Genomic DNA, 98,548 nt, shown 5'->3' on the forward strand with positions numbered 1-98,548 from the left:
CGCAGCCCGCAGCTTACGATGGAAATGCTGAGTGCGGGGGAAAGCTCGCGCTCCAATATTGTGCTCTGCTATATGCAGGGGCGTGCGGACGAGGCGCTGGTGCAGAAGCTGCGCGAGAGAATAGAATCGCTGCAGGTGGACGCTCTGCCGATGAGCCAGGAGAGTCTTGCAGAGGCAATCTATAAAAGAAAATGGTTCAATCCGTTCCCGAAATTTAAGTACACGCAGCGCCCGGATACGACTTCTGCCAGCCTGCTGGAGGGCAAGATAGCGATTCTCGTGGACAATGCGCCGACGGCGATTCTGCTTCCGGTCACGATTTTTGACATTATGGAGGACGCGGATGATTTCTATTTTCCGCCGCTTACGGGGAGCTACCTGCGGTTTTCCCGCTTTGTGATTGCGTTTTTATCGCTGCTGCTGACGCCGGTGTGGCTTTTATTTATGCAGAATCCGCAGTGGATACCGCCCTGGCTGGATTTTATTAAAGTGGCGGATACGGTGTATGTGCCGATTCTTCTGCAGCTTTTGATTCTTGAATTTGCCATCGACGGTCTGAAGCTGGCGGCGGTGAACACGCCGCAGACGCTCTCGACGCCGCTCTCCGTGATCGCCGGTATCGTGGTGGGTGAATTTGCGGTAAAATCCGGCTGGTTCAACAGCGAAACGATGCTGTATATGGCGTTTGTTGCGATTGCCAATTATACGCAGTCCAATTTTGAGCTTGGCTATGCGCTGAAATTCATGCGCATCCTGCTGCTCGTGCTGGTGGGAATATTCGGGGGCTGGGGACTTGCCGCCGGAATACTCATCTGCGTGCTGTGCATCGCCTGCAACCGCACCGTTTCCGGGACCAGCTATCTGTATCCGCTGATTCCGTTTGACGGCAGGCAGCTTGCGCGCAGACTTTTCAAAAAAAGAACTGCATAATATGAAAAAAATAAGGGATATTAATATTGTGAAATAAGCCGGAGAACCAGAAAGAGGAACACCGGCAGAAAAATGGACATAAAACATCAGAAAAGGAGACCTGACCTATGAAGTATGCAAAACAAAAAGTGACAGGAATTCTGCTGGCGCTGGGACTGTCCGTAGTTCTTGCGGGATGCGGAAATGACAGCAACGGAAAGAATAACACGACTGCGACGTCGGAAAACCGCGCCACGGAGAACAGAAAGACAGAGAAGACGACGGAGAATACCGGCGCGACGGATAAAAACGATGGGACGGCTGACAACGGCAATGTCAACAGCGCGACAGATGATGCGGCAAGAAATAACGCGACAGACGGCGATGGGCTGAGTGAGATTGGCGAGGGCATCGGCGAGGTCGGAGACGGCATTATTGACGGCGCGGAGGACATTGTGGATGACGTGACGGGCAACCGCAGGGACACCGACAATACGGACAATAATAATACCAGAAATACGGATGCGGCAAATCCGTAAATGCACGCGGGCTGACGCCTGCGCCAGCCTCAGACAGATTCTGTGATGCGAGGCTGACCCGGCGGGGCTGAGGCGTGTGAACCTGATTTTGGCGGTCTGGCAGCGCACATACCCCTCTTCGGAGGGGGATGTTTACATAATATCTGATTATCTTGCAAATTTCCGGAAAAAAATTTAAAAAATTTGCACAAAAAACTACCACAATGGGAAATTTTGTGATACAATTTTGACATAGTATGAAAAAGAGAGGTGTAATTGTTATGGCAAAAGAAATGATTGCAATGCTTCTTGCTGGCGGACAGGGTTCCCGTTTGTATGCATTAACACAGAAGCTTGCAAAACCAGCAGTTCCATTCGGCGGAAAATACCGTATTATCGATTTCCCGCTGTCAAACTGCGTGAATTCGGGGATTGATACCGTCGGTATTCTGACACAGTATCAGCCCCTGGTATTAAATGAGTACATAGGAAACGGTCAGCCGTGGGATCTGGACCGTCTCTACGGCGGGGTTCATGTGCTTCCGCCTTATCAGCAGGCTTCCGGCTCTGACTGGTACAAGGGCACGGCAAACGCGATTTATCAGAATCTTTCCTTCATAGAGCGTTACGACCCGGAATATGTCATCATTCTTTCCGGCGACCAGATCTGCAAGCAGGACTACAGCGATTTCCTGAGATTCCATAAGGAAAAGGGCGCAGAGTTCAGCGTGGCGGTCATGGAGGTTCCGTGGGAAGAGGCTCCGCGTTTTGGTCTGATGGTTGCAGATGAGGACGACAGGATCACAGAATTCCAGGAAAAACCGAAGAACCCGAAATCCAACCTGGCTTCTATGGGTATCTATATCTTTAACTGGGATATTCTGAAAAAGTATCTGACGGAGGACGAGGCGGACCCGAATTCCGAAAACGATTTTGGAAACAACATTATTCCGAACCTTCTGCGCGACAACCGCAAGATGTACGCTTATCATTTCAGCGGTTACTGGAAGGATGTCGGAACGATTTCCTCCCTCTGGGAAGCAAACATGGAAGTGCTCGACCCGGAGCACAGCGGTATTAACCTGTTCGATGACAACTGGAAGATTTACAGCCGCAACAGCGGTATGACCGGTCACAAGATCAGCAGCGACGCAGTAGTGGAGAACTCCATGATTACAGACGGCTGCCGTGTGAAAGGAAATGTAAAGCATTCGATTCTGTTTGCCGGCGTGCATGTAGAGGAAGGCGCAGTGGTGGAGGACGCCGTTGTTATGGGCGGCACCGTGATTAAATCCGGCGCGGTCGTAAAACACTGTATCATTGCAGAAAATGTAACGATTGAAGAAAATGCGGTTGTCGGGGCAATGCCGGAGGGCGATGTGGCCGGAGTTGCGACCGTCGGCGCGGGCATCCGTATCGGCTGCAACGCAAAAATCGGTCCGAACGCGATGGTAAATAAAAACGTAGAGGATGGTGAAGAACAATGTTAAATTCAAATAAGAGAGCATTGGGGATTATTTTCCCCAACAGTTATGACGCGCTGGTTCCCGAACTTGTGAATGTGCGTCTGATGGCTTCCATCCCCTTCGCAAGCCGTTACCGCATGATTGACTTTGTGCTCTCAAGCATGTCAAATTGCGATATTGATAATATTTCCATTATGGTAAACAACAATTATCACTCTCTGATGGATCATCTCGGCTCAGGCCGCGAGTGGGATCTGGTGCGCAAAAACGGCGGTCTGCATATCTTCCCGCCCTTTGCGGAGAAACAGTCCAAGCCGTTTGTAGGACGCGTCGGCGCGCTTGCAAGCATTCTGGATTTCCTGCGCGAGCAGAAGGAAAAATATGTGGTAATGTCCGACGCGCATATCGCGGTAAACTTTGATTTTAACGCCATGATCGACGCGCATATCGCAAGCGGTGCGGATGTCACGGTTGCGTACAACGAGCAGGAGCTGCCGGAATATATCCAGAAGTCGAATGACAAAGGCTATTATTACACCTTCTCTATTGATAACGGCAGAGTAACCAAGATGTACATCAATCCGAGAGAGACGGGAATCCAGAATTTCGGCATGAATATTTATGTAATCGACCGTCAGCTTCTGATTGACCTGGTAAATACGGCGTTTGTGCGCGGACAGGAGTTTTTCGAGCGCGATATTCTGGCTCCGCAGCTTGCAAGACTGAATGTGCAGGCGTATAAATACGAGGGCTATCTGGCGCGCATCAGCGGCATGAAGAGCTACTTCGATGAGAACATGAAGCTTCTCGACGACTACAACCTGGATGGTCTGTTCAGCAGAGCGCCGATCTACACCAAGATTCGCGACGATAACCCGTCCAGATACATCAACGGCGCAAAGGCTACGAATGTAATGGTAGCTGACGGCTGCATCATCGAGGGCGAGATTGAAAACAGTATTCTGTTCCGTGGCGTAAAGGTTGCAAAGGGCGCCAAGGTGAAAAACTGCATTCTGATGCAGGATACCGTAATCGAAGCGGGCGCGGATATCGAGTATCTGATTACCGATAAGAACGTTACCATCACTGCAGGCAAGGAAATGAAGGGAACCGATACCTTCCCGTTCTATATTGCAAAATATCACACAGTGTAGGAGCCTGCGGCAGTGTTTGCAGTTCCGGAGAATGCCGGGAACTGCACATAGAGGATAAATTGTATTTAGAGGATATAAAAATACCGCCGGGGCGTAAGGCTCCGGCGGTTATTGCGTTGCCATGCATACGACAAAAACGTCCAGTGGACGTTTTTTAGTATTGTTCTGAGGTATGTCAGGCTCTGCAGCGGAAAGTTTCCCGGCGTCAGAATGCTCTTTGCTGCCTGCTCCTACAGGCAGGCTTTGATTTTCTCAATCATTTCTTCGTATTCTGCGTCGCTTAAATATTTTTTATCCGGATTCATCTGGAACACGCCGCCCCATTCATCCCCACCGTTGTATTTCGGAACGAGGTGGAAATGCAGATGGCAGCCGGTATCCCCGTAAGCGCCGTAATTCAGCTTGTCCGGATGGAAAGCGGCGTGAATGGCTTTTGCAGCCCGCGTTACGTCCGCAAAGAAACGGTTGCGCTCCTCCTCGCTGATATCCACGATTTCGCTTACATGGTCCTTATAGGCGACAATGCAGCGCCCCGGTTTGCTCTGCTCCTTAAAAAGAATCAGCTGGCTCACGTCCAGGTCGCAGATTTTGATGCCGAATTTTGCCAGCGGCTCCCCGCCGACACAGTAACCGCAATTTGTGTCCTTCATAAAAATCTCCATTCCGCCGCCTTTCAGTTGGCGGCACAAATAGTAATGAAAGTCTTCCAATTCCCCACGTTGCTGATAAAATAATTGTTAAAGAAGCTATACTACAAAGCACGGGGAGGTAAGTTGTAAAGGCTTTCTTCCGTTTTAGACAGCATAAAAATCAGTGTAAGTTTCATCTTTCAAGCACAAATAAGTGGCTCTGTCAGACCGTACAGTAAGAATTGTTTTAACTTCTCTGTTAAATGTGTGGTGGAACAGTCAATGGCTTCTTTATCTCATTCTGAAAGGAGTTCTGACCATGAAAGTTGTTTACCAAACCTGCTGTGGCGTCGATGTTCACAAATCTTTTCTCGTTGCCACAATCATCAAAACCTCTTCCGGTATAGAACCTTCTTATCAAAAGAAGCGTTTCTCTACCTTCAACAATTCTATCCTGCAATTCAAAGACTGGCTTATGAAAAACCAGTGCCGGGATGTCTGCATGGAATCTACCGGTAAATACTGGGTTCCTGTATTCAACCTTTTGGAGGATGAAATTAATGTCACCATTGCCAATCCCAAATGGGTAAAAGCGGTCAAAGGCAATAAGGATGATACAAAAGATTCCAGGTGGATTGGGGATTTGTTCCGATTAGGTCTGGTTCCAGGAAGCTATATCCCCTGTAAACCAATCCGTATCCTGCGTGAATTTACAAGATACCGTTACAAACTGACCTCCTGCCGTACCAGTGAAAAGAACAGATACCAGAATGCGCTTACTGTCTGTAATGTCGCATTAGATTCGGTTGTTTCCGATATCTTTGGGAAATCAGCTGCATCTGTTATTGATTACCTGATCGGGCAATCCGACAATTCCATCAACCACGAAGAAATAGCCTCCAGACTCCTCCGTTCCCTAAAGAAGAAGTCTGACAGTGTCATTGAATCCATCGAAGGGTACCAGATGACTGACTCCCAAAAATACCGTATGCGCCTCGTCCGCGCACATCTGGATTATATCACATCCACGATAAATGATATAGACACTATGCTTGATTCTTTGGTTGCTCCTTATGAAAATGCTGTCCAGTTACTGTGTACCATTCCGGGTGTTGACCGTAACAGTGCAGTCACTGTTATCTCCGAGACTGGTACCGATATGGCTCCGTTTTCCAGTTCCAAACGCTTATGCTGCTGGGCGGGATTAACTCCCGGAAGCAATGAATCTGCTGGTAAGAAGAAGTCTGTCAGAATAACACGTGCCGGTGTCTACCTCAAACCTGCATTGGTGCAAGTCGCCCATGCAGCCGTAAAATCTGATAAATCTCCTTACTACAAACAGAAGTATGAACGCATTAGGAAGCGCCGTGGTAAAAAACGTGCCATCATTGCTATCGCCCGGATGATTCTTACCGCTGTCTACCAGATTTTGTCTACAGGCGAAGCGTGGAACCCGACCGACCTATACAAGATTGATATGCCTGAACCTCTAAAAGAAAAACAGAAGGAAAAGGCGATCAGGCAGGCTAAGAAACTACTTATCAGCGAAGGGATAATTTCCGAATCGCAATTAGCTTCTTAACACTTTATCTCAATACATTTTTTCAATGGCTGCCATAAGACAGCTTATTAAAGTGCGCCATTTATCGGCTGTCCTCTACTTTCTTTCACAGTACATCCTCCCATATTGTTGATTTTACGTTCCGTAATGCCGCTGCGCCGCCAGTGCGAAGCAGCAGAAGCCGGATTCTGCTTTTAGTATACCACATTCTCTGTAAAAGTCCATTTTAAAAGCACATTTCAAAAGCGATATCGCCCCGCTCGAAGGGAAATTTGTTTTTATCGACCGGAATTTTCCTGAAGCCAAATTTCCGGTAAAGATGGACTGCCTGTGCGCATTTGTGGTTGGATACGATGATTATTTTTGGGATTTTTTTCTCTTTTGCATAGTCGATACATGCCCGGAGACATGCGCTGCCCGCGCCAGTCCCGGTGTACATTCCCCTGGCGGCAAATTTCATGATCTCCCAGTCGCCGTCTTCTCTTGGGGCAATCATGCAGCACGCCATTACCGCACCGTCGTCATCGAGAGCAAAAAATATCTGACCGCCCTTTTCGATACTTGGTTCAATATTGCTTAACTCCCGTATATCCTCCTCTTCAATGGCAAACATTTCGGAAATCCATTTTTTATTCATTTCGATGAAATCTTCTTTATATCTGGAATCATATGGAACGATTTTCATTGTAGCAGCCTCCTTTTTGCAATAATTCTATGATGGTATCAAATGCCTGCTCCATGCGGAGCCGGTCCTCTGCGGAAAGCTCCCGCAGGATAGCTTCTATCTCTTCGTTTGATTTGCGTATCAGCTCCTCCGCCCGCTGTTTTCCCTTTTCGGTAAGAAATAAATCCCAGGCCCTCCGGTCCCTGGCGGAAGAGACCTTCCAGAGATAGCCGCTTTTTTCATAGCCGGCGAGAATTTTGCTCAGATAGCTCTTGTCGATATTCATGACCCTGGCAATGTGGGCGGCGTTGCAGCCCTCACTCTGATAAATTTCAAAAAAGACCCTTGCCTCCGTTACCGAATACTCCGAGCCGAGATAGTGATTGCCGAGTAAATTCATCGCCGGCATGTAAAATCGGTTAAACGCCCGCACTTTCTCTACAATGTTGCTGTAACTCATAAGATTGCTCCTTTTTGATTAGTTGACAAATTCCACTATCATCATAGAGGAAATAGTGGAGTTTGTCAACTATTGTTTATAGATATTTATTATGGTTGAGGGGTCCGTGGAAAAAGTTTCAGCATATTAAAAAAACTATGTCATTGGCATTTTTGCTTGACATATACTCTTGGAAGCTTTACAATAAAAATAACTTTACAATATAAAGAAAAAGGAGAAACGTTATGGAATTGTCACAGAAAAAGATTTATAATGATATTGAGGAAATTAAGACAACGATTGAATGTTCTAAAAGAAAGCTTTCCGGACCATACCGGCTGTTTTTGGGGTATGGCATTGTGCAGGGGATAATTTTCATTCTTAATCTGACAGGAAGCATTATCTGGAATCCGGACAATGGGATTCCATATTTTAACTTTGCAGTAGAAATGGCGGGAGCAGGGGCGGTTGTGATTTTATATTTGCTCGTATATGGAAGAGAAAAGCACACATCTAACAAATATTATCTGACGGCAATCAGTATATGGGGGCTTATAGCTGCCATATTGCCTTTTTTGATGCTAGCAGCAAGACTGGTAATTATTGTGTGGGGAAAGAATTTTGCAGTGCATTCGATGTATCTTCTGGAAGAATATAAAATGCTCATAAATATGCTGCTTGTATGTACTGCCATGATTATGACAGGATATGTCGTTGATAAAAAATGGCTGACGGTTTTATCCATGCTGCTTTTGTTTTGCTTTGTTATTATAAATATTTTTCCAGATGTATATTATTCACTTTCTATAAAGGGGATAGAACGGCAGGTTACACTGGCAGGACTGTTCTATTTGCTGGTGAATATTTGGGGATATATTGGTCTTGGATTATTATTATATCGGGAGAAGAAGAATGCAGATATCTAATATACCAGAAGCATTTAGCCTGTCTATCAGAATAAAATTAATCAGTTGCTTACTGGATGGGGAAAAATCATTTAAAGATATAAAACAGATTACAAAAGCAACAGACGGAAATATCAGCGTGCAGTTATCAAAACTTGAAGAATGGGGATACGTCAGGTCTGAAAAGACAATATGTGGAAAACGACCAAAGACAAGTTATAAAATAACAGATTTTGGAATCCGGCAGTTTGAGGAATATGTTAGTTTATTAGAATCGATGCTAAAGACGGTTTCTATATCTGAGTCAGAGAGAGAAAAAAAGTGTATATGAGAGTTTTTTACATCTGGCTGTAAAGAGTTGTCAATCTGCCTCTGGAAGCGGAATGGCTGGACAGCAGGAACGAAATTTAGTACAATGAAGAAGATATACAGGTGATAAAAATAATAATTGTGGGAGAGCGCTATGTCGGAAATAATAATGGTCAATCAGACCGAATATACTATCATAAAGCTGCTGGGGCACGGAAAGGGCGGCTACTCTTATCTGGCAAAGAGCGGGCAGAAGAGGTGTGTGCTGAAACAGATTCACCATGAACCGTGCGATTACTATTCTTTCGGCAATAAAATCGAAGCGGAAAGAAATGATTACCAGAGGCTGCTGGCGGCAGGCATCCGGATTCCGGAAATGCTGGATATCGATATCGCCAGAGAAAGAATCGTAAAGGAATATATTGACGGACCGACCATCTATGAGCTGGTCAGGGACGATGCCATGAAGGAGAGCTATGTCAGCCAGGTAAGAAGAATGGCGCAGCAGGCGGAGGCGGCGGGGCTGAATATTGATTATTTTCCGACAAATTTTGTTGTGCAGGAGGAGCTGCTCTATTACATTGATTACGAGTGCAATCAGTATATGGAAGAGTGGAGCTTTGAAAACTGGGGGAAAAACTACTGGTCCCGGACACCGGAATTTATGGAGTATCTCAAAAACCATCCATAGAGGATTTTCCGGAACTGATGAGGGAACCAAAGCAAATTTTCGCAGAAAGTATAACAGTGAAAAACAGTAGAAAACAGTGGAAAGGGAGCAGTATGCTGGAGATAAGGACAGAAAAGATTTCTGAGCAGCGGGAAACAGAAAATGTAGTGCGGGAGGCTTTCTGGAATGTTTACACGCCGGGCTGCGTGGAGCCTTACCTGGCGCATCAGATGCGCGGCTGCGCGGGTTTTCTGCCGGAGCTGGATCTGGTCGCGGCAGAGGACGGGAAAATTATCGGACAGGTTATGAATGTAAAATCCTGCATTTCAGGGGATGATGGAGAATGCTTTGAGGTGGTCACGCTCGGCCCCATCGCAGTGCTGCCGCAGTATCAGAAAAGAGGCATCGGTGCAGGGCTGATAGCTGAGGTAAAAAAGCTTGCCGGGCGGATGGGCTGCCGGGCGATCATTCTCTGCGGCAATCCGGAATATTATGCAAAACAGGGCTTTGAGCCTGCGGAGCGCTACGGCATCCGCAACGCGGAAAATATGTTCGCGGATGCCCTGCAGGTATACGGCTTGTATGAGGGCGCGCTGGAGGGGATCGCCGGGAAATACTTTGAAAATGAAATATACAATGTCGACGCGGATGCGGCAAAGAAATTTGACGGAAGCTTTCTGCCGAAGGAGCTGCTGGATAACACCCCTTCGCAGAAAGCCTTTCTGGAAATCGCCGGACGCTGCCGCCCATGCGAGGGAAAATGACGCCGCCTGCGCAGGCAGACATGCTTCTGCGAAGGGAAATAACGCCGCCTGCGCAGGCAGACATGCTTCTGCGAAGGGAAATAACGCCGCCTGCGCAGGCAGACATGCTTCTGTGAAGGAAAATAACACTGTCTGCACCGGCCGGGCAGGCATCCGCAGCGGGAAAATGGCGGAAGAGCCCTGCTGTGCCAGCGATTTGGTATGTCTGTAGAAAAAGAAAGAGAGGAAGAATCATGCGTTTTCGCCCATGTATCGATATTCATAACGGAAAGGTAAAACAGATTGTTGGCGGGTCGCTCTGCGACGAGGGGGACCGGGCAGAAGAGAATTTTGTATCGCAGGCGGACGCCGCGTTTTATGCGGAGTTCTATAAGAAAGACAACCTTCGCGGCGGTCATATTATATTACTGAATCCGGAGACGTCGCCGTATTATGACGCGACCAGGGAGCAGGCGCTGCGGGCGCTCGCTGCATGGCGTGGCGGGCTGCAGATAGGCGGCGGCATCCGGGACGATAACGCCGCCTTCTGGCTGGAGCACGGGGCGTCGCATGTGATTGTGACCAGCTTTGTGTTCAGAGACGGCAGGCTGCACTATGAAAATCTTGAAAAAATGATGCGTGCGGTGGGAAAAGAGCACCTTGTACTGGATTTAAGCTGCCGGAAGCGGGACGGGCAGTATTATATCGTGACAGATCGCTGGCAGAAGTTTACAGATGTGATTCTGACGGAACAGGTACTTGACGACCTATCCGGATACTGCGATGAATTTCTCATCCATGCCGTCGACGCGGAGGGCAAAGCGCGGGGCATTGAGACGGAGCTTGCCGGACTGCTGGGAAGCTGGGCGAAGATCCCGGTGACTTATGCGGGCGGCGTTGGAAGCTTTGCAGATATCGAGGCGCTTGGCCGTCTCGGACGCGGAAAAATCGACGTCACTATCGGAAGTGCGCTGGATTTGTTCGGGGGAACAATGGCGTACCGCGAGGTGCTGGCGTTTCTGGAGGCGACTCATGGCTAAACGCCATATGACAAATCCCAGAAGCATCTGCTTACATGCTGCCGGCATGACGCATCTGTTTCTGGTATTTGCCGCATAGCTGAGTAGTTGGTTAAAATTTTGTGAAATATGACAAATACGATTGAAAAATCAGACAAATCATGGTATTCTTATACTATGACGGAGGCGGAAGGAGGGAACATTTCAGCCGCTTCCGGAAGGAAAATTGACGGAAAAGGAGTGATTGTATGAGATTTACTATCAGCGGAAAAAACATCGAGATTACGGAGGGGCTCCGGACCACTGTTATGGACAAGCTTGGCAAGCTGGAGAGATATTTTACTCCTGACACTGAAATCATCGTTACCATGAGTGTCGAAAAAGAGAGACAGAAAATTGAAGTCACGATTCCGGTAAAAGGCAATATTATCCGGTCGGAGCAGGTGAGCAACGATATGTACGTGTCGATTGACCTGGTGGAGGAGGTAATCGAGCGGCAGCTGCGCAAATATAAAAACAAATTAATCGCAAAGCACCAGGAGGGCAGCAACTTCCGGCGCGAGTTTATTGAAAAGGAAGAAACAGTTGAACCGGAAGAGGTGAACATCATCCGCACCAAGCACTTTGGCATCAAGCCGATGTATCCGGAAGATGCCTGCATCCAGATGGAACTGCTCGGACATAATTTCTTCGTATTCTGCAATGCGGAGACAGAGGAGGTAAATGTCGTATATAAGCGCAAGGGCAACACCTACGGGCTGATAGAACCGGAGTTTTAGATTTGCCGGATAAAAGATATATATAAATTATAAATAACGCCCGCATATTATTGGAATATGCGGGCGTTTAAAACTGCCGCAAAGGGAAAAATGCAAATTAAGCGGGAGCATCTTTTAAAATAATTCCGGCTCAGTCTTTAATCCGCGACCTTTATCAGACACGTTTTTCCACGGAATGCCGCGCCATAACATAGCACGGTCTTATATCCTTCAAGTTCAAGGTTCTTCTTGTACTGCTCCTTTTCAATCTGCTCCAGCGCATCCGCACACGCCTTTTCCAGGTTGTTCCCGTTTTCTTTTTTTCCAGACCATTTCACTTCAATCACAAGCGCGCGCCTGCGCCGCTGTTCTTTTATAATGACATCCGCCCGTCCGGTTCCGGCTTCTGAATTTGACTTCACTGCATATCCCGCGCCCAGGAACATACCTGTGACCATCGCATGATAGTAATCTTCTTTATAGTCAAAGTAACTGATTGTGTCAAACAGGATGTCTGTGATTTCCTGCGTCAGCTTTTTTGCGTCGCCGCCCCACCAGGCTTCAAACAGGGCAGTGCGGTCCTGTGCTGCAATTTTTTCCTCGAACCACTTTTTTATTGTACCGCTGAACACAGATTTCACTTCTTCATTTGGGATGCGCAGCGCCACTTTTCCATCCTCCGGCTGCATTCCCTCCGGAAGTTTCTCTGGCGGAACCTGTGTCAGATATCCTGTCAGATACAGGATGCTCCAAAGGTTATCCTCTGTGGAATGGGCAATATCGTAGGTCAGGTCCTCGCGGACCGGCTCCTGGATTACGCCTCCGGCGAGCAGGGTCTCAAATTTGTCGTTGACATTGATCTGCGGATGGTCGATAAAACGCCGGATAATATTGTTGTGGCTCGTATCGATCCAGTAGTTTTCCGGCTTTGCAGTCCGGTCAGTCAGCAGCGCATCTACATGATTGATTACATCCCAGGGGCAATATATTTCTTTGCCACCGAAATTGTATCCGTCATACCATTTTTTCATCTCAGGCAGTGCATCCCGTAATTCAGCAGCATCCAGCAATGCGGTCACTTCTGCTTCACTAAACCCAAAACAATCCCGGTATTTTTTATTGGAAACCGAATTGGAGATGAAATTGTTTGCTCCTGTGAAGATACTCTCCTTTGCGATCCAGAGGCATCCGGTTATCACAGCAAACTTTAGGTTCGGATCAGACTTCCATGTCATACCAAGCAGACTGCGTATTACCTCCAGCATATCACCATAGTAATCATTATCGCTGGCTTTTGCTAACGGAACGTCATATTCATCAATGAGCAAAATCACTTCTTTGCCATAATGTGCTCTCAGCATACGAAGCAGTGTGTCTAATGCACACTGGACGTCTGTCATATCTGCTTCCCGGTTCTTTAAACGCAGAAAGACTTTTTTGTCAGTCTTGTCTGCACGTGGACTCGTCTCCAGATACGAGTGCTCAATGCAAAGTTTTGAGATGGTTTGTTCCAACAGCCCATACGCATTCCTAAATGTTCTTCCATCCACATCTTTCAGCGTCAAAAACAGAACTGGCCACTGGTTCATCCATTTTTCGCAAAATATGGTGTCTTTTGTGATCTCAAGGCCCTCAAAGATTTTTTTAGTATCTTTCCGGATATCAAAAAATTCAGCCAGCATACTCATCATAAGAGTCTTTCCAAAGCGGCGTGGTCTGGTAATTAAATTTACATCGAATGTCCGATCCAGAAGTTCCTTAATGAATCCGGTCTTATCGATATAGTAGCAATTATTTTCCCGCACCTTTGCAAAATTATCAATGCCATATGGCAGATTCACTTTTGCCATTTTATCCACACTCCTTTCCTGGCTGTCCGGATTTCTTTAATGTTTATCATACCATAAAACTTCCCATGTAGTAAGAGGGATTACAGATAAATTCTCTGAAAGCAGAATTGCTGAAAAAAATTATTGTGTAAATGCCGCAAAGGTGATAGAATAATCGGTAGTGTATTTAAAAATAAACAGATGCATCCTATCTGTAGAATACAGGAGTATTAAGAATGAGTGTTTTTACAAAGCTATTTGGAACCCACAGTGAGCACGAGCTGAAGCGGATCAAGCCGCTGGTGGACAAGGTGGAGGCGTTGCGCCCGACCATGCAGGCGCTGTCCGATGAGCAGCTCCGTGCGAAAACCGATGAGTATAAAAAGCGTCTGGCGGAGGGCGAGACGCTGGACGACCTGCTGCCGGAAGCATTTGCGACAGTGCGCGAGGCAGCGAAGCGCGCCATTGGTCTGGAGCCGTACCGCGTACAGATCATCGGCGGTATCATTCTGCACCAGGGGCGTATCGCCGAGATGCGTACCGGTGAAGGTAAGACGCTGGTATCCACGCTCCCGGCGTACCTGAACGCGCTGGAGGGCAAGGGCGTCCACATCGTTACGGTTAACGATTATCTGGCGCACCGCGATGCCGAGTGGATGGGCAAGGTACATGAATTTCTCGGTCTGACGGTCGGCTGTGTCTTAAACGACATGGACAACGACGAGCGCCGCAAAATGTATAACTGCGACATCACCTACATCACGAACAACGAGCTTGGCTTCGACTACCTGCGCGATAACATGGTCATCTACAAGGAGCAGCTTGTGCAGAGAGGTCTGCATTACGCCATCATCGACGAGGTCGATTCCGTACTGATCGATGAAGCGCGTACCCCGCTGATTATTTCCGGGCAGAGCGGAAAATCCACAAAGCTCTACGAGGTGGCGGACATTCTGGCGCGTCAGCTCCAGCGCGGCGAGGCGAGCGGCGAGGTCACAAAGATGTCGGCAATCATGGGCGAGGAAATCACCGAGACCGGCGACTTCATTGTCAATGAAAAAGATAAAATCGTTACCCTCACACAGCAGGGTGTGGAAAAGGTAGAGAAATTCTTCCAGATTGAAAACTTTTCCGATGCGGAGAACCTGGAGATCCAGCACAACGTCGATCTGGCGCTGCGCGCGAATTATCTGATGTTCCGCGACCAGGATTATGTGGTAAAGGACGACCAGGTTATGATCGTCGATGAATTTACCGGACGTATCATGCCGGGACGCCGCTACTCCGACGGTCTGCATCAGGCAATCGAGGCGAAGGAGCATGTGAAGGTAAAGCGTGAGAGCAAGACGCTTGCCACCATCACCTTCCAGAACTTCTTTAATAAATATGACAAGAAGGCGGGCATGACCGGTACGGCGCTCACCGAGGAAAAAGAGTTCCGTGACATCTACGGCATGGACGTTATCGAGATCCCGACCAACAAGCCAGTGGCGCGTGTGGATCTGGAAGACGCCGTTTACATGACGAAGAAGGAAAAATACAACGCGGTGGTCAATGCCATCGAGGAAGCCCACAAGAAGGGACAGCCGGTGTTGGTGGGCACCATCACGATCGATATATCCGAGCTGCTCTCCGGTATGCTGAAAAAGCGCGGCATTCCGCATAAGGTGCTGAACGCCAAGTTTCATGAGCTGGAGGCGGAAATCGTTGCCGATGCCGGCGTACACGGCGCAGTTACCATTGCCACCAACATGGCGGGGCGTGGTACCGATATCAAGCTGGATGACATATCCAGAGAGCTGGGCGGTCTGAAAATCATCGGTACGGAGCGTCACGAATCGCGGCGTATCGACAATCAGCTCCGCGGACGTTCCGGACGTCAGGGCGACCCCGGAGAATCCAGATTCTATATTTCGCTGGAGGATGACCTGATGCGTCTGTTCGGCTCCGAGCGTCTGATGGGCGTGTTCCGCTCCCTCGGCGTGGAGGAAAACGAGCAGATTGAGCATAAGATGCTGTCCTCCTCCATCGAGAAGGCGCAGGAGAAGATCGAGGGCAACAACTACGGTATCCGTAAAAACCTGCTGGAATATGACCAGGTAAACAACGAGCAGCGTGAGATTATCTATGCGGAGAGACGCCGCGTGCTGGACGGCGAGAACATGCGCGACGCCATCACGAAGATGATTAAAGACGTGATCGGACGCACGGTGGACCAGGTAATCGGCGACCACCAGGACAGCTCCGAATGGGATGTGAATGAGCTGAATTCTATCCTTCTGCCGACCATCCCGTTAAAGCCGCTGAAGCCGGAGGATGTCGCGAAGCTGAGCAAGAAGGAGCTGAAGGAGCAGCTTGTGGAGCAGGCGCAGGAGCTTTATGCGGAGAAAGAAAAGCTGTTCCCGTTTCCGGAGGAAATGCGTGAGCTGGAGCGCGTCATCATCCTGAAGGTAATCGACCGCAAGTGGATGGATCACATCGATGATATGGACCAGCTCCGTCAGGGTATCGGTCTGCAGGCTTACGGGCAGAAGGATCCGCTTGTGGAATATAAGATGAGCGGCTTTGAAATGTTTGATGAAATGACGGCGAACATCCAGCTCGATACGCTGCGTCTCCTGTTCCATGTCCGCGTGGAAGAGAAGGTGGAGCGCGAGGAAGTCGCAAAAGTGACCGGAACGAATAAGGACGATACGCTTGCGAGAGCGCCGCAGAAGCGCGCCGCGGAGAAGGTGTATCCGAACGACCCGTGTCCTTGCGGAAGCGGTAAGAAGTATAAACAGTGCTGCGGACGTAAAAAATAAAATGATGTTATAGAGGAAAAAGATAACGCCAGGTATCTTCGCAGGTATTCCCCCGGAAAGCTATGGGAAGTACAGAGGAGCCTGGCGCTTGCAGCTTTTTTGCTCATACGTGATAGCGTCTCACATGTCAGAGCGCCTGCGTAAGCGGGCTTACACAGCGCTCTGCCACGGAGACCGGGCTTTTAATGAAAATTTGTAGAAAGAAGGTGACAGAATGGTCGAATTAGATCAGTTCCGCTATACGCTTGGAACATACAAAAAACCATTACTGGAAGTGAGGGATTCACTTTGACCTCGCTAACAAAGAGAAGCGGATTGAAGAATTAGAGCGGAAAATGGAGGAGCCCGATTTCTGGGACGACCCGGAGAGCTCGCAGGAATCCATGAAGACCCTGAAGGCATTAAAGGACGATGTGGAGACGTATGCCGTTTTAAAGGAGCAGTACGAGGAAATTGAGACGCTGATCGAGATGGCATACGAGGAGAACGATGCGTCGCTGATTCTGGAGATCCAGGAGACGCTGGATTCCTTTATCGCGACGTTTGAGAATATCCGCATCCGCACGCTGCTGTCCGGGGAATATGATAAAAATGACGCTATCGTGACGCTTCACGCGGGCGCGGGCGGCACGGAATCCTGCGACTGGGCGGGTATGCTGTACCGCATGTATACGCGCTGGGCGGATAAAAAGGGCTACACCGTGGAGGTGCTGGATTATCTGGACGGCGAGGAAGCGGGCATCAAATCCGTCACCTTTGAGGTGCGCGGGGAAAATGCCTACGGTTACCTGAAATCCGAGAAGGGCGTGCACCGTCTGGTGCGGATTTCGCCGTTCAACGCGGCGGGCAAGCGGCAGACCTCGTTTGTATCCTGCGATGTGATGCCGGATATAGAGGAGGATTTGGATATCGAAATCCGCGAGGAGGATCTGCGCATCGATACCTACCGCTCCAGCGGCGCCGGCGGACAGCACATTAACAAGACCTCTTCGGCAGTCCGCATCACCCATCTGCCTACGAATATCGTGGTGCAGTGCCAGAATGAGCGCTCGCAGTTCCAGAATAAGGACAAGGCGATGCAGATGCTGAAAGCAAAGCTCTATCTTCTGAAGCAGCAGGAGAATGCGGAGAAGGTTTCCGGTATCCGCGGAGAGGTGAAGGAGATTGGCTGGGGCAACCAGATCCGCTCCTATGTCATGCAGCCGTACACGATGGTCAAGGACCACCGCACTAATGCGGAGACCGGCAATGTGGACAGCGTCATGGACGGAAATATTGACCTGTTCATCAATGCGTATCTGAAGTGGATCGCGCTTGGAACAAAACAGGAGGAAGCATAAATGGGAATTATCAGAACGGCATTTAGTACCATAAGGGGAACTGTAAATTCTGCGGTGAACGACCAGTTTCTGGAGGTCGTCGAGCCGGGAGAAATGGGCGAAGGAACCGTACTCACGAAAGGCGTGACGGTGCGGCGCGGAAGCAACCGCCGGGGAACGCCGGATACGATTTCCGACGGCTCCGTCATCCATGTTTATGACAATCAGTTCATGATTCTGACGGACGGCGGCAGAATCATTGATTACACAGCGGAGCCGGGGTACTATACAGTAAAAAATTCCTCGCTGCCGTCGATGTTCAACGGACAGTTTGACGATGCGCTGCAGGAATCCTTTGCGCGTCTGAGATACGGCGGCACGACGCCGGTCGCGCAGAAGGTGTTCTATATCAATCTGCAGGAAATCAAGGGCATCAAATTCGGCACCCGCAATGCGGTAAACTATTTTGACAGTTTTTACAACGCGGAGCTGTTTCTGCGCGCGCACGGCACCTATTCCATAAAAATCACCGACCCGCTGAAATTCTATGCGGAGGCGGTTCCGAGAAATGCCGTCCAGGTGCAGATTGAGGATATCAACGCCCAGTATCTGTCGGAATTTCTGGAGGCGCTGCAGACGGCGATCAACCGCATGTCGGCGGAGGGCGTCCGTATTTCCTATGTGTCCTCGAAAGCGTCCGAGCTTGGCAGATATATGGCGGACGTGCTCGACGATACCTGGACGAAAACGCGCGGGATGCAGATTCAGTCGGTCGGCATCGCCAGCATTTCCTATGATGAGGAATCGCAGCGGCTGATCAACATGCGCAACCAGGGCGCGATGATGGGTGACCCGAATATCCGTCAGGGCTATGTGCAGTCCGCGGTGGCGGGCGGAATGCAGGCGGCAGGCTCCAACCCGAACGGCGCAGCGGCAGGCTTTATGGGCATGAATATGGGGATGAACGCGGCGGGCGGCTTTGTCGGGCAGGCTTCCCAGGCGAATCTGCAGCAGATGCAGCAGAACGCGCAGGCGGCAGGGGCCGGTATGCAGCAGGCGCCGCAGCGGAGCGCGTGGACCTGCTCCTGCGGGGCGGTCAATAACGGCAATTTCTGCAGCCAGTGCGGCAGACCGGCTCCGTCAGCCGGCACGTGGACCTGTTCCTGCGGGGCAGTCAATAACGGCAACTTCTGCAGCCAGTGCGGAAAGCCGCGTGCGTAGCTTATGGCGGTAATCAGCTATAAATGCCCGAACTGCGGCGGTGATCTGCGTTTTGACCCGTCGACGCAGAAGTATAAATGCGAGTACTGTATCTCCCTGTTTACCCAGGAGGAGCTGGAGGCGGCAAATCCGCAGGCTTCCGGCGAAGAAACTGCGCCGCATGTGCACGCGCGTGGCGGACAAAAGGCAGGGCAGGGCGGACAGGAGAGTGCGCAGAACGATGATGGCGGGAAAGAGGAACAGGGCGCGGTGGTATATTCCTGTCCGGGCTGCGGGGCGGAAATCGTGACGGACGCGACGACGGCGGCGACCTTCTGCTACTATTGCCACAATCCGGTCGTGCTGAAGGGAAGGCTCTCCGGGGAATACGAGCCGGACCTTGTGATTCCCTTCGCGGTGGACAAAAAAGAGGCGGTGGAAGACTTCTTAAAGTATGTCCGCGGCAAAAAATTTGTCCCGAAGGACTTTTTCTGCAAGGAGCAGATTGAAAAAATCAGCGGCGTATATTTCCCGTTCTGGACATATTCCTGCCTGGCGGACGGACAGTGGCAGGGAAGCGCACAGAAGGTGCGCGTCTGGCAGATGGGAGAGCTGGAATACACAGAGACAAAGGTCTATGATGTGGAGCGGCGCGCAGAGCTTACTTTCCGGAATCTGACGCGCGAAGCGCTGAATAAAGAAAACCGGCAGCTTGTGGAGGCGGTACAGCCGTTCCGTCTGGAAGAGGCGAAGGATTTTTCTATGGGTTATCTGTCCGGTTTTTTTGCGGAAAAACGCGATATCGAAAAAGCGGAGATATCGGCGGGGGTGGAGCAGGAGGTCCGGGATTACGCCGGAAAAATGCTGCACTCCAGCGTATCCGGCTATATGACGACGCAGACGCGCGATACGCGCGTGCATATGCAGGAGGAAACGTGGAAATATCTGCTGCTGCCGGTGTGGGTGCTCACGTACAGAGGTGCGGACGGAAAGCTTTATTATTATGCCATGAACGGGCAGACCAGAAAGATATGCGGGGTGCTCCCAATCGATAAGGCGCGTATGGCGCTGCTGTTTCTGGGCGTTTTCCTGCCGCTGCTTCTGCTTCTGCTGATGGGAGGGTACTTCCTATGGTAGAGAGACAGGCAGTTACATATGATATCAGGGAAAAGCGGCTGCCCGGCAGTGCATTTTTGCTGCTTCGTGCTGTTTTCGCAGTCTGCGCGGCGGCGCTGTTTATCTGCGGTTCTGCCCTGTGCGCAAAAGCCTCCGGCTGTGTTTTTGACAAAGCCGGGCTGTTTACGCAGGAGGAGACGGCGCAGCTTAATCAGCTTGCGCAGGAGCTGGAAGAAACATATAATATGAATTTTCTGATGCTCACGACGGCGGATGCGCAGGGACAGTCCTCCCGCGATGTGGCGGAGCGGTTTTATGAAGACGGCGGCTACGATACGGACGGAAAGCGCGGCGGAATCGTGCTGCTGATCGATATGGACAACCGGGAGCTGAACCTGGTGACAAACAAAGAAATGATTCTCTATATCACGGATGCGCGCGAGGAGGATATTTACGACGCGGGCTATGAATATGCGGCGGACGGTGATTACGGGGAAGCGATGCTTGCCATGCTGGAGCGGACAGCCGCTTTCATGAAAAAGGGGATTCCGGATAATCAGTACACCTACGATACAGAGACAGGGCAGATTATCCGCCACCGCAGCCTTTCGGCGGGCGACTGGCTGCTGGCGCTGGGCGTATCGCTGTGCTGTGCTGCGCTTGCCTGTGCGTTTTTATACCGGAAGTACCGCAGAGTGGAAAAATATGAGTATTCTGTGGGGTCAGACGCCGACATCCGCATAACCGGAAAAGAGGACCGTCTGGTGAACCAGTTTGTCACCCACAGACGGATTCCGAAAAATCCGCCTCCGGGCAGCGGCGCAGGCGGCTCTTCCGGCGGACGAAGTTCTACGCACACCTCAAGCGGCGGAGGGACTTTTGGCGGCGGACACGGAAGAAGCTTTTAGGACGCGGCGGGATTCAGGACGGGCAAAGGAGAGATTATGACGGCACATCATCAGTATTATGTGGTAAAGGAAAAGGCGGTTCCGGAGGTGCTTCTGAAGGTAGTGGAGGCAAAGCGCCTGCTGGAGTCGGAACGCGCAGCTACCGTGCAGGATGCGGTGGAGGCTGTGGGAATCAGCCGGAGCTCGTTTTACAAATATAAGGATGATATATTCCCTTTTCATGAGAACAGTAAAGGAAAAAATATTACCTTTATTCTTCAGATGGACGATGAGCCGGGGCTGTTGTCAGAGGTTTTAAACATCATTGCCGGTTACCGGGCAAATGTTCTGACGATCCACCAGACCATTCCCATCAACGGTATCGCGTCGCTTACGCTGGGCATCGACATCCTGCCTGCCACGGGCGACACGATGACAATGTTTGCAGAGCTGGAAAACCTGCCGGGGATTCACTATCTGAAGATTCTCGGACGGGAATAAAGAGGAGGAAGATTATGATACATATTGCAGTATTAGGATACGGCACGGTAGGCTCCGGTGTCGTGGAGGTAATCAATACAAATCACAGCAGCATCAACAAAAAAGCCGGTGAGGAAATCAACATCAAATACGTGCTGGACTTGCGCGATTTTGAGGGCGATCCCATCCAGGAAAAAATCGTTCACGATTTCAATATTATTCTGAACGACCCGGAGGTTAAGATCGTGGTGGAGGTGATGGGCGGTCTGGAGCCGGCGTACACCTATACGAAGCAGTGCCTGCTTGCGGGAAAAAGCGTCTGCACCTCCAATAAGGAGCTGGTGGCGAAGCATGGCGCGGAGCTGCTGGAGCTGGCGAAGGAGCGGAACATCAATTATCTGTTTGAGGCGAGCTGCGGAGGCGGCATTCCGATTATCCGCCCCTTAAACTCTTCTCTGACAGCGGACGAAATCGACGAAATCGCCGGTATTTTAAACGGCACCACCAATTATATGCTCACGAAGATGGCAACGGAGGGGCGCGAGTACGACGACGTTCTGAAGGAAGCACAGGAAAAGGGATATGCGGAGCGCAACCCGGCGGCGGATGTGGAAGGATACGATGCCTGCCGCAAGATTGCGATCCTTTCCTCCCTTGCATTTGGCAGACAGGTGGACTTTGAAGACATCTATACGGAGGGCATCACCAATATCACGGCGGCGGACTTTAAGTACGCCAGGGAAATGGGCAAAGCCATCAAGCTGCTCGGCTTCAGCAAAAAGGCGGGGGAGAGCTTTTACGCGATGGTTGCCCCGGTGCTGGTGGACCCGACAGACCCGCTGTACAGTGTAAACGGCGTGTTTAACGCGATTTTTGTACACGGAAACGTTCTCGGCGACGCCATGTTTTACGGGCGTGGGGCAGGCAAGCTGCCGACGGCGAGCGCGGTCGTTTCGGATGTGATCGACGAGGCGAAGCATCTGCACCGCAGCATCATGGCTTTCTGGAGCAGCCATAAGCTGGAGCTGACAGATATCAGCAACTCCCAGAGAAGCTTCTTCGTGCGCGCAGCAGGCAGCCTGGAGGAGGAGCGTGCGCGCGTGGAAGAGATTTTCGGAAGCGTGCACTTTATCCGGATTCCGGAGCTGGAGGGAGAATTTGGCTTTACCACGGGCATTATGACGGAAGCGGAGTACGCGGTGCGGGCGGAGCGCCTTGGAAGCGTAATCAGCCGGATACGTATCCGCAGTATATAAAAACAGGCGATAAACAGAGCGAGGATGAAAATTATGAAATATATCGTGGTTTTAGGAGACGGCATGGCGGATGAACCGATTGCCTCCCTGGAGGGAAAAACACCGCTGGAATATGCAAAAACACCGATGATGGACGCGCTTGCCGCACAGTCGGAGATTGGACTGCTGCACACGATTCCGGAGGGGATGAAGCCGGGAAGCGACACGGCAAACCTTTCTGTGATGGGATACGACCCGGAAATTTATTATTCCGGGCGCTCACCGCTGGAGGCTCTGAGCATCGGGGTGCCCATGAAGGATACGGATGTGGCGCTGCGCTGCAACCTTGTCACGCTGTCGGAGGAGGGCTCCTACAGCGAAAAAATCATGATTGACCACAGCTCCGGGGAGATTTCCACGGAGGACGCGGCGGTGCTGCTGCAGGCGGTGCAGCGGGAGCTGGAGCGGGACGGCTATCATTTTTACGTCGGAACCAGCTACCGTCACTGCCTGATATGGGAAAACGGCAGGGTCGTGCCGCTTGCGCAGCCGCACGATATTCTGACGCAGTGCATCGGAGAATACCTTCCGCAGGATGCTGTGCTGCGCGAAATGCAGGAGAGAAGCTATGAGATTCTGGCGGAGCATCCGATTAACCGGGAGCGCCGGAGACAGGGAAAGAATCCGGCGAACAGCTGCTGGTTCTGGGGCGCCGGGACAAAGCCGGCTCTCACCTCCTTTGAGGAAACGTTTCATAAAAAAGGCGTAATGATTTCCGCGGTCGATCTGCTGAAGGGAATCGCAGTCGGCGCCGGAATGAAAAATATTGCGGTGGAGGGCGCGAACGGCGGTCTGCACACGAATTACCGGGGAAAGGCGCAGGCGGCGGTGGACGCGGTCCTGAAGGACGGCTATGACTTTGCCTACATCCATGTGGAAGCGCCGGACGAAATGGGACACCAGGGCAGCGCAGAGCGCAAAATCCAGGCGGTAGAATATCTGGATGAGCAGGTGATAAAGCCGGTCTATGAGCAGATGACGGCGTCCGGGGAGGAATTCCGTCTGCTGGTGCTTCCGGACCATCCGACCCCCATCCGCGTGCGCACGCATACTGCCGACCCGGTTCCGTATCTGCTCTATGACAGCACGAAGCTGCAGGAGCATTCCTGGAAATACAATGAGCGGGAAGCGAAGGCGAGCGGAAACTACATTGCACAGGGGCACAAAATGATGCCGTATCTGCTCGGCATGGAATAAGAAGGCGGCGGGCCGCAATGTATTTGAAACAGGAGAGGAATATGGATATTAATAAAAAACTTGCGGAAGAGCTGGGCGTTGCCCTCTGGCAGACGGAAGCGGCGGTGAAGCTGATTGACGAGGGAAATACCATTCCATTTATTGCCCGTTACCGGAAAGAGGCGACCGGTATGCTGGATGACGAGCAGCTCCGGAAATTATATGAACGCCTTACCTATCTGCGCAATCTGGAGGAGAAAAAGGAACAGGTTCTCTCTGGCATTGAGGAGCAGGGAAAGCTTACGGAGGAATTAAAGAAGCAGATTCTGGCGGCGGAAACGCTGGTGGTGGTGGATGATCTATACCGTCCGTACCGCCCGAAACGGCGCACGCGCGCGACGATCGCAAAGGAAAAGGGTCTGGAGGGTCTGGCGGATGTTTTGCTGCTGCAGCGTACGAACAGGACGCTTCAGCAGGAGGCGCAGCCCTATATCAATCCGGAAAAGGACGTCAATACCGCAGAGGAAGCGGTGCAGGGCGCGATGGATATCATTGCGGAGAATATCTCCGATGAGGCCGCCTACCGCATCCGCATCCGCGAAATGACGGAAAAAGAGGGGATGCTGACGGCGTCGGCAAAGGATGAGAGCGTGGAATCGGTCTATGAGATGTACTATCAGTTTGCGGAGCCGGTACAAAAGCTTGCCGGGCACCGCATTCTTGCCATCAACCGCGGCGAAAAGGAAAAGATTCTCAGCGTGAAGCTGGAGGCGCCGGAGGAAAATATTCTGCGTTTTCTGGAGAAGAAGGTGATTATCCGGGACAACCCGGTAACGTCGCCGGTGCTGCGGGAGACGATCGCAGACAGCTACCGGCGTCTGATTGCGCCGGCGATTGAGCGGGAGGTGCGCAGTGCGCTTACGGAAAAAGCGGAGGACGGGGCGATTTCTGTGTTCGGAAAGAACCTTGCGCAGCTTCTGATGCAGCCGCCGATCGCCGGACAGGTAGTGCTGGGCTGGGATCCGGCGTTCCGCACCGGCTGCAAGCTCGCCGTGGTGGACGCGACCGGAAAGGTGCTCGACACAACGGTAATCTATCCGACCGCGCCGACAAATGAGCAGAAAATCCGCGCAGCGAAGGATACGCTGAAGCGTTTGATCAGCAAATACCATATTACGCTGATTTCCCTTGGGAACGGTACGGCTTCGCGGGAATCCGAGCAGATTATCGTGGAGCTGCTGAAGGAGCTGCCGGTGCCGGTACAATATGTGATAACAAACGAGGCGGGAGCTTCTGTTTACTCTGCAAGTAAGCTGGCGACGGAGGAGTTCCCGAATTTTGATGTCGGACAGCGCAGCGCGGCGTCTATCGCCCGGCGCGTGCAGGATCCGCTGGCGGAGCTGGTGAAGATTGACCCGAAATCCATCGGCGTCGGACAGTACCAGCATGATATGAACCAGAAAAAGCTCGGTGAGACGCTGGAAGGCGTCGTTGAGGACTGTGTAAATAAGGTGGGCGTGGACCTGAATACCGCCTCCGCCTCTCTGCTGGAGTATGTTTCCGGAATCACAAAGACTATCGCGAAAAACATCGTGGCGTACCGCGAGGAAAACGGCAGATTTACGGACCGGAAACAGCTTTTAAAGGTGGCGAAGCTCGGACCGAAGGCGTACGAGCAGTGCGCGGGCTTTTTGCGCATCACAGGCGGGACGAATCCGCTGGACGGCACCAGCGTCCACCCGGAGACGTATCCGGCGGCGCAGCAGCTTCTGGAAAGCCTCGGCTATTCTCTGGAGGATGTCGCCGCCAGGAGACTTGGCGGGCTCTCCAAAAAAGTGAAGGATTACAAAAAGCTTTCGGAAAAGCTGGGCATTGGTGAGATTACCCTTCGCGATATCGTCCGCGAGCTGGAAAAGCCGGCGCGCGACCCGCGTGACGAAATGCCAAAGCCGATCCTGCGCACAGATGTACTGGATATGAAGGATTTAAAGCCCGGCATGATTCTCAGAGGCACTGTGCGCAATGTCATTGATTTCGGTGTTTTTGTGGATATCGGCGTTCATCAGGACGGGCTTGTCCACATTTCACAGATTACCGACAAAAAATTCATTAAGCATCCGCTGGAGGCGGTCAGCGTCGGCGACATCGTGGAGGTAAAAGTCCTCAGCGTGGACATCGGTCGTAAGCGCATCCAGCTTACAATGAAGATATAGCACAGCAGGCGTATCCGGCAAGGGAGATATAAGGCTGCAGAACGGGCAGACTGTATTACTGCGTCAGTGCCTTGATTTCTTCTAAGAGCTCCTGCTGTTTCCGGTGAAACAGCAGGTTTTTGCTGTATTTCAGATATTCCGGACAGCGGTGGGCGGTAAGAAAACGTATGGCGGACGGATTCTGCGAAAGGTCGTTTACCAGAAGCGTCATTTCCGGACCGTCGCCGAAAGCCTCCGCGGCGAAAGAGAAGCCGTTTGACAATGCCTGCAGGGTCCGGTCGATGAGAGCCCTGCGCGCATCCGTTTCGCGGGAAAACAGTGTTTTTATCATTTCGTATATTTCTTCATTATCCTTCAGACGGCGTTTTGCTGCTTCCAGGATATATTCCTCCAGTGTTTTTATAATCCGGATCTCGCGCGTTTCCTCCTCCCCGGAGAGCATACCGCTTTCCTGCTTTACTTTCAGCGCCTTTTTCTGCCGCGTAAGAAAATCTTCCGGGGAGCCGCCGGATGCAAAGAAATTTTTCAGATGAAGCAGCGTCTGGTAAAGTCCGTCTGTATAATCCGTCGTGCTGCAATATTCTGCAAAATAATTGTTCCAGCCGCAGAGCAGAAGCTGAAGAATCAGAATGCGTTCATCCATTTGGGCGGATTTTGCAACCGCTGTTTTTTCCTGGCGGACGGTGGCGGGCAGTTCTCCGGCGAGCAGCTCCGGGATGCTGTAATCCTGCCGGTATTTCTCATAAAGCTGGTAATACATGGAAAAATCGCGGGCAATTTCCGGCTCCTGCAGATACTGCAGAAACAAAGATTCCAGCACCGGGATTTTCATGGCTTCGTAGCTGCAGAGGATTTCTGACAGATCTTCCCAGCCGCGGGCAGTCACAAAATGATTTTCTGCGGCAGAACTGTGGACGGAATAAAAATGCTCCGGCTTCAGGCTGAGGTAGGAGAGAATGCACGGATGGAGCCGGCGCTCATAGGCGTATTCCTTCCAGACGGTAAAATCGGCAGTGACATCAATGCGCTTTACGCGGTCGAGCGTTACAATGTCAAATTCCCGCACGGATTTGTTGTACTCCGGCGGATTTCCGGCAGCGACGATAATCCAGCCCTCCGGAATTGCGTGCGTTCCGAAGGTTTTGCACTGCAGAAACTGCAGCATTGTGGGGGCAAGCGTTTCGGAAACGCAGTTAATCTCGTCGATAAACAGAATCCCTTCCGTGCAGCCTGTTTTTTCCATACAGTCGTACACGGAAGCGATGATTTCGCTCATTGTGTATTCCGTGACGGAATATTCCTGTCCCTGGTACATTTTCTGGACCACGACCGGCAGCCCGATTGCGCTCTGCCGCGTGTGATGCGTGATGGTATAGGCGACCAGCCCGATCCGGCATTCGCGGGCAATCTGCCGCATGATGGCGGTTTTTCCGATGCCGGGCGGTCCTATCAGCAGCACGGGACGCTGGTGAAGCGTGGAAATGCAGTATCTTCCCTGCGCATCCTTCCGGGTATAGGCGCGGATGGTGTTGGTAATTTCAGTCTTTGCTTCTTTTATGTTCATAATTATCGCTCATTCCTTTTTTATGTTCGCAATTATCGCTTATTTCTTTTTTGTGTTCACAATTATCGCTAATTCCTTTCCCTTTGAAACCATTATCAGGTAAGACGGAAGGTGGCTGCCCATCCGGGAACCTGCTGGTGGTTTTCCTTTTCGTCCAGAAAAATAAAGGCGGTCTCGTAATCAGTTTGTTTTGTGGGATAGATGCCGTCCCCGTCCGTAAAATAAAGCAGACCCTTCAGGTCTTTTAAAAGCTTCTGGCTGCGCAGTTTTTCCACATAGGAAAAGACCGGACGGAAATCGGTGCCTCCGCGTCCGTGAATGGAAAGTGTCTGCAGGTAATCCCGCCATTCCTTTTCGCAGCCGATGTGTACCGCGCTCTGCACCTCGCAGTCGCACTGAAGAAGGTAGACATTCATTTTACCGGAAAAGTTTTCTTCGTCGCTCAGAATATCATAGGTCTCCTCCAGAAATTTCCGGATGGTGTCCGCGGTGCAGGAGGCGGAGGTGTCGATTGCGATTACGAGCTCCCGGAGACGGCGGCACTCCCGGTACTCCAGATGTTCAATCAGCGGCATATTCTGATAGCGCTGAAGACCGTACATGTATGGAATGTAGTCAAAGCTCTCTGTGTCGGTGTGCATTTCCTCCTGCGGGACGGCAAAACGCTTCAGATAGCGGCGGAAACGGCGGTGCTGCACCTCCTGTACGGAAAGCGGCTCGCTCTCTTTCCCGGCGCTGCTTCCGACTGAGCCGGCGGCGCCGCTGATGCCAAAGCCGTGATTCTGCCCGATTGCTTTCCAGGTGTTTTCAATTTGTGCAAGGCGCGCAGCCGTCCCGCTGCCGCGCCAGAAAGCGTGACTGTCCGCGTGGAGCAAAGCCTGTGCGTCTGCGGAGGAAAAATCACATGCGCGCGCCAGCACTGGTCCGGATGGATGTGGCGAGGTCTGTGCATCTGCGGCGGGAAAACCGGCGCGCGCCAGCATCCGGGCGACTGTGATATCGCAGTTTTCCTGCCAGTCGCTGCCGGCGCCGTCCGCATTCTGGAACGGATGCAGATACAGGCAGTGGAACAGCATGTGCAGAAGCGTATATTCCAGATTCTCCGGATCGCGCTGAAAAGCTTTTATCACATAAGCCGGAGGATAAAATATCGTTTCCCCGTCTGTTCCGGGGAGAGATTCCTCATATTGCGGCTGAAAAGAAAAGTCAAGGAGCATCCCGCGAAGGAACGGAAAGCGGGCGGCAAGCCTGTTCTGCGTCAGCTCCCAGATATCGCTGCAAATCTGGATGATATTTTTGGGTGATTCCTTATTCATGGTTTCAGACCGCCTTTCTGCGGGTGTAAAGTATGCTTTGTTTTTGCGCAGCGTCTTTTTTGCGGGTGCAAGGCGCATTTTTGTGCCGCGCCTTTTAGCGGCGATAAAGTATGCACTTTGCCGGGAATATTAAAAATATGGCTGGGATGTGGCGGGAAGAGATACGGCCGCCAGGGGCAGCTCACAGTTCATATGTCCTGTCGTGAAAGCCAAAACGCTCATCCTTTACCGTCAGCAGATATATCAGAACCTCGGTTGTTTTCTCGTCAGAGGCTATGCGAATGGCGGCGTCGAGGGCGGCGCTATCCAGCCAGCCAAGATTTACGAGCGTTTCCAGCTTTTCGATATCATTTGCCCTGGTCAGAGCGGCAAGCGCCGGGCGCAGACGCTTTTTCAGATACGCGCCATAGCGCTCCTTCCACTCAGCGGATTCCGTCGCAAAAAAGCCCTCCAGGGCAAGCTTTAATTTCAGAGGCTCCTGCCGGGTGGAAAGAAAAAGCTCTTCTGTTGATGCAGGCATGACCATCACTCCCATAGTTGTTTGGTAATCTGATGGTATCATACTTTGCACCCGGCTGTAAAGACCGCAGGAAAATGTGGCAGGCGGTCTGTGGTCTGTATGGTTTATACTGGACGAAAGCTCTGTTGACGATGTGGAAGTCTAAAGAGAGAAAAAACAATAGTCAGAAAGGCACAAAATAATTATAAAGAGATATGTGCATGTTTCACAAAAAAGGACTCGTAAATTTGTGAAAAATATTTCAAAAACCTCTTGAAAATAGCCTTATAAAGGCTTATAATACGAGTAATTGATGAGGAAATCTTCGGGGCAGGGTGAAATTCCCTACCGGCGGTATAGTCCGCGACCCGCTTCGGCGGCTGAATTGGTGTAATTCCAATACCGACAGTACAGTCTGGATGAGAGAAGATGGAACAGAGTTTTTGCTGTGCGCAATTTACCCCGAATCCCAGGATTCGGGGTTTTTCTGTTGCTATGCATACGAAAAAACGTCCGGTGGATGTTTTTTAGTGTTGAAACATTTTTCGAAGCTTTCCAAATCATGCAAGAAGCAACAAAGAAAAGGAGAGGAAGAAGAATGAGCAGTAACACAAATGTGGCAGCGGCATCCGCTGCAAAGAGCAACATCCGTAACATGGTGGTAATCGCAATGCTGGGGGCAGTGGCAATGATTCTGCAGCTGTTTGAATTCCCGCTCTGGTTTGCGCCGAGCTTCTACGAGATTGATCTGAGCGAGGTTCCGGTGATGATAGGAACCTTTGCGCTGGGTCCGGTGGCGGGTGCACTGATTGAGCTGGTCAAGAATCTGCTGAAGCTGGTGATAAAGGGCACAAGCACGGCGTTTGTGGGAGATATCGCCAATTTCATCATCGGCTGCGCGCTGGTGGTTCCGGCGGGAATTATTTATAAAAGAAAAAAGAGCAGAAAGAACGCTATTATCGGCATGGCTGTGGGAACCCTGTTCATGACGGTGGCGGGCTGCTTTATCAACGCATACGTTCTGCTTCCGGCATACAGCCAGGCGTTCGGTATGCCGATCGATGCGCTGATAGAAATGGGAACGGCGGTGAATCCGGCGATTACCGGTCTGGGAACCTTCGTGGTTCTGGCGGTGGCGCCCTTTAATATCATAAAGGGTGTTCTGGTATCCGTGATCACGCTGCTTCTGTACAAGTATATCAGTCCGGTGCTCAAAGGGCAGACAATGTAATGGAAGGCTGCTGTTTATTACGTTCACAGAAGCAGGCGGTCTGCGGACTGTATGGCTGACGCTTGAACAGTAACACTGCAGTTGTCTGCAGTTTACGGGCAGCCGGAGAGTTCAAAACAAGGTTGTAAGAGCGAAAACAGTGTGTTATAATGCTACGTGTTATAACATGCTGTTTTTCTGTTGCCATGTATCCGGAAGGAGCTGCCGGTGGCAGGTCCTGCAGGTTATGGAGGGCGTCGCCTTCCGCGGCAGAGAGGACTCGGATTCGTTGAGGTATTATAAATGAGCGCAGAATTTGAAGTAAAAATGACACCGAAAATCGTATTTGATTTTCAGCTTTATCACACGTATCACAGTTTTTCTGGGATATTTGGCATCCTGTTCGGCATCGGCACGCTGATACTTGCCGTGGCTACATTTGGGAAAGTTTCGGCGTCCATGACAGCGGTGTATCTGCTGTTTACGGTATATCTGCTCCCGCTGCAGCCGGTTCTGCTGTATTTCCGCGCGGCAAAGCAGGCGAAGCTAAACCCGGTATTCCAGAAGCCTCTGGCTTATGTGATAAACGATGAGGGAATCACCAGCGCGCAGGATGGGAATGAGGCGCACATTGGCTGGGAGCAGGTTCTGAAGGTAAGAGAAACAAAATACAGTCTGCTGCTGTACACGGGAAAGCGTTACTGCTCCATTCTTCCGAAGGAATGTATGGGAAATCAGCTTGCCGCGGTTGCGGGACTGATAAAGAAGCATGTAAAAGCAGAGCAGATTAAGGTTGGAGAGTAAAAGATGATATTGGAAACTTGGAGCAGAGAGGAAACCTTTGCGGCGGGCAGAAAGCTTGGGGAGCAGGCGCAGCCGGGGCAGATTTTTGCGCTGACCGGCGACCTCGGAACAGGAAAGACGGTGTTTACAAAAGGAGTGGCGGCAGGGCTTGGTATCTGCGAGCCGGTCAGCAGTCCCACCTTCACTATCGTACAGATATATGGTGAGGGCAGAATGCCGCTGTACCATTTCGATGTTTACCGCATTGCAGAGCCCGAAGAGATGGACGAAATCGGATACGAGGACTATTTCTTCGGGGAGGGTGTCTGCCTGGTGGAATGGGCAGATCTGATAGAAGAGCTGATGCCGGAAAATACAATCTGGATACGGATAGAAAAAAATCCGGAAAAAGGATTTGATTATCGGAGAATCGAGGTAGCATATGAAAATTCTGGGAATTGACAGTTCGGGGCTGGTGGCTTCCGTGGCAGTCGTAGAGGAGGACAACCTGCTGGCAGAGTACACCGTGAACTATAAAAAAACGCATTCGCAGACGCTGCTTCCGATGCTGGACGAAATTGCCCGCATGACGGAGCTGGATTTAAAGACGCTGGACGCGATTGCGGTCGCGGCGGGTCCCGGTTCGTTCACCGGGCTGCGGATTGGTTCGGCGACGGCAAAGGGGCTGGGGCTGGCACTTTCGCTGCCGCTTGTCGCCGTGCCGACGGTGGAGGCGCTCGCCTACAATCTCTGGGGGACGGATAAAATCGTCTGCCCGCTGATGGACGCGCGCAGGAGCCAGGTATATACGGGAATCTACACGTTTTCCGGTCAGGAGCTGCAGACGCTGGAGGGACAGATGGCAATCGGCGTGGAAGAGCTTGCCGGAAAGCTGAACCGGCTGGGGCGCCCGGTAATTTTTCTGGGAGACGGCGTTCCGGTGTATCGTGACCTTCTGGAGCAATGCGTGACGGCAGATCACTGTTATGCGCCGGCGCATCTGAATAAGCAGCGCGCGGGTGCTGTGGCGGCGCTCGGACTGGTCTATGCGCGGCAGGGAAGGCTGCAGACGGCGGCAGAGCACCGTCCGGATTATCTGCGCCTGTCGCAGGCGGAACGGGAGCGCGCGCAGAAAAAGGCGGAAGCTGCGCATGATTGAAATAACGGAAATGCAGCCGGAAAATCTGGCGACAGTCGCCGCAATAGAAAAAACGATTTTTTCGCAGCCGTGGTCAGAAAAGGGGTTTGCCGCCTCTCTGCAGTCGAAGGATACACTGTATTTAATGGCGTGGCTGGACGGGGAGCCTGCCGGCTACTGCGGGCTTTTGCAGTCCTTCGATGAGGCGGATATCACCAATGTGGCGGTAAAGGAAGAGTGCAGGCGCCGGAAGGTCGCGGAGACCATGCTGACAGAGCTCATCAGAAGAGGAGCGCAGCGGGGCATCCGGGCGTATACGCTGGAGGTGCGGCGCAGTAATGCGGGCGCGATTGCGCTGTATGAAAAGCTCGGCTTTACAAGCTGCGGTATCCGCAGGAATTTTTATGAAAAGCCGGCGGAGGACGCCGTTATTATGTGGAAGCGCTGACAGCATTTTACTATGGGAAACCGGCGCGTTATCCGCTATAATTCTTCTGAGAAGATCAGACGGAAGGTCTGAAAAGTCAGGGGAGGATGACAGATGAGAAGCGAAAAAGAAATCCGCTGCAATATGTGCGGCAAAAAAATAAAACAGGAGCAGGATATCCCTGTGGAGGATTTTATAACGGTAAAAAAATCATGGGGGTATTTTTCAAAAAAAGACGGAACCGTGCAGGAATTTGATTTGTGCGAAGCGTGCTGTGATGCGCTGACACGCCGGTTTCAGATTCCGGCTGCGGAGACGGAGCAGAAGGAGATGTTGTAAAATATGCTGGATGTGTGCCTGCTTGGCTGCGGCGGGATGATGCCGCTGCCGTACCGCTGGCTGACCTCGCTGATGGTGCGGTATAATGGAAGCAGTCTTCTGATTGACTGCGGAGAGGGAACACAGATTGCGATCAGGGAAAAGGGCTGGAGCTTTAAGCCGATAGATGTCATCTGCTTTACGCATTATCACGGCGACCACATCAGCGGGCTGCCGGGGCTTTTGCTCAGTATGGGAAATGCGGAGCGGACAGAGCCGCTTACGCTCATCGGACCGAGAGGGCTGGAGCGGGTGGTGAATGCGCTGCGCGTGATTGCGCCGGAGCTGCCGTTCCCGCTGATATTTAAGGAGATACAAAGCGCGGAGGAATCCTTTGAGGTTCTCGGCTGCCGGGTTACAGCCTACCGCGTGAACCATAACGTGCTCTGCTACGGATACTGTGTGGAGGTTGACCGGGCGGGGAAATTTGATGTGGAGCGCGCGAAGGCGCAGGAGATACCGATGAAATTCTGGAACCGGCTGCAGAAGGGGGAAACGCTGACGGAGGATGGCAGGACTTATACGCCGGATATGGTGCTTGGGAAAAGCAGGAAAGGGCTGAAGGTCGCTTATTGTACGGATACGCGTCCGACAAAATCCATCGTCCGCAACGCCGCCGGAGCCGACTTGTTTATCTGCGAGGGCATGTACGGGGAACCGGGCAAGGAGCAGAAGGCGCAGGAATATAAGCACATGACATTTAAAGAGGCGGCGAATCTTGCAAAAGAGGCGAAGGTGAAGGAAATGTGGCTGACGCATTACAGCCCGTCGCTTGCCAGACCGGAGGAGTATCTGGAGACGGCGCGGAAAATATTTCCGGACACATATGCGGGAAAAGACGGAAAAACAGCGGAACTGCTGTTTGCGGAAGAGTAGAGGTAGGTTTCATGAAAGCAGAAAAGGATATTCTTATACTTGCCATAGAAAGCTCCTGTGACGAGACGGCGGCGGCAGTGGTAAAAAACGGCAGGGAGGTACTGTCGAATATCATATCGTCGCAGATTGAGCTGCATAAGCTTTACGGGGGTGTTGTGCCGGAAATTGCCTCCCGGAAGCATATAGAGAAGATAAACCAGGTGATTGAGGAAGCGCTCAGAAGTGCGCAGGTCACGCTGGACGATGTGGACGCGGTCGGCGTAACATACGGACCGGGTCTTGTCGGCGCGCTCCTGGTGGGCGTGGCGGAGGCAAAGGCAATCAGCTACGCCAGAAATCTGCCGCTGGTGGGCGTACATCACATCGAAGGGCATATTTCTGCCAATTATATTGAAAACAGGGATCTGGAGCCGCCGTTTCCGTGTCTGGTGGTATCGGGCGGACACACGCATCTTGTGATCGTGGAGGATTATGGAAAATACCGTATCCTCGGAAGAACGCGCGATGACGCCGCCGGGGAGGCGTTTGATAAGGTGGCGCGGGCAATCGGGCTCGGTTATCCGGGCGGACCGAAGATTGATAAGCTGGCGAAGGAGGGGAATGCAGACGCAATTCCGTTCCCGCGGGCACATGTTGCGGACGCTCCCTATGATTTCAGCTTCAGCGGGCTGAAGTCTGCGGTGCTGAATTATCTGAACGGCTGCCGGATGCGGGGAGAGACCGTCTCGCAGGCGGATGTGGCCGCTTCCTTCCAGAAGGCGGTAGTGGAGGTGCTGACGGAGCACGCTATGATGGCGGTAAAAGAATATGGTTTTGACAAGCTGGCGATCGCGGGCGGGGTAGCGTCAAATTCCGCGCTGCGGGAATCCATGCGGCAGGCGTGTGAGCAGAATCATATCCGGTTCTATTACCCGTCGCCTATTCTGTGCACGGATAATGCGGCGATGATTGGCGCTGCGGCTTACTACGAATATATAAACGGGACGCGCAGCGGTCTCGATCTGAATGCCGTTCCGAATCTGAAGCTTGGAGAACGATAACATGAAAGAAAAAAATGTGGCAGTTGTGCTGTCGGCGGGACAGGGAAAAAGAATGCACAGCAAAATGGCGAAGCAGTATCTGATGATAGAGGGAATGCCGGTAATCTGGTATTCCCTCCAGGCGTTTGAAGAGTGTCCGTTTATTGATGAGGTGATACTGGTTGCCGGGGAAGCGGATATGGCATACTGCCGTGAACAGATCGTGGAAAAATACGGCTTCCGGAAGGTGCGCCGGATTGTTGCGGGCGGAAAGGAAAGGTACCATTCGGTATACAACGGGCTTCTGGCGATACAGGAGGACTGTTCGTATGTATATATCCATGACGGGGCGCGGCCGTTCCTCACGCAGGAGATATTAGAGCGCGCAAGAGAGGCGGTTCTTATACACCAGGCGTGTGTTGTAGGAATGCCGGTGAAGGATACGATTAAAATCTGTGATGAAGCGGGCTTTGGCATACAGACGCCCGACCGCTCTGCGCTGTGGCAGGTTCAGACGCCCCAGGTGTTTTCTTATTCTCTGATACGGGGAAGCTATGAGCTTCTGATGGAAGCGCTCCAAAAAGGAATGGAAGGCACAGTTACAGATGACGCAATGGTCGTTGAGCGTATGACAGACTGTAAGGTGAAGCTGGTGGAGGGTTCCTATTCTAACATCAAAATCACCACGCCGGAGGACCTGGCGGTAGCCGGAAGTCTGGTGCTTCTGCTGCGTGCAGAAAAAAATAGAAAAAAATGAAAATTTCTGTTGACATACAGACGCAACAGTGCTAGAATTACTTTTGCATTTCGGTAGCTCGTTAGAAATGCGGACAAGAAACTGTATGGAGAGATATCGAAGTGGTCATAACGAGGCGGTCTTGAAAACCGTTTGTCCGAAAGGGCGCGTGGGTTCGAATCCCACTCTCTCCGTTGATTGTAAGTCTGGAAAGTGTTGAAAAATAAGCATTTTCGAGGCTTTTTCTTTTGCGATTTTTTGATAACTCTTGATAACTATTTTTTTTTTTTCGAAAGGGGGAAGCTCGCGGGTGTGATTATAAAAATAATACGATAGTATTTATAGGTAAATTTTCTTAAAAACATAACTTTCATTTCTGCATTTTCGCAACTATTTTCATTTATTTTGTCTAATATCGAGGTGTTATTGATGATGTCCGGTAAAAATTTCATTTGTCCAAATTGCGGGCATACTCTGCATTATTACGACCAGGTTCGGAGAGTGGTACGAACAAAAGGTCGACAGACTCGGCATGTAACCCTTCGACGATTTAAGTGTCCAGTCTGCAAAAAGATTCACAGAGAAATACCAGATTATATTTATCCATATAAACAATACGAAGCCGAAATTATTAACGGAGTACGAGATGGGTTCATTACCTGCGAGACTTTAGGTTACGAAGACTATCCCTGCGAAATGACTATGCTCCGCTGGAAATCATCGCGCGATTTACAGAGGCTCTTATGAGAAAGGAGCGATGATATTTATGAAGAAACTGTTATTAAGAATTCGGCACAAACGAAAGCTTAAGCAACTACGACGGTCATTCGACTATACGATTGGTAAAATGAATGAACATACGCATGATATCGATCCGACAGAATGGGCGCGGTGGGCGAAGTTGGGAAGGGCTTATTTGGTTATGATGGACGAGGAAGTGACAAAATACGCTCAAAAGATGAGGGACTAAAACAGAGTCCCTTCTTTTTTTTCTATCAGCAAATCTATTTTTCCACAATTTTCCACCGAGGTTGTTTTTACGAATACCTATTTTTAATCTAGAATAAAAATACGACAGCGCTGTTAGTATAAAACACTGACAAGGAGATAAAAAATGGGAACAACCTTATGCCCGGAGTTATCCAGGAGGAATCCGTACTGGATTGAAAAACACCGGTATTACGAATTAAAACATTTTTGCCTGCAGTATCCTGGCTGGAGAAGAGCATACGCTGCTATTGACAGTCTGACGGGAAGTAATTTTAGTCCTGGCAAAGTGAGGCAGAATCCTTCGGAACTCGACCCGACAGCAGACTGCGCAGAAGCACGGCTGTTTTATTCGGACCGTATGGAGATGGTGGAGCAGACCGCTATGAAAACCGACCCGGATTTGGTGAGTTACATCATAAAAGGGGTTACCGAGGGGCGGTCATACAATAACCTGCAGACACGATTTGGGATTCCTTGTTGCAAAGATACATACTACGACAGGTACAGGCGTTTTTTCTGGTTATTAAATAAGGAGCGGAAATGATATGAAGATTATAGATAAAGCCGTGAAAAAAGTATACCGGTTTAATTGCCCGAACTGTCAAAGCCGCCTCGAAGGTGAAAGTTGGGAATTTATTGATATCGGCGGTAAGGTGAACAAATTCTTTTGTCCAGTATGCAGACGGGAGCGTTACATTACGTGGTCTGATTTGCGGAAAAAGATTATTTACGAAGGGCAGGATACGCCGAAATAACACCGCATATTATGAAAGGAGGTGTCACTCATGGATTATGAGAAATTACTGAGCGATATCGGGAATACGTCTAAGGAGACAATGAAAAAAGTGATTTTTGAACTGGACCAGAGACATGCCCGTCAAATTAAAGAAATGGGCATGGACGAGGAAACGACGAAAGAAATCGTACTTATGTTGAAGGACCGGACGTTTTTCGAGATGCTGATCATTAACGCGTTTATGAGCGAACACTAAAAAAATGGAGGGCAACCGGTTGACGGAAGCCCTCTTATGTTTATCCTAGCTATTGATGACCGCGCCGATTATATCCGCCATTTTTGCGTGGCATGCTTTTCGGTCGTTGATAGCATCTGCAAGCGAATAATCGCCGTAGACGTCTTGTACTTGTTCCGGTGTCCAGATGTCACCGAATTCCTGCATTGTTTCGATAAAAGTGTTGATTTCTAAATTACTCATGGCAAATCCCTCCCTGTTTTATGTGGTGGGTTTAATTATATCAGCAGACGTATTGAGATACAATCCGGAATAATTTACAAAACAAATGTTCGACCGCTTTTTTATCCTAGATTAAAAATCGCTAAAATAACATGCCTTTTTATGAGAACTATTATTGCGAAAGGAGAGGTTGTTATGTGTGACGATACGCATGAGCTGACTTGTAGAATTTATCGGTTGGAGGACAAGCTGCTACGGAGCAGAAATTATGCCGACCAGATGGAACTGCAGTCGATTTTAAGAAAATTGCGTTTGGAATTATCAAAAAAAAAAACAGGCGAAATAGTTACGCGGAAAGGGTCTGATAAAGGCTCTTTCTTTTTTTTTGTTCGTCAAATATACATATTCTGTTATGAAAAAAAAAACATTTTTGCAGGAGGAAAAATATATGGACAAGAAATTAAATCTGGAAGATTACCGCAAAGAGTTGGGAAAGCGACAGCTTAAGGAAAAAATCTATTCAGCGGTCGAGAGTGGCAAGAACTGGGCGGTGCAGAACAAAGAGGAAGCAATTACTCTGGCTGCGGGAGTATGCGGATGCGCAACGGCTATAATAAAGACTGTTGGCAAACGTGTTAATTCGCAGAAAGAGAAAGAACTGAAAGATTTGTACTGCTACGACCGGTCACTGGGGCATTACTGGAGACTGCGGAGGGAATTGACCAACCGGGAGTGGGTCGAAATCGACCAGCGGAAACAGAATGGAGAACGTCTTGCTGATATTTTAGCCAGTATGAAAGTGTTGAAATGAGAGGGCTTCGGCTCTTCTCTTTTTCGCGATTTATACAAGCTCTTTAATGGAAAGGAGGTGTGACTCGTGTCCAAAATACTTAAAACGTTTTTGAAATGGCTGTTTACAGCAGTTGTTATCGGGATTTTTGTATGGACGGTACGCAGTTTGTACCAATTTATCCGAAAACGGGTAAGAGGTTCTTAACAGAGCCTCTTGCTGTTCCGTATCCAGGTGATTAAAACGGGGGTTAAATTTATATCGTGAAATATTTAAGGAGGATAAGTATGATGAATTCATCGGTGTTTTTGGTTTTTTTAATGTTTTTAGTCGGGGTTTTTACAGGCATTCTTGTTACGATGTTGATAATCGAATGTTCAGCAGAGAAAGGCACATTTACGATTAACCGTCCGGACGAAGAAGAGGAAGTTTGTACGATAAAGGTGAGTATAGCGAATACGCCGGAACTGCTGGTCACGCGATACATCATACTGACCCGCGAACTGGATTCAAAAACGTCGCAGAAATAACACTTTATGTTATGAAAAAACAAGTTTAAAGGGAGGATTTTAGAAGTGGAGACAAAAAGTATTAAAGAAATGCTGGTGGCGGAATGGGTTGAAGAAACCGAAAAATTAAAGTGCATAGGAATGAGCACTGAGAAAGAAAAATACAAATTGCAGGCAGAGCGAGTTGCTCATCTGGAAAAGCAACTGGTGGATCTTGAGAAAACAGAGCTTGACGTGGAAGAACGGGCGGCTGGTCGCGACATTGAGGAGCAGTCGAAAATTCGACAAGCGGAAAGCGAAGAGAAAACTCAGAAAACCAGAAACAAGATCGAGGTGGCAAAAATAACGGTGCCTGTGGTGGCGGCTTTTACGATGGGGCTGATTTCTATGGTTTGGGAAAAAACCGATACCTTAACGTCGACAGCGGGTAAAAATTGTCTGAGAGAACTTATTAGATTCAAACCGTAATGTTGTTTAGAAGAGAGGGGCTGAAACGGCTCTTCTCTTTTTCTTCGTCGGAGGACCAGATTTTGCGATATCATTATGAAAAACCTAAAATATATCTGCCGATGTACGGACGAACTTACCGATGCGACCATCCTGTCTATGACGAATGTACTCTGTTCGAAAACGGGAAACGTGGCCTGGCGGTAATCCAGCAGCGTTACGATAAGGATACGAAAATTACCTGGTGGGGAGAAATAGACCCGTGGCTTGCGAACGATTTATATTTGCATCCGAAATTTACAGAGTATTTCGAAAAACGCTCCGGCGAGTGTATGCACGGGTTTTATCCAACTGTAACAGTAAGGCAGATAATGTGGGCGTTAAAAATGAAACCTGTTAAACGAGAACGTTGGGAGACTTGCTTCGACAGAAAAGATATATGAAGAGGGAGGATATAAATGAACGATATGAAGATTACCATACCGATGCCACTTGCGAACAGGATTCTTACTGGGCTTGCAAAAAAAATGATATTTAGTAAAACGGGTATCAAAACTGATATGCATTTAAAGGAACTTTGCGTCAGCACGAGTGAGGAAAAAATCAACCTTCACGTCAATGCGGACATCTCGGTCGGTGCAAAAGACCTTGAAAAAGTGATAAAAATACTTAAATAAAACAAAGCACGCGATTTTTACATGCTCCTTTATGAATGAATAGAAAGGAGTGATATTATGCTTACATTATTATCGATAGCCATTGCGCTGATATTGGTGGTTGCCGTGACGTTTATTATAGGTAGTTTGGGCGGCGTGGCGATACTGATTGTATTTGGCGATTTGATTGTGGCCGTCATAGTAATCGTGTTTATCATAAGATTACTTACAAAAAAGAAACAAAAGTAAAGGGACCAGTTTGGTCTCTTTTTTTTGAGGAGGCGAGCGAATGAATAGGCATTTCTGGTATAAGAAAGGACCTGCTATATTAACATTTCTTGGCTGCGTAGGAACACTGACAACATCAGTAATGACTGCTGTTGCAACGGCGAAGGCTATAAAAATGAGAGGGGAGATGCGCCGTGAGGATGAGCGAAAACTGACCGGACGGGATGTGGTACGGATAGCAGGAGTTTATCTGCCGGCTGTTTCCATTGGGGCAGCGACGGTATCCTGCATCGTGGGTGCAAATATATTAAATCGTCGCAGCCAGGCAGCATTGGCGAGCGCGTACGCTCTGGTAGACCAGTCTTTTAGACAGTACCGAGAAAAACTAAAAGAGCTGTGCGGGGACGACGAGTTACATAATAGAATTATGGAAGAAATTGCGATTGAAAACGCGGACGAGAGCGTGGTTCTATATGCGAACGGGCTGTGCTCCCAGTATTGCCTGACAACCGGCGACTATTGCGGGACTCCCAGATTATTCTACGACGCGTATGGGGACCGGTATTTTGAAGCGACAAGCGAGCATGTTATTTCTGCGGAGTACCACCTTAACCGGAATTATGCCCTGCGTGGCAATGCGATGCTGAATGAATTTTATGAGTTTCTTGGTTTAAACAGGACAGAATACGGCGACCAGGTTGGCTGGTGTATAGACGATTATAGCGAGATATTCTGGATTGACTTTGACCACCGTGAGACAACGCTGAAAGATGGCAGGAAATGCGTTATTATCGAGGCTGTAATAGACCCTTCGACAGACTGGCAGGAAATATTGTAGTCACCATTTCGCAAAAAAAACATGCTATTTGATGAGAAAGGAGGCGACCATATGGCTTTTAAATTCAATAAAACGACTTCGACAACAATTCTGGGCGTCGTGGTAGCAGCAATCGGTATTGCGGAAACAATAGTGTCTGGCATTGCTGAATCAAACGCGCGGGAAACGATGAAGGAGGAATTGAAAAACGAGCTGTTAGAGGAACTGAAAACTGACGATTAGAGAACCTGCAGTGGGTTCTCTTTTTTTTTATTTGCGATTGCAGAAAGGGGATTAAAATGGCTGACTTACATCTTAATCGGTTCGTGAGAAATATCAGAAAAAGAATATCAAGACGGAGTCCGGAAATATGGACAGGCTTCGGGATTGCCGGAATGTGTGCGACGGTCGTACTTGCGGTAAAGGCAACCCCAAAAGCATTAAGATTAATCGAGGAAGAAACTGCGTCTAAAAACGCACGCCTTGCGGAGGAAGTAGAGGAAGAAAGAGAGAACGCATCAAAACCGGCAGTAAAGCTTACGACTATCGAAACTATAGAAGTGGCGTGGAAACCATACGTTCCGGCAGTAGTGACGGGTGTGTTTTCGATTTCCTGTCTGATAGGGGCAAGCTCGAAATACGCGAGGAGAAACGCGGCATTGGCGATGGCTTGCAGTGTTTCGGAAACAGCCCTTTCCGAGTTTAAGGAAAAAGCTATCGAGACTGTCGGGGAAAAGAATGTGGCGGAAATCCAGGACAGAATCATGAAGGATAAAGTGGAGGCGGACCCGGTCAGCAAAAAAGAGGTTATTATCGTTGGGAAAGAATCGACTCTCTGCTATGACGTTTTCGGCGGAAGATATTTTAAATCGGATATCGAAACCATCCGAAAAGCGGAAAATCGACTGAATGCCCGTATGGTGAACGGTGAGAACTACGTGTCATTGAACGATTTCTATAACGAACTCGGATTGTCGAATACGGAGATGGGATACACTATCGGCTGGCGGGTGGACAAAGGGTTAATCGACGTATCCCCGTCTTATCAGGCAGCAGACAACGGAGACCCCTGTCTCGCAATAGGTTTTATCACGCCGCCCACACACGATTACGACCGATATTATTAACGCGAAAATAACAATGTGTGTTATGGAAAAAGATTATTCTACAAAACAGGAGGAAGAAATAATGGAAGAATTAAGAGAAGAAATCAACGAAACTGCTATCGAGACAGTGGATGAAAACCGGGATGATAACGGTGATACGACTGAGGAAAAATCGATGGGAGGGGCATTGGTCGTTGGCGCTTGTTTATTAGTCGGAGGCGCAGTTGCGCTGTGGCATAAGACGAGTGACTGGCGGCAGAAACGCTCAATCGAAAAACTCAGAAAGAACGGTTTTACGGTTTATAAGTCGGAAGTAGTTGACGAGGATGAATCGGATTCTGAAGAAGATTTCGACGAGGAAGAATAATGTCGTATCCGGAAGGATGTCTGTAACAGGACGTCCTTCTTTTTTGTTTGAGGAGGTTCTTATGTACAAGTATCGTTTTTCGGGACCGGTCTCTGAGTTTGGCAGATGCATTACCGAGCATTGGGAGGGTGAGACGACCGCGATTTCTAAAGCAAGAGCGCGGGCGAATCTGGAGTACCGGTTTAAGAAGCAGCATAACAAGTATCCTTCCGCTAAAATTACGCTGGTTGGAGATATACAGACAATCTTATAGGGAGGGAAATACGTGGAGGAATACAAACCGAATTCTTTTAAGTATAAGGCGGAACAACAGGAAAAAGCGATTGAAAAGGTTACCAAAGGCGAGGTAAAAGCGAAGAAAAAAAGCGAACTCCGCAAAATTACAGACCGGTTCTTTGCCGAGGATGCGTCTGGAATAGCCAATCACGCGTGGAAGGATATTTTTGTTCCGGCGGCGAAAAAAGTAGTCAGTGACATCGTGAAAGATGGTATCGACATGATTATGTACGGAGCAGCGGGAACATCTGGCAGGCGTTCCGGAACAGCGGATTACGTTTCTTACCGCGAATATTCAGCGCGGGACGACCGGATACGTGACGCAAGAAAACGGACTGGTCTGGAATTTGATGAACTGGTGTTTGAAAACTGTGGCGATGCGAAAGCGGTTCTCTCGCAGATGCGTGATGTAATTCGCAGGTACGGCGTAGTTACAGTCGCCGACCTTTATGATATGGCTAATCCGAACATTACCCCGCCATATACGAGCAACAAATATGGATGGGTAAATCTTCAGAATGCGGAACCACTGTGTGTTCGCGGAGGCGGATGGATTTTAAAACTGCCGCCCGCAATGCCGATTGAATAAGATAAGGAGATATTTATTATGAAAAAGAATAATTTAACAAGTAAAATTTCAAGAACTTTAAGCAGAACAGGTATGAAACTGCGGAAGCGTAGCCCGGAAATTTTTGTAGTGGCAGGCGTGGTGACTGGCGTCGTAAGCGCGGTTATGGCTTGCCGGGCAACCATGAAAATTGACGAGGTGCTGCAGGAGCCGAGAGAAGATATTGATGATATTCACAAGTATGTAGAAGAGCATGGATATTCGGATAAATATGGTGAAAAAGATGAAAAAAAAGACCTTCTGATAGCATATACCCATTCCGGTATCGGACTGGCGAAGCTTTATGCCCCATCCGTAACGCTGGGCGTAGTATCTATCGCGGCGATTCTCGGTGGACACAATCTTCTCCGTAAGAGGAACGTTGCTTTGGTGGCAGCGTATAAAACCGTGAACAAGGGATTCAAAGAATATCGTGGTCGTGTGGTTGAGCGTTTCGGGTACGCTGTGGATAAGGAATTACGATATAACGTCCGGCAGGAAACTATTGAAGAAACTGTCACGGATTCGGAAACGGGCGAGGAGAAAACCGTAACCAAAACCATAAACGTAGCAAGCCACGGAGAGCCAAGCGAGTTTGCAAAATTCTTCGATGAGGGGTGTGAGGGATGGACGAAAGACCCGGATTTGAATCTCATGTTTCTAAGACGGCAGCAGGATTACGCAAACGACCGGCTGAAAGAACGCGGATATTTGTTCTTGAATGAGGTCTACGATATGCTCGGAATACAGCGTACCAGAAGTGGGCAGATAGTCGGATGGTTCTATGATGAAAATAATCCGATTGGAGATAATTACGTCGATTTCGGGATTTATGATGGCAGCTATGCGGCAAAACGGAATTTTGTAAATGGCTACGAGCGCACCATACTTCTCGATTTTAACGTAGATGGTCCGATTATCGATTTGATTTGAATGTCTGGATTGCGGGGGATTGGTTCTGGAAATCCATATAGAGACCAGTTTGATTTCCCGCAATTATGGAGCTACTGATATTATCAAATCATAAAAGAAAGCAGGTGGCTTTATGAGTGATGGTTATTTTATTGTGAAAACAACGCAGGGAAAGCTATTTACATTTGATGAGCGGTGTAACCGGGTATCTCATGCTGACGCACATTTGTGTAGTTTTTTTCATGAAGAACCGGGTTCGTCCGAAATTTTGGCTATGATTCCGTATAGTCAAATCGCATATATCTACGCTCGTCGGACGGATGATACATCGAAATAATAAATAGCGGACTGGAGGTGATAAACGATGGTAAACAGAATATCTGCTATATTTGCAGCACTGGCAAGTTTGTGTTTTATAAGCGGTTTCGCAATTTTGAGGATGCGCTAATGAGAGGAGGCGCGATATGGAAAGATTGGAATGGATACTGTCTACACTGGAACAGATGTTAAATACAAAACAAAAGCGGCATATCGCGGGAGGAGTTTTGGTAAGCGCTGCGCTATTGTTCGGAGGATTGGCAGTTACGGTAGTGACGTTGAAGGATGAAACTCACGAACTGGAGGAGTTCTAGAAAGGATGCGCAATGGAGAAAAAATGGTTAAATGGTTTGCTGATATTTGCAGCAGGTATGTTGACCGGTTCAGCTATTACGCTGGGATTTATTAAAAAGCAGTATGCGATGTCTGGCGGATACGGTGACTCAGACTCGCAGAATTACGATTATAAGAATTTACGTGCGGAGGCGGAAGATATAGTCACCGAGTGCGGATACACTGGCAACGTGGAAAAGAAAGAAGAGGGGGTGTCGGATATGTGTAATACGGATAAACCGTATGTTATTAAGCCGGAAGAAGCCTGTGAGACGGGGTATGACCTTGAAACGCTGACTCTCTATGCAGACGGTATACTTGAAGATAGCCGCGGAATTGTTATTGGTGACCCGGAAGGAACGGTCGGAGAGGAGTACGAATATCATTTCGACGAGTATGAAGAAGGGTCAGTATATGTCCGTAATGAAGCACATGAAATGGATTACGAAATCATACAGGTTAATGAGAACTACGCAGATGTAAAAGGATGTGTTACCGACGATGACGAAAGCTGAGAATGCGTATTTTACGTGGCTGTATGATTTGATGTGCGCGCAGCGGTTTGCCGCGGGGATTTCTTACAAGAAGCTATTCCGGAGTCTTTTCAACAGACACTTTATATACCGTATTCCTAATGACCGGAATAGGGCATCGGATGGAATCGCCCTTCGTCGTCGTTTCGAGTACGATTACACGGGAGATGCTTCGAAGGATATATATCCGGGTAAGCCCTGCAGTATACTCGAAATGATGGTTGCCCTTGCGATTCGATGCGAAAAAGATATTATGGATGACCCGCATAAAGGCGACCGTACGAGACAGTGGTTCTGGCATATGATTGTCAGTCTTGGTCTTAATGGCATGAACGATGATTGTTATGATGAATCAGTCGTAGATGATATTCTGCACAAATTTCTTTGGCGGCAATATAAAAAAACAGGCGAAGGGGGCTTGTTTACCATAAAGAATTGTACGCAGGATTTGCGCGATGCCGAAATATGGATCCAGATGCTGTGGTATCTCGACAGCATTGCTGCGGTGTAGAAAGGAGGGTGGCAAAATGTGGTTGATTTCTTAGTGATTGCGACCCAGGCGACTAAAAAGGGTGTGGAAATCTTTCCCAAATTTCGTTTATATCCGAAAAGCACGGATTTGATGATTCGCGGTGGTGATTTCTATGCCATATGGGTGGAAGAAAAGCAGATGTGGTCGACTGACGAGCAGGTTGCGTTGCAGATAATAGACAAGGAATTGAACCGGTTTGCACAGGAATATCGAAAAAGATATGATTACGACGTCCGCGTACTGTACATGTGGGATTCAAAATCCGGCATGATTGATTCATGGCATAAATATTGTCAGAGACAGATGCGAGACTCGTTCCATATGTTGGACGAAACGTTGATATTTTCCAACACAATCACGAGTAAAAATGATTACGCCAGTAAAAGACTGAGTTACCCACTGGAAGCCGGGGAAATCAAGGCATATGACCGATTGATTTCAACATTATATTCTCCGGAAGAACGTCACAAAATCGAGTGGGCGATTGGGGCAATCGTGTCCGGGGAATCAAAAACCATACAAAAATTTATGGTGCTCTACGGTGCTGCCGGGACTGGAAAATCGACGGTACTGAATATCATTGAAAAATTATTTGATGGGTATTGCACGGTATTCAGTGCGAAAGACCTCGGTTCATCTGGCAGTCAGTTTGCGCTCGAGCCTTTCAAGACAAACCCGCTTGTAGCGATTCAGCATGATGGAGAATTATCAAGGATAGATGATAATACCAGGTTAAACAGTCTCGTCTCTCACGAACTTATGACCGTAAACGAGAAATTTAAAAGCACTTATGCCAGCCGGTTTAAGTGCTTTTTGTTTGTTGGCTCAAATAAACCGGTAAAGATTACAGACGGAAAGTCCGGACTGATAAGGCGTCTGATTGACGTTCATCCGTCGGGAAAAAAGATTCCCTCCAGAGAGTATAATCAGCTCGTCCATCAGATAGATTTCGAACTCGGAGCTATTGCGTGGCATTGTCGCGGTGTCTATATGGAAAATCCGGATTACTACGATGATTATATTCCGGTGGAGATGCTTGACGCTACGAACGATTTTTATAATTTCGTGATTGATTCTTACAGTGTATTTAAAAGGGAAGACGGAACTTCTCTAAAAGCCGCCTGGGAAATGTATAAGCAATACTGCGAGGATGCAAAAGTGCCGTATCCGGATTCGAGAAGAGTGTTTAAAGAAGAACTGAAAAACTATTTCCGGGAAGTTTTAGACCGATTCGAGATGGAAGACGGAACGAGAGTGCGCAGTTATTATAAAGGCTTCCGGACAGATAAGTTCGAAATGGAAAAGAAAGAGGTGGTGAAAAAGGAGCCGGATAAAACTGAAACATGGGTTGTCCTCCAGGAGAGACAGCATGGTGTTTTCGAGGAAGAGTGTGCGGAGTGTCCGGCTCAATACGCAAGTAAATACGAAACCCCGAAAAAATCATGGGACGAAGTATCCGGCAGGTTATCCGGGCTGGACGTAAGCAGGCTCCACTATGTCAAGGTTCCGGAAAATCATATAGTAGTTGACTTTGACTTAAAAAATGAGGCTGGTGAAAAATCACTGGAACGGAATATCGAAGCAGCGAGCAGGTGGACCCCTACGTACGCCGAAGTAAGTAAAAGCGGACAGGGACTTCACCTGCATTATTTATATTCCGGGGACGTGAGCCGACTTAGCAGGATTTATGACGAAAACATTGAGGTGAAGGTGTTTACCGGAAAAAGTGCACTCCGAAGGAAACTTACGAAATGTAATGACTTACCGATTGCTCCTATTTCTTCCGGACTTCCGCTGAAAGGAGATGATAGTACGGTTGATTTCAAAGTGCTTGCAAACGAAAAAGCTCTTAGGACTCTGATAAAAAGGAATCTCAACAAGGAGTATCACGCGAGTACAAAATGCAGTATGGATTTCATTTTTAAAAATCTGAAAGACGCGTATGAAAGTGGAATGACTTACGATGTATCGGATATGAAAAACGCGATTGTTGCATTTGCAGCCCAGAGTACCAATAATGCATATTATTGTCTGAAACTTGTCGGGAAGATGAACTTTAAATCCGACGAAACAGGCGTCAGCACTAACGGACGAGATTCGCCGCTAATTTTTGTCGATATAGAGGTTTTTCCGAACCTGTTTGTGGTGTGCTGGAAACCTGAGGGTAAGGGTAAGCCAATAGTCAACATGATTAATCCAAAACCAAGCGATATTGAGGAACTGTTATCATTCCGACTGGTGGGGTTCAACAACCGGCGTTATGACAATCACATACTGTACGCGAGACTTATGGGTTACACAAACGAGCAACTTTTTGAGCTGTCGCAAAAAATCATTAATGCCCCGAAAGGGGAAGGTCGTAACCACATGTTTGGGGAAGCGTACAACCTCTCTTACACGGATATTTACGATTTTGCTTCTGCCGGAAATAAAAAAAGTCTCAAAAAGCTTGAAATCGAGATGGGCATCCATCACCAGGAACTCGGTCTGCCGTGGGACAAACCGGTGCCGGAAAATTTGTGGGGCAAAGTTGTCGAATATTGCGGAAACGATGTCATGGCGACGGAAATGGCGTTTTCTTATCTGTCGGCGGACTGGACCGCAAGACAGATTCTGGCGGATTTAGCGGGAATGTCAGTAAACGACACCACGAATACGTTGACCACCAAAATTATATTTGGCAATGACCGAAAGCCGCAGGGGGATTTTAATTACCGGAATCTTGCCGAACCCGTCCGCGAGATGGACGACGAAACGCGCGCTTTTCTGGAAGAAGCATGTCCGGAGATGATGGCTCGATTGCACAGCGACCCGACGTTGCCGTTTGAAGACCCGGTTAGCATTCTCCCATTTTTCCCAGGTTACAAATACGAAAACGGAAAGTCAACCTATCGCGGAGAAGAAGTCGGGGAAGGCGGATATGTGCACGCCGAGCCTGGTATGCACGTTAATGTGGCGCTACTTGATATAGCCTCCATGCATCCACATAGCGCGATCGCGGAAGTCCTCTTCGGAGTCAAATTCACGACTGCGTTCCGGGAAATTGTAGAGGGGCGTGTCAGCATCAAGCATGAGGCATGGGATGTCGTCAATACGATGCTGGATGGAAAATTGACGCCTTATATCAAGAAAGTGATTGACGGCGAGCTGACATCTAAAGATTTGGCAAACGCTTTGAAAACTGCTATCAATTCTGTCTACGGTCTGACATCTGCATCCTTTGACAACCCGTTCCGTGATATCCGGAATAAAGACAATATCGTTGCGAAACGTGGGGCGTTGTTCATGGTCGATTTAAAGAATGCTGTACAGGAACGGGGATTCATCGTCGCTCATATCAAAACCGATTCCATTAAGATTCCGAATGCTACGCCGGAGATTATCCAGTTTGTCATGGACTTTGGAAAGCGGTATGGCTACACCTTCGAGCATGAAGATACATATGAGCGTATGTGTCTCGTCAACGATTCCGTCTATATCGCGAAGTACAAGGAGCCTCACATTGACAGAAAAACTGGAAAGAAAATCTGGTGGACAGCGACTGGCAAGCAGTTTGCGGTGCCGTACGTGTTCAAGACGTTGTTCAGTAAAGAACCGATATCTATCAGTGATATGCGGGAGGTCTTTTCTGTTAAAACGGCTCTGTATCTTGACATGAACGAAAAACTTCCAGATGTAACCGGATATGAGAAAGAGCTCGATAAGCTAAAAGAAAAGTACCGGAAAGGATTGATATCCGACACATTATTTGAGCCAGAGAGAGCGAGACTCGACGAGCTTATAGCGACAGGACACGATTACCGTTTTGTCGGAAAAGTCGGAGAATTCTGTCCGGTAAAAGCAGGTGCCGGCGGTGGAATTCTGAAACGGGAGCAGGACGGAAAATACAATGCCGCAAGCGGGACAATCGGGTATCGTTGGCTGGAATCTGAGTTGCTTTTGAAAAAGACAGAAGATGGGGCAGAAGTGATTTCGGGTAACGAAGATATTGTCGACAGGTCGTATTATACAAAACTTGTTGACGATGCAGTAGATGCCATCAGTAAATACGGCGATTTCGAGTGGTTTGTGTCCGACGAGTCCTCCATTGAAGAGGAGCATACGCCGGATTTTATGAACATACCGGAAGACGCCGGTGAAGAAATGCCATTTTTATAAAGAAAAGGAGAAAGAAAAATGTATTTAACTTTTGCACCGAGAAATATTTTGCAGATTGATGACGCAAGGATTGTTTTTCGTAATTTTAAAGGAATCGCATCGAAATTTAACAATGAAGGAGAACGTAATTTTGCCGTAGTTATACCGGACCAGGAGATCGCCGACGCACTGCTTAATGATAAAAATCAGTTTGGCGCGAGTTGGAACGTACGGATTAAGGCACCTAAAGACGGTGGGGATATGCCGTTCATCTATCTTCCAGTTAAGGTACGTTTTAACGAACGTGGACCAAAGATTTTTCTCATAAGTGGGAATCATCGGACAGAACTCAAAGAGGATACCGTTGGCATTCTTGATGATATTGATATCCGTTCCATTGATATGGATATTCGTCCATATGACGGCGAGGGAGCTATGGGACCATTTCGTTCCGCGTATTTGCAGTCGATGGAGGTGATACAGGAAGTTGACCGGTTTACCGCGCGATATGCGGCAGAAGAGCATCCCGAAGAATAGTTTATATTTTAGGGGTTGTTCGGAAAAGGAACAGCCCCTTAACGTGCAAAGGAGATTGTATGAAGATTTTAAAATTCATTGTGGACGGGCAGCAGATAAAAAAAGACCCGGAATGTGATTTCGATAATATCGTGCCTGGAACAACCGGATATCTGTCTGCACATTTTACTTTTTCCGAAGACTGGAATGGTTACGCAAAAGCTGCCGGGTTCTGGTCGAACGGGAACGAGTGCGAACCACAGATAATCGGTCTTGACGGGCTGTGTGATATTCCGGCAGAGGCTACGCGTAACAAGCGTTTCGAAATCATAGTGATGGGAAAACGCGCCAATTCAAGACTTGTGACTGGAAAAATGGAAATAGTTCAGAACGGGAGGTAGTATATGGAAACAACAAGAGTAGAAGAATTACTGGATAGTCTGCCGGACAACGAAAACGGTGTATATGAAGCCGGAACAGGGGAGAGAGAGCGACATATCGTTATCGGAAGAGACCGTGTTATTGTTGTTCCGGACGAGTTGAAAAGAATAGCGGTGGAGACCGACCATAATATCGAAACAGTAACTTTCGACTGTCCGCGATACTGGGATGATAAGGATTTATCGGAGATGAGCATATACATCAATTATCTCAGAGCAGACGGGGAACCTGGAAGCCACAGAGCTACGAATGTGGTTGTGGATGAGACTGATCCAGAGCTGATGCATTTTGACTGGACGATTCGGGGTCATGTGTCCGCGGTGGCCGGAAGCCTTGTGGTTCTGGTATTGGCGAAGAAAACAGATAGCACGGGTATCGAACGGAACAGATGGAATTCGGAAGTAAACAGGGAAATGTATGTTTCAGAAGGGTTGGATACTATTCCGGAGGCAATGACGCATATGCCGGACGTTGTAGAACAGTTGTTACTGCAGTTGAACAATGCGAAGGATAGTGCGCTGGGGGATATTGATGATAAGAAAACAGAATCCTTGGAAGAGGTTGCCGATACCAAGACAGAGGCGCTTTCGTCCATCGACACTGCAAAAAATAGCTCTGTCGAAGAAATCGTAAATACGAAAACAGAATCCTTAAGCGCAGTTTCCACAGCCCAGACCAATGCCGTCAACGAGACAAATTCGGCAAAGACAGTAGCTCTCGAGGAAATCGGCGAGGCAAAAACTGATGCAGTGAATGCGGTGGACACTCAGACGAATCTTACCAATTTTGTTAAATCGCATTTTAATCTGCTAAGAACCGGAAAAGTTTATACAGTTCGCGTTCCGTTATGGGAAACAAGTCAGACTTCGAACGGAGAAAAGCTAGACGACAATGCCGGGTTGGTTATGTTACCGTCGACCGCGACGGAGCACCGACAGGACGACTACGAGTCGATTCCACTTTTCAAGACATATGACTGCAATGCCGTAGTTGATGAAGATGGAAAAAGATATATCACGGCGATGAAAGGCGATGCTAATTACAGAGATACCGGAGCTGTAGATGTATTTGTACTCGGTATGTCTTATTATGAGAAATACTGGATTGAAGACGGTTACTGGTATTATTCGAGAACGGACACGCCGAGGGAAGGGTATACACTTGCTGTCGAATGTAAAGATATATATGGAAATGACCAGGGGTTTGCGTTGTATGGAAAACACGTTGCCGGTCTGGTTGATGGAATACCCTACTCTTCCAAAAACCTGATTCCGGCAAGACATTGTTCGGGAAGAACGGATGGACTGTCGACAGGTATTTCATATAACGGAAACATTGCTATTTTTAAGGCTAAAGGAAACGCACATTACAGCGGCGGAATGATGTGTGATTATAAATATGCAATCACATCGTTTTATCTGAAGTATGCCGTTATACATTCTCAGAGTGTTATGGCCGGATGTACAAACTTTAATGTGCAATTCCGAACGAGCATTGCGGAAACAAATACCAATCGCGTTGTGTTGACCAATTCAGAAGCTGCCAAATTCCCGGTTGGGGCATATGTAAGTATCGGCGATGGTGGATCCACCACTGCTCCGGATAGAGCGACTTTTGTGTGTCATAACAAAGCAGAATGTGTTCAGATACTTGCAAAAGAGGTTTACGACGACACACATACCGCCGTCGTCGTCGATGCCCTGTTTGATACTACCGAGACAACATGGATCACGTCGTTCCACTGGAGGAGTGGCTTCAGTGATTTAATTAAGGGACGGGACGGTTGCCCGTGCCAGAATGTTTCTGACCTAACGAGTGGTATTTATCCGATATGCATACAGGGGATCGAGCTTATGGTCGGCGGATATGAAGTGGTTTCGAATGCTATCCTGGATATTGTGGATGACGGTGAATATTTCGACGTCTACCTGACAAATGACTGCTCGAAACTCACTGCGAATATTGATGCAATAAAACAAAACTACACAAAATTAACAGTACGAATCAAGCGCCCGGTGGGTGCAGGAGGATGGAAATATGTTACCTGTATAGTGATAGACATTGAGAATGGGGCGATAATCATCACGAGTTACGGCGAGAACGGGTCGGGGAGTAATTCCGGATTCGCAGATGCTATTTATTTCGACGCGTCTACTTCTGGGCAGAGAGAAATCCTTTTGCTTGGGGATCTCTGGTGTGCTTGGTTTTCCGGTTTGGTCTGCTTGTTTGCGTGCTCTGGTCCCTCTTACGCGCGCTGGAACTTCCTCTCGCGCGTTTCTATTAACGGATGAGGGGTGAATTGTGTTGAAAACACAAGAGGGGAGTATCCCCTAGGTAGCTGAAGAAAAAGGTTTCGCACTCGGTGCTTTGGTTGTTCCTTTTGCTTGGGGATCTCTGGCGTGCTTGGTTTTCCGGTTTGGTCTGCTTGTTTGCGTACTATGGTCCCTCTAACACGAACTGGAACATCCTCTCGCGCTATTTCTGAAAAAAACTGTTATCAAGAGTGCGTCTCGCACCTAAGCAGGGCAGTTAATAACCATTAACTCTTAAATATTATTTACATCCATGCCGGCAAGTAGGTCTCGCGAAAGCTGGTAAAGACAGAAAGATTTCGTATTATGAAGCGTTATCTAAAAGACTACTGTCTGACGATAGAAGACGTTGAGATAGGTATCTTCGCATATCTCAAAAATAAATGGAAACGTAAAGACGTTTCATATTTTCTGGCTGAATATTGCATACAGGGGGGCGAGGATATCCACGAAGCAGCTCGCCGCTGCAGAGAGTTAGCCAGAAAAGCAGCTACGAGACATTTTCTTTACGAAACAATACAAAAAATTGCGTATTCGTTATTTATGGAAATTGAGGAGCGAAGAATTGTTTTGAAGCCGATAGAATATCAGCTTCGGTTGGACAAATCCTCAAATAAAATACGTGAAATAGGCATATCGTCTGTCAAACAACAGATATACGATTACGTTGCTGTTACTGTATGTAAAGAAATGTTTATGGCAAAGATAGGATACTATCAATGCGCATCTATCAGTAAAAAAGGACAGGTTTTTGGCAAAACCAGCATTGAAAAATGGTTAAAGACAGACTCGAAGAATTGCAGATATTATTATAAATGTGACATTCGAAAATACTATCCCAGCGTAGATAAAACCAAATTAAAGGGGCTGCTTTCGCGCGATATAAAAAATGAGGACATTCTGTATCTGATATTTACTTTGCTTGATACATATAAAGATGGCTTATGCATTGGGTCTTATCTATCGCAGTATCTGGCAAACTATTACCTGTCTTACGCGTATCATTTTGTTGCGGAACAGTCCTACTCTGTAAGAAGAACAAAAGATGGAACATCTATTCGAGTCAATAATACAAAGCATCAGTTGTATTATATGGACGACATTATTATGTTCAGCAGTAGTAAGAAATTACTTCAACGCGGGGTGAGTGATTTTGAAGATTATATTTCGGACGAACTGTATCTGAGTATAAAGGAAGGAGCAGGAATACATGATACGCGGACAGAAAGTATAGATATGATGGGATATCAGATTTCACCGGATTATACTATCATGCGCAAACGAATATATGACAGAGTGTTCCGTGTTATGCTGCGTGGTAAAAGAAAAAGACATATGGAAAAGTTTTCGGTACATTTTTCACGCAAAGTGCTGGCTTATCATGGATACGCGAAGAACAGCAATCTGTATGCGTTCAGAAACCGACTGAAAATTGACGACACTGTAAACGAAGCAAGAAAGGTGGTACAAGAATATGACAAAAACCATATTCACAGACAAGCCGGATGATTACGGCTATTTCGATCTCGGCAACGGGCTGGCGGATGTGATTATCCGACAGTTTGACCATGAAGAAACAGATACCGAGGGGAACCGGGTTTATATTTACAATACCAATGAATTCCGGGTAGGAAAAGACGCGATTACAGAGACGATGGTGGCTGAGAATCCGTTCAAATATCTGGATTATGTTGTTCAGAAGCCAGCATCGGATTCCGCGCGATTAAATGCTCTGGAAAACGCGTTCCTGGAATTATCTGAAACGTTGCTGAACTGAGCAGAGAGGAGTAGTATGTGAGCATAAAACTATTTGACTATCAAAAAGATGCTGTCAAACGACTGCGGACAGGAAGTATTCTATGCGGCGGAGTCGGTTCGGGGAAATCACGGACGGCTCTGGCATACTACTTTATGCAGGAGGGAGGCAGACTCGAACCGTACAAAGATATGCGTCATAAACCGAGACCGAGAAATTTATATATTATCACAACTGCCAGAAAAAGGGACACGCTTGAATGGGAAAAGGAGCTTGTTCCGTTTTTTCTTTCAACACACAAGGAAAAGAACAAATATTATGGAAACGAAGTCGTCGTTGATAGCTGGAATAATATACAAAAATATACCAGCATCAGGGGCGCGTTTTTTATATTTGACGAGCAGCGCGTTATCGGATATGGAGCATGGACAAAAGCGTTTCTGAAAATATGCAGGACAAACGACTGGATATTACTCAGCGCTACTCCGGGCGATAAATGGGAAGATTATATTCCGGTGTTTATTGCAAATGGCTTTTATAGAAACAAAACGGAGTTTAATCGGGAGCATATCATATTCAGCCAGGCTGCCAAATTTCCGAAAGTGGAACGCTACGTGAATACTGGAAGACTCGTTCGGTTAAGAAACACGATTCTTGTGGATATGGACTTCTCCAGAAAAACAATAGCGCATCACGAAGATGTAATATGCCAGTATGATGTTGCAAAGTACAAGGCAGCAATCCGTACCCGATGGGATGTTTTCAAAAATGAACCAATCCAACAAGCAAGCGGGCTGTGTTATGTTCTGCGCAGAATCGTGAACGAAGACGTTTCCCGACAGGTCGCGTTGCTTGAATTGTTCGAGAAGCATCCGAGAATGATAATTTTCTATAATTTTGACTATGAACGGGAGATTCTTCTGAATCTGTATTACGGAAAAGATGTCTCTGTTGCGGAATGGACTGGACATGCCCATCAGCCGATACCGACAACGGATAGCTGGGTATATCTTGTTCAGTACACCGCTGGCGCAGAGGGGTGGAACTGCATACGGACGGATACGATTGTATTTTATTCTCAGAACTATAGTTATAAAGTCATGCAGCAGGCATGCGGGAGAATAGACAGGCTGAATACGCCGTTCACAGATTTATATTTTTATCATCTGAAAACACGAAGCGGAATCGACCTTGCAATCAGCAAAGCTCTGGAGCAGAAGAAGAAATTTAATGAGCGAAAATTTGCTGGGCGGTATGGTACAGACGTGTAAAAAACACAGACTATTATGAAAAAAAAACAATTTTATACAAGGAGGATTTGATTATGAGTAACAACTATACTAAGAAAATCGCAGAGCTTGAGGCAGAATTGAATAAATGCGAAGCCGAATTGCTGGCGACAAGGGCACGTTGCGAGAGCCTTCATAAACGAAGAAGGTATATTAAACAGAAACTTGACAATGTCGTGGAAGAAGCAAGAAAAACTCGAATGGAAAGGGGGAGCGATTATTTCAATCCGATGACCGAAACGGAGATTATTGCTGTGATTTTATCGGATGGGTGTATATCCGGAATAAAATTGTAGGGTGTAAGAAGGCGGATTTGGCGTAATGGATGCTGGGTCTGCCTTTTTGTTTTCTCCAGACCGGATATCGCGTAAAAAACAGGCTGTATTATGAAATAAAATCTAAGGAGGAATGCTTTATGAAAGACGCATTTATGAAAACTTTTGGAGGAACTATGGGTGTGATAGTAGGCTTTGTAGCCGGAATAACGGTGTCGGCAAATTTTCTTTTCGGGAAGGGAGAGGCGAAATGACAAATACGGTAAAAGATGTGCTAAATCAAGTAAAAGGGATGTCGCAAAACATAGTAAGAACAGCGATACCCATATTATTATATGGAACTTATACATATCTCACGCAAAATAATCGTCGACACGAAGACCGGGCAATCGCTTTTAAACAATCTGACATTTCGGCTGATACTTCATACGGGCGTGCCGCAAGCGCTATTTGTAGCAGTGATATGGATTCATATTATGAAAATAACGCACTCAGAGCGTTGAAAAGAGACGAATCGGATGCATATTACGAAGCGGTTATCGCCATTGCGAACAGCCAGATGAGTTCGTATTACAAAGCTGATGCAATATCTAATCTGTGAGAGTCGGGAGGAGAGAAATGAAATCTATAAACGGTGCAGTAATTGTGAGCTGGAGCTTGACGGACGGGACGGATGATTCTGTATTGATTGTCGGGGAGCAGGTGAATAACAAGATAGAGATATTAAACGCTTTTCAAGGTCGGGAAGCTCATGAGATATATCATAAACTCGTTGACCCAACGGTATCTGTAACACATTATCGGGAGGTGAAGCATGAAACAGCCGAAGAAACTGACTTGTGAGCAGAAAAAATGCCTGGCAGCACATTGTCTAAACTGGCGGGAATGGATGCTTGTCGAGAAAACGGATTTTTACTACCGTATTATTAATAAGAAAACCGGTATAATCAAGAGCGTGGACCGATTTAGGAGGATGTGATTATGAGTGCTTTATATGACCAATATTTAATTCAGCATAGAAAAAACGTAAAACGGGCTTATGGATGGTTTGAAGAAAATCTTCCGGAGATTTTGGGTAGTATAAATACGCATGCGGTAGACATTAGATGTAATCACGATTTTTCTAAAAACTTACCAGATGAATATAGCGCTTATGATGCATATTTTTATGGGGGAAATCGTTCCTATGAGGTTGTACGAGACTACTATAGAGCCTGGCTGTTACATCTCCACAGAAATCCACACCATTGGCAGCATTGGATTCTGATTAATGACGACCCCGAAGAAGGTACGATTGTCTTGGAGATGCCGTACCGTTATATTATCGAGATGATTTGCGATTGGTGGTCGTTTAGCTGGGCAAAAGAGAAACCGGAGGAGATATTTGCCTGGTATGACGAGCATTCCAAATATATGACGCTTCATCCTAGAACGAGAAAAACGATTGAACATATTTTGACGAAGATGAGGCAGAAGTTAGATGAGAAAACGGATACAGTCTCTTGATATTGGCGAGCGTTTCGTGTTAGAATTTTGGAGCAGGGAGGGAATGGGAAAATGCACAGGATTTTAAAGAAAGTCGGAAGAGGTATCAAAGAATTTATGGATGAAAAACTTCGAGCTTGTCAAGAACTGTTAATTTCTGCCCAGAACAGATTGATAATTGGACTTGTTATGGTCGGCGCTGGTGCGGGATTGATTGCGTCAGTGTACATACGTGCGCCTAAAGAATAACCTGCCGAAAAAAAAAACAACTTCATAGCATCACTGATAAACCCATGAGCACTAATGGCTTGTGGGTTTTTCTTTTTGAAAGGGGGATCATAAATGGATATTCTTTTAGCGCTTCTTCCAATTTTAGTTATATCTATACTTTATAACTGTGTAAGAAACGCGATGCGCAAGCATATGCAATATGTTTTTATGTACTGCCCCAAATGCGGGAATGAATTGATTAAAAACGGAGTCGTTCTTGAACCAGGAAGAGATACTGTAAAGTATATGTGCAATAGATGTGGAGTCATATCCTTTTGGGATATCGCTCATTATCCTGTTCCGGTTATAAGAACGTGTGCTGATTGTGTGCATATGAAACTTAATAATTGTGGAGAAGCAGTCTGTGAAGAAAATTGCTCTTCGAATACCCAGACATGTTTTGAATATCGAAGCTGTAAAGCGGAAGGAGAAAAGAATGGATAATTTAAAAGCAAACAAAATTATTGCAGTAGATTTTGACGGGACTTTATGTGAGAACAAATATCCGGAGATTGGAGAGCCGAGGAGGAACGTGATTGACTACGTTAAAACGAGACGTGAGCACGGAGATAAAATTATTCTTTGGACATGCCGTGTTGGCGAAATGCTTGAAAATGCTGTGAAATGGTGTGCGGAACGCGGGTTGAAATTTGATGCTGTTAATGCGAATCTGCCGGAAGTCATAGAATCATTTGGTGGCGACACCCGGAAGATATTTGCGAACGAGTACATAGACGACAGAAATTATCCGTGTCGTATTGACACTGTGACAAATGTTCTTTATGTTTGTGACGCCAAAAAGTGTGGTGATATCTGTCCCGATAAAGATAAAACATGTAGACATACGTCAGATATAACGCATGCCAAGAATTTTACAGAAGGTGATTACGGTTACTACTGGGAAACAGACGCGACTGCGGAAAATGATTCCGATGTGTTAAGACAGATTTTAAACACGGTGCACGGACGTGATTCTGCAGAATTTTTGGGAAAACTCGTCGACGTTGTGGAGGATTGGCTGGCATATAAGGGGATAACGGCTGACGATGTTCCAAACGAAGAAAGAACTGATGCCGAGAATGAAGCAATTATATGCGGGGAGGATTACGATTTACTTGCTGAGGGATTCAGAACGGTAATCCATTCGGGACTGATTCCGAAAACGGAAGAAAAATGCGAAAAATCCAGTATGGAATCATGGGCAGAAAGGGAGGTAGAGATTGCCTGCGAGCGAGAGAACCCGGACAGAAAACCTGGGAAATGGGATTATGGATGCGCCTGCCACGAAAGTGCGCTGAAAGCATTCCTAAGCCTTCTTGAGGATGGGCATAGTGGATTAAGTATTTCAATAACGAAACAGATACTCAATCGGTTAATTGACGGGAAGCCACTGACTCCCATTGAAGATACTGATGATATTTGGGAGTTTGCGTACCGTATAGGTCTGAGCGAGGGGGAACCGGGTTTCAGTGCCTATCAATGTAAAAGAATGAGTTCTTTATTTAAAACGGTTTATACCAACGGGACTGTGAAATATGAAGACAATAACCGGTGCTGTGGGGTAGATGTAAACAGTCCCGACGTATCGTTCCATAATAAGCTGATTACAGATGTGGTCGACGACATGTATCCAATCACGATGCCGTATTGTCCGGAAGATAAACCGTTTGTGGTATATCGCGAAGACTTCCTCACAGATGCCAAAAATGGAGACTACGACACTGTCGCATTCCTTTATCTGACAAAGCCGGACGGAGAACGCGTTGAGATTAATCGATTCTTCAAAGAAGACAAGGACGGTCGTATGTGTGAGATAGGGTTTGAAGAATTTGAAGAGCGCCGGAAAATGCATGAGGAGCGTCTGTGGAATCTGAAAATTGAAAAATTGGAATCTATTTTCGGCTTCAAATTCTACGATTGGCAAAAACGATATTTAAAAGGGGATGATATGGCGATATACGGACGAGGGCGAGGGAGTGGAAAAACGTTTATTTATTGTTTAAGAGTGTTATTGGAAGAAAGAGCCGCTTTTAGATTGGCGGATTTCAGAAGTATCAGAGATAAGCGAGGAAAGTTCTTAACTGACGTGGACTGCCGCGAAAGAGACCACCTTATTCTGCTTTTGCATAGCTTACAGACGATAAACGCCAAGCTCGTTAGTGCCGGTTTTAAGACAAATTTGATATTGGATGGTGAAGAAGAATGAACCGAAGTGCTTTCATCAAGGGTCTGAACAGTAATATTCGGCTTTCTGAAAAAGAACGCCGGAGAATAATTCGTAGAAGCCTTGAAAAATATCCGTGGAAGCTGAAATGCACTGTTGCGATGGAAGAATTCGCGGAGCTGCAGCAACAGGTTAGTAAACAGATTCGTGGATACGGAGACCAACTTGGACTCTTAGAAGAGATGGCAGATGCTTATATTTGTCTTCGCTTTCTGGAGTCCATTTTTAATGTTACTGAAGGGGAGCTGCAGAAGGCTATTGATGTAAAATTGCAGAGGGAAAGGGGAAATCTATGAAAATATTCATTGTCGGTTCGACAAGTAGGGCGGCAGATATCGATGGTGTAGCTTGTAAACTACGTAAAGCTGGACACGATGTTGACTACGTAATAAAACACGAAGGCGAAGCATTACTTACTCTCATGGAGGATGCCTTCTGGAAGATAGCTGTATCCGATATGGTCGTGGTGGTCAGAAATGCAGACGGGAGTATTAGAGAGCTGATGCGATATGGGGTGAGTATGGCTGTCCGTCTTGGAAAGCCAGTGTACATCTGCGGAAGTGATCGGGAGGACCAAACATGAATCTCAGACAGAAAAATAAACGGTTAAAGCGAGAACTGGAGTTGCTGAAGAAACAGACGATTAAACCGGAGATTATTCGACAAAGGGCGGATGTTATCCGGCTATACGGTAGTTACAAATTTACACAGACGGTAATTGAGAATGTTCCAGAAGAAGTTATAAAAAGGGCTGCAGCAAAGCCTTTATTGGAAACTGTTATGCCATACATTCATTTCGACAGATACCTGGATTATAGTGATGGGAACTATGTGGTAGAAGCCAGTTTGTCTGTAGTGAAGGAGGACTGATATTGGTATGAAAAACCGAAAATGCATATTAATTCTGGCGGTATTAGCTGCTTTCTTATTAACGGGCTGTAGTTCTGACTTTTTCGAACCAGTTTTTACAAACCATCGTTTCGAGTGTGTAGGCTCCCTTGATGATATTGATATTCCGATGGATCATGACGACTACGTCTATCAGATACGCGACACTGAGACTGGCGTAAATTATATTTGCATAGCCGGGCATTACAGAGCCAGTATTTGTCCGATGTACGACGCTGATGGACAGGTTGTCGTGACTAATTGAGGGGGATTGATTATGAGTAAATGTCCGCAAGAAGCTAAGGCTTTAAGGTGGGTGTCTAACATGTTTCCATTAACGCAAATTCCTATGGACGAAACAGATAGGATGTCAAATGCGATACATGTTTACTGTAAAGCCGGTGCCACAAAAATAGAAAAGTTGCAGGAGCAAGTTGACATGTTGGAGGAATGTATTCGGCGTTTGGAAGGGGGGAGTAACAATGATTAAAATTGAAAATGTAGAGGTGGTTGGCTGGGAGGCTGCCATCAGAGGGATGCGGAATCCCATGAATTCGTGGAAGAAGAGTGATAGTGAGTTCATTACTTCATACGAAAATCTTATCGGAGATAATGACCACGACCTTATGATGCGACTTGCGAATGGCGGTCCGGTTCACGCGAAGTACAGACGGATGATTGTGGTGTATCTGGACATCACTGCTCCGTTGTATTGGTGGAAAGAATTCGACACATATAAGGTTGGTACGGTCGCTAATAGCTGCAGTACGATGCACAAAATTGCTGAGAAGGAGTTTGAATGGTCTGATTTTAGTACAGAGCATCTTTTTAACTTCGGAATGTGGGGAGAGCCGTTTACGGACGCGGATGCTGTCTATGCACCGGCAAAAACCATGAAGTGTGTTATATCAGCACTTAATGGCGCGAGGAATAGATATTTTGATTATAAATCTCGTGGAAAAGAATGGGAGCCGCTTGCGAAACAGGCTTGGTGGCAGATGATTCAGCTTCTTCCGAGTTCCTATAACCAGAAGCGGACAGTGATGCTGAATTATGAAGTTCTTGCCGGTATCTATCCGATGAGAAAGAATCACAAGCTGGATGAATGGCATCAGTTCTGTGAATGGATTGAGGACTTGCCCTATTCGGAGATTATCACAGGAGGTGATGTAGAGTGACCTTAAGAGATTTGGCTCCTTTGATTAAATGCAATGATTTACAGCTAGTGTGTGACGGAGAAGAATTATGCTTAATAAGAAATGGCTATATCGAGGGCACGTTTTCCGAGAAGTATCTTAGTATGGTGGTGGACTATATCGAAAATGATGAAAGTGTACCGGATACTATTATTGTTCATGTAGGAGGTGTGGATTGATGGAAATTGCAAAAGAATATTTATGTTCAGACTGTATTCATCGCGACGTATGTTTTTACAAAGCTACGTTTCGCGATGTGGAGGAGCAAATCAGTACTATGGTCGTGAGTGTTCCTGAAGGGAAATATCGAGTCGACGCTATACCGTTTGTGTCTTCAGTAGGGCTGAACTGTAAACATTATGGGAATACAACGAAATCATTAATCGACAGGAGGGCGCGCTGAATGAGGAAGGAAACGTTTAGAGTGGATATTATTGATATGCTGTCTTACGATGCCGGATATGCCGCGGGTTATGCCGATGGGACAACGGATGGAGTTGAGTATGGTTATAATGCCCGTGTGCTGCAGCGTAGTCCGAGGAGAAGGTACGATACAGCTACTCGCGAAAAGCAGTTATATTTTATGAAGCAGAGGGTTCTTGGTATACTGAGCGTGCTGGTTGCAATACTTGCCTATCTGCTTATTCCAGATGGAGGGACGCTGATCGCGGTGGCGGCTGGGGTGCCCGGTATGTGTTTGATATTTACCAGACGGATGGTTCTGGTGGATGATTACTGGCATAAATGCATGGGAAAAATTGATAAAAATCGGCAGCATTTTTGACGTAATTTTCCGCCCAAAAATAAAAATAAAAGTGGGCAAAAAACGGGCAGCGCCCACTTTTGGTCAAAAAGTGTGAAGAAATTCGGGTGTAAAAGTGGGTTTAATTGCATAAAAAAGTGGGCGTTTTTGACCAAAAACCCACTTTCTGCCCACTTTTGAAAACGTTTTTGACCACGAAAAACCCATTATTTATGCGGGTTTCCGGACTTTTCGCCCAAAAACCCACTTTTTTTCTTATTAACCTTAAAAATTAAAAAAAAAAAATAAAATAATAGTAATTGGCGAAAAAAAATGGGTTTTTGACCAAACGCAAATTTTTCGTCAAATCTAGATTAAAAATTGATGCGGCAGATGGTTATTGCGATTGATATTTTCTGACGCGCAAATAACATGCTGTTTAATGAAAAAAAATATTTAAGGAGGATTCAACTATGAATGTGAAAGAGAAACTGAATGAAGTAAAAACGGAGGTGAGAGAATACTGGGCTGAAAATAAATGGAACTATATTTTCTACGGAGCTGGGCTCGCAATCGGTTTGGGATATGGAATTTATGCTGGGCAGCGAACGGTGGTTCCTTTGACAACGTGGAAGGCACGAAAAATAGTTAAGACTACATTTTCGGGGATACCAAAAGGGACCGAAGTTGGACTGTCCGCAAGCTGGTTTAGACCTCTCAAAACTGAGGAACTCGGTGAATTAGGGAAAGCCATAATCGCAAGCGGAGAGTCACCTTCAAGAAAACATTACAGATGTCTTCTCATAGGAGAACCAATTAAATAACACACAAAAAAAAAGACAGCAACGGGGTTCTGGGTTATCCAGACCCTTTTGTTGTTTTCGAAAATATATCTGGCTATTTTAAAATTCGCGAAAAAAACACGCCCTGTTATGAGGAGAAGATAGAATGGTTATTTTTATACCGTTTTGTCTTTATTTTTTTTTTTATCGACATTATAGGTTACTGGAAGAGGTACGAAACATGTTAGAAAGCAAATTCCAGTCCAGGCTGATAAAAGATGTAAAAAGTCTGTTTCCCGGCTGCATTGTCACAAAAAGCGATTGCAATTATATCCAGGGAATCCCGGACCTTTTGATTCTGTACGGAAGCAAGTGGGCGACGCTGGAATGCAAACAAAGCTTGCGGGCAAAGAAGCAGCCTAATCAGTCTTACTATGTAGACAGGATGAACGAGATGTCTTTTTCGCGCTTTATCTGTCCCGAAAATAAGGAACAGGTTTTGGAGGAACTTAGTTTATATTTTGCAAACTAGAAGGAGCGGAATTATGCAATTTAATCAGCATACCAAACTGAACGGTCTGCACGCACCATTCTCGCCAAGTCAGCCGTACTGGCTCAGATACGATGATGAAAAAGTGATGGAAGTGTACCAGAACCGTAAAGCAGCAGAAATGGGAACCCGGTTACATTCCTGGGCGAAACAGACAATCGATTTGAGAATCAAGCAGCCTCGTAAATCCAAGAAAACAATCTATGCGTACGTAAACGACGCTATAGGTTACCAGATGGATACCGAGGTTGTTTTATTTTATTCGGAACGTTTCTTTGGAACTGCCGACGCAATCTCTTTTCGTAACAACCTGCTTAGGATTCATGATTTGAAAACAGGTAAAGCTCCGGTACATATGGAACAGCTCATGGTTTACGCAGCTCTTTTCTGTCTGGAATATCGCATACGTCCGGGTGACATCCATATCGAGTTACGAATCTATCAGAATGACGGAATCATTGTTCATAAGCCGGAGGCAGATGAGATAGCGCCGATTATGGATAAGATTATTCATTTTAATAAGATTCTTGAAAGAGCTGATGAGGAGGTAACGGTATGAATCCTATAGCGGAAGAAATTGCATCATACTACGGTATTGCGAATTTCATCAACGCGCTTGAGCATTATGGAATGCCACGGAGAAGTGGTCGTTATCCGTGGGGCAGTGGAGAAAACCCGTATCAGCATGGAAACGATTTTCTCGGTCGTGTTGCAGAATTGAAAAAGAACGGATGGACAGAGACTGCGGAGAACATCAAAAAAGAATTCGGTCTCACTACCAAAGAATACCGGAATGAAAAAGCGTGGGCTAATTATGAGCGGCGTTTATATTTGGTCGAGCGGGCTAAGTCTATGCAGTCTGACGGCAAAGGAGCAACTGCTATCGGTAAAGAAATGGGGCTGTCCGAGTCAACGGTTCGTTCTTTGCTGAACCCGAAATCTGAGGAGCGGATGCGGAAGGCTAAGGAAACTGCCGACTTTTTGAAGCAGCAGGTGAAAGAGAAAGGCATGATAGACGTCGGGCGAGATGTCGAGCGGGAACTTAACATATCTAAGGAACGTCTGGACATGGCTTTATACAGTCTGCAGCGTGAAGGATATATTGTCGTCGGAGGACGAATGGATCAAGTTACGAATCCGACACAGAAAACGACTCTGAGAGTTCTTTGTCCGCCTGGAACACCTTATAAGGTGAACGAAAAAGGAAACATCGTATCCAGTGCGGTTTACGACCTGGATAAAATTCACTCTGTTAAAGAGTATATTTCGAGAGACGGTGGAACGACTTACGAAAAGAAATTTCACTATCCCGAAAGCCTGGATTCTAACAGGCTGATGATTCGATACAAAGAGGACGGCGGCAGTGATATGGATGGTCTTGTCCAGCTTCGCCGCGGAGTTCCGGATTTGTCTCTGGGTGAATCGCGTTATGCCCAGGTTCGTATCATGGTTGACGGCACACATTACATAAAAGGGATGGCTGTGTATTCGGACGACATGCCAGACGGGGTTGATGTCATATTCAATACAAACAAAGAAGCCGGAACTCCGATGAAGAAAGTTCTGAAAGAGATTAAGCCGGACCCGGATAATCCTTTTGGTTCTCTTATCAAAGACGCGGATCAAGGAGGACAATACTGGTATGACGACCCCAAAACGGGAAAAAAGAAACTCGGCTTGATTAATAAGAGAGCAGATGAAGGCGACTGGACTGAATGGGCGGACGCGTTGCCATCCCAGTTTTTGGGTAAGCAGCCACTGGCTCTCGCCAAGAAACAGCTCGACCTTGCGAAAGCTGACAAGCGTGCTGAGCTGGAAGAAATATGCTCGTTGACTAATCCGACTGTGAAAAAGTATTGGCTGCAGAAGTATGCGGATGAGTGCGATTCGGCTGCTGTGCAGTTAAAGGCGGCGGCTCTTCCCGGACAGAAGTACCACGTAATTATTCCGGTTAATACGTTACGAGATAATCAAGTATATGCTCCCGGTTATCCGGAGGGAACCAAACTGGCACTTATCCGGTATCCTCATGGCGGAACGTTTGAAATTCCCATCTTGACGGTCACTCATAAGAATCGGCTTGGCGAGAAGTTTATAGGAAAAACCAGCATTGATGCGGTTGGTATCACGAAAAAAATCGCGGACCGTTTGTCCGGAGCCGATTATGATGGGGATACCGTGATGACTATTCCTACCCACGACAAAGCAGGAAAGGTGAAAATTGCGAATCAGGATCCATTGGAAGGATTAGAAGGTTTTGACCCTAAGATGCGTTATGGGGCAGACAAAGTTGAAACTGATTCGGATGGTAAAACCCATTATTACCGCAACGGGCATGAGTACCGGATAATGGGTGACACGCAGAAGCAGATGGGCGTGATTTCGAATCTGATAACAGACATGACTTTGGGTGGCGCGTCTACTGATGAACTCGCGCGCGCGGTTCGGCATTCAATGGTGGTTATCGATGCTGAAAAGCACAAACTCGATTATAAAGCCAGTGAAATAGAAAACAATATCGCTGCACTTCGAAAAGAATGGCAGGTAAAGACTGACGATGACGGTAATGTCATTGGTTATGGCGGAGCGTCAACCATTCTGTCACGCAGCAAGGGTGAAGTGTCGGTACCAAAGAGACAGGGGACCCCGGTTGTCAATATTAAAGGCTCGAAGAACTATGATCCAAGCCGACCGGAAGGTGCTGTTCTTTATAAGACTGCAGATGATTTGTATTATCCGGTAAGGAAAATGGATAAAAGTACGGGCATGGTAACACTGCAGACTATTGATGGGAGGAAGGTTACCTATAATGTCAATGATAAGACAGCCCGTGCTATGTACGAACCGGTGGAGAGGAAAGACCCGAAGACCGGGGCGGTGTCATTTACAAATCGTGAAGGCAACATCGTTTATAAGACGGACTATCGGAAACAGCAGAGCACCCGGATGGCTGAGACAGACGACGCCTATAGTCTGGTATCTTCCAAACGGCATCCTATGGAGCTTCTTTATGCCGACTATGCCAACGCCATGAAGGCTATGGGGAACGAGGCACGTATCGAGATGATGAATACGGGGAATCTCAAGTACGATAAGAAGGCTAGGGATACTTATCAGACCGAGGTGGCATCACTGATGTCTAAGCTGAACACTGCCCTGCTCAATGCGCCAAGAGAGCGTGAGGCTCAGAGACTGGCAAACGTTGAGGTCGCTGCTAAGAAAGAGGCTGCCAAAGCTAATGGTACCGAGCTTAAATCGAGCGAGATAAAGAAGATAAGTCAGCAGGCGCTCAGTAAGTATCGCCAGGAAGTTGGCTCTGTATCGAGAAGAGACCGTTCGATATCGATTACTGATAAAGAATGGGAAGCAATACAGGCTGGCGCTGTCACGGAGAATGTTCTGAAACGGATACTGGATAATGCAGACGCAGATAATCTGAGACAACGCTCCATGCCGCGCACAACAACCCAGTTGAGCCAGGCACAAATCAACAGAATAAAAGCGATGAGTGCTTCGTATACAATCGCTGAGATTGCTGAGAAACTTGGCAAATCACCATCAACCATCCAGAAGTATTTGAAGGGAGTGAACTGACGATGGCAAGTGTATGTTGTTTGACCACATTCGATAATCCTTTTGATCCATTTGAGCAGTTCGTTGACTGGTGGCTGTTTGATACCGAAAAAGGTTACGACACTTGTGGTTTATTAGCAAGAACAGTAAAAAGCGCTGATGATTCTACAGAAAAAGAAGAATATGAGGAAATTGAACGCGCGATTGATGCGATCATTCAGAATGATTTCATGAACATCTATAAAAAAGTCAAGAAACAAGAGAAGAAAGCTTCATAGATGTGGTGAGTACCAGAAAAGGTATAGGGGGAGGGTGTCAAAAATACACCCCCTCCCCGCATCGCGGCGGTCTTCAAAATTTCTCCGGAGGGATTTTTCCAGGGAAGTTTATATTTTTTCACACTCTTCAGACGGCATTTCCAGATACAAAACGGCACGTAACCGTAAACCCCTGGTGTTTTCTTATTTGCTTCCCTCAAGATGTATAAAATCGCCGCCGCGTATCCGGGAATGTCGTCTGAAAAGTATGATGCAATTAGGTGAAAGCGTAAGTGTAAGGGGTGAACAGAAATGGCAAGAGCCAAGAAAACGGAAGAGGTGCGTAAAACCAGACCACCTTTGACACCGGAAGCACGGGAAAGCCAGTTGATTTCGTTTGCCTTGGATGAAGTTGAGAAACGGATACGGGACGGAACTGCCTCATCGCAGGTTCTTACCCATTTTTTAAAGCTTGCATCAAGAAACGAGCAACTGAAGAATGAACGGCTTGAAGAAGAAAACAAGATGTTAAGAGCAAAGACAAAAGCACTGGAAGCGAGTGTTGATTCGGGAGAGCGATATGAAGCGGCATTGCGAGCGTTCCGGGAATACAGTGGACAGGCAGGACAGGAATATTACGAAGATGATGAGAACTTACAGTGATTTAATAAAACTGCCGACTTTCGAAGAAAGATTCCGTTACCTCAAAATATACGGAAGAGTTGGCGAGGATACTTTCGGTTTCAGTCGGTATCTGAATCAGATTTTCTATAAGTCGGACGAGTGGAGGAGAATCCGAGACGCAGTGATTCTGCGGGACAATGGGTGTGACCTTGCGATGAGGGATTGGGAAATCCGTGGACGAGTTTACGTTCATCATATGAATCCGATAACTGAACAGGATATTTTAGAGCATAGTGCTTTTCTGTTTGACCCGGAATTTCTGATAACCGCCTCCCATATTACCCACAACGCGATTCATTACGGAGACGAGAGTCTCTTGCCCACTGGCTGGACTGAACGAACACGTAATGATACCTGTCCCTGGAAATGTATGTGAGGAGGATTATATGGACGAAAATAACTGCATCGGAATTGTCGTAAACTGTATGATTGCAAATGTGTATAGAACACCGGATATTGGCTCCAGAATCGTGACAATCGCAGAGTGTCTGGAGAAAGTAACGGTCGACCTGGGACAATCCACGGATGACTGGTACAAAGTACAGACTGAAGATGGTGTTGAAGGCTTTTGCATAAGCGAATATATCGCACTGTGTCAGAATTGAGGTGCCGCGTCATGGAAAGTATACTTACTTCTATTAAAAAAATGCTCGGAATACGAGAAGACTATGAGAGCTTCGATGCTGACATCATCATGCATATCAATTCTGTGTTTATGATTCTCAGCCAGCTCGGCGTCGGACCTCCGGACGGTTTTTCTATCAAAGACAAGAGCGTCACATGGGACGAGTATCTGCCCGATTCAGATGAAGAAAAGCTTTCTGCTGTGAAGAGCTATATGGGACAGAAGGTTCGGATGCTTTTCGACCCGCCGACAAGTTCGATTGTGCTGGAGTGTATGAACCGGATTACAAATGAACTCGAATGGCGGCTTATGACGCAGGCAGAAATGGAGGATAAATAGAGTGGAAGAAGACAAAATATTTTATCTGTGTGACGGGCGGGATGAAAATTGCGAAAGAACGCATTGTTACAGAATGGGCGGAGGCTGTCGTCATACGGATAACGTTCGTCATGCCAAGAGTTTTTATGTGCTTATGTACGACGGCAGTTACTGGGAAGACACCTCGTGGAAAAGATTACGGGATAAAGCTCGTCAGAAACTCTGTAACCTCTTTAACCCCATTCTTAAAGCGATTCTCCATATAAACAATTCCAGAATCAGATAGCCAAACAAGATAGATGGAATTGTTGGAACCGTTTACTTTCAACATACCAGCGCGGCTGAGTTCCCAGCATGTGTTATCGACGTCTGATAACGACCAGTTTGGGACTAAGGTGTCGCGGATTAGATTTGAGCCGCCGCAAAGTTTGGCGTCATTTTTGGGTACATTTTCTTTCCGCTTGTCAAGATACTTTTTATAAAGAATGCAGAGTAATTTGTCTGCGTCTTTTGAAAGTTGTGTTCCCATATCAATCCCTCTTTTCATATATAATCTTCTGGAACACAGTATATAGTATCTGGAAGAAGATGTCAATCAATATTTAGTATATTTCGAAAGGAAATTAAGATGAAAACAAAAAAGAAGAAAATAGTAGCATTGATGCTCACTGCGATTCTGGCAGTGACAACGCTTACTGGCTGCACGGAAGCAGACCGCGTTTCGACGAATATATCGACTGAAGCCGACAATTTCAATGTGATTCGTCGGCTGACTGTATGGAACGCAAGGTCGGACCGGGCAATATTCGAGCTGGTCGGAGCATTCTCATTTACTCTGGAAGAAAACCGAATTATAGCCATCGTTGAGACCGGACCGAACGAGTATAAGAAACATTCTGTCGGTTTGAACGAATGGACACTATGGACCGTGGAAGACATCAGCGGCGCAGACGTGGATAAGTATCATTACGAAGTAAATTTCCTCCCGGAGATGATTGTGCCGATTACTTTTACCAGCAAAGACTAGGAGGGAACAAAATGGAGGGCGATGTATTATACCATCACGGAATCAAAGGGCAGAAATGGGGTATCCGGAGATTTCAGAACAAAGATGGCTCTCTCACGGCAGCAGGCAGAAAAAGGCGGGGTGAAGGCGCAGACGGTGGGATTCATCCCGATTATCAAAGTGCTCATGGACGTAAGAGTATAAAAAGCATGAGCGACAGCGAACTTCGACGTCGAAATGACCGATTGCGGATGGAACGCGAATATGCAAAGCTGACCGCGAGACAATCGAAAGGAAAAAAAATAATAAAAACAGTTATAGCCACTGCTGGAACTATTACCGCTGCGGAGAGTGCATATAAAACCTATAGTAGAGTGATAACCAAGGCGCTGGATAAGATTGGAAATTTGAAAATCTAGCGAGGGGGAATGTCAAATGTCTTTATCGAACACGGCAACACCCAAATATTACGGAGAATTTCGCGAAGCAGTTATGCAGGGCAGAACACCGATTAACCGCGAGATCGAAATGGAAATGAATCGAATAGATGCTCTGATAGCAAACCCCGGAGTTTGGTATGATGACCAGCCTATCGAGGGTTTTATTAGTTTCTGCGAAAAAGAACTTACTCTTACGGACGGAAGCGATGTCCATCTGCTGGATTCATTTAAACTGTGGGCAGAATCGATTTTTGGCTGGTATTACTTTATCGTCAAAAGCGTATATGAGCCATATCCGGACGGGCATGGCGGACACTATGTTCGTAAACGGATTAAAAAACGTCTGATAAAAAAGCAATACCTCATTATCGCGAGAAGCGCAGCGAAATCTGTATACGCGTCTTTTATACAGAATTACTTTCTGAATGTGGTCACGACTACCACACACCAGGTAACAACTGCGCCGACTATGAAACAGGCAGATGAGGTATTATCTCCGATACGGACTGCAATAGCCCGGTCCAAAGGTTCGTATTTCCAATTTCTTACAGAAGGTTCCCTACAAAATACGACCGGTTCCAGAGCAAACCGCCAAAAGCTGGTATCCACCAAAAAAGGAATAGAGAATCTTCTTACCGGGTCTTTATTGGAAATACGTCCCATGAGTATTGACAAGCTGCAGGGACTTCGTGTGACATGTGCCACGATTGACGAGTGGTTGTCTGGTGATATCCGGGAAGACGTTGTGGGGACTTTGGAGCAGAGCGCAGCTAAAGAACAGAATGCCTCCGGAAACAACGACTACCTCATCCTGGCGATTAGCTCAGAAGGAACCGTCCGTAATGGAGCCGGAGATACCGTCAAAATGGAATTGATGAAAATTCTCAAAAGAGAATATGAGGATATTCATACGTCCATCTGGTGGTACAAGCTGGATTCGATGGCTGAAGTTAATGACCCTGCCATGTGGATAAAAGCAAATCCAAATCTGGGAAAAACGGTTACATACGAAACATACCAGGCGGATGTAGCACGAATGGAGAGTAATCCGGCAGTTCGTAACGATATTCTTGCAAAACGATTTGGAATTCCGACGGAGGGTTATACCTATTACTTCACTTATGAGGAAACGTTACCTCACAAGAAACGTCGGGAATATTGGGGAATGCCCTGCTCACTTGGAGGAGATTTATCGCAGGGAGATGATTTCTGCTCGTTTTCGTTCCTGTTCCCGTTACCGGATGGGTGCTTTGGAATAAAAACAAGAAACTACATAAGTGAATTAACACTGAAGAAGCTTCATCCAGCGTTACGTTCAAAATATGACGAGTTCATAAATGAGGGTAGCTTAATCGTTATGCCGGGCAATATTCTTGATACTATACAGGTATACGAGGAGCTTTACGATTATTTCACTGAGAGAGAATATGATGTCCGCTGCTTTGGTTATGATCCATACAATGCAAAAGAATTTGTCGCGCGATGGGAAACGGAAAACGGACCATTCGGTATCGAAAAAGTTCAACAGGGTGTACGAACCGAATCTGTTCCGCTTGGCGAGCTGAAAAAACTTTCGGAAGAGCGTATGTTGTTGTTTGACGAAGGTATTATGTCCTTCGCAATGGGTAACTGTATCGTCATGGAGGATACGAATGGAAACAGGAAACTACTCAAGAAGAGATACGAAGCGAAAATCGACCCGGTTGCGGCTACGATGGATGCGTTTATTGCGTTCAAGATTAACAGAGAAGCATTTGAATGATCAAAAGTAATAGTCAGAATTGCATTATTTTCCCATATATGATAGTATTAAGTAAATACATTTTATGGAGGAACGAGTTATGAAAAACAAAAGTGCAATGACGATTGCGTTAGTATTTACCGCTTTGAGTTCGATATCGGTGACTGCATCTGACGCAAGTATGTTCGAGTTTGAGAGTAACGGGGACGGAACTTGCATTCTGACCAAATACGTCGGCGAAGATGATGTTGATGTGACGATACCGTCATCGAGCGAAGCTGGCGAGTTGATAAGTGGCATTGGCGAACGAGCGTTTGCGTATGCGGAAATCAATAGCGTATCAATGTCCTCGTTGGAGATGACGATCGATGAGAGAGCCTTTGCATCTTCGGAGATTGAGGAATTGTCGATTACAGATTGTACGCTAGAGATTGACGATAACGTGTTTTCATCTTGCGATGAACTTGAAAAAATAAGCATTTCAAATAGCGAACTAAATATTCAAAAAGATTGTTTTTATTATGCAGGGGACGACGCTAGTCTGTCTATCATTGATTCGACTATTTCATCGGATGACAAATTGTTTTTTGGCGGAAGCTTATCGTCACTCGAAATTAGCGGAAGTACGCTAAATTTAGAAAAAGAAACATTTTCTTGCGTGGATAATTTAAAAACAATATCGATTGCCGACTCTGTTTTTAATTCAGATGAAAAAACATTTTATTACTCTGGAGATAAGGCGGATGTCAGTTTGGCGAATTCTCAGATAACACTTGATGAGAAAGCTTTTTTTGGTAGCGACATAAGAACTTTGACGGTGGAAGGATGTTCTTTTGACGTGGGCGAGGAGGCTTTTTCATGCAGTGAACTGGAAGAAATAATGCTTTCCGGTTGCGGGAGTGTTGATATGGGCGATAAGACATTTTACAGCAACGCTAGACTATCATCGGTGACTATACTCGGCAACAATGAAACGCAGTCAGTCATTGAGCTTGGTGAAAAATGCTTTTTCGGTTGCGGCAAGTTAGAATCTGTTATGATTGGGAACGCTTCTTCAATCGTATTGAATGATGAATTATTTGATTGCTGTGACGAACTTACCAGCGTAACGTTTGGTTCTGGAAATATTCAGTTTGGAGAAGACGTGTTTTCGAGATACAATGATAAATTAAAAATCGATGTTGGCGAAAACAGCTACGATTGCGAAACTATTCAAAGTTTAAGTAATAGCACCATAGTGAGTACGACAGATGCGGTAGCAGATACCATTAATACTGCTGGTAAAGAGGTGTCTGAGCTGGAGACGAATAATTCTTTTGGGGACGAACAGGGGGATGCTGATACTCAGCGGAGCGAAACGACGGACTCAACACCGGATGGCATATCCCCGAAATTTAAAGAAGCGATGGATAGCTATGAAGAATTTTTCGACCAATACGTGGATTTAACTGTCAAAATGGAAAATAATCCCGATGATTTGGGCATCATAGCGGATTATGCCGCATTCATGGCTGACTATGTTGACACAATGCAGAAGTTTGAAGACTATGAAGATTCTGACATGACAGACGCTGAGGCGTTATATTATGCCGAGGTATCACTTCGTATCTCACAGAAACTTCTCTCAGTTTCTACGGACGAATAAACATTAACAGATAAGGCTCTCGTTTGACAACGGGGGTCTTATTTTTATGCCTAAAATTTCATAGAAAACCCGAACAGACGCTGACCAGATTGGTTGGCGTTTTTTTTTGCGCTCGAAAACAGAAAAGGAGGCTGAATTTCAAAATGGGATTGTTTAACCGACTCCGGCGTGGCTGGAACGCCTTTATGAACAAGGACCCGACATGGTGGAGTCGTGAGCAGGGAGCTGCCTATTCGCGTCGACCAGACAGGGTTCATCTGACTGGCGGAAACGAACGGTCGATTGCCACATCTATATATAGCCGTATAGCTCTGGATGTGTCATTGATAGACGTCTGTCACTGTCTTTTAGACGAAAATAACCGGTTTCGTAAGACAGTTGATAGCGGTCTGAACGATTGTCTGACGCTTGCTGCAAATAAAGACCAGACCGCAAGGGCGTTCATACAGGATTGCGTGATGTCCATGCTGGATGAGGGGGTTGTAGCGATTGTTCCTATCGATACAGATGCTGACCCGAACACGTCTGATTCTTTTGGAATCTTTTCGATGAGAACCGGAAAAATCCTGGACTGGTATCCGGATTCCGTGAAAATCCGCGTCTACAACGACCGTACTGGAGAAAAAGAAGACATCGTGATGCTGAAACGGGCGGTATGTATCGTCGAAAATCCGCTTTACGCCGTGATTAACGAGCCGAATTCGAATATGCAGCGGCTGATAAAGAAACTCCGTTTACTGGATGTGACAGACGAAAGAACGGCATCCGGAAAAATGGATTTGATTATTCAGATGCCGTATTCGACAAGAGCACCGATAAAGCAGGCGCAGGCGGAAAAACGAAGAACCGAAATAGAAAACCAGTTGACAAATTCGCAGTACGGGGTCGCGTATATCGACAGTTCTGAAAAAGTTATACAGCTTAACCGTTCGGTTGAGAATAATCTGCTCAAGCATATCGAGTATCTGACAGATATGGTGTTCAGCCAGATTGGTATGACCCAGAGCATACTGAACGGAAGCGCTGATGAGCAGACCATGCTCAATTATAATAACCGGATTATCGAGCCGATTGTTTCGGCAATTACCGGGGAGATGCGCCGCAAATTTCTCAGCGAAGATGCGCGCAAAGAAAGACAGACAGTTATGTTTTTCCGGGACCCGTTCAGACTGGTGCCAGTAAACCAGATTGCGGAAATTGCAGATAAGTTTACCAGAAATGAAATCATGACAAGCAATGAAATCAGACAGGTTATTGGAATGAAGCCGTCGACCGACCCGAAGGCAGACTTGCTTCAGAACAGTAATATCGCACAGCCTGCCAGAGGAAAAGCAGATGCTGTTGCGGAAAAACAGGACGAAAAGGAGGACAAAAATCAAAATGGCAAAAATCGATTGCGACTGTAGCGGATGGGCTACAAAAGCCAATCTCAAGTGCGGTGACGGACAGACCATCATGCCGGGCGCGTTTAAAGATTGCGATGGAATGACTGTACCGGTGTGCTGGGGGCATATTCACGACGATCCGATGCGCGTTCTTGGGCGTGCATTATTAGAGCATAAAGACGACGGTACTTATGCCTATATCGACTTTAACAACACTGAGCAGGGGCGGAATGCAAAAGAACTTGTTCAGCACGGCGATGTATGCTCATTGTCTATCTGCGCAAACAATCTTGTGCGGAAAGGCTCAAGTATCGCAGACGGGGTTATCAGAGAGGTGAGTCTTGTGCTTTCCGGAATGAATCCCGGAGCTTATATCGACACAGTTCTGGATCATGGGGAAGGCTCCGAAGGGGAAGTCATTATCTACACCGGCGAAGAACTGGAATTGTATCATGCCGATTCGATTGATGACGGAAAAACCGATGATGGAAAGACCGACGAGGGGGAAACCGTAAAAGAAGTATTAGAAACACTTACCGAGAAACAGATGAAAGCGGTAGAGGTGCTTGTCGGAACAGCAATCGAAGAGGCGGCTGGAAAAGATGACAGTGGCAATTCCGGCAAAGAGGGAAAAGAGATTAATCATTCAGAAGGAGGAGAAAATCATATGAAATTTAATGTATTCGAGAAGGATAAAGATGGCGGCGAAGCTGTTCTCACCCATTCCGCTGAAATGGAAATTATCGGGATGGCAAAAGACAACACTGTGGGAAGCCTGCAGAAAGCTATGAAACTCTACTATGAAGATAACAAGGATACGCTGAAGCATGGCTTCGAAGACTATGGACAGTTATTCCCGGAGTACGAGCTGCTCGACAAAGGCGAACCGGAACTGCTGGAGCGTGACCAGAGCTGGATTGCGGCTGCGATGAGAAAAATCAGAAAGAGTCCCATCAGCAGAATCCGTACCAGACAGGCTGACGCGCGTATTGCAGAACTGCGTGCAAAAGGTTATCAGAAAAAGGGTGATGAGAAGACTATCACCGGACAGATTAAGCTTCTGAGCAGAACGACAGACCCGCAGACGGTGTATATCAAGGATACGATGCATCGTGATGACATTGTTGATATTACCGACTTTGATGTAGTTGCATATCAGTGGAGATATATGAGACATGTTCTCGACGAAGAGCTTGCCCAGGCAGCGTTGATTGGCGATGGTCGTGATGACGGGGATGCGGACAAGATTCATGAGGACCACATCCGTTCGATTTGGAACGATGCCGAACTGTATACGATGCATGTGGATGTTGACCTGGAAGCAGCTAAAACAAAACTCCAGGGAACAAACACTGGAGCAAACTTCGGCGAAAACTATATTATGACTGAAGCAATTATCGAAGCCGCGTTATATGCCCGCGAAGATTTCAAAGGAACCGGAACCCCGGATTTGTACTGCACACCTCATATGGTAAATCAGATGCTCCTCGCACGCGATTTGAATGGACGTCGGATTTACAATTCCAGAACGGACCTTGCTGCCGCGTTGAATGTCAATGAAATCCATACAGTTGAGCAGTTTGTGGGCAAGACCCGTACAGATGCGAATGGGAATACGAAGAAGCTGCTTGGTCTGTTTGTAAACCTTGCTGACTACACCTTTGGTTCGACCCGCGGGGGCGAGGTTACCAGATTTGAGGACTTCGATATGGATTTCAACCAGTATAAATATATGCTGGAAACGAGATTATCTGGTGGTCTTACCCGTGTTCAGTCGGCTATCGCGCTGGAGGAGCCGGTGACAACTGCGGGCTAAAAAACGGCAATTAGTCGAATAGGAGAAAAATCAAAATGGCGAAGTGGTGCGGAAAAATTGGGTTTGCAGAAAACGTAGAGCAGGAGCCGGGAGTATGGGTGCTTCGGATTACAGAGCGTACATATTACGGGGAACTGGTTAGTAACCGGTGGAAACGTCAGAATTCCGGAAACGTGAACGACGACCTCCGTATTCTGAACGACATCAGTATTGTGGCGGACCCATATGCCACCGAGCATTACTCACAAATAGTATATGCGGAATTAGACGGCGTGAAGTGGAGAGTAACGGATTGCGACGTTCAGTATCCGAGACTGATTCTGACGATGGGAGGTGTCTGGAATGGCGAGTCGCCTGGAGCTGCAGAGTAAACTGGAGGAATTACTTGGCGTCAAACATGTTTATTACCAGCCGCCGGAAGGTCTGAAAATGGAGTATCCGGCAATCCGGTATTCAAAGAATCGAATCAGTACGCAGAAAGCCAATAATTCCGCGTATATAAAGCATATCAGATACGAAATCATCGTGATTGACAGGAGACCGGACAACCCGGTTATCGAGAAGCTTCTGGAGCTTCCGTATTGTAGCTATGACCGGCATTACGTATCGGACAATCTTAATCACGATGTATTGACACTATATTATTGAAGGAGGATAAGGATATGGCAAAACTTGTTTGGGATAAAGTGGGCGAACGCTTGTATGAAACAGGTGTGTCAAAAGGAGTTGTATATGAGCAGGCTGCGGACGGCTCGTACAGTAAAGGGGAAGCGTGGAACGGACTGACGGCGGTGAACGAATCGCCCTCCGGCGGGGAACCGACGCCCCTTTACGCGAATAATCATAAATATCTGGAACTGATGTCTGATGAAGATTTCGGATTTACGGTGGAAGCGTATACATATCCGGATGCATTTGCGAAATGTAATGGTGAATCAGATTTGGCTCCGGGAGTTTCTGTCACGCAGCAGGAACGCAAACCGTTTGGTTTTACATACCAGTCTATCATTGGTAATGATACGACCGGACGGTCTCATGGATATAAAATCCATCTGGTATATGGCTGCAAAGCAAAACCGTCAGAGAGAAACCATAATACTGTCAACAACGACCCGGAAGCAGAGACGATGTCCTGGGAATGCAGTACAACTCCGATTGATGTGCCGGGTATGACGAATCCCTGCGCTCATATTGTAGTTGATTCGACGAAGGTGACATCGGCGCAGCTTACAGCACTTGAGGCGAAGTTGTATGGAAGCGAGAACGGAGAGCCGACGTTACCTCTTCCCGAAGAACTGGCTACAATCTTCAATGGCAACGGTTGATAACTGAACAAAACGATATTAAACACTATCATAAGCCTCTGCGAGATGACAGGGGCTTTTTCTTTTTGTCGAATGGGAGGGACATTATGTTAAAGAAAACACTTACGTATAAGGATTACAACAATGTGGAGAGAACCGAGACACATTTGTTTAATTTGTCCGAGGCAGAACTTACCGAAATGGAGATGGGAACCGAGGGCGGTTACGCCGAGATGCTTCAGAATATCATTGATGCGAAAGACCAGGTTGCGCTCATCCGCACTTTCAAGAAAATTATTCTGAAGGCGTACGGCGTAAAGAGTCCGGATGGCAGAGAGTTTATCAAATCGAAGAAAATTTCTAAAAAGTTTTCGCATACGGAAGCATTCAACATGCTTTATATGGAACTCGTAACCGATACGGATGCTGCCATCCAGTTTGTCAATGGTATTATGCCGGCGAAACTGATGGAGAAGGTAAAAGCGAAACAGGAAGAGGCAGAGAAAAAAGAAGTCACGGAATCCCCGGTGCTTCCCGGAGAAACGGAAGCGTAGCGGGTGTGATGGAAGATGCTGACGATTACGTTACCGGCAGTGGAAGCCGGCGAAATGTGGGATGAAGAAAAGCAGGAGTTTATCTATACGAAAGGTTTTAAGGAGCAGACACTGCAACTGGAGCACTCGCTGGTCTCGCTGCAGAAATGGGAATCAAAATGGTGTAAACCTTTCCATTCGAGAGAACCGAAAACCGATGAGCAGACTATCGACTACGTACGCTGTATGACGCTTACGAAGAATGTCGATCCGGATATCTATTATCACATCGACAGTAACACGATGAATCAAATTATAGAATACATCGATGCCCCGATGACTGCGACGGTAATCACGAATGATAAAAAAGGCAAGCAAGACGGAACGTTCGTTACTGCTGAGGTTATTTATTACTGGATGTTTTCGCTTGGAATTCCGATTGAATGTCAGAAATGGCATTTGAACACGCTTATCACACTGATTCGTGTGTTTGGGGAAAAGAACGCGCCGCCGAAGAAAGGAAGCGCACGAGAGACCATGAACCACTATGCCGCGTTAAATACTTTGCGTAAAAAGAAATACCACACGAAAGGATGATGAACATGAGCAACAGTTCTCTGGTTAGTTATAAAAAAATAAGTCCGAACAAAAATAGTCCGAGAAACCACTCGATTGACACAATCACAATCCACTGCTATGTCGGACAGGCTTCCGTTGAGTCGGCAGCGGGCTGGTTCAGTCGGTCGGATGCTGAATGTAGCTGTAATTATATGATAGGGACAGACGGGCGAATCGCTCTGATTGTTGACGAAAAAGACCGGTCGTGGTGCTCATCAAGCCCATCAAATGACAACCGTGCGATTACTATCGAGTGTGCCAGCGATTCCACGCATCCGTATGCGATTAATGACAAAGTATACAGTTCCCTTATTAAGCTGTGTGCGGATATCTGCAGACGCAACAATATTAAGGAACTGAAATGGCGCGGGGATAAGTCCCTAATCGGACAGGTCGATAAACAGAACATGACAGTACATCGCTGGTTTGCAAACAAAGCCTGCCCTGGGGATTACATATATAACCGGCTCGGAAAGATTGTGGAAGAAGTAAATGAAATGCTTGGCGTTGAAAAAACGAATGGGACCCAGGCGACTGCGTTTAAAAATTTGTCTGAGCAGGATGCCGTCGACAAAATCATGCCGTTATGCGTAGCTGACATGAAACGGACCGGGATCCTTGCTTCGGTAACCGGCGCGCAATTTATTCTGGAATCTGGTTATGGAAAAACAGTCCTTGCCCAGAATACGAACAACTGTTTTGGAATGAAGGCTTACCTGTCGGGTAATACCTGGGCTGGGAGTACCTGGGATGGAACGAGTATCTTTACTAAACCGACCCAGGAGCAGGATACACACGGAGTGTCGTCCACGGTTGTTGCTGCTTTCCGGAAATATGCGTGTGTGGAAGATTCTATCGCCGACCACAGCGCTTATCTGCTCGGAGCGATGAATGGCTTTAAGAAACGGTATGCTGGTCTGGCAGAATGCACGGACTGGGAAGAGGCAGCCCGAATTATTAAAAACGGCGGATATGCGACCGATGTCGAATATGTAGAAAAGCTTCGTTCGATTATTGACCGATTTAACCTTACGGAATACGACGCGGGCAAAGAGACAGTGGCTGAGAAGAAGTGGTACCTGGTCCGTAAAACATGGGTGAATGTAGCGTCGCAGCTTGGGGCTTTCGAGAAGGTCGATAATGCGAAGAAGTGCGCAGACGAGCATCCCGGATATACCGTTTACGACGATGACGGAAAAATCGTCTATACGAGTAAAAATCCGGATAAAAAATTTCCCTATGAAGTAAAAATCGACATCGATAATCTGAATATTCGCACTGGTCCTGGCACGAATTACGCAAAAACTGGAAGTATGACCGGACGTGGCATCTTCACCATTGTTGAGGAAGCATCTGGCGAAGGTTCTACTTCCGGCTGGGGAAGACTGTTGTCTGGTGCTGGCTGGATTAGTCTGGATTACGCTGAAAAGAAGTGAGGAAAATTCAAAATGATTAGTTTCAGACACAAGGGCAATTACTCGAAAGCGACACGATACTTCGAAAGACTGAGGGAGGTCGTGCGGCTTGGGGTACTTGATAAATATGGTCGAGCCGGAGTAGACGCCCTTTCGTCTGCAACCCCGGTTGATTCGGGAGAAACCGCGAGTTCGTGGGGCTACGAAATCGAACATTCGGCTGGGTCGTCCAGAATCATATTTACCAATTCACACATTAATAAAGGCGTGTCCATCGCAATAATTTTGCAGTACGGGCATGGAACCGGAACAGGCGGATATGTGGAAGGGAGAGATTATATCAACCCTGCTATCCAGCCTGTTTTTGACAATCTGGTAAAAGAAGCGTGGAAGGAGGTTACTTCGATATGAGCAATGTAGTTGATAATCGCGTCTTGGAAATGCGGTTTGATAATGCACAATTCGAGCGCGGTGTTGCGACGAGTATGTCGACCCTCGATAAACTTAAAGCGAAGCTTAACTTAACCGGCGCTTCAAAGGGACTGGATAACCTCGGAAAAGCAGCGAAGAACGTCCGCTTTGATGGGCTGAACGCCGGGATTGACACTGTCCAGGCAAAGTTTTCAGCAATGCAGGTGGTCGGCGTAACGGCTCTTGCGAACATTACCAACTCGGCGATTACCGCGGGAAAGCGGATTGCTTCTGCATTGACGATTGAACCGGTGAAAACGGGTTTCCAGGAATACGAAACCCAGATGGGCGCTATTCAGACCATTTTAGCGAATACTCAAAAGGAAGGTACGAATGTTGAGCGGGTAAACGCCGCCTTGGATGAACTGAATTATTACGCTGATAAAACCATCTACAATTTCACCGAGATGACGCGCAATATTGGTACATTTACCGCGGCAGGAGTGAAACTGGATACGTCGGTTAATGCAATTAAAGGTATTGCGAATCTGGCGGCGGCTTCCGGTTCGACTCCCCAACAGGCTTCCACCGCGATGTATCAGCTTTCGCAGGCGTTGGCGGCGGGTACTGTAAAACTGATGGACTGGAATTCAGTAGTTAATGCCGGTATGGGTGGACAGCTTTTCCAGGACGCGCTGATAAGAACTTCGGAACTTCTCGATACAGGAGCGCAAGCGGCAATAAAGGCAGAAGGAAGTTTCCGTGAGAGCTTGTCGACGGGATGGCTTACAACGGAAGTTCTGACGGAAACTTTAAATCAGATAGCCGGGGCGTATTCCGAGGCAGAACTGATAGCCCAGGGATATACGAAAGAACAGGCAGGGGATATTGTGCAACTGGCGGAAACTGCTGAGGCGGCAGCTACAGAAGTCAAGACACTTACGCAGTTGTGGGACACGTTGAAGGAAGCAGCACAGTCCGGATGGGGACAGACGTGGCGGCTGATTGTCGGTGATTTCGATGAGGCAAAAGAGCTGTTCACAGGTCTGTCAGATGCTTTGGGCGGCATGATTAGCGCCTCTGCGGATTCCCGTAATCAACTGCTGGAAGGAGCGCTTACTTCAAACTGGGACAAACTTACTGGGAAGATTAAAGACGCCGGGATCGAGACGGACGTATTTGAGGACAAGATAAAAGAAGTAGCCAGGTCGAGTAATGTACCAATCGACGCACTTGTCCAGAAATACGGGTCATTGGAAAAAGCGTTTCAGAGTGGAGCCATATCTGCAAATATATTAAGAGAAGCCATAAAGCAGCTTAGCAGTGGGGTGTTAGACCTCGATGGGGTGTTCCGTTTTGGCGATGGACTTGACGAAGCGAGCGACGATGTTAAAAAGATACAGCAGGCACTGGAGGATGCCGGTTTTACGCTGACGCAGTTTGGCGTGGATGGTAAATACGGGTCGGAGACAGAAGCCGCTGTAAAAGCATTCCAGGAAGCCGAGGGACTGCTGGCAGATGGTATCGTCGGACCGGAAACGATTGCAGCATTGAATGACGCGAGCGAAAAAACGAATGATTTATACGATTCTGTATCGAATCTTATCGACGGCGTTTCAGAATTGGGTGGAAGGGAACTCTTAATTGAATCTTTCAAGAACACCTGGAATGGTCTGAAAGAAGTATTTGACGTCGTTCACGACTCATGGCAAAGGGTCTTTCCTCCTGCCAGCATGGAAGAACGGCAGGAAAAGCTTTATGGACTGATTGACGCGTTTCACTCGTTTACGGAAGGTCTTACACTGTCTGACGAAACAGCATCGAAACTCAGCCGGACATTTGATGGGTTGTTTGCGGCGCTTAATCTTTTTAAAAGAGGGATTACCACACTTGCGTCTCCGATTAAAGACTTTTTATTTACAGGCGGGTTAAGCAGTGTTGCTGATGTCGTGCTTGGAATTACAGCGTCTGTTGGCGATTTTTTTACGCTTTTGGATAAAAGTGCTGGAACAGAGAACTTCTTCTCTGGTCTCAAAGAAGGGCTTATTGCTATTTCAAGAGAAATTTCTGATGTAATAAATCCAGTATGCGATGGGGTGGAAAATCTCGGAGATGTTCTTTTATATTTCGGAACGATTGCTTCAAATATCCTTGGGAAAATCGGAAACACCGTAAAAAATGTGTTTACGTGGATAGCAGATAATGTATCCCCCGTTGATGTTTTCGCAGGTTTAGCCGGAGGCGGGATATTTGTTCTGGCGAAGAGACTTGCCAAAGTGGTTAAAACGATACAGGGGGCATTGGGCAATCTTTTTAAGAAAGGCAACGATAAGAAAATAACCAAACAGTTTTCTGAGATTTTGGATTCGGTCAAGGAATCCATATCATCGTTTACATCGGGTATCAAAGCAGCATCACTCATAAGTATCGCGGTTGCGATAGGTATATTATCGGCATCTCTTAATGCGATATCGAAGATTGATGGGGATAAGTTGTTCGAATCGCTTGGGGCGATAGGCGCGATGTTTGTCATGCTAAGCACAATGCTGAAGTCTGTCACGAAAACGCTTGGGAGTTCGGGCTCGCGAGGGCTGGCGAAAGCCGGTTTATCCATGATATTGGTTGCCGTTGCTATGCGTATTTTCGCCAGTGCTTTAAAAGAATTATCCGGAATGTCCATCGAAGACATCGGAAAGAGTTTGGCTGCTTTGGGCGGTGGGTTGCTTGAACTTTCTGGGGCGCTTAAATTACTGAATAAAGTAAAAATTCCGCTAAAGACAAGTGTTGCTATGATCGCGTTGGCGAAAGCATGTGATATGCTTGGGGATGCGTTTAAAAAATTCAGCGTTTTTTCCTGGGATGAGATAGCTCGCGGACTCGCTGCAATGGGCGGCTCGCTCGGCGAACTTACCGTGTCTTTGGCGGCACTTAGCAAGGCTGGCGGTTTTGGTTCGCTTCTCGGCGGTTCTGGAATATTGGTGGCGGCGCAGGCTCTGGAACCCATTGCGACGGCGTTATCCAGTATCGGCACCATGTCATGGGATGCGATTGGAAAGGGTTTTTCCGGAATGGGCGGAGCACTCGCCGAATTTACCGCGGCTTTGGGAATCCTCAGTAAGGCTGGTGGATTTGGTGCTACGCTTGGTTCGGTTGGCATACTAATAGGAAGTCAATCGCTTGATGAAATAGCCGGGACGATTGAAGTGCTTGGAAAAATGTCGTGGGATGAAATCGAAAAAGGTCTTTCCGGAATGGGTGGGGCTCTTACTGAATTTACCGCGGCTTTGGGAATCCTTAGCAAAGTAGGGGGATTTGGCGCGCTTCTTGGTGGCGGGGGAATAGTGGTTGCCGCGCAGGCACTGGGACCAATCGCGATGGCGCTTGCTGACATAGGAAGTTTATCGTGGAACGAAATCGGAAAAGGTCTTTCCGGAATGGGTGGCGCTCTCGCCGAAGTGGCTACGGTATCCGGACTTCTCGGAAAACTTACCGGGCTAGCGGGACTCCTCGGAGGAGGCGCCATTGCGCTTGGAGTACAAGGATTGGGCGAACTTGCGGACGCTTTTAAAACGTTTGGTCAGATGAGCTGGGACGAGATTACTCAAGGACTTGCTGGAATGGGTGGTGCTTTGACGGAAGTTGGTACAGTCACTGGACTATTGGGGAATCTCGGCGGTTTTGGGTCCATTTTTGGTGGGGTTTCTATTGGTCTTGTTGTAAAGGGGCTGGGCGAACTTGCTGACGCTTTTTCGAAGTTCGGACAAATGAACTGGGACGAAATAAAAAACGGACTCGTGGCAATGGGCGGGGCACTTGGCGAAACTGCGCTCGGAGGTATCGCGAATACCTTTTCCATTCTTGGGTCTTATTCAATTTCAGAGATGGCGGCACCGCTTGGGGATTTAGCCGATTCTGTTAGGAGATGGACGGGTGTCACGGTACCCGAAGGTCTTTCAAATCAATTAAAATCTTTGGCATCCGGCGTGAAAGCTTTTAACTTCGCAGACTGGGGAGCAGAGGCTATCTCGACTTTGGCAACGCCACTCGGAGCTTTAGCGACCTCTATAGGGCAATGGACCGGAGTCGTCATACCGGAAGACCTCGGAACAGGACTTACAAATTTGGCTGAGGGCGTTAAAGCATTTAATTTCGCCGGATGGGGTGCGGACGGTGTGGCAGCGGTTGCAACCCCGTTAGGCGATTTGGCTGGGTCTATTGCAAAATGGGAGGGCGTTACCGTTCCAGATGACATTGAAACCGGTCTTACAAACCTGGCGAATGGGGTTAAGGCATTTAACTTTGCCGACTGGGGTTCCGATACTATAGCTACTGTAGCGTCGCCGCTAGGAGAATTGGCGGCATCGGTTGGGAAATGGCACGATATTGCGGTTCCGGATGATATAGACATCGGACTTGCAAACCTGGCAACTGGGGTTGAAAAGTTTAATTTTGCTGGATGGGGTGCCGAAGCAATTTCGACAATGGCAACGTCGTTGGGTGATTTAGCCGGGTCTATTGCGAAATGGGACGGTGTGATAATTCCAGAAGATATTGGAACCGCTTTAACGGACTTGGCAACCGGAGTTATCGCGTGGAATGGTGTTGACCCGACCATCCTGGATGGGCTGGCAACTCCGATAACCACGATGGCTGCTGCTGTTGCGGCGTGGAATGACGTTACGATACCGTACAATATTCAAACGAGTTTGGAAGGGTTGGCGAAAGGCATTGGCGCGTGTAACGATATGTCTACGGATAGTTTGTCAGCGACATGCAGTGGTATACGGGATATAGCAGCGGCGGTTACCGATATGTTGAATACGGATTTCGGAGCTGCATCATTGAAATTGCAGAATTTTGCGTCAGCCATTAACAGTGTTACGGTTTCAACTGACACGTTTACAAGCTTGGGGACGAGCGTTGTTGACAGCTTTGCAAATGGTATACAAAGCGGCGCCACCTCCCAGTTATCCACCGTTGGAGCAAGTCTTACAGAATCAATCGGGAGCGGAATGGAGTCTTCGACAGGCGGGGTGGTATCTATTGCAGCGGGAATTGCTACTAAGATACGCGATGCGATTTCCGGAAAGACCGGTTTATTTGTAACTGCCGGAGGAAAGCTGATTTTATCCCTTGCCGAGGGTATTGAAAAATCGGCTAATAATGCGATTGATTCGGCAAAGAGCGTCGCAAGCAGAGCGGCGACAGCGTCGGGGACATATCGAGACAGTTTTGTAGGCGCGGGCTACAACGCCGCACTGGGATTCGCCAGCGGCATCAGTTCCGGGTCGTTTGCTGCTTCGATACAGGCGCGCGCAATGGCAAGCGCGGCGGCGAGTGCGGCAAGAGCAGCTCTGGATGAGCATTCTCCATCAAAGGTATTTTATGGGATAGGCGCATTTGCCGGAGAAGGTCTCGTAAACGCTCTTGCGGATTATATGGGAAAAGTATACCAGACTGGCGCAAATCTGGCTGTTTCGGCAAAGGACGGTTTAAACAGCGCAATCAGCCAGGTCTACGACATATTCAGCGGAGACCTCCATGTTGAGCCGACAATCCGACCGGTCGTTGATTTAAGCGCGGTGGAAGCAGGGGCAGGAGCTGTGGACCGGATGTTCTCAAATCGCGTAGGCATCCGTACTCTGGAGAATCTGAGTTTCGCAAATGTCGCCATGAACCGGCAACTTCAAAATGGTTCAAATGCAGATGTTGTATCTGCGATTAATAAACTTGGTAAGAAGCTGAATGGCGGAAATACCACTATAAACAACATTAACGGCGTTACTTATGATGACGGAAGCAACATCAATGAAGCTGTGGCATCCATCGTCAGAGCAGCGCGCGTGGAAAGGAGGCGGTAGTTTTGGCAACCTATACGGTAAAGCAGGGGGATACGCTGTCCGAGATTGCATGGAAGTATAACTCTACCTATAATTATGGAAGCAATGTTACAGAAGCGTATAAAAGACTTGCGGACATCAATGACATCGATAATCCGAACCTTATTTATGTCGGGCAGGTACTCAAACTGGATAATCCCAAAGATTCGTCCGGAAACAACGCGACTGTAAAGAAAACAACCAACACTACCTCCTCGGTAGTAACGATTAAACAGTTTGGATTACAGTCCGGGACGGACAGAACCGTGTTTGTAGCCTGGGCGTGGGACAAGAAAAACACGGAAAATTACCAGGTTATATGGTATTACGACACCGGTGACGGAATCTGGTTTGTGGGGGAAGATACGACGACCACCTACAAGTACCATGTCTATACCGGACCGTCGAACGCTGTAAAAGTCAGTGTCAAAATCAAACCGATTTCGAAGAAGCATAAGGTAAAAGGAAAAGAGACGAGTTACTGGACCGCAAAATGGTCTACTGGAAAATCGTATTATTTCAGTCATAATCCGCCTACAAAACCGAATGCGCCGACGGTAACGGTTGAGAATTATACACTGACCGCAAGTCTCTCGAACCTCGACATCAACGCAACTGAGATTGAATTCCAGGTTGTCAAAAACGATACCGGGGTATCCAGTACGGGGAAGGCGAAGATTGTAACTTCATCAGCGTCTTATTCATGTCCTATCGCGGCGGGGAATAAATACAAGGTACGTTGTCGGGGACTGAAAAACGGTGTCTATGGCGAATGGTCGGATTACTCTGACAATTACAGCACGATACCGGCTTCCCCACAGCAAATTACATCGTTAAAAGCTCTGTCGTCGACCTCCGTGGCGCTTGATTGGAAAGCGGTTCCCGACTGCACTGGTTATGAAGTTGAGTATACCACGAGCAAATCATACTTCGACAGCAATCCGAATGAGGTAAAGAAAGTCACGATTGAGTCTGTAACTACCCATGCAGAAATCACCGGTCTTGAAAGCGGACAGGAATATTTCTTCCGGGTACGGGCAGTTAATGAGCAGGGAAATTCGTCCTGGAGCGGCATCGAATCGATTGTTATTGGGACAGAGCCGTCTGCCCCGACCACATGGTCATCCACAACAACAGTTATTTCCGGTGAACCGCTGATTTTGTACTGGGTTCACAATAGTGAAGACGGGTCGAGTCAGACGAGTGCGGAACTGGAATTGATTGTGGATGGGGTAGCTACCACCAAGACGATTCATAACGCGACTGATGAAGATGAAAAAGACAAGACGAGTTCCTATACGGTTGATACTTCGGTATATACAGAAGGCTCGACTATCCAGTGGCGTGTGCGGACTGCCGGAATCACAAATGTTTACGGGGAATGGTCGGTCCAGCGTACGGTTGATATTTATGCTCCGGCAACTCTGGAGCTGGTCGTTACGGATGTCAACGGAGCAATAGTCAGCACACTTAATGCATTTCCACTTTATGTGAAAGCGACTGCGGGACCGGCTACACAGACACCACTCAGCTACCATCTGTCAGTAATTGCCGGAAGTTCGTATGAAACGGTAGACCAGATTGGAAACACAAAATACGTGAGCGCCGGTGATGCTGTATATTCGTCGTATTTCGATACGTCTGAAGAATTGCTTGTGGAATTATCCGCGGGAAATATCGACCTGGAGAATAACGTCACTTATACCGTCGAATGTACGGTGGCGATGGATTCCGGGTTGCGTGCGGAGGCAAGTACCTCGTTTGATGTAGCGTGGACCGATGAATTATATGAACCAAATGCTGAGATTACTTACGATGAGGAGACATATGCGGCATATCTGAGACCGTATTGTACGGACGAGGACGAAAATCTGGTAGATGGTGTTACGCTGGCAGTATACCGGAGAGAATACGATGGAGGGTTTGTTGAAATCGCAAAGGGGCTGGAGAACAGCAACAGCACATATGTCACAGACCCGCATCCGTCGCTGGATTATGCCCGATACCGTATCGTAGCCACATCGAAAGCAACCGGAGCAGTGAGCTATTACGATATGCCAGGTTTTCCTATTGGTGAACCCGCCATTATTATACAGTGGGAAGAACAATGGTCGTCTTTTGATGTATCGTCAGAAAACGAAGCAGACGATTCGGAACAGCCGGCATGGTCGGGTTCGCTGGTCAGACTCCCATACAATGTCGATACGTCGGAAAAAGCGGATAAGGATGTTTCACTTGTCGAGTATATAGGAAGGAAGCGCCCCGTCAGCTATTATGGCACACAGATTGGTGAAAGCGAAAATTGGAAAGTTGAGATTGTACGGGGTGACCTGGAGACGTTGTATGCGCTGCGGCGTCTGAAAATCTGGAACGGTGATGTTTATGTGCGGGAGCCATCCGGAAACGGATACTGGGCAAGCATCAGTGTTTCGTTCAGTCAGGCACACTGCGAGCTGACCATACCGGTTAGCATAGACATCGTGCGTGTGGAAGGGGGTGTCTGACATGCCGGACTGGACACAATCGATGGAGCAGTCTTTCGAGTATTATACGGTTGACCCAGGAACCTGGAAAGATATGGAGCGTCTGGATACTGTGAAGAAATGCACTATAAGCCGGGACAGAGAGGCAGACACGCTTGGCTCGGCGAGCATTGATATTGTGGATTCTGTCGGCGAATGCTACGTCCGGGTATATCTCATTACAATTCAAAATGGAGTTACGGAAAGGCATCCGCTTGGCACATTTCTGGTGCAGACCCCATCATCGAGTTTTGATGGAAAGCTTCGGAGCGTCACGATGGATGCATACACTCCACTTCTTGAACTGAAGGAGAACCAGCCGACAATCGGATATTCGATACTGAAGGGTGACAACATTATGGAATCCGCATACAGACTTGTACGGGACAACATACGCGCGCCGGTCGTGAAACCGTCCTGCGACAAAAGTCTGTATGATGATTTTGTGGCGAATACGGATGATAACTGGCTGACATTCAACAGTGATTTGATTGCAAATGCGAAGTACGAATTCGACCTTGATGAACTCGGACGTGTGCTCTTTGCCCCGGTCCAGGATACAGCATCGCTGCAGCCTGTCTGTACGTTTGACGACGGGAACAGCTCCATATTGTATCCCGACATCGATGTTGAGCATGACATGTATGCGATTCCGAATGTTGTCGAGGTCGTATATTCGAGAAGCAATGAGAATTATTATGCGAAGGTGGTTAATGACGACCCGAACAGTCCGGTTTCGACAGTAAATCGCGGAAGAGTTATCGGCTATCGCGTTACTGACCCGGACCTGGCTGGTGACCCGACAGAGGGGCAGATACAGGCATATGCGGAAAGGATACTCCGGGAAGTTTCGACTCTGGAATATACCGTAACATTTTCGCATGGATACCGTGGAAACCGTGTCGGGGATTGTGTGCGGCTTAATTACGAACGGGCGGGACTTATCGATATAAAAGCCAAAACGGTAAGCCAGACGATATACTGCGAGGCTGGCTGCAAAGTTACAGAAAAAGCGGCGTTTACCGTGAAGTTGTGGGGGTGATAGTGGATGGCTTTATCGAACGATTTGATATCGCAGTTTGTTAAAATCACGAATGACGATAAACCTGTGAAAAATGAATCGACCATTTATGGCACCACCGTCAACTACAACGGAGGAATTTATGTCCGGATAGACGGTTCGGACCGATTGACGCCAGTAAAGACCACCACGTCAGATGTACTTCCGGACGAACGTGTGACGGTTCTGATAAAGAATCACTCCGCGCTCATCACCGGAAACCTTACTTCGCCGGCAGCGAGAACGGACGATGTGAAAGACCTCGACGCGAAAGTCGATGAACAGGGCAACGTTATAACTGCGCAGGGAAATGAAATCTATGCGATTGGCAACAAAATCGCGGCGATAAACAACACCATTACCGCGCAGGATAACGAGCTTTACCTTATTAACAATAAGATAGCCGCTCTGGATAATACGGTAACCGCGCAGGATAACGAACTCTATGCGATTAACAACAAAATCGCGCTGATAGATAATACTGTGACTGCACAGGGCAATGAGCTTTACGCGATTGACAGCCGGATATCGACGATTAACGATACGATAACCAGCCAGGGCAACGAAATCTATGCGATTAACAACAAGATAGCCATCGTCGACTCGTCATTCCAGATTAAAGATGGCGTGGTGACCGGTATCAAGGGAATCGATACTGAATGGATAACCACGGAAACTCTGGAAGCCGTCATCATTGATACGGACCAGATAAAAGGTGATTACGCGTCATTCAAAAATACAGTTACGGACGAGCTGGTGACGGCAAAGGGCTGGATGCTGGAAGGAAGCATCGGCGACGCACAGATATCGTCCCTAAACGCAAACAAGCTCCGGGCAGGAACGATTGATACCGCCATTGTTACCGTGGCGGGCACGGACGGGCGTCTGCAGATATCCGACAATACCATCCAGATTTCGGATGGCTCCCAGGTGCGGGTGCAGATGGGCAAGGATGCGTCGGACGACTATACGCTTGCTGTCTGGGATGCTGATGGTAATCTTATCTGGGATGCCCTCGGTGCTACAGAGAACACCATCCAGCGCAAAATCATCCGGGATAAAATGGTCGCCGACGATGCTGCGATACAGGCTCTGAAGATTGATTTCCAGAGCTTTGACACGGCATTGACGGACCAGGGTGTCACCATATCCGGGACCGTTGTGCAGGTTGGCAGTAAAACACTGAATGTGGCGCTGTCGGAGCAGACGCAGGCGGTGACGGAGCATGGGGAACTACTGACAGACCATGCGGCGAAAATTGCTGCAAATGAAAAGGCAATCTCGCTGCGTGTCACAAGCCAGGAATTTGAGAGCTATCAGACGACAACTGACGGGCGCCTTACCGATGCTGAATCTAACATCGAGAGCGCGGCAGGCAGGCTGTCGACAACCGAATCATCAATAACCGCGCTGCAGGGACAGATTGCGCTGAAAGTAGAGCAGACGGATATCGACAAGAGTCTGGAAGGATACAGTACCACCACCCAGATGAACGCGGCAATCGACCTTTCAAAATCCGGAATCTTAACCACAGTGTCGGATATTTATGCTACGCAGGATAATCTGGAAGCGGCGGAAACGATAGCTGAGCAGGCGGCTGATAAGATAAGCTGGCTCGTCAAAAACGGCACGAATTCGACGAATTTCACATTGACGGACAGAACTGCAACATTAGTGGCGGACACTATCAACGCAAACGGTTTGGTGAGGTTCTCCGGACTTGACAGCGATACAAAAGACTTGATTACCACAGCGCAGACCACGGCAAATGAGGCTGCGGCGGATGTGCTGGTGGCGCAGAATACGGCGGATGAAGCTGGGAAACGCGCGACATATCATTACGGGACCTGCGCAACGGCGGCGTCGTCTGCGGTGAAAATCGTGACACTGGAGGGGTTTACGCTGTATAGGGGGGCAACTGTCAGCGTTAAATTCACCTACGCCAATACCGCGGCAAGTCCGGCGCTCAATGTCAACGGTACCGGGGCAAAGACCATTTACGTGTATGGGGCGTCATTGGGGTCCTCGTCGGTTTATAACTGGGCGGCGGGCTCGACCGTGCAGTTTGTCTATAACGGTACACAGTGGGTGATGACTGATGTATCTGCCATGAGGGCAGTAGCGGACTGGTGTTACAGCAATAATGTATCATATATTAACGGCGCCAAAATATACGCCGGAACAGTAACAGCAAAGCAGATTAATGTGACTGACCTGTTTGCGCAGGACATCACGGCAACGGGGACCATCCGGGGTGTGAATCTTATTGGCGCAACTGGGAGCTTTTCGGGAAGCGTTACGGCTACGAGCGGGAAAATAGGGCTTTACGAGTTGACGGAGAACGGTCTGGAAGGGGGTACTTCGGCTGGGAATGTTATTTTGTCACCGGAGTTTATCTGGTTATGGTCTGGAAACCCGAATGGTGCGGCGCGATTTTATGTTGACTCTGACGGATGCATGATCGTTTATAGTATAGACGCAACCCATGCTATTAATACAGATGGTAATATTTCGGCAACCGGAACCGTCAGCGCATCATACCAGTTAAAGAGCCAGTCGATTGAACTATCTTATACTACGCCGTTTATAGATTTCCATTATGGGAATTCCACAGCAGACTATACGAGCCGAATCATCGAATCTGCAAGTGGGACATTGACGGTAAATGGAACAGCATTCTACAGCGGTGGGAAAGTTACTGCTCCGGGACTGATTCGCGCAAATGGCGGGGTCGCTGTCGACGGAGACATCAATTTGAGTGGGAGTGTTTTTGCGTCCGGCGGATTCAGTGCGGAGGGAAACCTTTACGTTGGTTCACAAATTACAGTGGATGGATTGGTATATCTGCACAATGTCTATGATTACCAGTCGTCCAACACTGCAAATGTGCGTATAGGTTCGACGGGGCGTATGACAAGGGCTTCTTCCTCATCCGTACGTTACAAAGACCTCATATCGGTACTGTCCGCAGAGGATGTGGAAGCACTGTATGATATTCCGGTGCACTGGTTCAAGTATAAAGCGGACTATCTCGGTAAGGAAGACGAACGTTACAACAAGCCCATACCAGGTTTTGTGGTTGAGGATTGGGAGGATGTCCTGCCGATTGCGATTGACCACAATCCCGACAAAACCCCCGAAATGTGGAACAATAATATTGTTGTGCCGCTGATATTCGAGATGGTCAAGAATGAGCATAGCCGGATTACGGAAGTGAATAAGGGCATGTCGGACCTGTATGCTTACGCGGGAAGGGTCGCTGTACTGGAAAATACGGTAGAGAATCTGAGAGAGCAGTTGTATGAAGCTAGAAATGAGCTGCACGATTTGCGCGCGGAACTGGCGGAGCAGAGAGCAGCTTAAATATGAGGAGGACAGATGTATGTTAAAGAATGTAACACAGAGTATCACAATAACCGGGGAGTCTGTTATCGACGTGACGGAAGGGGACGCGGTGAAGCAGGTGACGACAGAAACGTATACCTGCAGAATCAGTTCTGATAATCCGGAGGACATCCGCATCAGCCGGAGTACGCTGGGAGCCGAATCGAAGAAGGTGTACAAAGAACATCGTGAGGAGTGCCGCGAAGATTATGCCGCATTCGAGGATATGGTGTACTCTATCCAGGACGAGATGCTCGCGAATACGGGGACAACGAATCTTGAAGAGCGGGTGACAGAACTGGAAAAACAGGCAGTTGAAAACGTATAAGGAGGACGAAACTATGTATCAGATTATTAAATCAGTAATTGAATCAGGACGGTATGAGCTGGCGGATATGCTCGGAAAAATTGACCGGACATGGTTGCAGGGGAGTATTACGGAAGAGGAGATGACCGAGCTGGTTACTCTTGCGCGGGAGAAAGCAACGCCGGAGAACAGCTATGCGTCTCTCCGGAACCAGGTAAGCAAGTTATTTGGCATTGTAGCTGAGCAGGCTAAAGCAATTAAAGCTAACGCAGACGCGATTACTATGCTGCAGGGCGGAACCGTTACACCGCCGGTACAGGAGGAATATCCGGAATACGTACAGCCGTCCGGTGCGCATGACGCGTACAATACTGGCGATAAAATGACCTACACGGATGGCAAGCGCTATATCTGCCAGATGGATGGTTGCGTTTGGGACCCGGATACATATCCGCAGGCTTGGAAAGAAGTAACAGAATAAGAGAGGAGAAAAATCAAAATGGTGTCAAAACTGGCTATGCTTTACAATACCCTTCTGACGATTGAGACAAAAGGAGGGCATACAAAGACGATGGCTGATTGTCTGCGTTTTCTGGAACAGCTCATGTCGGAAGAAAATCAGAAGAAAGAAGAAGCAAAAACGAAGAACGCCGAGGATGCAGACGCAGCCACGACAGAGAAAAAGGAGGAAAAATAATATGGATTTTACGGTGCTTACGGAACACTTTGTACTGGTAGTAGTGGTTGCGTGTCTTGTAGTCGGGTATGTCATCAAACACGCAACCTTTCTGAAATGGATTCCGAACGATGATATCCCGGTAATCCTGGCAGTCATCGGCGCGGGAATGAATCTGGCAATCAGCGGAGTGTCCATCGAATCGGCTATTTACGGGGCTGTGATGGGTCTTGCTTCGACTGGTCTCCACCAGGGATTCAAATCGTTTGTAGAAGGAACAGCAACAGAAACGAGCGAATAGAACGGAGTGATACACAGTCATGATGGAAGTGTTGCTGCAGACTTACTACATACTGCTTCCAATCATCGCCACGGCATTGGTGGGATGGGTTGGAGTGCTGCTCAAAGACCAGAAGAAAAAAGAAAAAGACCGCGACGAGATACAGAAAAGAAAAGAAGCCGAACAGGGGCAGGTACGATGCGGCATAATGCTTATTCTCAGGTATATGCTGAAACGGTACCACGCGGAATATATGATTCAGGGCAAAATCACATACAACCAGTACAAAGACTGGATGGACCTGTATTCCGCATACGAATCTCTTGGCGGGAATTCCATTGCAGTTGACTGGAACAACGATATCGAAGACATGGAAAAATGCGATTCAACAGAAGAAATGTCACCGTTCGAGTCTATGGTTCTGCAGGGAATAAAACAATAAATAATATAAGAAGAGGGTACGTTAAATGAACATGCTCTCTTCTTTTTTCGCACTTCCGTACGAGGGTTGTCCGACTGCGTGTTATAACGTCGGTATGATTTTGGAGGGCGAAAATGTTTATGAAAACAGGGTATGAAGAATTGAAGTATGCGGTAGACTGTGGTATGATAGATATATCACACCTGCAGGCGCAGATTGAAATGAAGAAAAAGGAAGCAATACTGGAAAAACACAAATACGACATTTTTCAAGGAAAGGACGGGTATTGGCATACGTATCTTCCGTGCGAAGGTGGAAGAAAATCGGTGAAGCGTAAATCCAGGTCGGACGTGGAAGCTGCTATTGTAGATTTTTATAATACGAAATACGAATTCAGACAGCGCTTCTTTGTCTGGGTCGAGCGGCAGCAGACATGTGGACGGGCAGCAAACACGATATACAAGTACAAAGCCGACTACAAACGTTTTTTCGAAGGAAGTAAATTGGAAACGAAAGACGTTCGTTATATCCGTGAGGAAGACATTTACGCATTCTTAACGGAGTTGCTCGACTGCAAAGATGTCCCCTATCGCGCATTGAAGGGAATGTTTGGATATATGAACGGTGTATTCCATAAATGCCAGGTGGACCGGATTATAAAAGAAAATCCCTGTGACCATGTTGACTTGCCTATATTCCGTTCAAGATGTGTGGACAATCCACGCAGAAAAGAGTCCGAACGGGTGGTGTCTCCGGAAGACA

General features: G+C 47.5%; 113 protein-coding genes, 1 tRNA gene and 1 riboswitch (2 of these 115 only partly in view). Of the genes, 105 read left to right on the forward strand and 9 right to left on the reverse strand.

Going from position 1 to position 98,548, the window contains the following annotated elements; all coding sequences use genetic code 11:
- The 4 genes from NQ534_RS16345 to glgD all read left to right on the forward strand — a co-directional run.
- A protein-coding gene (locus tag NQ534_RS16345; RefSeq protein ID WP_040785576.1) for a spore germination protein crosses the window boundary here: on the forward strand, nucleotides 1-930 show its 3' portion. 474 nt of this gene lie to the left of the window's left edge; 930 of the gene's 1,404 nt are visible here — the last part of the coding sequence; its start codon lies beyond the left edge, outside the window; its stop codon occupies nucleotides 928-930.
- Between the two features lie 107 nt (nucleotides 931-1,037).
- Nucleotides 1,038-1,448 carry a hypothetical protein gene (locus tag NQ534_RS16350; RefSeq protein ID WP_006864531.1) on the forward strand — a complete coding sequence of 137 codons (411 nt, stop codon included), beginning with the start codon at nucleotides 1,038-1,040 and terminating at the stop codon, nucleotides 1,446-1,448.
- Nucleotides 1,449-1,708: 260 nt separating this feature from the next.
- Nucleotides 1,709-2,917 carry a glucose-1-phosphate adenylyltransferase gene (locus NQ534_RS16355; protein WP_040785568.1) on the forward strand — a complete coding sequence of 403 codons (1,209 nt, stop codon included), beginning with the start codon at nucleotides 1,709-1,711 and terminating at the stop codon, nucleotides 2,915-2,917.
- Nucleotides 2,911-4,047: a glucose-1-phosphate adenylyltransferase subunit GlgD gene (gene glgD, locus NQ534_RS16360; RefSeq protein ID WP_006864529.1), complete on the forward strand. Its 1,137-nt coding sequence runs from the start codon at nucleotides 2,911-2,913 to the stop codon at nucleotides 4,045-4,047. The genes NQ534_RS16355 and glgD overlap by 7 nt, the downstream gene beginning before the upstream one ends.
- Nucleotides 4,048-4,277: 230 nt before the next feature.
- Here glgD and NQ534_RS16365 read toward each other — a convergent pair whose 3' ends face one another.
- Entirely contained in the window at nucleotides 4,278-4,697 is a 420-nt protein-coding gene (locus NQ534_RS16365; RefSeq protein ID WP_040785573.1) for an HIT family protein, read from the reverse strand.
- 298 nt (nucleotides 4,698-4,995) lie between these two features.
- Between NQ534_RS16365 and NQ534_RS16370 the strand changes: the two genes are divergently transcribed.
- On the forward strand, nucleotides 4,996-6,258 hold the full coding sequence (locus tag NQ534_RS16370) for an IS110 family RNA-guided transposase (RefSeq protein WP_260042789.1): 1,263 nt from the start codon (nucleotides 4,996-4,998) through the stop codon (nucleotides 6,256-6,258).
- Between the two features lie 205 nt (nucleotides 6,259-6,463).
- Here the strand turns inward: NQ534_RS16370 and NQ534_RS16375 are convergent, their stop codons facing one another.
- Together NQ534_RS16375 and NQ534_RS16380 are read right to left on the reverse strand one after the other, a co-directional pair.
- Nucleotides 6,464-6,922: a GNAT family N-acetyltransferase gene (locus NQ534_RS16375; RefSeq protein WP_006863385.1), complete on the reverse strand. Its 459-nt coding sequence runs from the start codon at nucleotides 6,920-6,922 to the stop codon at nucleotides 6,464-6,466.
- Nucleotides 6,903-7,361 carry a MarR family winged helix-turn-helix transcriptional regulator gene (locus tag NQ534_RS16380; RefSeq protein WP_006863384.1) on the reverse strand — a complete coding sequence of 153 codons (459 nt, stop codon included), beginning with the start codon at nucleotides 7,359-7,361 and terminating at the stop codon, nucleotides 6,903-6,905. Before NQ534_RS16380 ends, NQ534_RS16375 begins: the two co-directional genes overlap by 20 nt.
- A gap of 224 nt (nucleotides 7,362-7,585) precedes the next feature.
- Between NQ534_RS16380 and NQ534_RS16385 the strand changes: the two genes are divergently transcribed.
- The 6 genes from NQ534_RS16385 (at nucleotide 7,586) to hpf (ending at nucleotide 11,765) form a co-directional block, all read left to right on the forward strand.
- Nucleotides 7,586-8,266, forward strand: coding sequence for a hypothetical protein (locus tag NQ534_RS16385; RefSeq protein WP_006863383.1), 681 nt, complete (start codon nucleotides 7,586-7,588; stop codon nucleotides 8,264-8,266).
- Nucleotides 8,253-8,576 (forward strand): transcriptional regulator, encoded by a 324-nt coding sequence (locus NQ534_RS16390; protein WP_006863382.1) that lies wholly within the window; start codon nucleotides 8,253-8,255, stop codon nucleotides 8,574-8,576. Before NQ534_RS16385 ends, NQ534_RS16390 begins: the two co-directional genes overlap by 14 nt.
- A gap of 132 nt (nucleotides 8,577-8,708) precedes the next feature.
- Complete coding sequence (locus NQ534_RS16395) at nucleotides 8,709-9,245, forward strand: BUD32 family EKC/KEOPS complex subunit (RefSeq protein WP_006863381.1); 537 nt, start codon at nucleotides 8,709-8,711, stop codon at nucleotides 9,243-9,245.
- Nucleotides 9,246-9,301: 56 nt separating this feature from the next.
- Complete coding sequence (locus tag NQ534_RS16400) at nucleotides 9,302-9,988, forward strand: GNAT family N-acetyltransferase (RefSeq protein ID WP_242655390.1); 687 nt, start codon at nucleotides 9,302-9,304, stop codon at nucleotides 9,986-9,988.
- A gap of 233 nt (nucleotides 9,989-10,221) precedes the next feature.
- Nucleotides 10,222-11,007: a phosphoribosylformimino-5-aminoimidazole carboxamide ribotide isomerase gene (gene hisA / locus NQ534_RS16405; RefSeq protein WP_006863378.1), complete on the forward strand. Its 786-nt coding sequence runs from the start codon at nucleotides 10,222-10,224 to the stop codon at nucleotides 11,005-11,007.
- A 227-nt stretch (nucleotides 11,008-11,234) separates the two neighbouring features.
- Nucleotides 11,235-11,765 carry a ribosome hibernation-promoting factor, HPF/YfiA family gene (gene hpf, locus NQ534_RS16410; protein ID WP_006863376.1) on the forward strand — a complete coding sequence of 177 codons (531 nt, stop codon included), beginning with the start codon at nucleotides 11,235-11,237 and terminating at the stop codon, nucleotides 11,763-11,765.
- Between the two features lie 137 nt (nucleotides 11,766-11,902).
- Here hpf and NQ534_RS16415 read toward each other — a convergent pair whose 3' ends face one another.
- Nucleotides 11,903-13,594: an AAA family ATPase gene (locus tag NQ534_RS16415; RefSeq protein WP_006863375.1), complete on the reverse strand. Its 1,692-nt coding sequence runs from the start codon at nucleotides 13,592-13,594 to the stop codon at nucleotides 11,903-11,905.
- A 215-nt stretch (nucleotides 13,595-13,809) separates the two neighbouring features.
- On the opposite strand from NQ534_RS16415, the gene secA reads away from it, so the two are divergent.
- The 9 genes from secA to NQ534_RS16460 all read left to right on the forward strand — a co-directional run bounded on the left by secA (nucleotide 13,810) and on the right by NQ534_RS16460 (nucleotide 26,063).
- Nucleotides 13,810-16,377: a preprotein translocase subunit SecA gene (secA, locus tag NQ534_RS16420; protein WP_006863374.1), complete on the forward strand. Its 2,568-nt coding sequence runs from the start codon at nucleotides 13,810-13,812 to the stop codon at nucleotides 16,375-16,377.
- 214 nt (nucleotides 16,378-16,591) lie between these two features.
- Nucleotides 16,592-17,717, forward strand: a protein-coding gene (gene prfB / locus NQ534_RS16425; RefSeq protein WP_143115828.1) for a peptide chain release factor 2 whose coding sequence is annotated in 2 segments (ribosomal slippage) — nucleotides 16,592-16,666 and nucleotides 16,668-17,717 — 1,125 coding nt in all. Because the reading frame shifts where the segments join, the coding sequence is not laid out codon by codon here.
- Entirely contained in the window at nucleotides 17,718-18,917 is a 1,200-nt protein-coding gene (locus NQ534_RS16430) for an SPFH domain-containing protein (RefSeq protein ID WP_006863372.1), read from the forward strand. It abuts the gene before it with no gap.
- A 3-nt stretch (nucleotides 18,918-18,920) separates the two neighbouring features.
- The gene (locus NQ534_RS16435; protein WP_006863371.1) at nucleotides 18,921-20,033 is read left to right on the forward strand and encodes a TFIIB-type zinc ribbon-containing protein; all 1,113 of its coding nucleotides are present in this window, start codon (nucleotides 18,921-18,923) and stop codon (nucleotides 20,031-20,033) included.
- The gene (locus NQ534_RS16440; RefSeq protein ID WP_006863370.1) at nucleotides 20,027-20,920 is read left to right on the forward strand and encodes a TPM domain-containing protein; all 894 of its coding nucleotides are present in this window, start codon (nucleotides 20,027-20,029) and stop codon (nucleotides 20,918-20,920) included. The genes NQ534_RS16435 and NQ534_RS16440 overlap by 7 nt, the downstream gene beginning before the upstream one ends.
- 36 nt (nucleotides 20,921-20,956) lie before the next feature.
- On the forward strand, nucleotides 20,957-21,400 hold the full coding sequence (locus NQ534_RS16445; RefSeq protein WP_006863369.1) for an ACT domain-containing protein: 444 nt from the start codon (nucleotides 20,957-20,959) through the stop codon (nucleotides 21,398-21,400).
- A 14-nt stretch (nucleotides 21,401-21,414) separates the two neighbouring features.
- Entirely contained in the window at nucleotides 21,415-22,635 is a 1,221-nt protein-coding gene (locus NQ534_RS16450; protein WP_006863368.1) for a homoserine dehydrogenase, read from the forward strand.
- A gap of 33 nt (nucleotides 22,636-22,668) precedes the next feature.
- Complete coding sequence (locus NQ534_RS16455) at nucleotides 22,669-23,871, forward strand: cofactor-independent phosphoglycerate mutase (RefSeq protein WP_040784530.1); 1,203 nt, start codon at nucleotides 22,669-22,671, stop codon at nucleotides 23,869-23,871.
- Nucleotides 23,872-23,912: 41 nt separating this feature from the next.
- Nucleotides 23,913-26,063 carry a Tex family protein gene (locus NQ534_RS16460; protein ID WP_040784527.1) on the forward strand — a complete coding sequence of 717 codons (2,151 nt, stop codon included), beginning with the start codon at nucleotides 23,913-23,915 and terminating at the stop codon, nucleotides 26,061-26,063.
- Nucleotides 26,064-26,118: 55 nt separating this feature from the next.
- Here NQ534_RS16460 and NQ534_RS16465 read toward each other — a convergent pair whose 3' ends face one another.
- From NQ534_RS16465 to NQ534_RS16475, 3 genes are all read right to left on the reverse strand, one after another.
- Nucleotides 26,119-27,627: an ATP-binding protein gene (locus NQ534_RS16465; protein WP_006863365.1), complete on the reverse strand. Its 1,509-nt coding sequence runs from the start codon at nucleotides 27,625-27,627 to the stop codon at nucleotides 26,119-26,121.
- 95 nt (nucleotides 27,628-27,722) lie between these two features.
- Nucleotides 27,723-28,943: a vWA domain-containing protein gene (locus NQ534_RS16470; protein WP_040784560.1), complete on the reverse strand. Its 1,221-nt coding sequence runs from the start codon at nucleotides 28,941-28,943 to the stop codon at nucleotides 27,723-27,725.
- 181 nt (nucleotides 28,944-29,124) lie between these two features.
- Nucleotides 29,125-29,463, reverse strand: coding sequence for a hypothetical protein (locus NQ534_RS16475; RefSeq protein WP_040784523.1), 339 nt, complete (start codon nucleotides 29,461-29,463; stop codon nucleotides 29,125-29,127).
- 296 nt (nucleotides 29,464-29,759) lie between these two features.
- Nucleotides 29,760-29,877, forward strand: a riboswitch (FMN riboswitch).
- Nucleotides 29,878-30,040: 163 nt separating this feature from the next.
- Between NQ534_RS16475 and NQ534_RS16480 the strand changes: the two genes are divergently transcribed.
- The 15 genes from NQ534_RS16480 to NQ534_RS16550 all read left to right on the forward strand — a co-directional run bounded on the left by NQ534_RS16480 (nucleotide 30,041) and on the right by NQ534_RS16550 (nucleotide 37,991).
- Nucleotides 30,041-30,673, forward strand: coding sequence for an ECF transporter S component (locus NQ534_RS16480; protein ID WP_040784521.1), 633 nt, complete (start codon nucleotides 30,041-30,043; stop codon nucleotides 30,671-30,673).
- Nucleotides 30,674-30,955: 282 nt separating this feature from the next.
- Complete coding sequence (locus NQ534_RS16485) at nucleotides 30,956-31,456, forward strand: YcxB family protein (RefSeq protein WP_006863360.1); 501 nt, start codon at nucleotides 30,956-30,958, stop codon at nucleotides 31,454-31,456.
- A 3-nt stretch (nucleotides 31,457-31,459) separates the two neighbouring features.
- On the forward strand, nucleotides 31,460-31,897 hold the full coding sequence (gene tsaE, locus NQ534_RS16490; protein ID WP_006863359.1) for a tRNA (adenosine(37)-N6)-threonylcarbamoyltransferase complex ATPase subunit type 1 TsaE: 438 nt from the start codon (nucleotides 31,460-31,462) through the stop codon (nucleotides 31,895-31,897).
- Complete coding sequence (tsaB, locus tag NQ534_RS16495) at nucleotides 31,878-32,594, forward strand: tRNA (adenosine(37)-N6)-threonylcarbamoyltransferase complex dimerization subunit type 1 TsaB (RefSeq protein WP_006863358.1); 717 nt, start codon at nucleotides 31,878-31,880, stop codon at nucleotides 32,592-32,594. The genes tsaE and tsaB overlap by 20 nt, the downstream gene beginning before the upstream one ends.
- On the forward strand, nucleotides 32,587-33,021 hold the full coding sequence (gene rimI / locus NQ534_RS16500) for a ribosomal protein S18-alanine N-acetyltransferase (RefSeq protein WP_006863357.1): 435 nt from the start codon (nucleotides 32,587-32,589) through the stop codon (nucleotides 33,019-33,021). The genes tsaB and rimI overlap by 8 nt, the downstream gene beginning before the upstream one ends.
- Before the next feature lie 93 nt (nucleotides 33,022-33,114).
- On the forward strand, nucleotides 33,115-33,339 hold the full coding sequence (locus NQ534_RS16505) for a hypothetical protein (RefSeq protein ID WP_006863356.1): 225 nt from the start codon (nucleotides 33,115-33,117) through the stop codon (nucleotides 33,337-33,339).
- Nucleotides 33,340-33,342: 3 nt separating this feature from the next.
- Complete coding sequence (locus tag NQ534_RS16510; protein ID WP_006863355.1) at nucleotides 33,343-34,254, forward strand: ribonuclease Z; 912 nt, start codon at nucleotides 33,343-33,345, stop codon at nucleotides 34,252-34,254.
- Between the two features lie 11 nt (nucleotides 34,255-34,265).
- Nucleotides 34,266-35,294 carry a tRNA (adenosine(37)-N6)-threonylcarbamoyltransferase complex transferase subunit TsaD gene (gene tsaD / locus NQ534_RS16515; protein WP_006863354.1) on the forward strand — a complete coding sequence of 343 codons (1,029 nt, stop codon included), beginning with the start codon at nucleotides 34,266-34,268 and terminating at the stop codon, nucleotides 35,292-35,294.
- Between the two features lies 1 nt (nucleotide 35,295).
- Complete coding sequence (gene ispD, locus NQ534_RS16520; protein ID WP_006863353.1) at nucleotides 35,296-36,030, forward strand: 2-C-methyl-D-erythritol 4-phosphate cytidylyltransferase; 735 nt, start codon at nucleotides 35,296-35,298, stop codon at nucleotides 36,028-36,030.
- A gap of 87 nt (nucleotides 36,031-36,117) precedes the next feature.
- Nucleotides 36,118-36,203, forward strand: a tRNA-Ser gene (locus tag NQ534_RS16525).
- Nucleotides 36,204-36,441: 238 nt separating this feature from the next.
- Nucleotides 36,442-36,756, forward strand: coding sequence for a DUF6431 domain-containing protein (locus tag NQ534_RS21775; RefSeq protein WP_242655391.1), 315 nt, complete (start codon nucleotides 36,442-36,444; stop codon nucleotides 36,754-36,756).
- 19 nt (nucleotides 36,757-36,775) lie between these two features.
- Entirely contained in the window at nucleotides 36,776-36,979 is a 204-nt protein-coding gene (locus NQ534_RS16535) for a hypothetical protein (RefSeq protein WP_143115827.1), read from the forward strand.
- A 144-nt stretch (nucleotides 36,980-37,123) separates the two neighbouring features.
- Nucleotides 37,124-37,543 (forward strand): hypothetical protein, encoded by a 420-nt coding sequence (locus NQ534_RS16540; RefSeq protein WP_006863350.1) that lies wholly within the window; start codon nucleotides 37,124-37,126, stop codon nucleotides 37,541-37,543.
- Nucleotide 37,544: 1 nt separating this feature from the next.
- The gene (locus NQ534_RS16545) at nucleotides 37,545-37,754 is read left to right on the forward strand and encodes a hypothetical protein (protein ID WP_006863349.1); all 210 of its coding nucleotides are present in this window, start codon (nucleotides 37,545-37,547) and stop codon (nucleotides 37,752-37,754) included.
- Nucleotides 37,755-37,784: 30 nt separating this feature from the next.
- Nucleotides 37,785-37,991, forward strand: coding sequence for a hypothetical protein (locus NQ534_RS16550; protein ID WP_006863348.1), 207 nt, complete (start codon nucleotides 37,785-37,787; stop codon nucleotides 37,989-37,991).
- Nucleotides 37,992-38,036: 45 nt separating this feature from the next.
- Here NQ534_RS16550 and NQ534_RS16555 read toward each other — a convergent pair whose 3' ends face one another.
- The gene (locus NQ534_RS16555) at nucleotides 38,037-38,213 is read right to left on the reverse strand and encodes a hypothetical protein (protein WP_006863347.1); all 177 of its coding nucleotides are present in this window, start codon (nucleotides 38,211-38,213) and stop codon (nucleotides 38,037-38,039) included.
- Between the two features lie 174 nt (nucleotides 38,214-38,387).
- Here NQ534_RS16555 and NQ534_RS16560 point away from each other — a divergent pair, with 174 nt between their 5' ends.
- The 47 genes from NQ534_RS16560 to NQ534_RS16785 all read left to right on the forward strand — a co-directional run bounded on the left by NQ534_RS16560 (nucleotide 38,388) and on the right by NQ534_RS16785 (nucleotide 70,964).
- Complete coding sequence (locus tag NQ534_RS16560) at nucleotides 38,388-38,699, forward strand: hypothetical protein (RefSeq protein WP_176944204.1); 312 nt, start codon at nucleotides 38,388-38,390, stop codon at nucleotides 38,697-38,699.
- Nucleotides 38,641-39,003, forward strand: a complete 363-nt coding sequence (locus NQ534_RS16565; protein WP_074680110.1) for a hypothetical protein — start codon at nucleotides 38,641-38,643, stop codon at nucleotides 39,001-39,003. Before NQ534_RS16560 ends, NQ534_RS16565 begins: the two co-directional genes overlap by 59 nt.
- 266 nt (nucleotides 39,004-39,269) lie before the next feature.
- Nucleotides 39,270-39,512 (forward strand): hypothetical protein, encoded by a 243-nt coding sequence (locus tag NQ534_RS16570; protein ID WP_006863345.1) that lies wholly within the window; start codon nucleotides 39,270-39,272, stop codon nucleotides 39,510-39,512.
- A gap of 45 nt (nucleotides 39,513-39,557) precedes the next feature.
- Nucleotides 39,558-39,959, forward strand: coding sequence for a hypothetical protein (locus tag NQ534_RS16575; protein WP_006863344.1), 402 nt, complete (start codon nucleotides 39,558-39,560; stop codon nucleotides 39,957-39,959).
- 62 nt (nucleotides 39,960-40,021) lie between these two features.
- On the forward strand, nucleotides 40,022-40,381 hold the full coding sequence (locus NQ534_RS16580) for a hypothetical protein (protein ID WP_040784558.1): 360 nt from the start codon (nucleotides 40,022-40,024) through the stop codon (nucleotides 40,379-40,381).
- Nucleotides 40,382-40,396: 15 nt separating this feature from the next.
- Entirely contained in the window at nucleotides 40,397-40,615 is a 219-nt protein-coding gene (locus NQ534_RS16585; RefSeq protein ID WP_006863342.1) for a hypothetical protein, read from the forward strand.
- Nucleotides 40,616-40,672: 57 nt separating this feature from the next.
- Nucleotides 40,673-40,843 carry a hypothetical protein gene (locus tag NQ534_RS16590; RefSeq protein WP_006863341.1) on the forward strand — a complete coding sequence of 57 codons (171 nt, stop codon included), beginning with the start codon at nucleotides 40,673-40,675 and terminating at the stop codon, nucleotides 40,841-40,843.
- Nucleotides 40,844-40,883: 40 nt separating this feature from the next.
- On the forward strand, nucleotides 40,884-41,660 hold the full coding sequence (locus NQ534_RS16595; protein ID WP_050778353.1) for a DUF6353 family protein: 777 nt from the start codon (nucleotides 40,884-40,886) through the stop codon (nucleotides 41,658-41,660).
- A gap of 51 nt (nucleotides 41,661-41,711) precedes the next feature.
- Nucleotides 41,712-41,882: a hypothetical protein gene (locus tag NQ534_RS16600; RefSeq protein ID WP_157200750.1), complete on the forward strand. Its 171-nt coding sequence runs from the start codon at nucleotides 41,712-41,714 to the stop codon at nucleotides 41,880-41,882.
- A 56-nt stretch (nucleotides 41,883-41,938) separates the two neighbouring features.
- The gene (locus NQ534_RS16605; protein ID WP_006863338.1) at nucleotides 41,939-42,766 is read left to right on the forward strand and encodes a DUF6353 family protein; all 828 of its coding nucleotides are present in this window, start codon (nucleotides 41,939-41,941) and stop codon (nucleotides 42,764-42,766) included.
- Between the two features lie 61 nt (nucleotides 42,767-42,827).
- A complete protein-coding gene (locus tag NQ534_RS16610; RefSeq protein ID WP_040784516.1) occupies nucleotides 42,828-43,112 on the forward strand; it encodes a hypothetical protein in 285 nt (94 codons plus the stop codon).
- Between the two features lie 61 nt (nucleotides 43,113-43,173).
- Complete coding sequence (locus tag NQ534_RS16615; RefSeq protein ID WP_040784514.1) at nucleotides 43,174-43,365, forward strand: hypothetical protein; 192 nt, start codon at nucleotides 43,174-43,176, stop codon at nucleotides 43,363-43,365.
- Between the two features lie 12 nt (nucleotides 43,366-43,377).
- On the forward strand, nucleotides 43,378-43,977 hold the full coding sequence (locus NQ534_RS16620; protein ID WP_006863335.1) for a hypothetical protein: 600 nt from the start codon (nucleotides 43,378-43,380) through the stop codon (nucleotides 43,975-43,977).
- A gap of 18 nt (nucleotides 43,978-43,995) precedes the next feature.
- Complete coding sequence (locus NQ534_RS16625) at nucleotides 43,996-44,928, forward strand: DUF6353 family protein (RefSeq protein WP_040784512.1); 933 nt, start codon at nucleotides 43,996-43,998, stop codon at nucleotides 44,926-44,928.
- Nucleotides 44,929-45,371: 443 nt separating this feature from the next.
- Nucleotides 45,372-45,539, forward strand: coding sequence for a hypothetical protein (locus NQ534_RS16630; RefSeq protein WP_006863332.1), 168 nt, complete (start codon nucleotides 45,372-45,374; stop codon nucleotides 45,537-45,539).
- A 12-nt stretch (nucleotides 45,540-45,551) separates the two neighbouring features.
- The gene (locus NQ534_RS16635; RefSeq protein WP_006863331.1) at nucleotides 45,552-46,073 is read left to right on the forward strand and encodes a hypothetical protein; all 522 of its coding nucleotides are present in this window, start codon (nucleotides 45,552-45,554) and stop codon (nucleotides 46,071-46,073) included.
- Nucleotides 46,060-46,602: a hypothetical protein gene (locus NQ534_RS16640; RefSeq protein ID WP_006863330.1), complete on the forward strand. Its 543-nt coding sequence runs from the start codon at nucleotides 46,060-46,062 to the stop codon at nucleotides 46,600-46,602. Before NQ534_RS16635 ends, NQ534_RS16640 begins: the two co-directional genes overlap by 14 nt.
- 18 nt (nucleotides 46,603-46,620) lie before the next feature.
- The gene (locus tag NQ534_RS16645) at nucleotides 46,621-50,781 is read left to right on the forward strand and encodes a DUF5906 domain-containing protein (RefSeq protein ID WP_006863329.1); all 4,161 of its coding nucleotides are present in this window, start codon (nucleotides 46,621-46,623) and stop codon (nucleotides 50,779-50,781) included.
- 18 nt (nucleotides 50,782-50,799) lie between these two features.
- Nucleotides 50,800-51,297 (forward strand): hypothetical protein, encoded by a 498-nt coding sequence (locus tag NQ534_RS16650; protein WP_006863328.1) that lies wholly within the window; start codon nucleotides 50,800-50,802, stop codon nucleotides 51,295-51,297.
- 59 nt (nucleotides 51,298-51,356) lie between these two features.
- The gene (locus NQ534_RS16655; protein ID WP_006863327.1) at nucleotides 51,357-51,677 is read left to right on the forward strand and encodes a hypothetical protein; all 321 of its coding nucleotides are present in this window, start codon (nucleotides 51,357-51,359) and stop codon (nucleotides 51,675-51,677) included.
- A 3-nt stretch (nucleotides 51,678-51,680) separates the two neighbouring features.
- Entirely contained in the window at nucleotides 51,681-54,008 is a 2,328-nt protein-coding gene (locus tag NQ534_RS16660; RefSeq protein WP_006863326.1) for a DUF1542 domain-containing protein, read from the forward strand.
- Nucleotides 54,009-54,335: 327 nt separating this feature from the next.
- Nucleotides 54,336-55,538, forward strand: coding sequence for an RNA-directed DNA polymerase (locus tag NQ534_RS16665; protein WP_006863325.1), 1,203 nt, complete (start codon nucleotides 54,336-54,338; stop codon nucleotides 55,536-55,538).
- On the forward strand, nucleotides 55,504-55,806 hold the full coding sequence (locus NQ534_RS16670) for a hypothetical protein (protein ID WP_006863324.1): 303 nt from the start codon (nucleotides 55,504-55,506) through the stop codon (nucleotides 55,804-55,806). Before NQ534_RS16665 ends, NQ534_RS16670 begins: the two co-directional genes overlap by 35 nt.
- 17 nt (nucleotides 55,807-55,823) lie before the next feature.
- Entirely contained in the window at nucleotides 55,824-57,056 is a 1,233-nt protein-coding gene (locus NQ534_RS16675) for a DEAD/DEAH box helicase family protein (protein WP_040784509.1), read from the forward strand.
- Nucleotides 57,057-57,109: 53 nt separating this feature from the next.
- Nucleotides 57,110-57,370 (forward strand): hypothetical protein, encoded by a 261-nt coding sequence (locus tag NQ534_RS16680; protein ID WP_006863322.1) that lies wholly within the window; start codon nucleotides 57,110-57,112, stop codon nucleotides 57,368-57,370.
- Nucleotides 57,371-57,599: 229 nt separating this feature from the next.
- Nucleotides 57,600-57,950, forward strand: coding sequence for a hypothetical protein (locus NQ534_RS16685; protein ID WP_006863320.1), 351 nt, complete (start codon nucleotides 57,600-57,602; stop codon nucleotides 57,948-57,950).
- A gap of 17 nt (nucleotides 57,951-57,967) precedes the next feature.
- Complete coding sequence (locus NQ534_RS16690) at nucleotides 57,968-58,192, forward strand: hypothetical protein (RefSeq protein ID WP_006863319.1); 225 nt, start codon at nucleotides 57,968-57,970, stop codon at nucleotides 58,190-58,192.
- On the forward strand, nucleotides 58,164-58,328 hold the full coding sequence (locus tag NQ534_RS21925) for a DUF6906 family protein (RefSeq protein ID WP_006863318.1): 165 nt from the start codon (nucleotides 58,164-58,166) through the stop codon (nucleotides 58,326-58,328). Before NQ534_RS16690 ends, NQ534_RS21925 begins: the two co-directional genes overlap by 29 nt.
- 2 nt (nucleotides 58,329-58,330) lie before the next feature.
- Nucleotides 58,331-58,855: a DUF5662 family protein gene (locus NQ534_RS16695; RefSeq protein WP_006863317.1), complete on the forward strand. Its 525-nt coding sequence runs from the start codon at nucleotides 58,331-58,333 to the stop codon at nucleotides 58,853-58,855.
- Between the two features lie 51 nt (nucleotides 58,856-58,906).
- The gene (locus NQ534_RS16700) at nucleotides 58,907-59,083 is read left to right on the forward strand and encodes a hypothetical protein (protein WP_040784504.1); all 177 of its coding nucleotides are present in this window, start codon (nucleotides 58,907-58,909) and stop codon (nucleotides 59,081-59,083) included.
- A gap of 385 nt (nucleotides 59,084-59,468) precedes the next feature.
- Nucleotides 59,469-61,310, forward strand: a complete 1,842-nt coding sequence (locus NQ534_RS16705) for a hypothetical protein (protein ID WP_074680107.1) — start codon at nucleotides 59,469-59,471, stop codon at nucleotides 61,308-61,310.
- Entirely contained in the window at nucleotides 61,307-61,624 is a 318-nt protein-coding gene (locus NQ534_RS16710; protein ID WP_006863314.1) for a nucleoside triphosphate pyrophosphohydrolase family protein, read from the forward strand. The genes NQ534_RS16705 and NQ534_RS16710 overlap by 4 nt, the downstream gene beginning before the upstream one ends.
- The gene (locus tag NQ534_RS16715; RefSeq protein WP_006863313.1) at nucleotides 61,621-61,911 is read left to right on the forward strand and encodes a hypothetical protein; all 291 of its coding nucleotides are present in this window, start codon (nucleotides 61,621-61,623) and stop codon (nucleotides 61,909-61,911) included. The genes NQ534_RS16710 and NQ534_RS16715 overlap by 4 nt, the downstream gene beginning before the upstream one ends.
- On the forward strand, nucleotides 61,908-62,198 hold the full coding sequence (locus tag NQ534_RS16720; RefSeq protein ID WP_006863312.1) for a hypothetical protein: 291 nt from the start codon (nucleotides 61,908-61,910) through the stop codon (nucleotides 62,196-62,198). Before NQ534_RS16715 ends, NQ534_RS16720 begins: the two co-directional genes overlap by 4 nt.
- Before the next feature lie 7 nt (nucleotides 62,199-62,205).
- Nucleotides 62,206-62,481 (forward strand): DUF6440 family protein, encoded by a 276-nt coding sequence (locus NQ534_RS16725; RefSeq protein ID WP_040784499.1) that lies wholly within the window; start codon nucleotides 62,206-62,208, stop codon nucleotides 62,479-62,481.
- A gap of 12 nt (nucleotides 62,482-62,493) precedes the next feature.
- On the forward strand, nucleotides 62,494-62,706 hold the full coding sequence (locus NQ534_RS16730) for a hypothetical protein (RefSeq protein ID WP_006863310.1): 213 nt from the start codon (nucleotides 62,494-62,496) through the stop codon (nucleotides 62,704-62,706).
- Complete coding sequence (locus NQ534_RS16735; RefSeq protein ID WP_006863309.1) at nucleotides 62,699-63,394, forward strand: hypothetical protein; 696 nt, start codon at nucleotides 62,699-62,701, stop codon at nucleotides 63,392-63,394. The genes NQ534_RS16730 and NQ534_RS16735 overlap by 8 nt, the downstream gene beginning before the upstream one ends.
- A complete protein-coding gene (locus tag NQ534_RS16740; RefSeq protein WP_006863308.1) occupies nucleotides 63,391-63,591 on the forward strand; it encodes a hypothetical protein in 201 nt (66 codons plus the stop codon). The genes NQ534_RS16735 and NQ534_RS16740 overlap by 4 nt, the downstream gene beginning before the upstream one ends.
- Nucleotides 63,592-63,815: 224 nt before the next feature.
- On the forward strand, nucleotides 63,816-64,196 hold the full coding sequence (locus NQ534_RS16745) for a hypothetical protein (RefSeq protein ID WP_006863307.1): 381 nt from the start codon (nucleotides 63,816-63,818) through the stop codon (nucleotides 64,194-64,196).
- A gap of 431 nt (nucleotides 64,197-64,627) precedes the next feature.
- Nucleotides 64,628-64,978: a hypothetical protein gene (locus NQ534_RS16750; RefSeq protein WP_006863306.1), complete on the forward strand. Its 351-nt coding sequence runs from the start codon at nucleotides 64,628-64,630 to the stop codon at nucleotides 64,976-64,978.
- Nucleotides 64,979-65,177: 199 nt separating this feature from the next.
- Complete coding sequence (locus NQ534_RS16755; protein WP_040784489.1) at nucleotides 65,178-65,468, forward strand: hypothetical protein; 291 nt, start codon at nucleotides 65,178-65,180, stop codon at nucleotides 65,466-65,468.
- Between the two features lie 13 nt (nucleotides 65,469-65,481).
- Nucleotides 65,482-66,045: a PD-(D/E)XK nuclease family protein gene (locus tag NQ534_RS16760; protein ID WP_006863304.1), complete on the forward strand. Its 564-nt coding sequence runs from the start codon at nucleotides 65,482-65,484 to the stop codon at nucleotides 66,043-66,045.
- Nucleotides 66,042-69,080, forward strand: a complete 3,039-nt coding sequence (locus NQ534_RS16765; protein WP_006863303.1) for a helix-turn-helix domain-containing protein — start codon at nucleotides 66,042-66,044, stop codon at nucleotides 69,078-69,080. The genes NQ534_RS16760 and NQ534_RS16765 overlap by 4 nt, the downstream gene beginning before the upstream one ends.
- A 2-nt stretch (nucleotides 69,081-69,082) precedes the next feature.
- Nucleotides 69,083-69,337, forward strand: coding sequence for a hypothetical protein (locus NQ534_RS16770; RefSeq protein ID WP_006863302.1), 255 nt, complete (start codon nucleotides 69,083-69,085; stop codon nucleotides 69,335-69,337).
- A gap of 291 nt (nucleotides 69,338-69,628) precedes the next feature.
- Nucleotides 69,629-69,979 (forward strand): hypothetical protein, encoded by a 351-nt coding sequence (locus NQ534_RS16775; protein WP_006863300.1) that lies wholly within the window; start codon nucleotides 69,629-69,631, stop codon nucleotides 69,977-69,979.
- 407 nt (nucleotides 69,980-70,386) lie between these two features.
- Nucleotides 70,387-70,605 carry an SH3 domain-containing protein gene (locus NQ534_RS16780; RefSeq protein ID WP_006863298.1) on the forward strand — a complete coding sequence of 73 codons (219 nt, stop codon included), beginning with the start codon at nucleotides 70,387-70,389 and terminating at the stop codon, nucleotides 70,603-70,605.
- Between the two features lie 11 nt (nucleotides 70,606-70,616).
- Nucleotides 70,617-70,964, forward strand: coding sequence for a phage head-tail connector protein (locus NQ534_RS16785; protein ID WP_006863297.1), 348 nt, complete (start codon nucleotides 70,617-70,619; stop codon nucleotides 70,962-70,964).
- 175 nt (nucleotides 70,965-71,139) lie between these two features.
- On the opposite strand, the gene NQ534_RS16790 is transcribed toward NQ534_RS16785, so the two are convergent.
- On the reverse strand, nucleotides 71,140-71,490 hold the full coding sequence (locus NQ534_RS16790; protein ID WP_006863296.1) for a hypothetical protein: 351 nt from the start codon (nucleotides 71,488-71,490) through the stop codon (nucleotides 71,140-71,142).
- A gap of 81 nt (nucleotides 71,491-71,571) precedes the next feature.
- On the opposite strand from NQ534_RS16790, the gene NQ534_RS16795 reads away from it, so the two are divergent.
- The 23 genes from NQ534_RS16795 to NQ534_RS16905 form a co-directional block, all read left to right on the forward strand.
- On the forward strand, nucleotides 71,572-71,970 hold the full coding sequence (locus NQ534_RS16795; RefSeq protein WP_006863295.1) for a beta-sandwich lipoprotein: 399 nt from the start codon (nucleotides 71,572-71,574) through the stop codon (nucleotides 71,968-71,970).
- Nucleotides 71,971-71,981: 11 nt separating this feature from the next.
- Nucleotides 71,982-72,368 carry a hypothetical protein gene (locus NQ534_RS16800; RefSeq protein WP_006863294.1) on the forward strand — a complete coding sequence of 129 codons (387 nt, stop codon included), beginning with the start codon at nucleotides 71,982-71,984 and terminating at the stop codon, nucleotides 72,366-72,368.
- Between the two features lie 16 nt (nucleotides 72,369-72,384).
- Entirely contained in the window at nucleotides 72,385-74,151 is a 1,767-nt protein-coding gene (locus NQ534_RS16805) for a terminase TerL endonuclease subunit (RefSeq protein WP_006863293.1), read from the forward strand.
- Nucleotides 74,152-74,230: 79 nt separating this feature from the next.
- Nucleotides 74,231-75,775: a leucine-rich repeat protein gene (locus NQ534_RS16810; RefSeq protein ID WP_040784486.1), complete on the forward strand. Its 1,545-nt coding sequence runs from the start codon at nucleotides 74,231-74,233 to the stop codon at nucleotides 75,773-75,775.
- A gap of 143 nt (nucleotides 75,776-75,918) precedes the next feature.
- The gene (locus NQ534_RS16815) at nucleotides 75,919-77,181 is read left to right on the forward strand and encodes a phage portal family protein (protein ID WP_006863291.1); all 1,263 of its coding nucleotides are present in this window, start codon (nucleotides 75,919-75,921) and stop codon (nucleotides 77,179-77,181) included.
- Entirely contained in the window at nucleotides 77,156-78,976 is a 1,821-nt protein-coding gene (locus tag NQ534_RS16820) for an HK97 family phage prohead protease (RefSeq protein WP_006863290.1), read from the forward strand. Before NQ534_RS16815 ends, NQ534_RS16820 begins: the two co-directional genes overlap by 26 nt.
- A 35-nt stretch (nucleotides 78,977-79,011) precedes the next feature.
- On the forward strand, nucleotides 79,012-79,347 hold the full coding sequence (locus NQ534_RS16825) for a DUF7253 family protein (protein WP_006863289.1): 336 nt from the start codon (nucleotides 79,012-79,014) through the stop codon (nucleotides 79,345-79,347).
- On the forward strand, nucleotides 79,319-79,624 hold the full coding sequence (locus NQ534_RS16830) for a hypothetical protein (protein WP_006863288.1): 306 nt from the start codon (nucleotides 79,319-79,321) through the stop codon (nucleotides 79,622-79,624). The genes NQ534_RS16825 and NQ534_RS16830 overlap by 29 nt, the downstream gene beginning before the upstream one ends.
- Before the next feature lie 14 nt (nucleotides 79,625-79,638).
- Nucleotides 79,639-80,301: a hypothetical protein gene (locus NQ534_RS16835; protein WP_040784481.1), complete on the forward strand. Its 663-nt coding sequence runs from the start codon at nucleotides 79,639-79,641 to the stop codon at nucleotides 80,299-80,301.
- A gap of 86 nt (nucleotides 80,302-80,387) precedes the next feature.
- Nucleotides 80,388-80,834, forward strand: a complete 447-nt coding sequence (locus NQ534_RS16840; protein ID WP_040784478.1) for a hypothetical protein — start codon at nucleotides 80,388-80,390, stop codon at nucleotides 80,832-80,834.
- A 15-nt stretch (nucleotides 80,835-80,849) separates the two neighbouring features.
- Entirely contained in the window at nucleotides 80,850-81,410 is a 561-nt protein-coding gene (locus NQ534_RS16845; RefSeq protein WP_006863285.1) for a hypothetical protein, read from the forward strand.
- Nucleotides 81,411-81,415: 5 nt separating this feature from the next.
- Nucleotides 81,416-82,867, forward strand: a complete 1,452-nt coding sequence (locus NQ534_RS16850; protein ID WP_322790976.1) for a glucosaminidase domain-containing protein — start codon at nucleotides 81,416-81,418, stop codon at nucleotides 82,865-82,867.
- 12 nt (nucleotides 82,868-82,879) lie between these two features.
- Nucleotides 82,880-83,257: an HK97 gp10 family phage protein gene (locus NQ534_RS16855; RefSeq protein ID WP_006863283.1), complete on the forward strand. Its 378-nt coding sequence runs from the start codon at nucleotides 82,880-82,882 to the stop codon at nucleotides 83,255-83,257.
- Nucleotides 83,254-89,118 carry a peptidoglycan-binding protein gene (locus NQ534_RS16860; RefSeq protein ID WP_006863282.1) on the forward strand — a complete coding sequence of 1,955 codons (5,865 nt, stop codon included), beginning with the start codon at nucleotides 83,254-83,256 and terminating at the stop codon, nucleotides 89,116-89,118. The genes NQ534_RS16855 and NQ534_RS16860 overlap by 4 nt, the downstream gene beginning before the upstream one ends.
- A gap of 2 nt (nucleotides 89,119-89,120) precedes the next feature.
- On the forward strand, nucleotides 89,121-91,640 hold the full coding sequence (locus tag NQ534_RS16865) for a fibronectin type III domain-containing protein (RefSeq protein WP_006863281.1): 2,520 nt from the start codon (nucleotides 89,121-89,123) through the stop codon (nucleotides 91,638-91,640).
- A gap of 1 nt (nucleotide 91,641) precedes the next feature.
- Nucleotides 91,642-92,700: a hypothetical protein gene (locus NQ534_RS16870; protein ID WP_006863280.1), complete on the forward strand. Its 1,059-nt coding sequence runs from the start codon at nucleotides 91,642-91,644 to the stop codon at nucleotides 92,698-92,700.
- A gap of 6 nt (nucleotides 92,701-92,706) precedes the next feature.
- A complete protein-coding gene (locus NQ534_RS16875) occupies nucleotides 92,707-96,081 on the forward strand; it encodes a hypothetical protein (RefSeq protein ID WP_006863279.1) in 3,375 nt (1,124 codons plus the stop codon).
- 19 nt (nucleotides 96,082-96,100) lie between these two features.
- Nucleotides 96,101-96,430, forward strand: a complete 330-nt coding sequence (locus NQ534_RS16880; RefSeq protein ID WP_006863278.1) for a hypothetical protein — start codon at nucleotides 96,101-96,103, stop codon at nucleotides 96,428-96,430.
- Nucleotides 96,431-96,443: 13 nt separating this feature from the next.
- Nucleotides 96,444-96,890 (forward strand): hypothetical protein, encoded by a 447-nt coding sequence (locus NQ534_RS16885; RefSeq protein WP_040784472.1) that lies wholly within the window; start codon nucleotides 96,444-96,446, stop codon nucleotides 96,888-96,890.
- 18 nt (nucleotides 96,891-96,908) lie between these two features.
- A complete protein-coding gene (locus NQ534_RS16890; protein WP_006863276.1) occupies nucleotides 96,909-97,106 on the forward strand; it encodes a hypothetical protein in 198 nt (65 codons plus the stop codon).
- A gap of 1 nt (nucleotide 97,107) precedes the next feature.
- On the forward strand, nucleotides 97,108-97,386 hold the full coding sequence (locus tag NQ534_RS16895; protein ID WP_006863275.1) for a phage holin family protein: 279 nt from the start codon (nucleotides 97,108-97,110) through the stop codon (nucleotides 97,384-97,386).
- Between the two features lie 19 nt (nucleotides 97,387-97,405).
- Nucleotides 97,406-97,807, forward strand: coding sequence for a hypothetical protein (locus tag NQ534_RS16900; protein ID WP_006863274.1), 402 nt, complete (start codon nucleotides 97,406-97,408; stop codon nucleotides 97,805-97,807).
- A 113-nt stretch (nucleotides 97,808-97,920) separates the two neighbouring features.
- Nucleotides 97,921-98,548, forward strand: the 5' portion of a protein-coding gene (locus NQ534_RS16905; RefSeq protein ID WP_006863273.1) for a tyrosine-type recombinase/integrase. It continues 575 nt past the right edge of the window; only the first 628 of its 1,203 coding nucleotides appear in the window; its start codon is at nucleotides 97,921-97,923; its stop codon lies off the right edge, out of view.

Source organism: Marvinbryantia formatexigens DSM 14469 (assembly GCF_025148285.1).
In the GTDB taxonomy this organism is placed as follows: Bacteria; Bacillota; Clostridia; order Lachnospirales; family Lachnospiraceae; genus Marvinbryantia; species Marvinbryantia formatexigens.

Excerpts from the sequence above, each read along its gene's own strand:
- NQ534_RS16730 (WP_006863310.1), top strand. The coding sequence starts at position 62,494 with ATGAGTAAATGTCCGCAAGAAGCTAAGGCTTTAAGGTGGGTGTCTAAC.
- NQ534_RS16845 (WP_006863285.1), top strand. The coding sequence starts at position 80,850 with ATGCTGACGATTACGTTACCGGCAGTGGAAGCCGGCGAAATGTGGGAT.
- NQ534_RS16760 (WP_006863304.1), top strand. The coding sequence starts at position 65,482 with ATGCAATTTAATCAGCATACCAAACTGAACGGTCTGCACGCACCATTC.
- NQ534_RS16670 (WP_006863324.1), top strand. The coding sequence starts at position 55,504 with ATGACAAAAACCATATTCACAGACAAGCCGGATGATTACGGCTATTTC.
- NQ534_RS16385 (WP_006863383.1), top strand. The coding sequence starts at position 7,586 with ATGGAATTGTCACAGAAAAAGATTTATAATGATATTGAGGAAATTAAG.
- NQ534_RS16510 (WP_006863355.1), top strand. The coding sequence starts at position 33,343 with ATGCTGGATGTGTGCCTGCTTGGCTGCGGCGGGATGATGCCGCTGCCG.
- NQ534_RS16650 (WP_006863328.1), top strand. The coding sequence starts at position 50,800 with ATGTATTTAACTTTTGCACCGAGAAATATTTTGCAGATTGATGACGCA.
- NQ534_RS16440 (WP_006863370.1), top strand. The coding sequence starts at position 20,027 with ATGGTAGAGAGACAGGCAGTTACATATGATATCAGGGAAAAGCGGCTG.
- NQ534_RS16465 (WP_006863365.1), bottom strand. The coding sequence starts at position 27,627 with ATGAACATAAAAGAAGCAAAGACTGAAATTACCAACACCATCCGCGCC.
- hpf (WP_006863376.1), top strand. The coding sequence starts at position 11,235 with ATGAGATTTACTATCAGCGGAAAAAACATCGAGATTACGGAGGGGCTC.
- NQ534_RS16350 (WP_006864531.1), top strand. The coding sequence starts at position 1,038 with ATGAAGTATGCAAAACAAAAAGTGACAGGAATTCTGCTGGCGCTGGGA.
- NQ534_RS16800 (WP_006863294.1), top strand. The coding sequence starts at position 71,982 with ATGGAGGGCGATGTATTATACCATCACGGAATCAAAGGGCAGAAATGG.
- NQ534_RS16870 (WP_006863280.1), top strand. The coding sequence starts at position 91,642 with ATGCCGGACTGGACACAATCGATGGAGCAGTCTTTCGAGTATTATACG.
- NQ534_RS16805 (WP_006863293.1), top strand. The coding sequence starts at position 72,385 with ATGTCTTTATCGAACACGGCAACACCCAAATATTACGGAGAATTTCGC.
- NQ534_RS16475 (WP_040784523.1), bottom strand. The coding sequence starts at position 29,463 with ATGCCTGCATCAACAGAAGAGCTTTTTCTTTCCACCCGGCAGGAGCCT.
- NQ534_RS16700 (WP_040784504.1), top strand. The coding sequence starts at position 58,907 with ATGCACAGGATTTTAAAGAAAGTCGGAAGAGGTATCAAAGAATTTATG.
- NQ534_RS16745 (WP_006863307.1), top strand. The coding sequence starts at position 63,816 with ATGAGGAAGGAAACGTTTAGAGTGGATATTATTGATATGCTGTCTTAC.
- NQ534_RS21775 (WP_242655391.1), top strand. The coding sequence starts at position 36,442 with ATGTCCGGTAAAAATTTCATTTGTCCAAATTGCGGGCATACTCTGCAT.
- NQ534_RS16655 (WP_006863327.1), top strand. The coding sequence starts at position 51,357 with ATGAAGATTTTAAAATTCATTGTGGACGGGCAGCAGATAAAAAAAGAC.
- NQ534_RS16790 (WP_006863296.1), bottom strand. The coding sequence starts at position 71,490 with ATGAAAAGAGGGATTGATATGGGAACACAACTTTCAAAAGACGCAGAC.
- NQ534_RS16775 (WP_006863300.1), top strand. The coding sequence starts at position 69,629 with ATGGCAAGAGCCAAGAAAACGGAAGAGGTGCGTAAAACCAGACCACCT.
- NQ534_RS16680 (WP_006863322.1), top strand. The coding sequence starts at position 57,110 with ATGAGTAACAACTATACTAAGAAAATCGCAGAGCTTGAGGCAGAATTG.
- NQ534_RS16750 (WP_006863306.1), top strand. The coding sequence starts at position 64,628 with ATGAATGTGAAAGAGAAACTGAATGAAGTAAAAACGGAGGTGAGAGAA.
- NQ534_RS16880 (WP_006863278.1), top strand. The coding sequence starts at position 96,101 with ATGTTAAAGAATGTAACACAGAGTATCACAATAACCGGGGAGTCTGTT.
- NQ534_RS16605 (WP_006863338.1), top strand. The coding sequence starts at position 41,939 with ATGGCTGACTTACATCTTAATCGGTTCGTGAGAAATATCAGAAAAAGA.
- NQ534_RS16830 (WP_006863288.1), top strand. The coding sequence starts at position 79,319 with ATGGCGAGTCGCCTGGAGCTGCAGAGTAAACTGGAGGAATTACTTGGC.
- NQ534_RS16660 (WP_006863326.1), top strand. The coding sequence starts at position 51,681 with ATGGAAACAACAAGAGTAGAAGAATTACTGGATAGTCTGCCGGACAAC.
- NQ534_RS16505 (WP_006863356.1), top strand. The coding sequence starts at position 33,115 with ATGAGAAGCGAAAAAGAAATCCGCTGCAATATGTGCGGCAAAAAAATA.
- NQ534_RS16375 (WP_006863385.1), bottom strand. The coding sequence starts at position 6,922 with ATGAAAATCGTTCCATATGATTCCAGATATAAAGAAGATTTCATCGAA.
- ispD (WP_006863353.1), top strand. The coding sequence starts at position 35,296 with ATGAAAGAAAAAAATGTGGCAGTTGTGCTGTCGGCGGGACAGGGAAAA.
- NQ534_RS16485 (WP_006863360.1), top strand. The coding sequence starts at position 30,956 with ATGAGCGCAGAATTTGAAGTAAAAATGACACCGAAAATCGTATTTGAT.
- NQ534_RS16430 (WP_006863372.1), top strand. The coding sequence starts at position 17,718 with ATGGGAATTATCAGAACGGCATTTAGTACCATAAGGGGAACTGTAAAT.
- NQ534_RS16435 (WP_006863371.1), top strand. The coding sequence starts at position 18,921 with ATGGCGGTAATCAGCTATAAATGCCCGAACTGCGGCGGTGATCTGCGT.
- NQ534_RS16715 (WP_006863313.1), top strand. The coding sequence starts at position 61,621 with ATGAAAATATTCATTGTCGGTTCGACAAGTAGGGCGGCAGATATCGAT.
- glgD (WP_006864529.1), top strand. The coding sequence starts at position 2,911 with ATGTTAAATTCAAATAAGAGAGCATTGGGGATTATTTTCCCCAACAGT.
- rimI (WP_006863357.1), top strand. The coding sequence starts at position 32,587 with ATGATTGAAATAACGGAAATGCAGCCGGAAAATCTGGCGACAGTCGCC.
- NQ534_RS16690 (WP_006863319.1), top strand. The coding sequence starts at position 57,968 with ATGAAATCTATAAACGGTGCAGTAATTGTGAGCTGGAGCTTGACGGAC.
- NQ534_RS16770 (WP_006863302.1), top strand. The coding sequence starts at position 69,083 with ATGGCAAGTGTATGTTGTTTGACCACATTCGATAATCCTTTTGATCCA.
- hisA (WP_006863378.1), top strand. The coding sequence starts at position 10,222 with ATGCGTTTTCGCCCATGTATCGATATTCATAACGGAAAGGTAAAACAG.
- NQ534_RS16780 (WP_006863298.1), top strand. The coding sequence starts at position 70,387 with ATGGACGAAAATAACTGCATCGGAATTGTCGTAAACTGTATGATTGCA.
- NQ534_RS16550 (WP_006863348.1), top strand. The coding sequence starts at position 37,785 with ATGGATTATGAGAAATTACTGAGCGATATCGGGAATACGTCTAAGGAG.
- NQ534_RS16815 (WP_006863291.1), top strand. The coding sequence starts at position 75,919 with ATGGGATTGTTTAACCGACTCCGGCGTGGCTGGAACGCCTTTATGAAC.
- NQ534_RS16820 (WP_006863290.1), top strand. The coding sequence starts at position 77,156 with ATGGCAAAAATCGATTGCGACTGTAGCGGATGGGCTACAAAAGCCAAT.
- NQ534_RS16480 (WP_040784521.1), top strand. The coding sequence starts at position 30,041 with ATGAGCAGTAACACAAATGTGGCAGCGGCATCCGCTGCAAAGAGCAAC.
- NQ534_RS16470 (WP_040784560.1), bottom strand. The coding sequence starts at position 28,943 with ATGAATAAGGAATCACCCAAAAATATCATCCAGATTTGCAGCGATATC.
- tsaE (WP_006863359.1), top strand. The coding sequence starts at position 31,460 with ATGATATTGGAAACTTGGAGCAGAGAGGAAACCTTTGCGGCGGGCAGA.
- NQ534_RS16460 (WP_040784527.1), top strand. The coding sequence starts at position 23,913 with ATGGATATTAATAAAAAACTTGCGGAAGAGCTGGGCGTTGCCCTCTGG.
- NQ534_RS16885 (WP_040784472.1), top strand. The coding sequence starts at position 96,444 with ATGTATCAGATTATTAAATCAGTAATTGAATCAGGACGGTATGAGCTG.
- NQ534_RS16355 (WP_040785568.1), top strand. The coding sequence starts at position 1,709 with ATGGCAAAAGAAATGATTGCAATGCTTCTTGCTGGCGGACAGGGTTCC.
- NQ534_RS16565 (WP_074680110.1), top strand. The coding sequence starts at position 38,641 with ATGGACAAGAAATTAAATCTGGAAGATTACCGCAAAGAGTTGGGAAAG.
- NQ534_RS16590 (WP_006863341.1), top strand. The coding sequence starts at position 40,673 with ATGCTTACATTATTATCGATAGCCATTGCGCTGATATTGGTGGTTGCC.
- NQ534_RS16545 (WP_006863349.1), top strand. The coding sequence starts at position 37,545 with ATGAAGATTATAGATAAAGCCGTGAAAAAAGTATACCGGTTTAATTGC.
- NQ534_RS16895 (WP_006863275.1), top strand. The coding sequence starts at position 97,108 with ATGGATTTTACGGTGCTTACGGAACACTTTGTACTGGTAGTAGTGGTT.
- NQ534_RS16445 (WP_006863369.1), top strand. The coding sequence starts at position 20,957 with ATGACGGCACATCATCAGTATTATGTGGTAAAGGAAAAGGCGGTTCCG.
- NQ534_RS16455 (WP_040784530.1), top strand. The coding sequence starts at position 22,669 with ATGAAATATATCGTGGTTTTAGGAGACGGCATGGCGGATGAACCGATT.
- NQ534_RS16630 (WP_006863332.1), top strand. The coding sequence starts at position 45,372 with ATGGAAAGATTGGAATGGATACTGTCTACACTGGAACAGATGTTAAAT.
- NQ534_RS16380 (WP_006863384.1), bottom strand. The coding sequence starts at position 7,361 with ATGAGTTACAGCAACATTGTAGAGAAAGTGCGGGCGTTTAACCGATTT.
- NQ534_RS16370 (WP_260042789.1), top strand. The coding sequence starts at position 4,996 with ATGAAAGTTGTTTACCAAACCTGCTGTGGCGTCGATGTTCACAAATCT.
- NQ534_RS16610 (WP_040784516.1), top strand. The coding sequence starts at position 42,828 with ATGGAAGAATTAAGAGAAGAAATCAACGAAACTGCTATCGAGACAGTG.
- NQ534_RS16595 (WP_050778353.1), top strand. The coding sequence starts at position 40,884 with ATGAATAGGCATTTCTGGTATAAGAAAGGACCTGCTATATTAACATTT.
- NQ534_RS16755 (WP_040784489.1), top strand. The coding sequence starts at position 65,178 with ATGTTAGAAAGCAAATTCCAGTCCAGGCTGATAAAAGATGTAAAAAGT.
- NQ534_RS16825 (WP_006863289.1), top strand. The coding sequence starts at position 79,012 with ATGGCGAAGTGGTGCGGAAAAATTGGGTTTGCAGAAAACGTAGAGCAG.
- NQ534_RS16860 (WP_006863282.1), top strand. The coding sequence starts at position 83,254 with ATGAGCAATGTAGTTGATAATCGCGTCTTGGAAATGCGGTTTGATAAT.
- NQ534_RS16890 (WP_006863276.1), top strand. The coding sequence starts at position 96,909 with ATGGTGTCAAAACTGGCTATGCTTTACAATACCCTTCTGACGATTGAG.
- NQ534_RS16875 (WP_006863279.1), top strand. The coding sequence starts at position 92,707 with ATGGCTTTATCGAACGATTTGATATCGCAGTTTGTTAAAATCACGAAT.
- NQ534_RS16540 (WP_006863350.1), top strand. The coding sequence starts at position 37,124 with ATGGGAACAACCTTATGCCCGGAGTTATCCAGGAGGAATCCGTACTGG.
- NQ534_RS16395 (WP_006863381.1), top strand. The coding sequence starts at position 8,709 with ATGTCGGAAATAATAATGGTCAATCAGACCGAATATACTATCATAAAG.
- tsaB (WP_006863358.1), top strand. The coding sequence starts at position 31,878 with ATGAAAATTCTGGGAATTGACAGTTCGGGGCTGGTGGCTTCCGTGGCA.
- NQ534_RS16810 (WP_040784486.1), top strand. The coding sequence starts at position 74,231 with ATGAAAAACAAAAGTGCAATGACGATTGCGTTAGTATTTACCGCTTTG.
- NQ534_RS16695 (WP_006863317.1), top strand. The coding sequence starts at position 58,331 with ATGAGTGCTTTATATGACCAATATTTAATTCAGCATAGAAAAAACGTA.
- NQ534_RS16720 (WP_006863312.1), top strand. The coding sequence starts at position 61,908 with ATGAATCTCAGACAGAAAAATAAACGGTTAAAGCGAGAACTGGAGTTG.
- NQ534_RS16600 (WP_157200750.1), top strand. The coding sequence starts at position 41,712 with ATGGCTTTTAAATTCAATAAAACGACTTCGACAACAATTCTGGGCGTC.
- NQ534_RS16710 (WP_006863314.1), top strand. The coding sequence starts at position 61,307 with ATGAACCGAAGTGCTTTCATCAAGGGTCTGAACAGTAATATTCGGCTT.
- NQ534_RS16785 (WP_006863297.1), top strand. The coding sequence starts at position 70,617 with ATGGAAAGTATACTTACTTCTATTAAAAAAATGCTCGGAATACGAGAA.
- NQ534_RS16390 (WP_006863382.1), top strand. The coding sequence starts at position 8,253 with ATGCAGATATCTAATATACCAGAAGCATTTAGCCTGTCTATCAGAATA.
- NQ534_RS16835 (WP_040784481.1), top strand. The coding sequence starts at position 79,639 with ATGGCAAAACTTGTTTGGGATAAAGTGGGCGAACGCTTGTATGAAACA.
- NQ534_RS21925 (WP_006863318.1), top strand. The coding sequence starts at position 58,164 with ATGAAACAGCCGAAGAAACTGACTTGTGAGCAGAAAAAATGCCTGGCA.
- NQ534_RS16765 (WP_006863303.1), top strand. The coding sequence starts at position 66,042 with ATGAATCCTATAGCGGAAGAAATTGCATCATACTACGGTATTGCGAAT.
- NQ534_RS16795 (WP_006863295.1), top strand. The coding sequence starts at position 71,572 with ATGAAAACAAAAAAGAAGAAAATAGTAGCATTGATGCTCACTGCGATT.
- NQ534_RS16900 (WP_006863274.1), top strand. The coding sequence starts at position 97,406 with ATGATGGAAGTGTTGCTGCAGACTTACTACATACTGCTTCCAATCATC.
- NQ534_RS16415 (WP_006863375.1), bottom strand. The coding sequence starts at position 13,594 with ATGGCAAAAGTGAATCTGCCATATGGCATTGATAATTTTGCAAAGGTG.
- NQ534_RS16615 (WP_040784514.1), top strand. The coding sequence starts at position 43,174 with ATGTACAAGTATCGTTTTTCGGGACCGGTCTCTGAGTTTGGCAGATGC.
- NQ534_RS16685 (WP_006863320.1), top strand. The coding sequence starts at position 57,600 with ATGACAAATACGGTAAAAGATGTGCTAAATCAAGTAAAAGGGATGTCG.
- NQ534_RS16850 (WP_322790976.1), top strand. The coding sequence starts at position 81,416 with ATGAGCAACAGTTCTCTGGTTAGTTATAAAAAAATAAGTCCGAACAAA.
- NQ534_RS16840 (WP_040784478.1), top strand. The coding sequence starts at position 80,388 with ATGTTAAAGAAAACACTTACGTATAAGGATTACAACAATGTGGAGAGA.
- secA (WP_006863374.1), top strand. The coding sequence starts at position 13,810 with ATGAGTGTTTTTACAAAGCTATTTGGAACCCACAGTGAGCACGAGCTG.
- tsaD (WP_006863354.1), top strand. The coding sequence starts at position 34,266 with ATGAAAGCAGAAAAGGATATTCTTATACTTGCCATAGAAAGCTCCTGT.
- NQ534_RS16735 (WP_006863309.1), top strand. The coding sequence starts at position 62,699 with ATGATTAAAATTGAAAATGTAGAGGTGGTTGGCTGGGAGGCTGCCATC.
- NQ534_RS16535 (WP_143115827.1), top strand. The coding sequence starts at position 36,776 with ATGAAGAAACTGTTATTAAGAATTCGGCACAAACGAAAGCTTAAGCAA.
- NQ534_RS16855 (WP_006863283.1), top strand. The coding sequence starts at position 82,880 with ATGATTAGTTTCAGACACAAGGGCAATTACTCGAAAGCGACACGATAC.
- NQ534_RS16625 (WP_040784512.1), top strand. The coding sequence starts at position 43,996 with ATGAAAAAGAATAATTTAACAAGTAAAATTTCAAGAACTTTAAGCAGA.
- NQ534_RS16665 (WP_006863325.1), top strand. The coding sequence starts at position 54,336 with ATGAAGCGTTATCTAAAAGACTACTGTCTGACGATAGAAGACGTTGAG.
- NQ534_RS16450 (WP_006863368.1), top strand. The coding sequence starts at position 21,415 with ATGATACATATTGCAGTATTAGGATACGGCACGGTAGGCTCCGGTGTC.
- NQ534_RS16570 (WP_006863345.1), top strand. The coding sequence starts at position 39,270 with ATGATGAATTCATCGGTGTTTTTGGTTTTTTTAATGTTTTTAGTCGGG.
- NQ534_RS16555 (WP_006863347.1), bottom strand. The coding sequence starts at position 38,213 with ATGAGTAATTTAGAAATCAACACTTTTATCGAAACAATGCAGGAATTC.
- NQ534_RS16725 (WP_040784499.1), top strand. The coding sequence starts at position 62,206 with ATGAAAAACCGAAAATGCATATTAATTCTGGCGGTATTAGCTGCTTTC.
- NQ534_RS16635 (WP_006863331.1), top strand. The coding sequence starts at position 45,552 with ATGGAGAAAAAATGGTTAAATGGTTTGCTGATATTTGCAGCAGGTATG.
- NQ534_RS16560 (WP_176944204.1), top strand. The coding sequence starts at position 38,388 with ATGTGTGACGATACGCATGAGCTGACTTGTAGAATTTATCGGTTGGAG.
- NQ534_RS16640 (WP_006863330.1), top strand. The coding sequence starts at position 46,060 with ATGACGAAAGCTGAGAATGCGTATTTTACGTGGCTGTATGATTTGATG.
- NQ534_RS16585 (WP_006863342.1), top strand. The coding sequence starts at position 40,397 with ATGAACGATATGAAGATTACCATACCGATGCCACTTGCGAACAGGATT.
- NQ534_RS16365 (WP_040785573.1), bottom strand. The coding sequence starts at position 4,697 with ATGAAGGACACAAATTGCGGTTACTGTGTCGGCGGGGAGCCGCTGGCA.